This window comes from Rhizobium sp. CC1099 (assembly GCF_029714385.1).
Classification (GTDB): domain Bacteria; phylum Pseudomonadota; class Alphaproteobacteria; order Rhizobiales; family Rhizobiaceae; genus Rhizobium.
Map to the genome: position 1 here is coordinate 4,100,592 of NZ_CP121641.1, position 110,639 is coordinate 4,211,230.

A 110,639-nucleotide genomic window follows, 5' to 3' on the forward strand; every position below is an offset into this window, starting at 1 on the left:
CGCTTCGGCTGCTGCCTAAGCCTCAGGCTTTCCTCCCAAGGGCGCCGGTTGCCTCGCAACCGGCGTTTTTTATTTGCCGAAGCGTCTCCAAGGAAAACATTCCTTCACGTCGTCGGCCGCGCTATAGTCGCACCATGGCACAACGAGCAGGCAGCGCTGATCTTCCATTGCATGGCGGCAGAGTTCCGAAGTGGCTCGGCGAGCGGATGACGAAGCTCGGCGCCGTGATCACCGAAGCAGTCGTGCACCATTATGGCCGGGATGAACTGCTCCGGCGCCTCGCGCATCCCTTTTGGTTCCAGTCTTTCGGTGCCGTGATGGGCATGGATTGGCATTCGTCAGGCATAACCACCAGCGTGCTTGGCGCTCTCAAGCGCGGGCTTACTCCGCTTTCAAGCGAACTTGGCCTGCATGTCTGCGGTGGCCGCGGATCGCATTCGCGCAAGACGCCGGGCGAACTAGTTGCGATCGGTGACCGTGTTGGTTTCGACGGCGGGGCGCTCGCGACTGCGAGCAGGCTGGTGGCGAAAGTCGATAGCGCCGTTCAGGATGGCTTTGATCTCTATCTCCATGGCTTCATCGTCACGGATGACGGCAAATGGGTCGTGGTGCAGCAAGGCATGAATGGTGACAAGCGTCAGGCCCGGCGCTATCACTGGCTCTCGGAAGGTCTCGAGAGCTTCGTCAATTCGCCGCACACGGCAATCGAGGGCCGCAGCCAGGGCAATATCATCAATCTGGCCGACAGGCGTGCCGAGCGTTCGCGCACCGGGCAGCTTGATCTTCTAGCAACGCTCGGTCCGGATCGTATTTTGCGCGAAGCGGCAGCTTTGGCACTCGATATCGCAAAGCCCGCGCCGCAGCCCGACCAGCCGCTTCTGCCGCATCTCATCATGCCCGCCCATCACGACGTTCGCGAAAAGGACGTCAACATGAAGCGCCTGCATGGCAATCTTGCAGCCGCCGCCGACCGCGGACCGGAAGATTTTGAACAGCTTCTGCTCGTGCCCGGCGTCGGAGCCCGAACGGTACAGGCGCTGGCGATGGTTGCCGAAGTGGTTCATGGTGCGCCCTGCCGGTTTTCCGATCCCGCGCGTTTCTCGCTTGCCCACGGCGGCAAGGACCGGCATCCCTTTCCCGTCCCGCTGAAGATCTATGATGAGACGATCAAGGTGATGAAGTCGGCCGTGCAGAAGGGCAGGCTCGGCCGCGAGGAGGAACTGCAGGCGCTGAAACGCCTCGACGACCAGCCCCGCCAGCTCGAGCGATATGTCACTGGCCCAGACCTCAAGGAGATCGTCGCCGGCGAATTCCGAAACTCACCCGACTGGGGCGGCAGAAGCGTCTTCGGCTGGGAGGAAGAGGATTCGCCGTAAGGCGCTTCATACGGTAGGAAGTCTTTGATTTTTATTAAGAAATGGCGGACAGAGAGGGATTCGAACCCTCGGTACGCTTTCACGTACACACGCGTTCCAGGCGTGCGCCTTAAACCACTCGGCCACCTGTCCATTTGCGTTTCGCACCCGGAGAGGAGCAAATCGTCGGAACGGCGCGATATATACCGATGAATTTTCGCTGATCAACCTAAATCTAACAGTTTTTTGACTTCTTCCGATAAAACTCCGCCCGCGCTGTGCATTGCGCTTTCGCCGCGAGATAATTATTTATTGGCTAGGGTGGAGAATGGCGCGGCTGACCGGAAAATCCGGCGGTAGGGCGTCGGAGGTATTGATGCGTTTCTTGTTGCGTTTGGCTAGCCTTGTCGCGCTTGCTGTAGCCGTGATGGCAGGAACGATCGATTCAATTCAATCCGTTGCGGCGTCGGCAGTCGTGGTAACACCCATGGGCGATGCTTGGCAGGATTTGAGCCCTTCGTCGCTTTTGGCACTCCAGTCGTCCGTTTCCTACTACGTGCATCCGCGCTTCTATGCCTTCGTATTCCAATGGCTGATGCTGCAGCCCGCTTTTGCCGTCTTTCTGGTGATCGCGCTGCTGCTTTGGATGATCGGCTACAAGAAGCCGCCGGTGGCGGGCCGCTTTACCGCGTAACAAAACGCGCGGCCCTGGCGTATCAGCTTTGAGGCCCCACATCCACGGCGACGCCGCAACAGCTAGCCACGGCAGAGCGCGTGCGCGACACGTTCCAGAGGCGCACACGTCGACGATCACCACGGAGATCGCTCCGGTAGGTGAATTCTACTATGCCGAGAACTATTACCAGCAGTATCTGGCGGAAAAGCCGGATGGTTGTTACGGTCTTGACGGAACCGGCGTGAGCTGCCCGATTGGTTCGAAAAATCGCATTCCAGCAGCGCATTTTGCGCAAAAATCAGCCCATCTGGACTGATTTTCAGCATCTACGCGGAATTTTTACCAGCCGAAAAATTTCTCGTGAATTTTTCCTTGAGCCATGCAAGGATGCGCGCAGCCAGGCCTCCGGGGGGAGGCCGGTGGTTCCGCAGACATGCCTGCCAAAGGCTTGCGGGAGGACCCAGACAAATAGCAACAATAGGGCTGCACTATGAAAAAAACCCTTCTTTCTTTCCTGGCCGTGGCCGCGATGTCCACGACGGCGCTCGCTGCCGACGTCAAGCCGGCTCTGGTTTACGGCACTGGCGGAAAGTTCGACAAGTCCTTCAACGAAGCAGCCTATAATGGCGCTGAGAAGTTCAAGGCTGAAACCGGCATAGCCTATCGCGACTTCGAGCCGACCGGCGACACACAGGGTGAGCAGGCGATCCGCAACTTCGCAAGCCGCGGTTTCAACCCGGTGGTAGCCGTGTCCTTCGCATGGACCTCGGCAATCGAAAAGGTCGCTGCAGAATTCCCGGACACCAAGTTCATCATCGTTGATTCAGTCGTCGACAAGCCGAATGTCCGCTCGATCGTCTATAAGGAAGAAGAAGGTTCGTTCCTCGTCGGCGTTCTCGCCGGCATGGCTTCCAAGACCGGTAAGGTCGGGTTCGTCGGCGGCATGGATATTCCTTTGATCCGCAAGTTCGAATGCGGCTATGAGCAGGGCGCCCGTTCCGTCAAGGCGGACATCGAAGTCTTTCAGAACATGACCGGCACAACCGGTGCTGCCTGGAACGACCCGGTTCGTGGCGGCGAGCTCACCAAAAACCAGATCGACCAGGGCGCCGACGTCATTTACGCCGCTGCAGGCGCGACTGGCCTCGGCGTTCTGCAGACGGCTGCCGACAACAAGAAGTTTTCGATCGGGGTCGATTCCAACCAGAACCATCTGCATCCGGGCTCAGTGCTGACCTCGATGGTCAAGCGCGTCGATCTCGCCGTCTACAACGCCTACACCGATACGAAGAACGACAAGTTCACCGGTGGCGTGCAGGCTCTCGGCGTCAAGGAAGACGGCGTCGGCGCTGCGATCGACGACAACAACAAGCCGCTGATCACGCCGGAAATGCAGGCCGCCGTCGACAAGGCAAAGGCTGACATCATCGCAGGAACCATCAAGGTTCACGATTACACGACGGACAACTCTTGCCCGAAGTGATCCGCGACTGAGATGGGCGTATGGCGGCCAGATTTTTCCGCCATACGCCCTTTTCGTATTTGGAGCCTGCAGTGACAGACACGCCCGCTATTGAACTTGTGGGCATCGATAAGAAATTCGGTGCCGTTCACGCAAACAAGGACATCAACCTTACCGTCGCCAAGGGCACGATCCACGGCATCATCGGGGAAAACGGTGCCGGTAAATCGACGTTGATGTCGATCATCTACGGTTTTTATCACGCCGATGCCGGGGAAATCCGCGTCAACGGCACGCCGGTGACCATCCGCGACAGCCAGGCGGCGATCGCAACCGGTATCGGCATGGTTCACCAGCACTTCATGCTGGTCGATAATTTCACGGTCCTGGAAAACGTCATGCTCGGCGCCGAAGGCGGCGCACTGCTGGCAAAGGGCGTTGCGTCTGCTCGCGCCGAATTGAAACGTCTTGAGAAGGAATACGGGCTCGAGGTCAATCCGGATGCGCTGATCGAGCAGCTCCCGGTCGGCCTGCAGCAGCGCGTCGAAATCCTCAAAGCCATGTATCGCGGCGCCGAAATCCTGATCCTCGACGAGCCGACCGGCGTCCTGACACCGGCTGAAGCCGACCACCTGTTCCGCATCCTCAAGGTGTTGCGTGACGAGGGCAAGACCGTCATCCTCATCACGCATAAGCTGCGCGAAATCATGGCCATCACCGACACCGTCTCGGTGATGCGCCGCGGCGAAATGGTCGCGACCCGTAAGACCGCGGAAACGACGGTCGAAGAGCTCGCAGAACTCATGGTTGGCCGCCGTGTTCTTTTGCGTGTCCAGAAGGGCGAGGCGACGCCCGGCGATGTACTGCTGTCGGTCCGCAACCTGACAGTCAAGGACAATCGCGGCGTGACGATGGTCGACAACGTCTCCTTCGATGTCCGGGCTGGCGAAATCGTCGGTATTGCAGGCGTGGCGGGCAACGGCCAGTCGGAGCTGCTGGAAGCGATCGCGGGCATCCGCAAGCCGCATTCCGGCGAGATTTTCCTTGACGGCCAGCCGATCGACAAGGCCGACGCGGCGCGACTGCGCGAGCTGGGCCTAGCCCATATTCCCGAAGACCGCCACCATATGGGACTCGTGCTGAAGTTCGAGGAATACGAGAACTCGGTTCTCGGCTATCACCGCAAGCCTGCCTACAGCAGAGGCCCGCTGCTCGATCTCGATGCGATCCGCAAGGATGCCATGGAGAAGATCGAGAAATACGACATCCGCCCGCCGAACCCGCGGCTGAAGACCGCCAATTTCTCGGGCGGCAACCAGCAGAAGATCGTGGTTTCCCGCGAAATCGAGCGCGACCCTGCCGTGCTCATTATTGGCCAGCCGACACGCGGCGTCGATATCGGCGCCATTGAATTCATCCACCGCCGCATCATCGAGATGCGCGACGCGGGCAAGGCGATCCTGCTCGTCTCCGTCGAACTCGATGAAATCCGCGCCCTTTCAGACCGTATCCTTGTCATGTTTGCCGGCCATGTCGTCGGCGAGAAGACGCCCGATGCCGGTGAACAGACCCTCGGCCTGATGATGGCCGGCATTGCCGCGTGAGGCCTTAATGAGCACTGCTTCTGTTTCTCTTCCAAATTGGATCACCTACGGTCTCATCCCGGTTTTGAACCTGATCGTTGCCTTCCTGATCTCCGGCGTTGTCGTCTGGCTGATCGGCGAAAGTCCGCTTGGTGCTCTTTCTTTGCTGATCGAGGGCGCGCTCGGCAGCGGCGAAGGCATTGGGTTCACACTGTATTACGCCACAAGCTTCATTTTCACTGGCCTTTCGGTCGCGGTTGCGATCCATGCCGGTCTCTTCAACATCGGCTCGGAAGGTCAGGCCTATCTCGGCGGACTTGGTTGTGCACTGGTTGCGCTGGCGCTCGACCGCTTCGTGCCCTGGTATGTCACCATGCCGGTTGCCGTCGTCGGTGCTGGCCTTTTCGGCGCCGCCTGGGCATCCATTCCAGCCTTCCTCCAGGCAAAACGCGGCAGCCACATCGTCATCACGACCATCATGTTCAATTACATCGGCGCGGCGCTGATGGTTTACCTGCTGGTCCACGTGCTGATCGTCCCCGGCAAGATGGCGCCGGAAACGCGCACTTTCCTCGAAGGCGGCCAGTTGCCGAAGCTCGGATGGGTGATGAACCTCTTCGGTGCGAAGCTCGGGGCCGCGCCGTTCAATGTCTCCTTCATCATCGCCCTTGTCGCCGCCTACTTCGTCTGGCTGCTCATCTGGCGAACGAAGCTTGGATTTGAGATGCGCACGCTCGGCGCCAGCCCCACTGCCGCCTCCTATGCAGGCATTCCCTATGCCCGCACGGTCATGATCGCTATGCTGCTCTCTGGCGCGCTGGCCGGCATGATGGCGCTGAACCCGGTCATGGGCTCTTCCGCCCGCCTGCAGGTCGAGTTCGTCGGCGGCGCCGGTTTCGTCGGTATTGCCGTCTCGCTAATGGGACGCAATCATCCCGTCGGGATCATCTTCGCGGCGATCCTTTTCGGCATCCTCTATCAGGGCGGCGACTGGGTGTCCTTCGAGATGCCGAACATTACCCGCGAAATGATCCTCGTGATTCAGGGCCTGGTCATTCTCTTTGCAGGCGCGCTCGAATATATGTTCCGCCCGGCGCTCGTCCGCGTCTACCAACAGTTCAAGGCCAAGTGAGGGGCGGACGATGGATTACTACGACATCCTTATCAACGTTCTGAGTTCGACGATCCGACTCTCGATCCCGCTGATCTTTACCGCCCTTGCTGGCCTCTTTTCCGAACGCGCCGGCGTCTTCGACATCGGTCTCGAAGGCAAGATGCTGGGCGCGGCCTTTGCCGCCGCCTGCGTTGCATACATCACCGACTCGGCTTGGCTCGGCCTTGTCGCGGGCATCCTCTGCTCTGTCGCGCTGAGTTTGGTGCATGGCTTTGCATCGATCACCAATCGGGGCAACCAGATTATCTCGGGCGTTGCCATCAACTTCTTCATCGCCGGGATCACCATTGTGCTTGGCCAGGCCTGGTTCGGTCAGGGCGGCCGCACGCCGCAGCTCTCCCCGGCAAGCCGGTTCTCGCCAATTACGCTTCCGGGCGCAGACGCGATGCGGGAGGTTCCGGTCATCGGTCCGCTCTATTCGAACGTGATCTCCGGCAACAACATCCTGACCTACCTCGCATTCCTGGCAGTTCCGCTTTCCTGGTGGATCCTCTTCAGGACGCGCTTCGGGCTGCGCCTTCGCGCCGTCGGCGAAAATCCCGGAGCAGTCGATACAGCCGGTATCTCGGTCAGTTGGCTGCGCTATCGTGCCGTCATGTGCGCCGGCATTCTGTGCGGCTTCTCGGGCACCTATCTGGCGATCGCGCAGTCGGCGGCCTTCATCAAGGATATGTCGGCGGGCAAGGGTTATATCGCCCTTGCCGCCCTGGTCTTCGCGAAATGGAAACCGGTGCCGGTGATGTTCGCCTGCCTGCTCTTCGGCTTCCTCGATGCGCTGGCGAACTTCATGCAGGGTAAGCAGGTGCCGCTGATCGGCGCAGTACCGGTTCAGATATTCCAGGCTTTGCCGTATATTCTCACCTGCATCTTGCTTGCTGGATTCATCGGCGTTGCAACTCCGCCGAAGGCTGGTGGCGTCCCCTATACGAAGGAGCGTTGAAACTTGTCACACGACCTTTTCGAAGCCGCCCGCGGAGCCATGGCCTTTGCCCACGCGCCCTATTCCAAATTCCCGGTCGGTGCGGCGATCCGCGCCGAGGACGGCAAGGTTTATACTGGCGCCAATATCGAAAACCTCTCCTTCCCGCAGGGTTGGTGTGCCGAGCCGACGGCCATCAGCGCCATGATCATGGGCGGAGCGAAGAAAATCGTCGAAATGGCGGTCATTGCCGAGAAGCTGCCGCTTTGCCCGCCTTGCGGCGGCTGCCGGCAGAAGATTTCTGAATTTGCGTCGAAGGATACGAAGATTTATCTTTGCGATGAGATGGGCGTGAAGAAGACCATGACGATGGAAGAGCTTCTTCCCTTCAGCTTCGAGGCCGAACTCGGATGAGCGCCGCCATCGATCTGCTCGTCGGCAAACTCGGTGGGCTCGTGCCGCGTCACGGCATCGTGCTCGGCTCCGGCCTTGGCTCGCTGGTAAGCGAACTGACGGATGCGGTGCGAATTCCCTATCGGGATCTGCCGGGCTTTCCTGTCAGCGCCGTCTCCGGGCATGCGGGCGAGGTCGTTGCCGGTCGTCTCGGCGGCGTGCCTGTCATCATGCTGTCGGGCCGCGTCCATTATTACGAACAAGGCGATGCCAACGCCATGCGGCTGCCGATCGAGGTGCTGAAAGGCCTTGGAGTGCAATCGCTGTTCTTAACCAATTCCGCAGGCTCGCTGCTTGAGGAGATGGCGCCGGGCTCGGTGATGCAGATCACCGACCACATCAATTATTCCGGCATGAATCCGCTGATCGGCGAGGAAAGCGACCGCCGCTTCGTCGGCATGACGAGCGCCTATGATGGCGACCTTTCCGTGTCCATGCGCAAGGCGGCCGAGAAGCTTGGCATCAAGCTCTTTCACGGCGTCTATATGTGGTTTTCGGGACCAAGCTTCGAAACGCCTGCGGAAATCCGCATGGCGCGGTTCCTCGGTGCGGATGCCGTCGGTATGTCGACCGTACCGGAGGTCATCATCGCTCGAATGCTGGGTTTGAGGGTTGCCGCAGCTTCGGTAATCACCAATTATGGAGCTGGCATGACGGGTTCCGAACTCAGCCACGAAGAAACAAAAGACATGGCGCCCGTCGGCGGCGCGCGTCTCGCCGCAATCTTGAAGGAAATGATTGCGGGTGGAGGAAGCGATAATGAATAATCACTCGCAGAAGGAGACGGCAGCTGTCGCGCTGTCGCTGCTTGATCTCACCAATCTCAAGGACGATTGCACGCAAGAGCAGATCGATACGCTTTGCGCCCGCGCGCAGACGCCCTACGGGAATAGTGCCGCGATCTGCATCTGGCCACGCTTCGTGGCACATGCCCGCACGGTTCTCGGCAAAGGTCATCCGGTCCGCATCGCAACGGTCGTCAACTTCCCGTCCGGCGAAATGGAAGTGGCCGATGTCGCCGCTGAAACTCGGGAGGCAATTGCGGACGGTGCGGATGAGATAGATCTGGTCATTCCCTACCGCAAATTCCGCGACGGTAACGAAAAGGCCGTAATCGACATGGTGACGGCGGTGCGCGCGGAATGTACCGGTGGCGTATTGTTGAAAGTCATCCTGGAGACGGGCGAGATCAAGGACCCCGGCCTCATTGGCCGTGCGTCCGAACTTGCAATCGATGCGGGCGCGGACTTCATCAAGACATCCACCGGCAAGGTCGCCGTGAACGCGACGCTCGAAGCTGCGGATATCATGATCCGCGCGATCCGCCACAGCGGCCGCAAGGTAGGTTTCAAGCCGGCCGGTGGCATTGGCTCGGTCGCCGATGCCGCCCTTTATCTCAGCCTTGCCGAAACAATCATGACGCCGGATTGGCCGATGCCGTCGACCTTCCGTTTCGGGGCCTCCGGCCTGCTCGATGACATTCTCGCTGTCCTAAGCGGCGTCCAGTCAGCGCCCGCCAAGGCCTCGAGCTATTGAGCATGATCCCGCAGGAGATCATCCGGCAAAAGCGGGATGGCGGTGTCCTTTCCACGGATGAGATTCAGTCGTTCGTTGCGGCCCTTTCCGCCGGTGAGTTATCAGAGGGGCAGATCGGTGCCTTTGCGATGGCCGTCTGGTTCAAGGGCATGTCGCGCGGGGAGACCGTCGCGCTGACGCTCGCCATGGCGGGCTCCGGCGACATGCTGACGTGGCCCGGGATCGATCATCCGATCGCCGACAAGCATTCGACCGGCGGTGTCGGCGATAACGTTTCGCTGATGCTGGCGCCGATTGCGGCTGCTTGCGGGCTTGCGGTACCGATGATCTCGGGCCGCGGCCTCGGCCACACCGGCGGAACGCTTGATAAGTTGGAATCCATTCCCGGCTATCAAATCAAGCCGGATGCTGCTCTTTTCCGCAACGTCGTCAACGAAGCCGGCTGCGCCATCATTGGACAGACGGGCTCGTTTGCGCCTGCCGACGGCAAACTATACGCCGTGCGTGATGTCACGGCGACGGTCGATTCCATTCCGCTGATCACGGCTTCCATTCTCTCCAAGAAACTCGCCGCCGGGCTTCAGACCTTGGTGCTCGACGTGAAAACCGGCAACGGCGCCTTTATGGCAGATCACGATCAGGCAAAGCTTTTGGCGCAATCTCTGGTGGATGTGGCAAATGGGGCAGGGATCAAGACCTCCGCGTTGATCACCGATATGAACCAGCCGCTGGCGGACGCAGCGGGCAACGCCGTGGAGATATGGAACTGCCTGGATTTCCTGGCCGGCAGAAAAGCTGGAACCCGGCTCGAGGCCGTCGTTGTGGCCTTCGCAGCCGAGATGCTGGTGAGCTCCGGTATTTGCCAGTCTCTGAAAAATGGCGAAGTGAAAGCCCGCGAGGCGCTGACGTCTGGCAAGGCGGCGGAGGTTTTTGCCCGCATGGTGCATATGCTGGGCGGCCCGGTGGATTTTGTCGAAAAGCCCGCAAAATATCTGGTGAAAGCGCCGATCGAAAGGCCGGTTCTCGTAAGTGAGAGCGGATGGCTTTCAGCTTGCAATGCGCGCGAGATCGGCATGGCCGTTATCGATCTCGGCGGCGGGCGCCGCCGTCCGGCAGATACGATCGACCATCGGGTCGGCTTTGCCGCTCTGCTGCCGCTCGGCACGCGCGTCGAGAAGGGCGATACGCTCGCGATCGTGCATGCTGCAAGCGAGGCGGCGGCACAAAAGGCAGCAGCCTCGATCGCGTCGAGCTACCGCATCTCCGGCAACGCGCCTTCGCTGCCGCCGGTCATTTCCGGCCGCATTTGATTATTGCTTCAGATTCAGTGAGCCGTCGGCAACGGAGTAAGACTCGAGTTTCTTCAGGAAACTCATGCCGACCAGAGTCGTCGAAAGCGCATCGTCCTTGAGCACGAAGGCTTCCACGCCTTGCACGCGGATGCCGCCGATCTCCATGCGATCGAGCGTGACATGTGCGGCCTTGGTCTGGCCGTTGGCTGTGTTCACGGCATGCCGGAAATCGAGCTGATTGGCACTGTAGCCGAGACGGCGGGCAAGGCTTTCGTTGAGCGCCACATAGGTCGCGCCGGTATCGATCAGGCCCTTCACGGGTCTGCCGTTGATCTTGAAGTCGCCTGTATAGTGTCCCTGCGCATTGGCCTGAAGGCGCATGCGGCCATTACCGGGAACCGGCGCGGGTGTCGTAGGCTGGTCGGTCGCGGTTGAGACGATGTTGGCCGAAGCGGTCTCGGTAGCCGGCTGGCCGCCGTTGCCTTCGACGAAGGAGGGGACTTGAGTGGCGAGTGCGGCGATAATGCTCGCGAAAATGACGATACGCATGAGCATGAACAGAAATCCTGCCTGTATAAACCGCGCCTCATGCGGGCTTGAGTCTTCAAGATCGCTACGCCGCAATTGCTGATAAGTCGCTAATGGCGAAGTTAAAAAGGCCCGGATTATTGCTCCGGGCCTTCGATATCTTTGGATTTGGTAAAGGAAAGCTGAAGTTACTTTGTACCGTACATGCGGTCGCCTGCATCGCCAAGTCCGGGCATGATATAGCCCTTTTCGTTCAGATGGCTGTCGATCGCTGCCGTAAAGACCGGCACATCCGGATGCGCCGAACGGAAATTCTTGATGCCTTCGGGAGCCGCGAGCAGGCAGAGGAAGCGGATATTGTGTGCGCCACGTTCCTTCAGCTTGTCGATCGCGGCAATCGAGGAATTGCCGGTCGCTAGCATCGGGTCGACGACGATGATGAGACGCTCTGCCACGTCCTCCGGCGCCTTGAAGTAATATTCCACAGGCTGCAGCGTTTCGTGATCGCGATAGACACCGATGTGGGAAACGCGGGCAGAAGGCACGAGATCGAGCATGCCTTCAAGCAGCCCATTGCCAGCGCGCAGGATCGAGGCGAAGACGAGTTTCTTGCCTTCCAGGATCGGCGATTCCATCGTCTGCAGCGGCGTTTCGATGGTTTCCATCGTCAGTTCGAGATCGCGCGTCACCTCGTAGCAGAGCAGCGTCGAGATCTCGCGGAGCAGCCGGCGGAAACTGCCCGTCGATGTCTCCTTGCGCCGCATGATGGTGAGTTTGTGCTGCACAAGCGGGTGATCGATGACGATGACGCCTTCCATGGCCTGGCCTTCCTTTAATTGTTCTTATCGGACGTTTCTTTCATGGAAAGCGCCTCAACTGCAAGAGTGGAGGCGATTTTCACGGCATGATCTTCAAGCCCCGGGCGGTTCGAAGGCGGGCGAGCAGCGCCATGCGGGTTGCTTCATCGACGAAAGCCGCTTCGATGCCGGTCCGCGTCAGCTCGTTGATTTCGCTGTCGCTGAAACCGAACGCATCGGCGGCGAGCTCATACTCGCGCTTCAATGAAGTATGAAAAAAGGGCGGATCGTCTGAACTGATCGTCACGCGAACGCCGGTTTCCTTGAACTTGCGCAGTGGATGCGAAGCGAAATCGGGAAAGACGTTCAGCGCAATATTGGAGCCAGGGCAAACCTCGAGAACGGTGCCGAGATCGGCAAGCCGCCTGACGAGGTCTGCGTCCTCGATCGCACGAACGCCATGCCCGATGCGCGATGGACGCACGACGTCGAGCGCATCGGAAACGCTGAAGGCGCCACAGACTTCGCCGGCATGAATGGTGAGGCCAAGACCGGCGTCGCGGGCGATATCGAAGGCGCGGGCATAATCGGCAACGCGCCCCATGCGCTCCTCGCCGGCCAAGTTGAAGCCGGTGATCAGCGGGTTGTTGGCCTTGGCCGCGTATTTCGCAGCCGCGATCACGCGCTCAGGCCCGAAATGCCGCTCGCCGGTGACGATCAGTCGCGATTCGATGCCACTCTTTGCCCTGGCCTGGCGAATGCCTTGGCAGATGCCGGCGATGTAGGCATCTGCACCAAGCCCGATACGCTCGCCGTGGTCGGGTGAAACGATGAGTTCGCTATAGATAGTACCGATCCCCGCAAGCTCCTGCAGATAGGTCTCGGTAAGCAGCGCATAGTCCTCGTCGGTCTTGTAGACCTCGGAAACCTTGTCGTAGCATTCGAGGAAGCTCGCAAAATCATGCCAGACATATGTTCCGTCGCGGAGATAAGCGCTGATGTCGGTATTGTATTTTCGCGCCTGGGCTTCGGTCAGCGCCGGAGGTGCCGCACCCTCCAGATGGCAATGCAGCTCGACCTTCTTCAAATGCGATGTCACAGAAAGCTTCTCCCATGCTGCCCGGCGGCGATGCCGAGATGCCGGGCAACCGTCTCGCCGATATCGGCATATGTGCTGCGAATGCCGATATTGCGCGACTTCAGCCCCGGACCGTAAGCGATGATCGGCACGCGCTCGCGTGTATGATCCGTGCCGCGCCAGGTGGGATCGCAGCCGTGGTCGGCCGTAAGGATGACGAGATCGCCGGGGGCAAGCTTGCGGTGCACGTCCGGCAGCCGCGCATCGAAGGCTTCGAGCGCGGCGGCATAGCCAGGCACATCGCGCCGGTGGCCATAGACCATGTCGAAATCGACAAAATTGGTGAAGACGAGGTCGCCGTCCTTGGCCTCTTCCATTGCAGCGAGCGACGCGTCCATCAATGCGTCGTTGCCGTTCGCCTTGATGACCCTTGAAACACCCTGATGCGCGAAGATATCGCCGATCTTGCCGATGGCATGAACCTTGCGTTCCGCCTTGACGAGACGGTCGAGCAGCGTCGGCTCCGGCGGCGGCACCGAGAAATCGCGGCGATTGCCGGTGCGCTCGAATGTTGAGGAAGTTTCGCCGATGAAGGGCCGGGCGATCACCCGGCCTATGTTGTGGCTGTCGAGGAGTGCGCGGGCGATGCGGCAAAAGCCGAGCAGCCGGTCGAGACCGAAATGCGTCTCATGTGCCGCGACCTGAAAGACGGAGTCGGACGAGGTATAGCAGATTGGCTTGCCGGTGCGGATATGCTCCTCGCCGAGCCGGGCGATGATTTCCGTGCCTGAGGCGTGGCAATTGCCGAGAATGCCCGGAACCTCCGCCGCGTTGCAGAGCGCCTCGATAAATTGCGACGGAAAAGCCTCGCCTTCCGTGGGGAAATAACCCCAATCGAATGTCACGGGCGTTCCCGCGATTTCCCAATGGCCCGACGGCGTATCCTTGCCACGGGAGATCTCATTGGCGCAGCCATGAATTCCGTAGACTTTATCTGGAACCGGCATGCCGGCTGGAGCGCGCCCGGTCGCGGTCTTGGCAATCTGCATCAGGCCGAGGGCCGACAAATTGGGAAGCGAAAGCGGGCCGGACCGCAAGCCTTGCCTGTCGGCAGCGCCGGCCGCGCAAAATTCCGCGATATGGCCAAGCGTATCCGAACCCTCGTCGCCATAGTGCGCCGCGTCCGGCCCGCCGCCGACGCCGAAGGAATCAAGAACGAAGAGAAATGCACGTGCCATCGCAAACCATCAAGCTGGGCGGCTAAAAAGCCGCAATTCCGCTCAGGCATATAATGCTGCCGCAGGCTTGGCAAATTTCAACGGATCGCGATCAGCAATCGCCGCAGGCAACATTGTCGCCCTGCCGCTGGCGGTAATAGTAGGTGCGGCGGATGGTGAGTTCCTGCATGTCGCCTGGAAGAAAATCGGGGCCGAATGCGAACAGCTTATAAGGGATGCTGAGATCGGCCCGCACGAGAAAGCTATCTGCCTTCTGCATGTCGGTCGGAACGCCCGTAACGGTGGAATTTGCCGCGTAGGGCGCCGTCGTCGCGTCGTTTGCCCAAGACCATAGAACCTTGGCATTGGCACCGGCATCGATGGTGATGCCGGTCACTTTGATCTGCATGCCGGTCGTATCGAAGGGCGCGAAAATCGCGCCGGCAAGAGAACTGATATCGCTCAGCGAACTCCTGGTCACATTCTGCTGCTGCGTGATCAGGTCGGCGATCGAGCCGGCAGCGCGGCTGGTGCGTTTGCTGACGTTCAGTCCGATCGTGATCTCGAAGGCGCCGATATAGAGCATCACCAGGACGGGAAAGAGGATGGCGAATTCGATCGCGCCCACGCCGCTGCGATCCCGCCCGAGCCGGACGAGCTTTTCTTTCAACCGTATCAGGGTTCTGCTCGCCGCCATCAGTATTGCTCGTTCTGGAAGGCGGCTGTGGCGACGATAAGGTAGTCGTTCAGCCTCGATCCGTCGGCGGTACGGTATGGGGTGATATAGGGCCGGACAAGATCGGTGACGACCTGCCAGTGGTAGTAGGCGCGAACCATGTTGATCGAGCTTGAGCCGCCGGGTGAATATTGCATCCCTGTCGTATCGAGGCCCGTCGCATTCATCGGAATGGTGGCGGGGATATCGGAGAATTTGCTGAATGTGCGGACATCGAGCCAAAGTTTGTTCGGCGTGGCGATCTCGGTGGTCGAGCACTGGATCAGGATTGAGACTTCGTCGCAAAAGTCCTGCCGGAATGCCGTCCGGTCCTTATAGGTCGTCTGCCCGACGACATTGGTGATCTGTCCGGTCCGCAGCTTGCGGCTCATCGTGTCGACGGCGTTGGACACCAGTTCTTCCGCGGCGAAGGCGATGAAGGTCTCCAGGATTGCGAAGATCACCATGAAATAGGGAATGGCAAGCAGCGCAAATTCTATCGCTGCCGATCCGTCGCGCGAGCGCGCAAAAGCCCGCCATCCGCCCCGCCTGCCGGGCGGCATGCTATCTGCCTGGTGATCATTGGCCGCGACGGCGCCATCCGATGGAACGTTCATGCAGCGATCGTAAAGTGCGTTCGTTGATTTTCCGTTTCAGGGCAGGTCAACAATTTAAGGATGACGACGATCCTGCGTCAGCCGCCGGCATCTGCCGCATTGTTCTGCTGCGTGTGTTGTTCGCAGTTCGGCGTGCAGGAAAGGACGGAGCGATCGGTCTGCCGGTAGACGCGAACCGTGTTGCCTTCGTCGATGGAAACGAGGACGGTCTCGTCGAGTATCGCATTGCCATCGACATCGAGCAGCACCAGATTGGTCGTCCCGAAACTGCGGCCTGTCAGCACGATCGTCTTTGGATCGGCAACGGTCGCGTCGGCAACCTTGGAATTGCCGATGATCACTTTGCTGGCTGGTCGGTCGAGCTTCAAAACACGCGCGTGATCCATATAGACGCGCAGCACGTCTTCCTCGGCGCGCACGGGAGCCTGAAGCCCGCAAAGCACGAGGATGGCTGCCGCGGTAAAGGAGATAGTCTTGCCGCTCGATGGCATAGCGTTCTCTTTATTGGATCCGGATCAGAGTCCGGCAGAAATCTCAAGACAGAATGGAAAAAAATGGTGAATGAAGCTTTAAGAATTGCCGGCTCTGCCTGATGATGGGACGTGTTTATCCAAATTGGGTCAGGCAAGGAGGATTTCCTGGGGCATAGTGATCTGTAATGACGCAGCCTATGTAATGTTTTGATGCATCCCGAAGATCGATGTTTTATAGGATTCGCAATATAGATAAATTTGAATATATCCGAGTAACGCAATACTTACCATGGAAATTTCTACTTTAGCATTTACGATCTGGTAACCCTCTTCCTTAAGCCGATTGAAACAGCCCCTCGCTAGGTTGTGGCATCCGATCAACGGCAACAGTTGGCGGACGTGCTGAACCTCAACTGGAGTTAGGAGTAACCATGACCAAGCTTTTTAGCCGTTTTCTGAAGGACGAATCCGGCGCGACCGCAATCGAATACGGCCTGATCGCAGCGCTGATTTCCGTAGCGCTCATCGCCGGCGCCACCAGCCTCGGCACCAAGATCAATGCCACGTTCAACAGCCTTGCGACGACCATGAACGGTGCTGCCGCAAAGGGCAACGTTGCCATCCCGTGATGGTTGCCGGTGGCAATGAGTGATGAAATCAGGCTCACAGCTCGAAGCGGTGAGCCTTTTCATATTTCGCACAGGAGGCGCGGATGACCGCAGCAGCAATTTTTGTGGTTTTCCCTCTCTGTCTCGCGATCGCGGCATTCTCTGACCTGTTCACCATGACAATCCCGAACCGTGTACCGCTTATTCTCGTCATTTCATTTCTGATCGTGGCGCCGCTTTCCGGGATGTCAGTTCCGGTGATCGGCATGCATCTTTCTGCAGGTCTCGTCGTGTTATGTGCCTGTTTCGCGCTCTTTGCCTTAAATACAATGGGCGGAGGGGACGCGAAGCTTCTCAGCGCTGCTACGCTCTGGTTCGGCTTCGATCAAAGCTTGATCTTCTTTATTGGCTGCGTCGGCGTGATCGGCGGTTTTCTTACGCTGTTCATTTTGATGATACGTTCGCAATCCAATACGATCCTTGCTATCGGTCTGCCTATTCCGAATTCACTCCTGCTCACTAAGAAGATTCCTTATGGCATCGCAATCGCGATTGGCGGCTTCATGGCGTTCCCGTACTCGCCGATGCTGATTCATGCGCTGGAAACGTTGAAGTAACGGCGGTTTAAACGTCCGTTAACTTAAAATGTAAGTGTTCCGTTAACTATAATTACACCAATTCCTGAGCATTCTTCGGGGTGAACATGCCGTCTCCCGAGGACTGAATAATGAAGCCCGCCCGTTTGATGATACTTTCAGTGGCCGTCGTTGCCGCTGGGCTCGCCGGTTTTCTGGCGATGAAGCTTGCCGGGCGGGGCGGTGTCGTCACGCAGGTGCAATCGGTCGTCGAAAAGGAACCGACGGTCAATGTGCTGGTCTCGAGCGCCAATCTACCGGTCGGCGCCCGCATTGACGACAAGGCGGTTCATTGGATGCCCTGGCCGCGGGGCGCTGTCGTTCAGGGCTTTATCACCGAAGCCGACAAGCCGGATGCGGTCAACGATATGCTGGGCGCGGTGGTCCGCCTGCCGATCTTCGAAGGCGAGCCGATCCGGCCGGAAAAAATCGCCGACTCCAACAGCCGTATACTCTCGGCGCTTCTGCCCGCCGGCAAGCGCGCCGTCGCAACGGAAATCTCGGTCGCAACCGGCGCCGGAGGCTTCATTCTTCCGAACGACCGCGTGGACGTCATCATGGTCCGCAGGGCGCAGGGAAGCGACAAGTTCCTGACCGAAGCCGTGCTGAGCAATGTCCGCGTGCTCGCCATCGATCAGCAGATCCAAGAAAAAGACGATGGTTCCAAGGCTGTCGTAGGCACCACGGCGACCCTCGAACTGACGCCCGATCAAACCAAGGTTCTGACTGTCGCGCAACAGATGGCCGACAAACTGTCGCTTGCCTTGCGTTCCGTAGCCGACGCGCAGGAGCAGGATACGAGTGCCGCCGACTATCTCCTGAACGGAGACAATGGAAGCGCGCTGGTTCAGGTCATCAAGTCCGGTTCGATCGTCACAGACAGCAGTGCGCCAAAGGCCGAGTGAGGGGAAATTAATGGTCAACACAATGCGGCGCACCAAATCTTTCCTCGCAGGCTTCCTCACACTGGCGATCGTCGTTTCGGGGCTGACGCCTCCTGCCTTCGCGCCACTCGTCGGCGCAGGGATTGCGCATGCGGAATCGGAAGGCGTCATCCAGATCTCGCGGACCGGTCCCGGCGCCCACCGCCGCCTGAAACTCGGTCTCAACAAGGCACTCGTCGTCGACCTGCCCGAAGAAGCACATGATATCCTCGTCTCCGATCCGTCGATGGCGGATGCCGTAACGCGCACCTCGCGCCGCATCTACCTCTTCGGCAAGAAGGTCGGCCAAACCAACATCTTCATTTTCGGGAGCGATGGCCAGGAGGTCGTGAGCCTCGACATCGAAATCGAACGCGATGTCTCCGGTCTCGAGACGAACCTGAGGCGCTTCATCGTCGACTCCAATATCAAGGTCGAGATCGTGTCCGACAACATCGTGCTGACCGGCACCGTCCGCACGCCCCAGGATGCCAAGCAGGCGGCCGACCTCGCCCAGGCATTTCTGAACGGTGGCGAAGCGACGACGCGAACCGAGACGGCCGCCAGCAGCGCCCAGCAGGGCGATGTCGCGATTTTCGCCGAGGCGCGCCAGGAATCGCAGGTCGTCAATCTGCTGCAGATTGAGGGCGAGGACCAGGTCACGCTCAAGGTGACGATCGCCGAAGTTCGCCGCGAGATCCTGAAACAGCTAGGCTTCGACAATCTCGTATCGAATTCCTCGGGTATGACCGTAGCGCAACTCGGAACACCCGCGACGGATAGCGCCACTGCGACGGTCGGCGGCGGACTTGCCGCTCTCTTCAAGAGCTCGATCGGCAAATACGACATATCGACATATCTGAGCGCCCTGGAACAGGCGAAGGTGGTGAGAACCTTGGCGGAACCGACCCTGACCGCCATTTCCGGTCAGGCCGCAACCTTCAATTCCGGCGGCCAGATTCTGTTTTCGACGACAGACAACGACGGCAACGTGACAATCGTTCCTTACAGCTACGGCATCAACCTGGCCTTCAAGCCCGTGGTTCTGTCTTCGGGACGCATCAGTCTCGAAGTCACAACGAATGTATCGGAGCCGACGGCGTCCGCTTCGGGATCGCGGCCGACTTTTCAGCGCCGTTCTGCCGAGACATCCGTCGAGCTTCCGTCCGGCGGCTCGATCGCACTTGCCGGCCTGATCAGGGACAACGTTTCGCAGACAACGAACGGCACCCCGGGTGCAAACAAGATACCGCTTCTCGGCACCTTGTTCCGGCAGAAAACCGTGCAGCGCGACGAGACCGAGCTGGTAATCATCGCGACGCCCTATCTTGTCCGCCCCGTCGCCCGCAACCAGCTCAACCGGCCGGATGACAATTTCAGTCCGGAACATGATGGCCAGGCGTTCCTCATGAACCGTGTCAACAAGGTTTATGGCCGCCGCGAAGCGCCGGTGGCAGATGCGCAATTCCACGGTTCCATTGGGTTTATCTACAAATGAGCGGCGCAGGATCGAAAACGATGAAACGATATGGTGACCGGGCGATGGCTCAAAGCGCGAAATTCCCGATGCGGTGGGCCATGCTTGGCGCGGCGGTACTTGCGGGCGCGATGCTTTCCGGCTGCGCGGCTCCCCGCGACAATCTGACAACTGGCGGTATCCCCGACGATTACCGCCAGCGCCATCCGATCGTGGTGGCCGAGGCCGAGCAGACGGTCGACATCCCGGTCGCCTCGACGGATCGGCGCTTAACGATTGCCCAGCGCGATATGATCCGCGGTTTTGCAGCCAATTATACATCCCGGGCTTCCGGCCCGGTTTATGTCATGACCCCGCAAGGCTCGCCAAATTCGGCTGCCGCAAGCCAGTTGCGGAACCAGGTGCGGGCCGAGCTCTCGAAGAGAGGGATACCGAGCTCGAAGATCGTCAATGCAAGTTATTCGGCAGCTCCTGGCGATGCAGCGCCGATCCGCCTCAGTTTCGTCGGCATGACAGCCATGACCACGCAGTGCGGCCAATGGCCGAAGGATATCGGCGGCGGCTTCGACAACCAGAATTATTACAATTTCGGCTGCGCTACCCAGAACAACTTAGCAGCACAGATTGCCAATCCGGAAGACCTGATTGCGCCGCGCGGCATGACGCCGATCGATGCTGCGCGCCGCAATGACGCCATCACTGAATATCGCGAATACAGGACCGTCCTTGAACACAACAACTCAGGCACCTTCTAATGAGGAGCGGATCCAGACGATGAGCCCGATCGAATACGAGATCAAGAACACGACGGAGCTCCAGCATGCGGAAGACGCCGTTCGCATGGGCGAGCTGGAAAATATGCGGCCGCTGCCGCGTATTTCCGTGCACGCTTTCTGCGAAAGTGAGGCGCTTCAGCGGGTGATGGAGCGCTGCGGCAACGACCGGCGGATGGCCAAGGTGAGCCTGCGGATCACCAGCGGCGGCATTGCGGCCGCTGCGAACATGTTCGCCAGCGCTCCGACCCCCAACCTGATCATCCTCGAAACCAAGGCCAATGCGGCAAGCCTGCTCTTAGAGCTTGCGCCGCTTGCGGCCGTCTGCGATCCGAGCACCAAGGTCGTTATCATCGGCTACTACAACGACATCGCGCTTTACCGCGAGCTGATCCGCAACGGCATTTCCGAATACATGGTTCAGCCGATCGCGATGCCGGACGTCATGATGGCCATGGCGTCGATTTTCGTCGACCCGGATGCCGAGCCGCTTGGCCGCAGCATTGCCTTCATCGGATCCAAGGGAGGCACCGGTGCCTCGACGATCGCCCACAATTGCGCATTCGGCATCTCCAATCTCTTCTCGACCGAGACGATCCTCGCCGATCTCGATCTGCCTTACGGCACGGCAAATATCGATTTCGACCAGGACCCGACGCAGGGGATCGCCGAGGCGGTCTTTGCTCCAGATCGGCTGGACGAGGTCTTTCTCGACCGATTGCTGACGAAATGTTCGGAACACCTGTCGCTGCTTGCAGCACCGTCGCTACTCGATCGCGCCTATGATTTCGATGGCCAGGCATTTCAGCCGGTTCTTGAAGTCCTGCAGCGCAGCGCGCCGGTGACGGTGCTCGATGTTCCGCACGCCTGGTCGGAATGGACGCGCTCGGTCCTGGCTGCCGCGGATGAGGTCGTTATCTGCGCCGTTCCCGATCTTGCGAACCTGCGCAACGCAAAGAACATGCTCGATGCCCTGCGCAAGCTGCGCCCGAACGATAAGATGCCGCATCTGATCCTCAATCAGGTCGGCATGCCGAAGCGGCCGGAAATCGCTCCGTCCGATTTCTGCGAACCGCTCGAGATCGAGCCGATCGCGATCATTCCTTTCGATATCGGTCTGTTCGGCAATGCCGCCAATAGCGGTCGCATGATCTCGGAGATGGATCCGAAATCGCCAACCGCCGAAACCTTCTCGCAGCTGGCACACATCGTCACCGGCCGTGTGGCCATCAAGAAGACGAAACGCGGCGGGCTGATGGGGCTGCTGAAGCGCGCCAAGTAAGAGACGAAAACGAGTAGATTGGATTTTGTGGTATGTTCGGAAAACGCGGAAATGAAGGCTTCGGAAAGGGCGGCGCCGTAAGCGCACCGCCACCGCCGCCTGCCGCGGCGGCTCCTTCTTCCGCGCCCGCCGTGCTGGTCGAGCCGGCAAGAGAGCCTGGCCGGCCCCAGGTGACACCGCCGCCGATGCAGACCCCACAGCGCCGGCGGCCGGCCCGCACCGACGAATATTACGACACCAAGGCGCAGGTCTTTTCGGCGCTGATCGATACGATCGACCTGTCCCAGCTTGCCAAGCTCGACGCCGAAAGCGCTCGCGAGGAAATTCGCGACATCGTCAACGACATCATCACCATCAAGAACTTCGCAATGTCGATATCCGAGCAGGAAGAGCTGCTCGAAGACATCTGCAACGATGTTCTCGGCTACGGCCCGCTGGAACCGCTGCTCGCGCGCGACGATATCGCCGACATCATGGTCAACGGCGCCGGCAAGACCTTCATCGAAGTCGGCGGCAAGACGGTCGAATCGGAAATTCGCTTCCGCGACAACGGCCAGCTCCTCTCGATCTGCCAGCGCATCGTCAGCCAGGTCGGCCGCCGCGTCGATGAATCGAGCCCGATCTGCGACGCCCGTCTTCCGGATGGCTCGCGTGTCAACGTCATCGCCCCGCCGCTCGCCATCGACGGACCGGCGCTCACGATCCGTAAATTCAAGAAGGACAAGCTGACGCTCGATCAGCTCGTCCGCTTCGGCGCGATCACGCCTGAAGGCGCAACGCTCTTGCAGATCATTGGCCGGGTGCGCTGCAACGTCGTGATCTCCGGCGGTACCGGTTCCGGCAAGACGACGCTTCTGAACTGCCTGACGAACTATATCGACAGAGACGAGCGGGTCATCACCTGCGAGGATACGGCGGAACTGCAGCTGCAGCAGCCGCATGTGGTTAGGCTGGAAACCCGCCCGCCGAACATCGAAGGCGAAGGCGAGATCACCATGCGTGATCTCGTCAAGAACTGCCTTCGCATGCGTCCGGAACGCATCATCGTCGGCGAAGTGCGCGGACCGGAGGTTTTCGATCTTCTGCAGGCGATGAATACCGGTCATGACGGCTCGATGGGAACGATCCACTCGAACTCGCCGCGCGAATGCCTGAGCCGTATCGAATCCATGATCGCCATGGGCGGCTACAGTCTCCCGGCAAAGACCGTTCGCGAAATCATCGCCGGCTCGATCGACGTCATCATTCAGGCAGCGCGTCTTCGCGACGGCTCGCGGCGCATCACGGCGATCACCGAGGTGATCGGCATGGAAGGCGACGTGATCATTACCCAGGATCTGATGCGCTACGAGATCGAAGGCGAGGACGCTGGCGGCCGACTGATCGGCCGTCATATGTCGACCGGTATCGGCAAGCCGAATTTCTGGGATCGCGCGCGCTACTACAACGAGGAAAAGCGCCTGGCCGCCGCCTTGGATGAGATGGAAGCAAAGTCGAAGGAAGTATGATGTTCGGTCTCGATCCGATAGTGCTCGCCATCATCGTGCTGGTTGCGGTCGCTGCGGGCGCGGTTTGCTATGGCCTGCTCTTCAGCCGTATGGAGACCGAGAAGAAAGCTGCCAATCGCGTCAGCCGCGTCGCTTCAACCGAGACCGACCGGGTGAAGGTCAAGGCCGCTCGGGACCGTGTCCAGGAAATGTCGAAACGCCGCAAGTCGGTGCAGGACAATCTCAAGGACCTCGAAAAGCGCCAGCAGGAAAACACAAAACGGAAACTGTCGCTGAAGTCGCGGCTGACCCAGGCGGGCTTTGCGATCACGCCCGCCAAATTCTACATGTTCAGCGCCGCCTTCGGCCTGTTCCTGATGCTCATCGCGCTGCTTGCCGGCGCGCCGATGCTGGTCGTACTTGCGCTTCCGGTCGTTGCCGGCCTCGGCCTGCCGCGGTGGATCCTGGGCTTCCTGATAAAGCGCCGCCAGAACAAATTCCTCGACGAATTTCCGAACGCGCTCGACGTCATCGTGCGTTCGATCAAGTCCGGCCTGCCGCTGAACGACGCGATCCGCCTCATCGCAAACGAGGGCCGCGATCCGGTGAAAACCGAATTTCGCCGTGTCGTGGAATCGCAGCAGGTCGGCCTCAGTGTTCCCGACGCCTGTGCGCGCATGACCAATTACATGCCGCTGCAGGAAGTAAGCTTCTTTGCGATCGTCATCGCCATTCAGTCGCAGGCCGGCGGCAATCTTTCCGAAGCGATCGGCAATCTCTCGAAGGTTCTCCGCGACCGCAAGAAGATGAAGGCCAAGGTGAAGGCGCTGTCGATGGAGGCCAAGGCTTCCGCCGTCATCATCGGCGCTTTGCCCTTTATCGTCGCCACGCTCGTCTACCTCACGTCACCGCAATACATGATGGTTCTGTTCACCGATCCGCGCGGGCACCTCATCATGGGTCTATCGGCGGTCTGGATGTCGATCGGCATCTTCGTCATGCGCAACATGGTCAATTTCGACATCTAGCCGGAGGCAAGCGTCATGTCAGCAGATCTTGCAGCGCGATTGACCGATCCGGCCATGCTAGTCGCACTTCTTGTTGCGATCGCTGTCTTTGCGACCTTCTACACGATCGCCGTTCCCTTCTTCGAGCGCGGCGACCTGAACAAGCGCATGCGCGCCGTTTCGACGGAGCGTGATCAGATTCGTGCGCGCGAGCGTGCCCGTATGAACACGGAGGCGGGAAACAAGGCGTCGCTTCGCAACCAAAACAATCGCTCTGTTCGCCAGATCGTCGAGCGCTTCAATCTGCGCAAAGCGCTGGTCGACGAAAACACGATGAACAAGCTGCGCGCAGCCGGCTACCGCTCGGAAAACGCTCTGAACACCTTCCTCGTCGCCCGGTTCTTTCTGCCCTTCGTTTTCCTCGCCCTCGCCGCCTTTTGGATTTTCGGTCTCGGCAACCTCGCAGCCAAGCCGCTTCCTATCCGCCTGCTTGCTATGATCGGCACGGGCTATCTCGGTTTTTATGCGCCGAACATCTTCATCTCGAACCGCATGTCGAAGCGTCAGCATTCGATCAAGCGTGCCTGGCCGGATGCGCTCGACCTGATGCTGATTTGCGTCGAGTCCGGCATCTCGATCGAAGCAGCGATGCGCCGCGTATCGGAAGAGCTCGGCGAACAGTCGCCGCCGCTTGCCGAAGAGATGGTGCTGACGACGGCCGAGCTTTCCTTCCTTCCGGACCGCCGTCAGGCGCTCGAAAACCTCGGCACGCGCACACAGATCGATCTCGTGCGTTCAGTCACCCAGGCCCTCATTCAGGCCGACCGTTACGGCACGCCGATTTCGCAGGCGCTGCGTGTTCTCGCACAGGAAGGCCGAGACGAGCGCATGAACGAGGCTGAAAAGAAGGCGGCTGCCCTGCCGCCGAAGCTGACCGTTCCGATGATTTTGTTCTTCCTTCCCGTTCTCGTTGCCGTCATCCTCGGCCCGGCCGGCATCCAGGTCGCCGACAGGTTCTGATGTCGCTTGCAGGCGGGGCGGAAACCAGCTAGCCGTAGTTTTCGCGTGACTGGCGAATGAGATCGAAGACCATCGGGAAGCGCTGATGTGACCGCCGCTCGCCTGGCGTCTTTCTAAATCAGGAGCGAGCCTTTATGTCTTCCGCAGCCATCCTCACCAGCATTTTTGCAGCACTGATGGTCGGAGCGGTGAGCCCCGGCCCGAGTTTCGTCGTCGTTTCCCGCATCGCCATTTCCCGCTCGCGCCTTGATGGCCTGGCAGCGGCGCTCGGGATGGGTGTCGGTGGCGTGATGTTCGGCATTCTTGCGCTCGCAGGCCTGACGGCTTTGCTGACGCAATTCGCGTGGCTTTACCTGGTGCTGAAGTTTGCAGGCGGTGCCTATCTCGTCTATATCGCGTTTCGCATCTGGCAGGGCGCGAAGGCGCCCATCGAGGTGTCCGGTGCGGTTGAGGGCAGGGCGTCGCTCGGCCGCAGTTTCTCGATGGCGCTGCTGACGCAGCTCAGCAATCCGAAGACCATCATCGTCTATGCGAGCATATTCGCAGCGTTTCTGCCGAAAACCGTACCCGCAGGTGTCATGATCGGTCTGCCGATCGGAATCTTCGCGATTGAGGCCGGATGGTATTCGTTCGTGGCGCTGGCTTTCTCCGCCCGCCGTCCGCGCCAGGTCTATTTGGCCGCCAAGCACTGGATCGACCGCGCTGCCGGGCTTGTCATGGGCGGGCTGGGTTTGCGCTTGATCTTCTCCGGCGCGATGCTTCGGTAGTCGAGATCAGTTGGTGTTGCTTGCCGGCGCGCTGTCCTTCGCCGCGAGTTTCTGCCATGAATTCTGCTGGGAAAGCATTGAACGCAAATAGGCGACGTTGGCGTCTGCCTGCTGCGGCGCGAGTTCGCGGCGGGCGATCTCTTCGGCCTCCGGAAAACGTCCCTGCAGGCCGACAGCAAGGGCGAGGTTCTGCCTGACACGGCTATCGGCGCCCGGCTGGCTCGCCGCCTGCTTGAGATAGGTTTCGGCGGTCCTGAGATCGCCTGTCAGCACGTAGGACATGCCGAGATTTGAAAGCACGGAAGGCTCGTTCGGCATGATGTCCAGCGCATCGCGATAACGCGCTCGCGCATCGCTGGGCTTGCCCATCTGGTCGAGAATCGCGCCCTGGGCAGAAATGAGCTTCCAGTCGGGCCGGTCCGGGGTTTGCGCCCGGCCGATCGTGTCGAGCGCTTGCTGGAACTGTCCTGCGGCCGCCTGGGCCTTGCCGTAGGCAGCAAGGACATTGCGGTCTTTGGGATTGGAAATCGCAACCTGCTGCATGACAGCAAGCGCCTGCGCGTCGCGCCCGGCCATGCGCAGCAGGTTGGCGTAGTTGACGCCGTTTACCGGATCGCGGGGGTTTTTCTCGTAGGCCTGCCCGACCCGGTCCGTCATTGCGTGCAGCTCGTTCGCATCCATGGTTTCGACCGGCTTTGTCAGCTTCGGCACCGAACCCGTCGTCATCTTGTCCTTGGTCGTCGAGCAACCAGCGAGCGCGGTGACAACCAGCGCTGCGGTGACGTACTGGAAAATACGGTTCTTGAATGGATGGATGGCCGGGAGAGGCATTGCGCTTTCCTGAATTCAGAAACTGGCGTTTGACCTCTAAGCGGAACAGGGAAAGGTTTGACGCAATCTTCACTCCAGCAATAGTCTGTTAACCCTAACGGACCGTTAAGAAAACGATTCCCGGACATCGCCGAAGGATAAATATGGCCCCCTATCAGTTCATCGAGAGACCGACGCCTTTCAACACGAAAGGCGGTTCCACATTGCCGATCTTCGCGGTCACGCCGGCGCATATCGAGACCGGCACGATCGATCCGATCGCGCTCGATTGGGCGAAGAAGGCAGGCTACAAGGCGGAAAGCGGATCGCTGCTGCTGATCCCGACCGCCGCCGGCCATCTCGGCGGCGCGCTTTTCGGCCTCGGCGCCAATCCATCGGAGCAGCCCTATATCACCGGCAAGCTTGCCCGTTCACTGCCCGCCGGCGACTGGCATATCGAAACCGCACCGCTGACGGCAAACCGCCTGTCGCTCGGTTTCGGTCTCGGCAGCTACCGTTTCGACCGCTATCGTTCCGACAAGCAGGCAGCCGCGACGCTGATGATCCCGCGCGATGCCGATGGCGCGGATATCAAGCGTCAGCTCGCAGGCGTGTTCCTCGCTCGCGATCTCATCAACACACCGACCAATGACATGGGCCCCGAACAGCTCGAAGCTGCCTTCCGCGGCCTTGCCGAGCACTACAAGGCGGAAATGTCGGTCACCATCGGCGATGATCTGCTGAAGGAGAACTTCCCACTGGTCCACACCGTCGGCCGCGCCAGCGCCGACGCGCCACGGCTTCTGGAACTGCGCTGGGGGAAGAAGGGCCACCGCAAGGTTACGCTTGTCGGCAAGGGCGTCTGCTTCGATACCGGCGGCCTCGACATCAAGCCGGCCTCCTCCATGCTCTTGATGAAGAAGGACATGGGCGGTGCGGCGAACGTGATGGGTCTTGCGCTGATGATCATGGACGCGAAGCTGAAGGTCGATCTCCGCGTCATCATTCCCGTCGTTGAAAATTCGATTTCGGCAAACGCGTTCCGCCCGGGAGACATCTACAAGAGCCGCAAGGGCCTGACAGTCCAGATCGACAATACCGACGCGGAAGGCCGCCTGATCCTCGCCGATGCGCTGGCTTATGCCGACGAGGAATCACCGGATCTTTTGATCGACATGGCGACGCTGACGGGCGCTGCCCGCGTTGCGCTCGGCCCCGATCTTCCGCCCTTCTTCACGGATGACGAAAACCTTGCCCACGATCTGACTGAAGCAAGCCTCGAGACGGACGACCCGCTGTGGCGGCTCCCGCTCTATATGGGCTATGACAAGGATATCCGCGCCAAGATCGCCGACATCACCAACGCTCCGGCGGGCGGCATGGCGGGTGCGATCACGGCGGCGCTGTTCCTGAAACGCTTTGTCAGCAACGCGAAGAGCTGGGCGCATTTCGACATCTACGGCTGGGCGCCGACCGAGCGCGCTCATTCGCCAGGCGGCGGCGAGGCGCAGGCGATCCGCGCGCTTTACCACCATATCCGCCGCGGCTGACCGCGATCGTTAAAATTTTATTCACCTTGGGGGGCGGCAGATTCTGCCGCCTCTTGCCTGCCAGCATCCTCTCGCGGAAAGTAGAACGGTAGCGTAATGATTTTCCGGAGGAGCCTTGCCGATCGAATTGACTGCCTCGCAGGCCCTGCGGCTTTGGCACGGCGTTACGCTTAACCAGGTTCACCATGACGAACGTGATTTGACGTTGCGCCAGATGGCGATCCTGCTGCATATCTATCTGGTGCCGCCGCCCCATACGGTGCGGGGGCTTGCCGCGACGCTGAACGTAACGAAACCGGTTATCACCCGGGCGCTGGATACCATGGGCGAAATGGGCCTTGTCGATCGGGCACGCGACGAAAGCGACCGGCGGAACGTGATCATCAAGCGCACCGTCGGCGGCGCGCTCTATCTCGAGAAGCTCGGCGACCTGGTGCGTGACCAGGGGCGCCGCCTGCCGATCTAAGTGGAATGGAGATGACGATGCTCGACCGCCGCCTGCATGCCTATCGGCCGGATCTTGCCGAAGCGAGTCTTGAAGGCAAGGTCGAAGCCTTGCGCTTCGTTTCCGGTATCCCGGCGCGGATCGCGGTTGCCGTTGCACCGCTTCGCCCGCAACCGGATATGTCAGTCGGCATCGATACGGAACTGCTCCTCGGGGAGGATGTAACGGTCTTTGACCGCGCCGGCGGCTGGTGCTGGGTAAAGGCCCGTTCGGACGGTTATGTCGGCTATATGCCGGAGGAAATGCTGTCCGACGCCCAGACGGAGCCGACACATATCGTCACCGTGCAGCGCACCTTCCTCTATCCGCAACCGGAATTGCGAAAGCCCTATAAATCCGTGCTTTCCATGGGCAGCCGCGTCAGGGTCGCGGGTGAGGCAGAGGTGCGCGGAAATCAGTACGTCGTTCTGGAGGATGGCACCGCAATTTTTGCAAGGCATGTCCAGCCCGTCGCCGCCGGCAAGGATGACGATTATGTCGAGATCGCGTCGCGCTTCATGAATGCACCCTACTTGTGGGGCGGCCGTTCGGGCCTTGGCATCGATTGTTCCGGTCTCGTTCAACTGGCCATGCTAATGACCGGCAAAAGCGCACCGCGCGACACGGACATGCAGGCAGCAAGCCTCGGCGAAAGGATCGATCGCACCGGACTTCGCCGCGGCGACCTCGTCTTCTGGAAGGGACATGTCGCAATCATGGAGGACCCCGAAACGATCATTCACGCCAATGGCTACACGATGACTGTCGCCCGCGAGAATTTCGAGGCGGCTGTCAAACGAATAGGCCAGCTCTACCAAAAGCCGACCGGCTACCGCCGTCCGGTCTGATCAAAATCGCCGCGGGTCGAAGAAATCGCGCAGTCCATCGCCCAGCAGGTTGAAGCCGAGAACGGCAAGCCCGATCGTAAGCCCTGGCAGGACGGCAAGCCATGGCGCCAGCCCAAGATAGGTTTGGGAATCGGCGAGCATCCGGCCCCAGGTCGGCGCCGGCGGCGCCACGCCGAGGCCAAGGAAACTTAAACCGGCCTCGGTGAGGATCGCCAGTCCAAGCTGGATCGCGGCATGGACGATGATCTGGTTCATGATGTTCGGCAACACATGGCGCACCGAGATCGTCAAGCGGCTGTTGCCGATCGCGCGCGCCGCCAGCACATAGTCGCGGCTCCAGGCCTGAAGGGCAGCAGCAAGTGTGACCCGCGCGAAGACCGGGATCATGAAGACGGCAATCGCTGTGATCGCCGTGAACCTGCCGGATCCGAGAAAAGCGCCCAGGATCATCGCCGAGAGGATCGGCGGCAGCGCGAAGATGACGTCGCAGACGCGCATCAGCAGCGTTTCGAAAATGCCGCGGGTGGCTGCCGCCGAAATGCCGGCAACCGAACCGATCGTGCCGCCGATGGCGACCGCGGTGATGGCGATCGACAGCGAATTCCAGCATCCGGCCATCAGCATCGAAAGAACGTCGCGGCCGAATTGATCGGTGCCGAGCACGCCGAAAGCGAAGGGCGGCTGCAGTTTGTAAATGATCTGCATCTTTGCAGGGGGCAGCGGCGTCCAGACGAGTGACAGAAGTGCAACCGCAACAAGCAATCCGACGATGGATGATCCGGCGAGAAGCTTTATTTGCCGGCTAATTATAAATGGCCGTCGTTTGATGGAACTGTCGGAAGCGATCGCCATTGTCACACATCCCTTCGCAGTCGCGGGTCGATCGCGAGATAGGACATATCGACGAGGAAATTCATGATGACGACGAGCGCGGCAAAGAACAGCACGACGTCCTGCATGGCGATGATGTCGCGTTGCGACAATGCCTGAAAGGCAAGCCGTCCAAGACCTGGAAGGTTGAAGACGTTTTCGACCAGAATCGCGCCGGCCACCAGGAACGTAAACTGCAGTCCAAGGGTCGTCAGGATCGGCACCAGCGCATTCGGCACGGCGTGCCGCCATAAGACTGCGCGGGCCGACAGTCCCTTCGCGAGCGCCGTCCGCGTGAAATCCTCGTGCAGTGTTTCCAGTACCGCTGTGCGGGTGACGCGCGTCAGCACGCCTGCTTGCGGAAGCGCTAAAGCTGTGGCGGGCATAACCAGCGCCTGCAGTGCAGGCCAAAGCCCGGCACCCCAGCCCGGAAAGCCACCTGCCGGCATGAGCCCAAGTGTCGTCGAAAACAGGATGATGAGCAGCAGTGCCACCCAGAAAGCCGGAACGGCAATGCTTACCTGTGAAAAGAGCGTCGCTATGATAGCGGCGATGCCGTCCCGCCGTGCTGCCGCGAAGGTACCAAGCGGCACGGCTATGGCGACGGAAAGGAGGATCGCGAGCAGCGCCAGCGGCAGCGTTACTGCCAGCCGCTCGAGGATCAGCCCCGCAACCGGCACGCCATAGGTATAAGACTGCCCGAGATCACCGGAAAGCACCCCGGCTACCCATTGGCCGTAGCGAAAGAGCAGAGGCTGGTCGAGCCCGAGTTCATGGCGAAGTGCTGCCAGCGTCTCCGGCGTCGCCGAGGTTCCGAGCATGATCGAAGCGGCATCGCCCGGCAGAAGGTCCATGACAGCAAAAATCAGGAAAGAGACGGCGGCAAGCGTCAGGATCAGTCCGGCAAAGCGGCGGCCAAGAAGCGCGATCATAGGCGCGGCTTACTTGCGGCCGACGCATTCGTCGTTCTCCTCATTCCTATCCTTCGACTTGCTCCGGGGTTCAGCACAGGAATCCAGCCACGGCGCGTCGGCGTCGCGAATGACTCGATCGAAGGAGTCTTTTGCGCCCAAGGAATTCGGCGTTCTGGAGCCCTGTGACAAGCACACGGATGAGGGAGAAGAGAATTGCGCGTCACCTATTCACGCCTTCTGCATATCCAGCACAAAACCCAGCCTCACTCCTTCCACGCCACATTCGTCAGAACATTCGAAGGAATCGGCTCGTTTTCCCACAAGCCCTTCAGATTCTTGTCCCACACGCCGAGCTTGGGCATGACGAATAGATATAGCGCCGGCACATCCTCGGCGAGGATTTTCTGCGCCTCTTCGTTGATCTTGATCTGCAAGGCGGGGTCGGTCGTCTCCTGCACCTTCTTCACCAAATCGTTGAAGACCGGGTTCTTGTAGTTGAAGTAGTAGGGATCGCGGGAATAGATGTCGATATCCATCGGCTCGGCATGCGCCACGATGGTCATTTCGTAGGCGCGGTCCTTCATCACATCCTGAACCCATTTTGCCGGAAATTCGGTCGGTTCAATGTTCATGGTCACGCCGATCTCGGCAAACATTGCCTGCATGACCTGGGCGCTGCGTGGCGCATAGGCCATCTGCGGCGATTTGATCGTGAAGGTGAAGCCATTCGGATAACCGGCTTCCGCAAGAAGTGCCTTCGCCTTTTCGGGATTGTAGGGCAACACACCGGTCATGTCCTGATAACCCGGATCGTTCGGCGTATAATGGCTACCGATCGCCGTGCCGAGGCCCGACCAGGCCCCGTCGATCACCGTCTGGCGGTCGATCGCCATCATCAGGGCCTGGCGCACTCGCTTGTCGTCGAAAGGCTTCCTGGAATTGTTCATGCCCGCAACGACCTTGAGCTCGGTATTGCCGATCTTCGTCACGAGCCGCGGATCACCTTCGAACGAGCTCATCAGCTCGGGTGCCGCGAATTCCGGAATGGCGTCCACGTCACCTGCCTTCAGTGCGGCAGCCTGTGCTTGCGGGTCGGCTATGAAGCGAAAGGTCACCTTGTCGAGCTTCACAGATACTTGGCTGTTCCAATAGGCTTGGTTTTTCGCGAGCTCGACCTTGTCGCCCTTCGCCCAGTTGACGAATTTGAACGGACCGGTTCCGACCGGGTGCGTCTTGTCGCTCGCAGTGGAGTTCGGACCAACCATGACCGATGCCGGCCAACCAAGCCAGTAAAGCAGGCTTCCCGTCGGCTGCGAGAGGTGCAGCACCAGCGTTTCGGGATCGGGCGTATCGATGGAGGCAATCGAGGCGAAGAAGCGCTTCTGCGGATTGACCGAATCTTTGCCGCGGGCACGCTCCAACGCGAACTTGGCCGTAGCGGAATCGAAGGTTTCGCCGTCGTGGAACTTGACGCCGGTCTGCAGCTTGAACGTATAGGTCAGCCCGTCCGGCGAAATTTCCCAGCTCTTGGCAAGCTGCGGTCGGACCTTGCCGCTCTCATCGATAGACACCAGCCCTTCAAAGATATTCTGCCAGGTCACCTGACCGATCGCGACCGGCGCGGCGATTGTCGGGTCGAGCCCCGTCGGCTCGACGCTCATGCCGAGATTGAGCACCGCCTTGCCCGCTTGAGCCGGCATGACGACGCTTGCCATCATCACGACGGAAAGGGCAGCGCTGAGGGAGAGGCGTTGGGCAAGGCGTGTGAAAGGAGCCGGCAAAAGCCTGGTGATCATAATCCTGCGGATCCCGAAAAAGCGGTGTGAAATTGATGCGAACATTTTGTGTTCACAGTGTATCGAAAAAAGCTACACACTAAAAACAGAGAAAATGCAAGCTGTCTCCTTGCGCGACCGGCCTCAGCGGCTCTTCAGTTTCGTCCGCATGAAATTCTCGATGAACCCGATGAGCTTGCCGGCCGCGAAGGAGAGCTGCCGGTCCGGTGCGATCGAGAGCGCGACATGGGTGCGGATGGAGGTTTCGCTGGAAAGAGGGATTGCAGCAAGCTGACCCGCCTCGATCTCGCGGCGAACAGCAAGTGCCGGCAGGAGCGTCACTGCGCTGTCGCTGAGCACGAGTTCCTTAAGCATTTCCAGCGAACTTACCGTGAAAACCGGGTCGATCGTCAGCCCCTGCCGCTCGATAAGTGCATCGAAGCTCTGGCGGAAACCAAATGACTTCTCGGGTAGGGCGAGCGTATCGCGCGCAAGTTCGCGAAGGGTGATTTCCTTGCGGCCTGCCGCTGCATGACGCGCCGAAACGATCACGTCGTAAGCGATTTCAAAGCGCGTCACCACTTTTGCCTCCGACATCGGCGGCGCAAAAAGCGTCAGCGCCATGTCGGCCTGTGCTGCGTTCACCGCTTCGATGGCCTGCCGCGCGCTGGTGATCATCACTTCAAAGCGGATATTGGGGTAACTGCGGCTGAATTCCGAAAGCGCGGGTGCGAGCAGGCTGGTGACGATCGCTCCATTGGCGTAGATGGTCACCCTACCGCGCGCGATCCCCTTGAGATCTTCGATCAGCTGTTGCACGTGCTCGAGTTCGCGAAGTGTCCGCCCGGCGCGCGCGGCAAGCAGCTCACCTGCGGCCGTCAGCGTCACGCCGCGCGCGCTGCGTTCGACGAGCGCAGCGCCGAAATGCTCTTCGAGATTCTCGATCTGGCGGCTGACGGCAGTCGGCGCAACGCCCAGGTTCTCGGCAGCCTGGCGCATGGACTTGGTCCTAACCAGCTCGTCGAAATACATCAGGGCCCGGATCTGCATTTTCTCTCTCCGCCGCTTGGCCTTGTTACTCTGTCCGGGCAATCAACGCCCGTCCGGGTAGAGCTCCCGCCAGGCCGGCTGCGCACCCTCGTAAGGCAGCGTTGTCGCTTCGTAAACACCGCGCGCGATGGCGCGGGCCATGACCATCCCCGCAAGATGGCAAAGCTCCATCAGTTCGCCCATGTCGGCCATCGCTCGTGCACCGGTCGAGGCAGCAAAGACCGTATCGCCGTCGAGCGGCAGATGCGCCGGAAGCAATGCCCTTGCCAGACCGTCATGTGCGCCCAGCGAAAGCCGGTGAGCCTCGGCTTTCGTCAGTGCCGCATCGGTCACCACCGCACCGATCGTGGTTGCAGGCGCCATCACGCCCTTCAGCCGCAAGCGATGATCTATCACCTGCGGCATTCCGAGCCCGCCGAATTCGTTGTCTCGTTCGAAGGGTGCCGCCCAGAAATGCGGCCCGTCGCCGATCGTTGCCGAACCGAGCGCATTGACTGCGACGATTGCCGCCACCCGATGCCCAGCGCTGCTGACCGTGCTTGCCGAGCCGAGCCCGCCCTTGAATGTCGCTGTCGTCGCACCCGTTCCAGCCCCGACCGTTCCAAGCGGAAATTCGCCTTTCGTCGCCGCCTTGAAGGCCGCATAGCCCATCTCCCGGTAAGGCGAATGCAGGCCCCAATCCTTGTCGCCGCCGTTTAGAAGATCGAAGAGGATCGCCTCGGGTACGATTGGCACGCGCACCGTGCCCACCTGGAATCCGCGGCCGGCTCCCCTCAGGCCGGCCTGGACGCCGCCCGCCGCATCCAGCCCAAAGGCCGAGCCGCCGGAAAGAACGAAGGCATCAACCTTCTCGACCGTCATCGACGGATCGAGCAAGGCGGTGTCCCGGCCTGCGGGCGCGCCGCCGAGAACGGCGGCCGAAGCCGTCGCCGGTTCGTCGAAGATAATCGCGGTGACGCCGGAACCGAGCTTTAGGTCCGTTGCGTGGCCGATCGAAACGCCTTCGATATCGGTAATGAGATTGAGCAAGTGCGCCGTCCTTGTTGACGTCGGATAGGATCGCAACCAGCACGAAAAAACAAGACCGGCCCCTTTTGGGACCGGTCATAAATCTTGGAAAGCGATGAAGTGCGGAAACCTAAGCCTGTTTTCAGGCATGGATTGGCTTTGGATGGCGCCGGGTCATCAGGTCGTGGATCGCGAGCTTCACCTCATCCGGCGAACTGAAACGCTGCTCGTCAAGGTCGTGCACGTGAAACTTCACGGCGATGAATTTCAGCCGGTCTTCATCTGGAATGACGATCCCCACGGGGACGCCTGCATATTCGATAACTTGCTTTTTCATGCGTAGAACTCCTGCCGCGCGGATTGCGAGGCGATGACGAATTGACTTGTCTGATACCGTTGAAAGGGGACGAAGGTCACATTCGACAGTTCGGGCGGGAGAGGGCGCCCGGACGGTCATTGCCGAGCACAATTCGCCCAAGAAGGGTGGCGAGAATACCGATATCAATCATGTCTCGTTCCTTGTGTTGGCGTTGCACTCTTGAGGTCTCGAAAGGCTCAAGACCCGGCGACGACTATCTTTTATAATCTACCTTGTTTGTAGAGAATAGCGGACAGTCTGTCAGAAACATATTCCGAAACGTGTCAAAATCTCGACGATCCGAAAAAAATAATTCCACCACAGTCATACTTGCTGAAAGAACGTTATCAGATCTTTGTGCAAATTGCGTGACGGGCGGAAGCCTCGTTTCGATCACCGGGACAGACATAGGAAGTCGTTTTGATTCCGGCAATGGGGCTTTTGATTAAAAAACCGCAAGCCTCGAAATGACCGCATTGGTTAATGGCGGCGGGGAGGTCACCAGCCCTCGGATAGGACCTTTTCCAGCATGTCCGCGAAGAAGTCGGCACTCTCGGTGGTCAAGCAAAGCGGCGGTTTGATCTTCAACACATTCAGGTGATCGCCGGTTGGCTGCATGATCACGCCGAGTTCGAGAAGACGGTTGCAGATGGCCGCCGTCTCTTGCGTCGCCGGCTCCAGCGTCGTTCTGTCGCGTACGAATTCAAGGCCGAGATAGAGTCCCATGCCGTGGACGGCGCCCGCAATCGGGTGCTTGTCGATCAGCGCGGCCAGTCGGCTTTTAAGATGATCCCCGACGTCGCGTGCATTGTCCTGGAGCTTTTCGTCCACCATGACGTCGAGCACCGTCATGCCGGCAACGCAACTGACCGGGCTGCCGCCAGACGAGGAAAAGAAATAGCCTTCCTTCTCCAGCGACCCGGCGATTGCCTGCGTCGTGATCACCGCGCCGAGCGGGTGGCCGTTGCCCATGCCCTTGGCGATGGTGATGATATCCGGCACCACGCCCTGCTGTTCGAAGCCCCAGAAGTGATGGCCAAGCCTGCCATAGCCGACCTGCACCTCATCGGCTATGCAGACTCCTCCGCGGGCACGCACTTGAGCATAGACTTCTGATAAATATCCGTCCGGCAGGGCAATGCCGCCGGCATTCCCATAGACCGATTCGGCAATGAAGCCCGCAAGCCCTTGCCCGCCGGCATCGATCGACTGCAGCACGGGCGCCATCGCGGTGAGATAGTCTCCGGCCGAATCCGGCCCACGAAATTCGCCGCGATAGGTGTTGGGTGAAGTGATGGCATGCACCCAATCCGGCCGGGTCGCCAGGGCCTGAGGGTTGTCGGCAATTGAGGTGGAAACGGCGTCGCTTGCCACCGACCAGCCATGATAGGCTTCCAGCAGGCAAAGCATGTTGCGCGCACCCGTATGCGCCTCGGCGAGCCGGATCGCCAGGTCATTTGCCTCCGATCCGCTGTTGACGAGGAAGACGCGGTCCAGTCCGTCGGGCGCCAGAGCTGCCAATCGCTCGCAGAACTCACCGAGCGCCGCATAGTGAAAGCGCGAATTGGTGTTGAGCTTCAGCCATTGTTCGCCGATCGCTTCTGCCAGGCGCGGATGCCCGTGGCCGAGAATCGTGACATTGTTGACCATGTCGAGATAGGCGCGCCCCTCGACATCGAACATGTGTTCCTTCCAGCCGCGCTCGATCTGCGGCGGCACCTCGTAGTAATTCTTCTGCGGTTTTGCGAGATGCGCCTGGCGCCTGGAGAACAGTTCTTCCGTCTCCGGCTCGGGCGCACTGGCGCCTGGTCCAAGCAGGCCTGCAGGCGAGGGGCAAAGCACGGACCAGGCGGCTGCCTCCTGCGGCGCGGCAAAGAGGGGCGGTTCGAGCGCCGGAACCGTGCAGAACTGGATACGCAAGCCGCCGAGCGAAGAGGCTTCGCCCGAGACCGTCCCGATGATCTGCCCCTGTTCCACCTCGGCGCCATCCTCAACAGACAGGTCCAGGCCATCAAGATGCAGATTGATACCGTCGCCGATCAGGACGAGATGGTGGTTCTTGCAATCGATGCGTCCGGAAAATGGTGCAGCGACGCTGTTGCCGCCGGGGAGGCAGATGTCGGTATGCAACGCGTAGGTCGATGGCTGCCTAGCGCCTCGAAGAACGGCGCGCGAAAGCCGGTATTCGCCGTAGCGGGTCGCGGCGATGCCCGCCTCATTCGCCGCGCGTGCCAAAAGCCGCCAGTCCATTTCCGCATTCAGCCAGTTTCCGGCCGCAAAATGCGGGCTCTGAACGCCGAGGTCGAGATAGGCGATGTTTGCAAGATCGATCTCCGGCAGAAGCGCGTGCCAGCCGGACATATCGACCGGCGTCATGTCGGCGCCGACCGCGTCAAAAATTGCCGCCTCCATCAATTCGAAGGAAACGGACATGGCCGTGTCGAAGATTTGCCGTTCAAGCTCCAGATTGTCGCGGACGTAGTCGTTTTCCGGGTCGATCGAAATCTGCTGTTCGCTGCTCGCGACGAGAATGACGGCGCGCGCGACAATCAGCGGCCAGAGCGCCTTCAGTTCCTCGTCCGTCAGCGGATAGATCTCGTGATAGGCCTTGACCGCCGGCAGGATGTAGAAGGGATCGCCATCAGCCTGATGCAGCAGCGAGGCGCAGGTAACGGCAAGGTCGCCGACGAGCCAGCCGCGAATGACATCGCCGAAATCGATGACGCCATCGGGTATCGGCCGCCCTTGCGCATCAATCCGGCAGACGACGTTGTCGCCTGTTACATCATGATGCACGGGCTGGACGCGAAGCGATGGCGCGAGCGGCTGGATGCGGCGTACGGCAAGCACCATGCTCTTGGCGATCCGGTCGCGCGCAGCGCTGTCGGTGATGGCCGAAAGCAGCTGAACGGCAACAGGCCCCGCCCGGCGCAGGTCCCATTGCAAGCTGCGGTCGAGGCCCGAATGATTGAAGTCGGCGAGCGCCTGTGCCAGCCGGGCGCAGAGTGCGCCAAGGGCCGCGACGGAAGCCTTCGGCAGGTATTTGCGATGCGTCAGTCCTTCGCCTTCGAGATATCCGAGCAGACGCACCTTGAAGGTCTGTTCGCGAACTGTGACGGCGATGATATCCTGGCCGTCCGTCGAGCTCATGACCCTCGGGACACGCGGCGTACCCTCCTTGCTGGTCAGATACCGGATTGCCGCATTCTGCGCCTCGAGCTCCAGCGTATCGTAAGCCATGTGGCAGATCTTCAGCACATAGCTGCCATCACCAGTATTGATCCGGTAATTGCGGTCCTGCTGGCTGCCGAGTTCGGTGATCGTGCCGTGGAGGCCATAGCGGGATTGCAGGATGCTTTCCGCTTCGGCCGGCGTTACGTCCGGGCGCGGCAATTCCATACGATCGGCACGCGCATCATCGGTCATGGCATCCCCCAGCATGATTCGATTTTCCACATTAAGCAGATAATCGAATGCATGTCATGGGCAAGCGCTTACTACTACCCTTTCGAGTTGTTTCAACCCATACGTTCGGAGGCGTAGCTTCCTGGGCTTGCCGGGAAGACGATGGTGCGGTTGCCGTTCAGGAAGACGCGGCGATGGATATGGGCATGGATGGCGCGCGCCAGCACCTGGCTTTCGACGTCGCGGCCGATCGAGACATAGTCCTCGGCACTCTGGGCATGGGTGATGCGCGCCGTATCCTGCTCGATGATCGGACCTTCGTCGAGATCGGCGGTCACGTAGTGCGCCGTGGCGCCGATTAGCTTTACGCCGCGCTCGTAGGCCTGCTTGTAGGGGTTGGCGCCCTTGAAGGACGGCAGGAAGGAATGGTGGATGTTGATGATCCGGCCGGACATCTTGCGGCACATTGCATCGGAAAGCACCTGCATATAGCGGGCGAGCACGATCAGTTCCGTGCCGGTCTGGTCGACGAGCTCAAGCAGCTGGGCTTCGGCCTGCGGCTTGTTCTCCTTGGTGACCTTGATGTGATGGAAGGGAATGTCGTGGTTGACCACGACCTTCTGATAGTCGAAGTGGTTGGAGACGACGCCGACGATATCGATCGGCAGGGCGCCGATTTTCCAGCGATAGAGCAGGTCGTTCAAACAGTGGCCGAAGCGGGAGACCATCAAGAGCACCTTCATGCGGCTGTCCCCATCGTGGATTTCAGCCTCCATGCCGAATTTCTCGGCGATAGGCTTGAAGCCTTCCTTCAGCGCCGGCAGTGCAACGCCCTCCTCGGAAATGAAGCTGACGCGGGTGAAGAACTTGCCGGTGTCGAGGTCGTCGAACTGCGAGCTGTCGACGATGTTGCAGCCCTGATCGGCGAGATAATTCGCAATCGCCGCTACGATGCCGCGCGTCGATTGGCACGATACGGTCAGTACATAATGCGTCATGGCCCTCTTCCCTCTCACGGCAATAGCCGACAGGTCTGCTTAGATCAAAGCAGCTACGCCGCATAGGCGAAGCTCTCATTCGTGCAACAATTTGCAAGAGAAGCTGTCAAGGACTTGCAGGCTCTTGCATCCGTTCGTTACGCTCCAACTTACGGAAGTCATAGCGAGAGTCCGTTCCGCCTGCGCCGTCGCGTATCCCCGCCGCGCAGCCGTTCAGGCAGAAACCGACATGCCTACTTTACCGGCAGCGCGTTTCCCGCGCACGCCCTCGTTGACCTTCAGGAAGCCGACGAGCAGCCAGACGAGGCCGGCCGTCTTCATGGAGAAGATCGCCGTGGAGCCGATCATCAGGTTCAGGAACATGAAGAGCGATAGCGAATGCGCAAGACGCTTCTGGTTCGGCGTCTCGCCTGCCGGGAAAAAGGAGACGAACAGCCAGAAGAGGATGAGGCCGAAGATCGTCGCGCCATAGGTTATGTAGACGTAGCCGCTATCGACGAAAGTCGTGGCTTTCTCGAGTTCAAGGCCGAGCGCCGCCGGGATATCCATTGCGATGATGTTCCGGATTGTGCCGCTGATGCGGCCGACGAAGTCGTCTTCATGGGCATCGGGACGGAATGCATAAATGACGAAGCCCATGACGATAATCATCGGCATCATCAAGAGATCGCAGATCTTCGGAATCCACGGAAAGATAAAATAGCCGCCGAGGCAGGCCATGCTGAAAATCAGCATCGTACGCGTGTCGTTGGTAATGAGGATCAGCATGACGGTGAAGACGAAGAGCAGCCGGTCGAACAATCTCAGGCGATTGGAAAAGCTGACGAGATAGATGACCAGCACGCCGCAGAAATTGGCAAGTGACACCTGCTCCAGGAAGATCGATGAGGACCGGTGATCGATAATCCCGAAGGAAAAGCGGGATGGGAACCCGAGCGCGCCGCGAAAGAGCCCGATGTCACTATAGGTGGCGCGGGGCACGCCACGGGTGTTTTCGAAATATTCAGCCGGATGGAACAGGGCCACATAGGCTTGCACCGAGACGATCTCGCAGATCAGCACCGCCAGCACCACAACGCTGCATATCTTGAAAATCAGCTTCAGCGTTCGTTCGTTCGTCCATCGGCCCATGATGACGAAAGCGAAGATGATCAGCACGTTGCGCAGGTGGTCGATATAGCCTGCGCGGTTGACCGCGATCACATAGACGGTGAGAAAGATCGTCGCCAGCAAATAGCCAAGCGGAGCGAGGTCTTCTTCGTAAAGGCCCCTCTTTAAAAGGAAGCCAAAACTATAGATCAGCAGCAGGATCTCGCTGAGGGCGACGTGCGACGACGCAAGCGGCGTGATGTTGTGGTTGATGAAGGCGAGAAGGCAATTATAGGTGACCGACAGCACGCCGACGGCCAGGATGCCGTAGTCGATCGGTTCCTTCGTTGTTGCATCTCGCTGTTCCATCGCCGCTACCTGCCCATTGTCCGGCACGCGTCTTCGGCAGGAGAAGGCGCCTTGGCGGCGGCTTCCAGCACCGCGATCTGCTTTCGCTCATGGCCGTCGTGGGGCTCTACGTTCAAGGGCTCGCTCGCCGGCCACCAGTCACCGGCCACCCAATAGGTCCAGCCAAGCCAGACGTCGCCGTTCTCCTGCATCGTATCCAGAACCGTCTTCAAGCCGGCGACGCATTCCGGTGCTTGCGAAACGCCGAATTCGCCTAGCAGCACCCTGGTGCCGTGCTCGCGTGCCCAATCGGACATGCGGATGATGGCATTCCTGGCGTTCTCATTGCCGGAGCATTCGTCATGCGTACCGGAAGAATCGCTGTCGAAATACTGGTGAACCTCGTAGGCAAAGTTCTTGCGCGGATCCTTGACGCCGAGCATCACCTTGCCGTTTGGCCCGCCTGGGCCATCGGACTGCCAGGAATGGGCGCCCGTCCACTTCGTGCCCGGCACGAGGACGAGATTGTTGGCGCCGACCGCCCGGATGCCGCGGAACGCCGCATTGGCGGCGCTCAGCCATTTGTCGCTGGCAATGTCGTGGGGTTCGTTCATGAGCCCGAAAATCACGTCGTCCTGATTGGCAAATTCGGAAGCAAGCCGAGTCCAGAAATCTGCAAATGCCAGGGTCGTCGCCGGCGGTGTCCCGACCTGCGTTTTCTTGTACTGGGCATAATTGTGCGGATCGAGAATGGCAGTCATCTCATGTTTGCGCAAAAGGGCCACCGTATCCTTGATGCGCTGGAGCTCGGCGTCGTTCAGTGCCTGCCCGAGTTCGGGCTGCAGCCGCTCCCACAAGAACGGCAAGCGAACGATATTCATCCCCTTCTCTTTGAAGTAGCCGATCGTCTCTTCGGAGGGGTAGGCATAATCCTTGAAAATCTCTCCACCCGGATTGCCGAATTCCGCACCGGAAAGATTGATGCCACGAAAGCAGGGACCCGCGGCTTCAGCAAGGCCGGCGTGCCACGGCAGCATTGCTGCCGCGGCTATCGTCAGCATGCGGCGCCAGGGCGATAACGCGGCTTTCATCGATCTCGCTTTCAGGAGTTCTGCCATGTTCCGGCAATATCGGGTAGGGTATCTTAACGCTCCGTTAGCTAAGGATTTCTAAAGTCGGTCTACCTCCGCCAAAGATCTGCGTCGGCGGGTCACGAGTGTGTTTATGAGCCAATTTGACAGGAACAGAGTTAGTCGGCTGCCTAGCTGGCGAAGCTACGAGCCTGCGCCAACCGCGCCGGAAAGCTCTCCCGCGCGCGCGCCTGTCCTGAGGCCTGGTGATTTCGCAAAACCCTTTCCCGAGCCGGAGGCGCCGCCGTCGCCCACCCCTCCCGAAAAGGATTTACGCCAGACAGAGCCTTTGCCGTCGCAGTCGGAGCGTGCCGTTGTCCGCGCAGCGCCGGTTTCCGTCGATCCTGACGCGCCGCTTGTTGATATGCGATCGGTCATCTTTGCGATCTGGAACAGAAGGCTGATTGTCCTCGGACTGGCCGCGCTCGGCGCTTTGGCGGGCGGAGCACTGCTGCCGTTTCTGCCGCAGAAATTCACCGCAAGCACCAGCCTTTATTTCGATCCGCGCCAGATCGGCCTTGCTGATCCGGCGACACAATCATCGACGATCTCGCCGGAGATGATTTCGTCGATGATCGACAGCCAGGTGCAGATCCTGATGTCCGGCAATGTGCTGCGCCGGGTTGCCGATACCATGAAGCTTGCGCAGGATCCGGAATTCAACGGCGGCCGGAGTGACGACGCGGCTGTAGTCAGTGCCCTGCAGAAGTCGCTTACGATCACCCGCCAGAGCAGCACCTATGTCGTATCGTTGACGGCCGTGACGAACAATCCGGAGAAATCCGCCAAGCTTGCAAACCAGGTCGTGACCTCGTTCATGCAGGAGGAAAGCAGTGCCTCGACAGGTCTATACGAAAATACCACGGCGACGCTCGATGTTCGTTTGACCGATCTGCGCCAGAAAGTGCAGGAGGCCGAGCAGGCCGTCGAAACCTTCCGCGCCGACAACGATATGGCAGCGACGGAGGGCAATCTGATTTCCGACCAGCGCCTTGCCTCGCTGAATACGCTGCTGCTGACTGCGCAGGAAAAGACAATTCAGGCCAAGGCCCGCGCGGATGCGGCCGCGAACATGAGCTTCGAGGATGTCGTCGCCAATAGCCGAACGGACGGCAATTCTGTGAACTCGTCGCTCGCGAGCCTTCGACAGCAATTTGCCACTCAGGCCGCAGCCGTCGGCAGCCTCGAGAGCCAGATGGGCGCTCGTCATCCGCGACTGCAGGCCGCCCGCTCGTCACTGCAGAGCATTTCGGGCGAGATCAAGGGCGAATTGCAGCGCATGGTGACTTCGGCGCGCGCCGATTATGAGCAGGCGACAAAGGCCGAGGAGGCGATTGCCAAGGAACTGAACATTCAAAAGGCGCTGCAGGCGACCACATCCGACAAGCAGGTCGAACTCAACGAACTGCAGCGCAAGGCGACGGCCGCCAGAGAAATTTACGAGACCGTCCTGAAGCGCTCCAGCCAGACGACCGAGGAGCAGAACCTTCCGCAGAGCAACATCCGCGTCATTTCAGAAGCTGAACCGCCAACGAAACCGGACGGTCCCGGCAAGAAGATTCTTTTGATCGCCGGCGTTATCGGCGGGCTCTTCACCGGCTTTGCCGCCGGCGCGGCATTTGCGATCCTCGCAAGCCTCTTTGGGCATCCGGTCATTCGGGGCTATTTCCGCCGGGAGGCCTAGCGGTAAAGGGCTTCGAAATCAATTTGTCGTGCCCGGTCTACCGCTTGATGGCTGCTTGGCTGCTTCCTAAATTTGAAGACGAATGTCGCTGGAGCCCGTCCTGCAATGAAAGGTCACCGATATGCGATCCCTGCCGATGTTGCTCGCTGCCCTTTCTGCTGTCAGCGGCCTGATCGCCGAGCCGGCTCTTGCGACGGATTGGAGCCGGGCGGGCAAAGCAGCCGCTCAGCCGCTCTATCCCTATCCCGATCTCCCCGGCGTCAAGTCTCAGCCCGACAAGAAGGATGAGGAACAATATGTCTGCCGCACCGAAACGCGCGGCATCAGGCGCAGTGGGGACTGGATCTTCCGCTCCGGCGGCATGCCGACCACCGTCTATGTATGCGACCGCGACGGTTACGTGAGCCAAGGAACGCAAGTGCCTGCAAGAGGCCACTATCAGCCCGTGCGCTGACGCTTCATGCCGTGCGGGAAAAATTCCGCGCGATGAAGTCGTCGATGGAGGCGCGGCCAGGCGTGCCGGCGCACGTGGTCCCCGGTCCGGCTGCGCAGCCGTTCGGGCCATTCATGGAAACGCCGTAGCACTTTCCTTGTTGTCCGCGGCCGAAGCGGCAGGAGCGGCAACAGTGGCAAGCGCCGCAGCGAGCGAGCCCTGTGCGAGCCAGCGTAACGATGCCGTTTTTCATTGTTCATCTCCACAAGAATGGCGGGCCGTGATTGGCTTGCATTGCGGGCTACGGAGGGAGCCGACGGAATATTACAGCGCTTCTCGCGATTTTCTTGCCGGTCCCGGCTTGCCGTCTTCGCGATTGCAGGGGAAAACGCCTGAGAACAAAGGCTCGCCCGCTACCGTGAAATAATTTCGAACGCGCGGTAACAAAGTTGTGTGCCCTCTCGTAGAGGATGATGCGGGTGAAATACTCAGCGCGGGAAGAGGAATGGGGAGGCTGGATGCGTAGCGCCATGGGTGGCGATGCGCAGGCCTATCACCGCTTTCTTTGCGCTGTGACCCCTCATCTGCGCGCCATGGCCCGCAGGCGCTGCGATCAGTTTGGCGCGCCGGCAGGCGAGGCGGAGGATGTCGTGCAGGAGGTGCTGCTTGCTGTTCACCTGAAGCGCGGAACCTGGGATCCGGCTCGCCCGATCGGCCCTTGGCTGTCGACGATCGTGCGCAATAAGCTGATAGACATCCTGCGCCGGCGCGGCCGTCACATCGATGTGCCGATCGACGACGTGATGACAACGCTCGAAGCGGAAGAACAGGCGGGCAATTTGGATCGGCTCGACGCCGAACATATGTTGAATCGCCTGAAGGATCCGCAGCGTGACATCGTGCGCTCGATTTCGATCGAGGGAGCAGCTGTTCGCGAAACGGCCGAAAGGCTGAAAATGAGCGAAGGTGCGGTGCGCGTCGCGCTGCACCGGGCGTTGAAGTCGCTGGCCGCCTTGTACCGGAGTGAGACGAGTGAAGACCGATGACCTGATCAGCCTCCTGGCACAAGACGGCCCCATCCGCGCGCGGCTCGGCCCGTTGCTCCTGGGCGCGCTGCTGATCGGCGTCGCAGTCTCTGCAACGTTGCTTCTGTCGGCAGTCGGTATCCGTCACGACATGGCAAGCGCGATCGAAACGGCACGCGTGCTCTTCAAGATGGTCCTGACCCTGACGCTCGCCGTCACCGCTTGCGGGCTTGTCTTACGCATAGGCCGTCCAGGCGTGCCGCTGGGGCTTTCAAGCCTGGCGCTGTTCGTGCCGCTGATCCTTCTCGCAGCGGGCACCGCGGCCGAATTGTCGGCCATTCCGCAGGATGCATGGGAAACGGCGATGCTCGGCCGCAACGCACGCTTCTGCCTGTTCTTCATACCGGTCCTGTCGTTCGCGCCGCTTGCGGGTTTCCTCTGGGCGCTGAAAAACGGCGCTGCGGAACGCCCAAGCCTTGCCGGTGCCGCAGCAGGCCTTGCCGCCGGCGGTATAGCGGCAGCGCTTTACGCCTTGCACTGCACGGACGACAGCCCGCTGTTTCTTGCAGTCTGGTACACCACGGCAATCGCGGCAGTGACAGCCATCGGCGCGCTGATTGGATCGCGATATCTGAAGTGGTAAGACAGCGAGGTCACGAGACCACGGCCGTTGGCATCGGCTCTTCTGCTATCTTTGTAAGGGAATGGTGCCCAGAAGAGGACTCGAACCTCCACACCCTTTCGGGTACCAGCACCTGAAGCTGGCGCGTCTACCAATTCCGCCATCTGGGCGACGGAGAGCCATGTAAGGGGGTGGCTCTTTGCTGTCAACTGGCTTTTTGAAGTTTTCCTGACAGGCTGGAAAAAAGAGCGAATATGCCTCCCGAAGACGCCGGAACGGGGCGATCACGCCGAACTGAACGGCTTTCGGTCTTGTGGTGGATGCCATGCGGCGGCGGGTGTTCTATATCTGCAGCAGCAGAAAGGACTCAGTGATGTCTGCTCTTCGAACGATCATCTTCGGCTCCGTCATCGGCTTCGTGCCGCTTGCGGCCAGTGCCGCGCCTCCGCTCGCGCCGCTGCAACAGCGCAATCCGGCGATCATCAATGTGCAATCGACCTACTGCGATTATCGCGGTTGCTTCGGCTTCGGGCCGCAGCAGTGGCACCGCCCTGCCTATATCCAGCCGAACTATCGTCCGCCGGAAGCGAGAGGGCCGACCTATTACCAGCCGCGCGCCCAGCCCAGGCGACAGCTTTCCTATGATCCGCCGCCAATCCGCCGGATACGTCCGCCAGCAAAGGGAATGCATGTCGAATGGTGCCGAAATCAGTACCGGACCTACAATCCGAGGACCGATCGTTTTGTGACCTACGAGGGCATCTACAAGACCTGCAATTCGCCCTTCGACTGAGGGTCAGCTCTCGAGCGAAACGCGGTCGGCATGGCCGAGATCGCGGCCGGGTTCGATGATGTCCCGCACCCGCTGCTTGAGTTCCTTCGGCCCCGGGAAACCGCCGTCGCGTTTGCGCTCCCAGATGAGGTCGTCGTTGACGCGAATCTCGAAATTGCCGCCCGTACCAGGAATGAGCGCCACTTCGGCGAGGCTGTCCGAAAAGGTGTGCAGCAATTCCTGCGCCATCCAGCCGGCGCGCAGCAGCCAGTTGCATTGGGTGCAGTAGAGGATCGTCACACGGGCTTTTTCAGTCATCGGCGGATTCCTTTCAATGCTTCGATTTAAGGCCTTCGTGGCCGCTTCGCAACGTCCGGCTTGCGCGGGGAGGCCATCGCATGTTCATGTCACGAAGTTAGCTGTGGTGCTGCGCGGCACGGTCCGCTTAATAGGCGTTCAGCACCGGGAGAGGCAGATGAGTGAGCGGGAAAAGATGGCGGCTTGCGAGTGGTATTGCTGCCTTGATGACGAGCTCGAGGGGCTGCGCCGGCTGGCGCGCAAGGCCGTTCACCAGCACAACACGATGCCGCCGGACGAACGCGGCAATATGGCACCGGCGCTGGCGGTGCTGCTTGCGAAGGCGCCTGCCGACGCTTTCATCGAGGCGCCGTTTCATTGCTCCTATGGTGTGAACATAGCCCTCGGCAGTCGCGTCTACCTCAATGCCGGCTGTACCATCCTCGATTCGGGAACGGTGGTAATCGGCGAGCGGTCCATGCTGGGGCCGGGCGTGCATATATATTGTGCGGAACATCACAAGGATGCGGCTCTTCGCAAAGCCGGGATCGAGATGGCGCGGCCGGTTTCGATCGGGGAGGATGTCTGGATCGGCGGCGGCGCTACCATTCTGGGCGGCGTGTCGATCGGGGACGGCGCAATCGTCGGCGCAGGCGCGGTTGTGACGAAAGATGTGCCGAGCGGTGCGACGGTCGTCGGCAATCCGGCGCGAATCCATAAGTGATTGCGATGCATATCGGCCGTGGCCTTGATTGACGTCGGATGACGCTAAATTAGGGGCGAACACGGAGGATAGGCCGATGAGCAATGAGAACCTGCCATGGGAAGGTGGCTGCCGTTGTGGCCGAGTCAGGCTCAAGATCAGCGCAAAGCCGCTGCTCACCATGGCGTGCCATTGCACCGGCTGCCAGAAAATGTCGTCCAGCGCCTATTCGTTGAGCGCCGCGATTCCGGCGGAAAGCTTCGAAGTGACCCGGGGCGAACCCGTGATCGGCGGCCTGCATGGCGTAACAAGGCACTATTTCTGTCCGCATTGCATGAGTTGGATGTTTACGCGGCCCGAGGGCATGGACTGGTTCCTCAACCTGCGTGCCACCATGCTGGATGATACAACTTGGTTCACACCGTTCATCGAGACTTGGACGAGGGAGAAGCTGTCATTCGCCGAAACCGGCGCGGTATATAGCTATGAAACGCTGCCGGAAATGAATGCTTATGAGGGGCTGGTGAAGGAGTATGTGGCGCGGGGATGAGCCTTCGAAGTCCGGCCATCAAATTTGCCGTTCTTCACAAACGGTAGCCCGTGCCTTTCAACGTAAGCGTCTGCTTCGGCTATCGCCTCCGCATTCTCCAGTCGCCGCAGGCGTTCGCGCTCGGCTATGATCGCGCGGGCGATGCCGTCTTCGGCGGCGCGGGAGATGTTGACATTGAGTTGGCGTGCGGAGGCGACGATCTGAGCATCGAGAGACAGATTCAAGTCTTTTCAGACAGGCCGGCGCATGGCGATAGTCCTCCGAAGTTATGCGCAGAAAATTGCGCATAACTTCGGAAGCGAAAAGGATTTACTCGTCGCCCATCTTCAGCGCCGCGATGAACGCCTCCTGTGGGATTTCTACCTTGCCGAACTGGCGCATGCGCTTCTTGCCGGCCTTCTGCTTGTCGAGCAGCTTGCGCTTGCGGGTGGCGTCGCCGCCGTAGCACTTGGCGGTCACGTCTTTGCGCAGCGCTGAGATGGTTTCGCGGGCAATCACGTTGCCGCCGATCGCGGCCTGGATCGGGATCTTGAACATGTGCTTCGGGATCAGCTCCTTGAGCTTCTCGCACATGTCGCGGCCGCGCTTTTCAGCCGCCGTCCGGTGCACCATCATCGACAGCGCGTCGACCGGTTCGCCGTTGACGAGGATCGACATCTTCACGAGGTTTCCTTCGCGGTGGTCGGTCAACGCATAGTCGAAGGAGGCGTAGCCCTTCGAAATCGACTTCAGCCGGTCGTAGAAATCGAAGACAACTTCATTGAGCGGCAGATCGTAAGTCAGCATTGCGCGCGTGCCGACATAGGTAAGTTCGATCTGGATGCCACGCCGGTCCTGGCAGAGCTTCAGGATGCCGCCGAGATAATCGTCCGGCGTCAGGATCGTGGCTCTGATCCAGGGTTCGTGGATTTCGGCGATTTTCACGACATCCGGCATGTCGGCCGGATTGTGCAGCTCGCGCTCCGTACCGTCGGTCATGTACATCTTGTAGACGACGGAAGGCGCGGTTGCGATGAGGTCGAGGTCGAATTCGCGTTCCAGGCGTTCCTGGATGATTTCGAGATGAAGCAATCCGAGGAAGCCGCAGCGGAAGCCGAAGCCGAGGGCTGCGGAAGATTCCATCTCGAAGGAGAAGGAGGCGTCGTTGAGGCGCAGCTTGCCCATCGCGGCGCGCAGATCTTCGAAATCGGCAGCATCGACCGGAAAGAGGCCGCAGAAGACGACGGGCTGGGCCGGCTTGAAGCCCGGCAGCGCTTCCGCCGTCGGCCGCTTGTCCTCGGTGATCGTATCGCCGACGCGGGTGTCGGCCACTTCCTTGATGCTGCCGGTGATAAAACCGATCTCGCCAGGACCGAGAGAATCCACATTGACCATCTTCGGCGTCAGCACGCCGACGCGCTCCACCTGATACTTGGCATCGGTGCCCATCATGCGAATTGTCTGGCCCTTGGTCAGTACGCCATCGATGACGCGCACCAGAACCATGACGCCGAGATAGGCGTCGTACCAGCTATCGACGAGCAGTGCCTTCAGCGGCGCCTTTTCGCCGCCCGGGCTCTTCGGTGCCGGCAGCTTGTGGACGATCGCTTCCAGCACAGCCGGAATGCCGAGACCGGTCTTGGCAGAAATCAGTACCGCGTCGGAAGCGTCGATGCCGATCACTTCCTCGATCTGCTCCTTGATGCGCTCAGGTTCTGCCGCCGGTAGGTCGATCTTGTTGAGGACGGTGACGAGCTCGTGGTTGTTGTCGATCGCCTGGTAGACATTGGCAAGCGTCTGCGCCTCCACGCCCTGGGACGCGTCAACGACTAGCAGCGAGCCTTCGCAGGCCGAGAGCGAGCGTGAGACTTCGTAGGCGAAGTCGACGTGTCCGGGGGTGTCGATCAGGTTCAGGATGTAGGTCTCGCCGTCATCCGCCTTGTAGTGCAGGCGCACGGTTTGCGCTTTGATGGTGATGCCGCGCTCGCGCTCGATGTCCATGTTGTCCAGCACCTGCTCGGACATTTCGCGCTCGGCGAGGCCGCCGGTCGTCTGGATCAGGCGGTCGGCAAGCGTCGATTTGCCGTGGTCGATGTGGGCCACGATCGAGAAATTGCGGATGTGGGACAGCGGAGTCGTCGGATTGGTGCTCATGCGCGCCATATAGCAGTGCCGCCCCCCGCCGCAAAGCGGAAAAGCAGGACTCCGTTTAGGATAAAATGCGCGTCATAGGCGGTGATTAAAAACCACTTGATTCCATTATCAGACCATGCATTTCTCTTATAGTAGAATCAATGGATCGAACAGATGGAACAGGAACTCGAAACGGCGATCGGCATTCGCATCCGCAAGCTCAGGATCGAAAAGGGCCTGACGCTGGATGACCTTGCCAATGCCTCCGGCGTCAGCCGCGCGATGATCTCGCGCATCGAGCGGGCGGAGGCGAGCCCGACGGCCTCACTGCTTGCAAGGGTCTGTGCCGCGCTCGGGCTTTCGCTTTCAGCCTTCTTTGCCGATGAAAGGCAGGCCTCGCCACTTGCAAGACGCCACGAGCAGCAGGTCTGGCGCGATCCGGAAACCGGTTATCTGCGCCGCTCCGTCTCGCCACCCGCAACGTCGTCCGAGGTCGATATCGTCGACGTCGAGTTCCCTGCGGGCGCCTGCGTCAGCTTTCCGCCGCATACGGCAAGCCACGGCATGACCCAGCACGTCTGGGTGTTCGAAGGCGAAATGGAGATGACCACTGGCGAAACGGTGCATCACCTTTTGCCCGGCGATTGCCTCTTCATGCCGGTCGGGGAGGGGCATGTCTTCCGCAATCCCACCAGCAAACCCGCCCGCTATTGCGTCGTGCTCAACCGTAGCACCCGCTGATTTGATTTCAGGAGAGACCGTGACCGTCATTCGTATTCTTGATGCACAACAGGCCAATGCGGCTATTCCGGAACTTTGCGAGATACTAGCCGACTGCGTGGAGGGCGGCGCCTCAGTCGGCTTCATGCAGCCTTGCACGGCGGCCGACGCCGAGCCCTATTGGAGGAGCGTCGCAGAAACGGTCGAGGCGGGCGTCAACCTGCTCGCCGTGGCTGAGATCGACGGAAAGATCGTCGGGACGGTGCAGGTCGGATTTGCCTCGATGCCGAACCAGCCGCACCGTGGCGATTTGAAGAAGCTGCTCGTGCATCGTTCTGCACGTGGCAAGGGTATGGCACGGCTGCTGATGGAGGCGATCGAACACGAAGCCGCAAAACATGGCAAGCGCGTGCTGGTGCTGGACACAGCAACCGGCAGCGAAGCGGAGGCAATCTATCCGCGACTCGGCTGGGAGCGCGCCGGCGTCATCCCGGATTATGCGATGTGGCCGGAAGGCGGCTATTGCGCAACCACGCTGTTCTACAAGCGCATCGCTCCCTAAACCATTGACAAGGCGTGCATCCGCCGCGCCTTATCCCACAAAACAAATCAGGGAGAAGCAGGTGCGCGTCATTTATTCCGAAGACCACAAGCTGCGCGATGCGAAGACAGAGCTGCATGGCGGTCTGCTGGTGACGCCGTTCGAAGGACCGTTTCGCGCAGAGTGGATCCTAAAGGCAGTCAAAGAGGTGGGCTTTTCGGATGTTGTTGCGCCGGAACGGCATGGACTGGAAACCGCTCTGAAATTGCATGACGCCGGCTATCTCGATTTCCTGTCGAAGGCCTGGACTTTGTGGCAGGCGAGCGGGGCCGCGGGCGAGGCGATCCCGACCTCGCTGCCGGTGCGCCGCGCAACGCAGCGCGTGCCGAACGATATCGACGGAATGCTCGGCTATTACGCCAATGCCACGGAAACCTCGATCACCAGCGGCACCTACGAGGCGGCCGTCGCCTCGATGCAATGCGCGATCACCGGCGCCGATTGGCTAAATGCCGGAAACCGGTTCGCCTTCTCGCTTTGCCGGCCTCCCGGCCATCATGCGGGCATCGATCTCTTCGGCGGCTATTGCTTCATCAACAACGCCGCCGTCGCGGCACAACGCCTGCTGGATATCGGCGCAAAGAAGGTTGCGATCCTCGATGTCGATTTCCATCACGGCAACGGCACGCAGGACATCACCTACCGCCGCGGCGACATCTTCTTTGCGTCGCTGCACGGCGAACCCGCCAATGCCTTTCCCTATTTCTGGGGCTATGCCGATGAAACCGGTGAGGGCGACGGCGAAAACTGCAATGCGAACTACCCGCTGCCGCGCGGCACGGCCTGGGCTGCATGGTCGGCAGCGCTTGCGGATTCGCTTGCGCGCATCAAGGCTTTTGGCGCCGAAGCCATCGTCGTCTCGCTCGGCGTCGATACCTTCGAACGCGATCCGATCTCCTTCTTCAAGCTGACTTCCGATGATTTCACACGCATGGGCGCGTTGATCGCCAAGGCGGGCCTTCCAGTCCTGACCTGCATGGAGGGCGGCTATGGCGTGACGGAAATCGGCCTCAACGTCGCCAATATGCTGAAAGGGCTGGAGGCGTAGAAGCCTTCGATGAACGACCAAAATCAGCAACCCGATGTTCCGACGCCGCGCATGCTCTCCTGGGCACGCAACTCGACGATCTATCGCCTCGAGCGCCGGATGATGACGGAAAAACAGCTCTTCGATGCGATCACGCGAAAGGCGAAGCAGAAGTTCGAAGACATCAGTCCGGCGCAGCTGAAGGCGCTTGCCGACTCGGCGGTCAAATTCGCCTACGACCAGGAGGCTCTGGACGACGTCGCCTATGCTGCGGTGAGCACCCGCTCGGCGGTACGCGGCGGCAAGTCGAAACGGATCATCGCGCAGAAACTCTCCTCGAAAGGGGTGGCAAGCGATATCGTCGATACCGCGCTCGAGCGTGCAGACGATCTGTTCGCCGCCGTCGTCTTCGCCCGCAAGCGCGCCTTTGGTCCGTTCCGGCGTGGCGACCTTGATGAGAAGCGAAAGGTGAAGGAGCTTTCAGCTTTCGCCCGGAATGGATTCAGCTTTGAGATCGGCAAGAACGTTTTTGGCATGAGCCCCGGCGAGGCTGAAGAGGTGCTCGAAACCAGGCTGGCGCTTTAGCGTCTCGGTTCATAAAGCCCGCTTATGTTCGGATCAGAAGTTTGCATTTGCCGCTCTGCGATTGTGTTCGTATCAGGGTTGCAAATCAGGAGCGGGAAATGGATCAGGAGACGGGCGAACCAGCGGCAAACGGCAGTGCCGTTGCGTTAACTGCAGCAGCGCCCGCATTTTCCGGCGGGGTTGCGGCCGGTGCACTCATGTGCCTGCTGTCGATGTCGTCCATTCAGTTTGGTGCGGCATTCTCTTCCGGCGCGATCGCAGCCTATGGATCGGCCGGTGCCTCCTGGCTGCGGCTTGCCTTCGCGGCAGTCATCCTTGCAATCGCCGTTCGTCCGCCATTGCTGCGCTACAGCCGCGAGCAATGGATCGGCGCACTGGTTCTCGGCACGACGACAGCGCTAATGACCATGTCCTTCTTCGCGGCGATCGAGCGAATTCCTTTGGGGCTTGCGGTCGCGATCGATTTTCTTGGTCCGCTTTCCGTCGCGACGTTCGGTTATGGCCTGACGCGGCGCCTGATCTGGCCGGTGATCGCCGCAGCCGGTGTTCTCTTCCTCGCCTATGATGGCGAGCAATGGGTCGGCAATCTGCCCGGGGTGCTCTTTGCCTTCGGCGCCGGCGCGGGCTGGGCATGCTATATCATTCTGACGAAAAAGGTCGGAGCGGCGTTCAAGGGGCTCGAAGGCCTCTCCATGTCGCTGATCGTGGCAGCGGTGGTGGCGACGCCCTTCGGCTTTGCCGGGGCCGCGCCGAACCTCGATGGCTACGGTCTCGTCGAGATGGCAGGTCTGGCGATCCTCGTTCCGCTCCTGCCCTATACCCTGGAAATGATTGCGTTACGGCGGATGTCGACGGCCGCGTTCGGCATCCTCATGAGCTTGGAACCAGCAATCGGTGCGCTCGCAGGCTTCCTCATCCTTGCGCAGCCCATGACGCTGTTGCAGATGCTCGGGACCGCGCTGGTCGTTGCGGCGAGTGCAAGTGCGACCTTTTCGACGGAAAAAGCTTAGGCGGGCTTGCGCGCCGGATCGTCGAGTGCGGGGTTGTAGAATAGCGATAGCGTCAAACTCTTCGCGATGCGTTCCGCTGTCGCCATGAACCAGGCCTTTACCGCGGCATTCGGAGCGATATCGTCGAGCGTTGCGGCAAAGAGCTCCAGCCATTGCGGAAAGAGAGCCGGCGTCATGTTTGCAACACCGACATGTGCTTGCACCGGCTTCCCGCCGTAGGCGCCGCTGCGGAATGCGACGGACGACCAGAAGCTCTTCATCTTCGCCATGTGCTCCGGCCAGCGGCCGGAAAGCCGGGCGTCAAAAACCGGGCCGAGTTCGTGATGCGCAAGGACGCGACCGTAGAAAGTCTCGACCAGCCTGTCGATGAAGGCATTGTCGATGCCCATCGCATTCATTTCCGTTTCCGCTCGCTGGCGGATTGCGGTGGCATGCGCCGCCCGGCCTTGCAATTCACTATTCATCTCAAACCCATGGTCGATTTGTTGCGGCACGCCTCATATAGGCTCCTGCCGCTTCCAACTGAAGTCCACAATCCGTCTTGCGGCAATCTGTCGGGATCAACCGCCCGATGCTTGACGCCTTGCGGTGCGCTGTTTAGATTTAGAATAGTTCTAAAATGGAGCTATTGTTATGCTGCCGCGGTTTTTCAGGTCGTCCAAACGTTCATTCAAATCATTGTCGGAACAGGAAATTCTGGCGCTAGCGATTGCCTCCGAAGAGGACGACGCCCGCATCTATCGTGCCTATGCCGACCAGCTGAAGGCCGCTTATCCCGCCTCGGCGCAGGTCCTCGAGGACATGGCGGAAGTCGAAAATACGCACCGCAAGTCGCTGATCGAGATACATCGGCAGCGTTTCGGCGAACGCATTCCGTTAATTCGCCGCGAGCATGTGCAGGGCTTTTATGAGCGCAAGCCGGATTGGCTGCGCAAGAACCTGTCGTTGGAAGCAGTGCGGCAGGAAGCCGAGACGATGGAGGAGCAGGCTTATCGCTTCTACGTCGAGGCGGCAAAGCAGACTTCGGATGCCTCGACGCGCCAGCTTCTCGGCGATCTCGCGCTCGCCGAACAGGGTCACGAAGACATTGCCAGGATGCTCGGCGACAAACATACGCCGGAGGGCGTAAAAGACGCCGAGGACGATACGGCGCGGCGGCAATTCGTGCTCACCTATGTGCAGCCCGGCCTTGCAGGCTTGATGGATGGTTCGGTCTCGACGCTGGCGCCAATCTTTGCCGCCGCCTTTGCGACGCAGGATACGTGGCAGACCTTCCTCGTCGGCCTCTCGGCCTCGGTAGGCGCGGGTATATCGATGGGCTTCACCGAAGCTGCGCATGACGACGGCAAGATTTCCGGGCGCGGTTCGCCAATCAAGCGTGGTCTCGCCTGCGGCATCATGACAACGCTCGGCGGTCTCGGCCACGCACTGCCCTATCTCATTCCGCAATTCTGGACCGCGACGATCACTGCTGTCGTCATCGTCTTTTTCGAGCTCTGGGCGATCGCGTTCATCCAGAACAGATATATGGAAACGCCATTTCTGCGCGCCGCCTTCCAGGTCGTGGTCGGCGGAGGCCTTGTGCTAGCTGCCGGCATCCTGATCGGCAATGGGTGAGGCCCGGTCCGGCGCGCAGCCGAAGCAATCGACCCCAGTGACACGATTGCAACGCCGAACGTCTTGAACTCAAGCGAAGGGCGGGAGACCATGCGGCAAACAAAGTCTCATAAAGCGGCCGACGGTCGCAGGCCTTAGTGCTGAAGGTTGAATTTCTTACTTCAGAGCGCCGACCAGGACGTCGCGGCCGTTTTCGATCGTTACCCAGCGGCCGGCATTGTAGCTCGACTGGCGCTTGACGAAGGAATAAGCCGTGTCGAACCAGGGCTTCACGCTCGAAGCGAGGTTGTCGAGAATGAAGTCGCCTTCTGCTGTGCGAAGCGTCAGCACGGCATGGCCTTCGCCATCCGGTTTACGCACCACCGTCATCAGAAGGTTTGCCGGCTCAAAGCCGCGCTGGATCAGGATGCGGCGCTTCAGGAGTGCAAAATCTTCACAGTCGCCCGCCGTTGTCGGATAAGCCCAGATTTCGTCCTTGCCGTAGATTTCCTTGTCCGTCATCGGGCTGATGGTGCTGTTGACGGTGGAATTGACCGAGCGGACAAGAGCCCACTTCTCGCCATTCATTTCCGCCGGCCCTGCGTTGCGGTCCGCACCGCATTCGATCCGGTGCAACTGGCAGAAATCATAATGGCCGATTGGCTGCGAGGTGGCGCCGCCGGTAACCATCGAGAGGTTTCTTGTGGGGGCCGGTAATGCGGCCGAAGACATCGCAAACATGGCCATCATGACCATCAAGTAACCCTTGATCCGCACGCCCGTTTCCCTGCATCGCCCTTGTATTTGTTAACAAAGAGTTAACGGAGAGGGCGTTGAGGAGTCAATCATTACTTCTCGAAGGGCTGCCCAAACAACCCGACATGGTTAAAATGCCACACAACCGGCGGTTTCCGGCCGGGCCCGGGCTCGAACTCTGGTGGAGGCGGCAGGCGCCTGCTTCGACTAACGAATGAGGCCTTTAGCGGCAGATAGTATCCGCTCGATATCCTGTGGCCGTGAAAGCCGATGGTCGCCATCGCGAATGAAGGTCAACACGACATTGTCGGCGGGTAGGTGTTCAACCAGCTTCATGGCGTGACTGTAGGGAACGTCCGGATCTTTCATGCCCTGCAGGACATGCACCGGGCAGCCTGTGTTGATGATGCCGGTCAGAACCCGGTTTTGGCGGCCGTCTTCCAGAAGTGCACGGGTGTAAATGTTGGGCTCCGGGCTATAGTCGGACTTTTCTTCGAAAAAGCCGCGTTCGGCAAGCGAGGCGCGATCCTTTTTCCTCAGATGCGGCTCGATGAGGTCCGATGTGAAGTCGGGTGCCGGCGCGATCAGCACCATACCGTCGAGCTTTGGCGTCCCCTCCAACTTTGCAAGTTCCTGCGCCAGCCGCAACGCAATCCATCCGCCCATGGAGGAACCGACGATGATGACGCGCTCGGGTCTTGCATGGAGGAGGACGGCGAGCGCTTCTTCCAGCCAGCGGGAAATCGTTCCATCCTTAAACTCTCCACTGGAAAGTCCATGCCCCGAATAGTCGAGGCGGATGCAGGCAAGTCCGAGTTCGCCGGCCAGCCGATCGAGCTCTATCGCCTTTGTGCCGCTCATGTCCGACCGATAGCCGGAGAGCCAGACGAAGGTCGGGCCGCGATCGTTCGAGGTGGCTTGACGAATGATGAAAGCGATCTTTCGCTCCGCGTCGCCTTCGCCCACCGTCAGGAACTGCGGCTCGGATATGGCTGTTGCTTCGGACATAAGCACAAACTCCCATTGTTTGTGCCTATAAAACAGATTCTCGATAGGCTGACAGCAGGTGATTTTTCCGCTAAAGCGTGTTATTGACGACATCGCAGCGATAGCGAGACTTCGTTGCGCCCCAATGGAGCGCGAAGCTGCGATCTGAAACAACTCGAGGAGAGTACGACCATTCGCAGACCTTTTAAAACCGACGCGCCCGTGAAGGAAGGGCCGCGTTCGAACCGGGAAATCCGTATTCCTAAGGTTCAGTTGATTGATGCTGAAGGACAGAATTTGGGCGTGGTGCCCACCGATCAGGCCTTGAGAATGGCTGAAGAAGCCGGCCTCGACCTTGTGGAAATTTCTCCCAACGCCGAACCGCCTGTGTGCAAGATTCTCGATCTGGGCAAGCTGAAGTACGCCAACCAGAAGAAGGCCTCCGAGGCGCGCAAGAAGCAGAAGATCGTCGAAGTCAAAGAAATCAAGATGCGTCCGAACATCGACACCCATGATTATGAGGTGAAGATGAAGGCTATGGGCCGCTTCTTTGAGGAAGGCGACAAGGTGAAGGTGACGCTGAAGTTCCGTGGCCGCGAAATGGCCCACCAGGAACTCGGCATGAAGCTTCTGCAGCAGGTCAAGGCCGACACACTGGAATTTGCAAAGGTCGAAGCCGAACCGAAGCTTGAAGGCCGCCAGATGATGATGGTGCTCGCGCCGAAGTGAGCGGCCCTCATCAATGCATCAAAGCCGTCTGTAAGGGCGGCTTTTGTGTTTTTCAGCGCGCCTGAAGAATCCTCGTCTGCCCCGTTGCACTTTCGCGGCGCTGCAGGTATAAGCGCGCGTCCGAACTGACCGGCAGGGCATGCCGTGGCAGTTTCGAATGCTTGCGGGACGGTCTCGTCGCCATGCCGCAGATCAACAACAAACGCTCCCGCACCTTGTTGCGACGGCCGGAAGACCGGACATCGCAGGAGGGCTTTTTTGAAGAAGCGCGCAGGGAGGATAGAAACGGAGTAGCAAAATGCCCAAGATGAAGACGAAGTCCTCGGCCAAGAAGCGGTTCAAAATTACCGCGACCGGCAAGGTCAAGGCCGCTGCTGCTGGCAAACGCCATGGCATGATCAAGCGTACCAACAAGTTCATTCGCGACGCACGTGGCACGATGGTTCTCGCAGAACCCGATGGCCGCAAGGTTGTGAAGAACTACCTGCCGAACGGTCTCTAAGACTATTCCGCGAACGCTTTAGATTAAGGAGATCATGAAATGGCACGTGTAAAAAGAGGCGTTACAGCCCATGCCAAGCACAAGAAAGTTCTGAAGGCAGCAAAGGGCTTCTACGGCCGCCGCAAGAACACCATCCGTACCGCCAAGGCTGCCGTCGATCGCGCCAAGCAGTACGCCTACCGCGACCGCAAGGTCAACAAGCGCAATTTCCGCGCGCTATGGATCCAGCGCATCAACGCTGCCGTCCGCGAATTCGGCCTTACCTACGGCCGCTTCATCGACGGCCTGAACAAGGCTGGCATCGAGGTCGACCGCAAGGTCCTCTCCGACATGGCGATCCATGAGCCGGAAGCATTCGGCACGCTCGTCGCAGCCTCCAAGAAGGCCCTCGAGTACCTCAAGGATGCCGGTACGAAGAACGAGTTTGAAAGCGCGGTTCGTTAACCAGCGCTTCCCAAGCTTGACGCTTTTTTGAATTTTGGGAAACCCGCGCTGGTTTGGGCTGGCGCGGGTTTTTCTTTCTCTCTACTGCTTGCCCGGCCGGTTCTAACCAGCCTCCGATTGCCCGCCTGATCCCGGACGGAAAGAATTGACGATGTCAGATATCGACCAGCTCAAATCATCGCTGCTTGCGGAAATTGTTGCCGCCAACGACGAACCGGCACTCGAAGCCGTGCGCCTTTCGGCCCTCGGGAAAAAGGGCTCCGTTTCCGAGCTCCTGAAGACGCTCGGCACGATGTCGCCTGAAGAGCGCCAGACCAAGGGCGTTGCAATCAACGTCCTCAAGAATGAGGTCGCAGATGCGCTTGCCGCTCGCAAGGCGACGCTCAAGGAAGCGGCGGTCAATGCCCGCCTGAAGGCCGAGACGGTCGACATCAGCCTGCCGGTCCGCTCCTCGCCCGCCGAGCGCGGCCGCATTCACCCGATCAGCCAGATCGTCGACGAAATCACCGCGATCTTCGGCGACATGGGCTTCTCGATCGCCGAAGGTCCGGATGTCGAGACCGACTATTACAATTTCACGGCGCTGAATTTCCCCGAAGGCCACCCAGCCCGCGAAATGCACGATACCTTCTTCTTCCAACCGGATGAGAACGGCGAGCGAAAAGTGCTGCGTACGCACACCTCGCCCGTACAGGTGCGCACCATGGAAGTGCAGAAGCCGCCGATCCGCATCATCATCCCTGGCAAGACCTATCGTCAGGATTCGGACGCGACCCATTCGCCGATGTTCCATCAGGTCGAGGGACTGGTGATCGACACGAAGGCGAATGTCGCCAACATGCGCTGGGTGCTCGAAGAGTTCTGCAAGGCCTTCTTCGAGGTCGACAGCGTGACGATGCGTTTCCGCCCGTCCTTCTTCCCGTTCACTGAGCCGTCCTTTGAAGTCGATATCCAATGCGACCGCTCAGGCCCGATCGTCAAATTCGGCGAGGGAACGGATTGGATGGAAATCCTCGGCTGTGGCATGGTCCATCCGAACGTGCTGCGCTATGGCGGTCTCGACCCGGACGAATATCAGGGCTTTGCCTGGGGCATGGGCCTCGACCGCATCGCTATGTTGAAATACGGCATGCCCGACCTGCGCGACTTCTTCAACGCCGATGTCCGCTGGATGACCCACTATGGCTTCCGCCCGCTCGACATGCCGACGCTGTTCGGCGGCTTGAGCGTGTAAGGGAGGATTGAGATCATGAAATTCACGCTCTCCTGGCTGAAGGATCATCTGGAAACGGATGCCACCCTCGATGAAATCTGCACGCGCCTGACGATGATCGGGCTGGAGGTCGAAGATGTCGATGACAAGGCGGCCTTCAGGCCTTTCATCATCGCCAAGGTTCTCTCCGCTGAGAAACATCCACAGGCCGACCGCCTGAAGGTTCTCTCGGTCGATACCGGCAAGGGTGCGCCGATCCAGGTCGTCTGCGGGGCGCCGAATGCGCGGGCGGGCCTCGTCGGCGCATTTGCCGCATCGGGCACCTATGTTCCCGGCATCGATGTGACGCTTTCCGTCGGCAATATCCGCGGCGTCGAAAGCCATGGCATGATGTGCTCCGAAAAGGAACTCATGATTTCTGACAATCATGAGGGCATTATCGATTTGCCCGAAGACGCGCCAATTGGGACCAGCTATGCGGCTTATGCCCATCTCGACGATCCTGTCATCGAGATCAACCTCACCCCGAACCGTCCGGACTGCACGAGCATTTACGGCATCGCCCGCGATCTGGCCGCTTCGGGTCTCGGCACGCTGAAGACGCGGCCTGCGCCGTCCTTCGCCGTCGAAGGCGAGACACCTGTCAAGGTGAAGCTCGATCTTGACGACGAAAAGCTCTGCCCGGGTTTTGCGCTCCGCCTCGTGCGCGGCGTCAGGAACGGTCCGAGCCCGCGCTGGATGCAGCAGCGGCTGCTGGCGATCGGTCTGCGTCCAATTAATGCGCTGGTCGATATCACCAACTACATGACCTTTGATCAGGGCCGGCCGATGCACGTCTTTGACGCTGCCAAGGTAAGCGGCAATCTGACCGTCCGCCGTGCGAGGGAAGGCGAGACGGTGCTGGCGCTCGACCAGCGTGAATACAAGCTTGGCCCTATCAATGTCGTGATCGCCGATGCGGACGGCATCGAGTCGATCGGCGGCATCATGGGCGGCGAGCATTCCGGCTGCGACGAAAACACGACCGACGTGCTGATCGAATGCGCGCTCTGGGACCCGATGAACATCGCCAAGTCCGGCCGCGGTCTGGGCATCATCACCGATGCCCGCTATCGCTTCGAGCGCGGCGTCGATCCGGAATATATGGTTCCCGGTCTGGAGCGCACGACGGAACTCGTTCTTGAACTTTGCGGCGGCACGCCGGCGAAGGCGGATGTCGTCGGCTACAAGGGCTATCAGCCGAAGACCGTCGATTTTCCCTACTGGGAAGTCAGGCGCCTGACCGGCCTTGAAGTCTCGACTGAGGAGAGCAAGGATATCCTGACCCGCCTCGGCTTCGGGGTGTCGGGCTCGGGCGAAAGCGTCTCGGTCGCCGTTCCTTCCTGGCGTCCGGACGTCGGGGGTAAGGCCGACCTCGTTGAGGAAGTCATGCGCATCCACGGCGTCGACAACATCAAGCCGGCGCCGTTGGAAAGCCATGCAGCCGTGAACGGCAAGATTCTGACGACGCTGCAGATCCGCACGCGTATGGCCAAGCGGGCGCTCGCCTCGCGCGGCATGCTGGAGGCCGTCACCTGGTCCTTCATTTCGGAAGAGCAGGCGAAGCTCTTCGGCGGCGGCTCGCCGGCACTCAAGCTTGCGAACCCGATCGCAGCCGAAATGTCCGACATGCGCCCGTCGCTCCTGCCGGGTTTGTTGATGGCTGCGCAGCGAAACGCCGACAAGGGCTACGGCGATGTGGCGATCTTCGAAGTTTCCGGAACCTACGAGAATGACAGGCCGGACGGCCAGCGCCGTGTTGCCGGTGGCATTCGCCGCGGCACGGCGTCGCTCACCGGCGCCGGCCGCATGTGGTCGAACAATTTGAAGGGCGGCGGCAAGCCGGTCGATGTCTTCGACGCCAAGGCCGATGCGCTGGCGGTGATCGAGGCCTGCGGCCTGCCGATGGGCAACATCCAGATAGAGCAGGGCGGACCGGAATGGTATCACCCCGGCCGTTCCGGCACCATCAAGATGGGTCCGAAGGTCGTCCTCGGCTATTTCGGCGAATTCCATCCTTCGACGCTCGAAGCGCTCGATGTGTCAGGCGCGCTCTGTGGCTTCGAGGTCTATATCGACGCTATGCCCGAGCCGAAGAAGAAGGCGACACGCACCAAGCCGGCGCTGGAGCTTTCGCCCTTCCAGGCCGTCAAGCGCGATTTCGCTTTCGTCGTCGACAAGGCGGTTGAAGCAGGCGCGATCATAAAGGCTGCGAGCGGTGCCGACCGCAAGCTGGTCACCGGCGTCAATGTCTTCGACATCTTCGAAGGCGGATCGCTTGGCGAAGGCAAGAAGTCGGTTGCGATCGAAGTGCAGATCCAGCCCGTCGAGCGGACGTTGACGGACGAGGATTTTGAGGCTTTGACGCAGAAGATCGTGGCGAGCGTGACGAAGTTCACCGGCGGTGTGCTGCGAAGCTGACGAAGCATACGATGGGCGGCACTCCGGGCCGGCGGCTGCGCCGGCCCGAATCAGTGAAAGCTGCGCCGCCTAGGAATGCAGGTAGTAGAGCTTGTTGACGATGGTCCATCGACCGTCGATCTTCAGCATCGACAGATAGTCGGTAAAGCGCATCCCGGCGAATTCGTCAGTCACCTTCGCCATCGCGGCATCGCCTGCGACATCGATCATTGTTATATCCATATACGGTTGCGTTCCCGGCGGGGCGGCGCCTTCAGCGGTGATCGCAGCGATGAATTCGTCGCGCGTCAGCCATTCGACCGCATGTTCATAGTGACCGATGATTGTGCTTTGCGGATGGAAGGCCTTTCGCAATGCGGCTTCGTTGGCAAAGGTCATGCCTTCGACGTAGAGATGGACGACTGCTTCGATTGCCTGCTGTTCGGACATATCTTGCACCCTCCGTATCGGCGTCATGATAACGCTGAAGGATTTAGAGGCGGGCGGTTCTTTGGCAAGCCGTGCCAAGTCTGAAGCAGCCGGTAAGACCGGCTGCTTCAGAGGATTGTCGTCAAGCTGCGCGGGCGGCTTTCTGGTTTGCGGCGGTGACAGCGAGTTTCGTGAGCAACTTGTCAGTTGCCGCTTCTTCCTGCAGGGTCTGGTCCAGCAGCACGACGGCGTCCTTGTAGCCGAGGTTCTGCGCCCAGGTCTTCAGTGTGCCGTAACGGGCGATCTCGTAGTGCTCCACGGCCTGCGCCGCAGAGATCAGGCCGGCGTCGACCGCGGCCGTCCCCTTGAATTCTTCCATGATCTCTTCGCCCTCAGCGATGATGCCCTGAATTGCTTCGCACGTCTTGCCCTGAGCACGTTTGCCGGCAATCTCGAAGACCTGCTGCAGGCGTTCTACATGGACTTCGGTTTCTTCCTTGTGCTTTTCGAAACCGGCCTTCAGATCGGCGGACTGAGCAGCGCGGGCCATCTTCGGCAGGGCGCGCAGAATCTGCCGCTCGGCGAAGTAGATATCCTTCAGAGTGTCGTAGTAGAGATCCTCAAGTGTCTTTCCCTTGGCCATTTCTTCCATCCTTGTTCTCGTTTTTGGAGTCACGCAGTCGTGAACCCTTAGAGAAGCGACCTAGTTGGAAATTGTTCCGCTGGAGCCCGCAATTTCCGGGTGGCAATAGCCGAATGACGGGATAGGTTCGTGCCGGCGGATGGAGGAGAGACGCATGAAAAAGCCTGGGTCGATGAAATCGCTCGAGGATCTGGGCCGGGCGCGGCTTTCGAAGAATTTCTTCCTCCGCGATTTCCTGCATTCCGAGATCGCCGATTTCTATCGCATTCCAAATATTCCAGACGACCCGGATCTTGCAATTGAGGCAGGTAGGCGGCTTTGCAAGGAACTGCTCGAGCCGCTTCAGGCGACGTTCGGCACGCTGCACATCCGCTCGGGCTACCGTTCTGCCGCCGTCAATGAATTTGGAAACAAAAACAAGCTCAATTGCTCGACCAATGGCTCGAGTGCGGCGGACCATATCTGGGACATGCGCGATTTCGATGGCTGCATGGGGGCGACGGCCTGTGTCGTCGTACCCTGGATGATCGATACTTATCGTGATGAGGAAGATTGGCAGAAGCTCGCGTGGTGGATCCACGATCATCTGCCCTATGCATCGCTCTGCTTCTTTCCAAAGCTATGGGCCTTTAATATCCAATGGCACCAGCGGCCAAAGCGTGCGATCCAGAGCTATGTGCGGCCGCGCGGAACTCTCACCAAGCCGGGCATGGCGAATTGGCAAGGCGATCATTCGAAATTCTACGAGGGATTTCCGCCGCTCAGAAACTGATGCGATAGCGGATGTGTCCGTCGCTTTCGACATAGCTGTCGTAGAGCGCACGTGCCGTCTTGTTCTGTTCGTTCGTGTGCCAGTAAAGCCGCGACCAGCCGTGCTGCTTGCAGAGCAAAATCAGGTCATCCATAAGCGCCCGGCCGACCCCTTTGCCGCGGGCGCCTGGGTGGACGAACAGGTCTTCGAGATAGCAGTCCTGGCCGCGAATCCATGTGCCTTCATGCGTCAGTGAGAGGGTGAACCCCATCACCTCTCCGTCGACTTCCGCAACGCGCATGAAGATTGCTGACGCCGGATCGAAAACCCGGCGCCACGTTGAATCGGTAATGTCCCCATCGACCGTGACTTCATAAAAGGCGAGGTAATCCTTCCAGAGTTCGCGCCAGTGCGCTTCGTCTCCCGGTCTCGCATCGCGGATCGTCACGGTCATGTCATCCCCTCAGGCGCCTACCCTGTCGAGCAGTCTCATTGCTTCATCAGAAAGCTCAAGCTCCGCCGCCTTCACCAGGCTATCGAGCTGTGAGGTGCTGGTAGCACTGGCAATCGGTGCCGTCACGCCTTTCTTGTTGAGCAGCCAAGCGAGCGAGATCTCGGCAGGTTTCGCGCTCATTTCGGCGGAAATCTGATCGAGTGCGGCGAGAATGCGCATGCCCTTAGCATCGAGATATTTCGCGACCCTATCTTTGCGGGCCCTGCCCTGCGTATCGGCCTTGCTGCGGTACTTACCGGAGAGAAAGCCGGCTGCGAGGCTGAAATAGGTGATGACACCGATATCTTCCTTCACGCAAAGATCGGCAAGCTGGCCTTCGAAGCTCGATCGCTCATAAAGATTATATTCGGGTTGCAGCACATCGTAGCGAGGAACGCCAGCCTTCTCGGCGGCATCGAAGGATGCCTGAAGCTGGCCGGCATCGAGATTGGAGCAGCCGATCGCTCGGATTTTTCCCTGCTGCTTCAGCTTGGCGAAGGCGCCGAGCGTTTCTTCGTAGGGTGTATTTTCGTCGGGCCAGTGGGAGAGGTAGAGGTCGATGTAATCCGTCTGCAGGCGGCGGAGCGAATCCTCCACGGCCTTGAGGATATATTGCTCTTTCAGCGACTTGCCTTGGCCCATGTCGGAGCCGACCTTGGTGATGATGACCGCCCTGTCGCGGGAGACCTTTCCGTTCTTCAGCCACTTGCCGATGATCTCCTCTGAATCGCCGCCTTTGTTGCCAGGCACCCAGGATGAATAGACGTCGGCCGTGTCGATGGTATTGAGACCTGCGTAGAAGAATGCATCGAGAATATCAAAGGACGTTTTCTCGTCGGCCGTCCATGCGAAGACATTGCCGCCGAAGACGATGGGCGAGATTGAAAGACCTGTTTTTCCGAGCCGGCGCATTTCCATGGCGCTTTCCTAAATTGCTGATTTGATTGAAAGTACGGATGCGGCAGAGCGTCGCCGGGAGTAAACTAGCGCAGGTTCCGGCAGAGGAAAGCCAAACTTTCGTGATTTGCGCGCACGCCATTGCGTCACCCGCCACCCCTGAATAAGGTTGCACCCATTCAAGCTCTGGGAGGCTAAGCCATGCTCCGTTTCGGTATTATTTCGACGGCAAAGATCGGCCGTGAACTCGTCGTTCCGGCCATTCAGGACGCGGAAAACTGCGTCGTCACCGCGATTGCCAGCCGCGATCTGAAAAAGGCGCGCGAGATGGCCGACCGCTTTTCCGTGCCGCATGCCTTCGGCTCCTATGAGGAGATGCTCGCCTCCGACGTGATCGACGCCGTCTACATTCCGCTGCCGACGTCGCAGCATGTCGAATGGACCATCAAGGCGGCAGACGCCGGCAAGCACGTCCTTTGCGAAAAACCGATCGCGCTCAATGCCGGCGAGATCGACAGCCTCATCGCTGCGCGTGATCGCAGCAAGGTCCTGATTACCGAAGCCTATATGGTGACCTACGCACCGGTCTGGCGAAAGGTCCGCTCGCTGATCGCCGACGGCGCGATCGGCAAGCTTCGCCATGTCCAAGGTGCCTTTACCTATTTCAATCGCGATCCCGGCAACATGCGCAACATTCCCGAACTTGGCGGCGGCGGCCTGCCCGATATCGGCGTCTATCCGACGATCAGCACGCGCTTTTCGACGGGCAAGGAACCACTGCGCATCCAGGCCGTCACCGAACGTGACCCGGAATTCGGCACCGATATCTATTCGAGCGTGAAGGCCGACTTCGGCGATTTCGAGCTGAGCTTCTACATCTCCACCCAGATGGCAAACCGCCAGGTCATGGTGTTCCACGGCACGGAAGGCTATATCGAGGTGAAATCGCCTTTCAACGCCGACCGCTGGGGGCCGGAGGAACTGGAACTCGCCAACCGCAGCCACAACGAGTCGACCATCTTCCGCTTCCAGGACAGCCGCCAATACAAATGTGAAGCAGAAGCTTTCGCCCGCGCTGCCAAGGGCGAGAAGGAAGAGGTCGTCACGCTCGAAAGCTCGAAGCTGAACCAAAAGGTGATCGACGCGATCTACCGCGCCAGCGAGAAGGACGGCTGGGAGCCTGTTTGATTATTCGCGAAATGCGAAACGGATGTAGCCGAAAATTGCAAAGCACAGGGTAGAGGCGGAGGCGAGAACCATTGCCGCCAACGGCTGCAGCGACGGTAATACCGTTATGAGCGTGGCGTAGAGACCATAATTCAAGATCGCCGCAATCAGCACGATGGCGACGATCCCTGCGCGGCCGACCGACAGCCGACCGCCCGTCGTGAAATCGATGCGTCGCAGCATAGCGAGCATAATGCCAAGGATTGCAACAAGGCTCACTGCCCGCGTCAAAAGCGGGCCTTGCATCACCTTCAGCAGCAAATGGAAGAGTAGCGTTTCGGCCGCCAATCCAAGCAGCGACAATGCGGCAAAGCGCAGAAGCGACCCGCTTCGATTGAGAGAGGCGTCAGCCATTGATCGCGAGCATGCCAGCAATGATGAAAGCCGCGCCAATGGCGTAGCGAACAGTGATGGCTTCCCCAAGAAAGACCTGCGCCAGCAAAGGCACGAAACAGAAGGTCAATCCCATAAAGGAGTAAGCAATCGTCAGCGGGACGGCTTTCAGGACGTAAATCCAGATGATCGTTCCGAGACCGTAAAGGAGTAGCGCTGCAAGCAACACCGGATTGAGAAGCAGAGCAAGAATATTGCGGACACTGAGCTCGCCTGTAGCTGCGCTCGCCAGCTTGAACAGCACCTGGCCCGAGGCAATCAGCAGTGGCGTGCCGATAAGCCCAATCCATGTTGCGGTCGAAAAAGTGGAAAGCATCGAACCGTCCTTCAATCCGCTGCACCTCTTTCTTCCGAATAGAAGATGTCGCGACCGATATCCTCGCAGACAAAGGCTGGAGGCACCGGGTGAACAGCTCTCAGGAAGGAGTGCGTATAAGGGAAGAAGTTGAAGTGCGGATTGAACGTGTAGCGGTATTCGCGTTCCCTCGGCACAACGATGATCAGGCGGCGTTTTGCAATCCGGCGCAGTTCCGCAATCGCTTGCCGGTAGTCGAGAATATGCTCGATCACATGCGTGCAGATGACCGTGTCGAATTCCGCGTCTGCAAAGGGGACGTTTTCGACCTTGGCCGCGACATATTCGATGCCAGGCAGCCGTGATGCGTCTTCAATCACGAAGTCGACGCCTGTAAGGCGGTTGAGCCCAGGATGCGTCGCCTGGATGCTGCGGAGCAGCGCACCCGTGCCGCAGCCGATATCGCAGACGCTCTCTCCCGCGATCGATCCGAGGATGCGGCTGATGCAGGCCGCAGAATTGTCCGTGCCTTCGTGAACACGGGGATGCTTGCGGTAAAGCTCGGCATATTCCTCTGCCGAAAGAAACGGTGCTCGCTCGCGAAATTTCGCCAAGTGCGTGATGTGGTCGCCCCAGACGCGCCGCGCAGCCCAGCGAAACGCACCGGAATCACGGACAAACGGCGGCAGGATATCTTCCAGCACGAAACGAATACGGTTTGTGGTTTCTCTGTTCATGGAAAGGGCGTCACCTTTGAGCGGAAGCAACTATGCGATACGCGTGGTCCTGCCACCTCGCGCGGTTTCAATGGACTTTTCCGGCGCTAAACCCTGGCTCGGCGCGGCGACGTTGAGGTAATGAATGCGAAGCTGCTCGGCACGCGAGCGTGCGACGGAATCAAGGATCAGACCCGCGGTAAAGACCATGAAGGAGATCATCATCAGCGCCATGGAGAGAACCCATGTCGGCATGCGGTTGACAAGCCCGGTCTCGAAGTATTCCGCCAGCACAGGCGCCATGAAAGCCATGCTCGACAGCATGAAGAACGCGCTGATGAGGCCGAAGAAGGCAAAGGGCCGCGTTTCCTTCATGAGCATGGCGAACATCCAGAGAATCTTGCCGCCGTCCTTCAAGGTCGAGAGTTTCGAGTGCGAACCTTCCGGGCGGCGGCCGTAATCGAGTTCCAGCTCGGCGACCGGCAGCTTGAGCCGAGAGGCGTGGACGGACATTTCGGTCTCGATCTCGAAACCGGCGGAAACGGCCGGGAAGCTCTTGACGAAACGGCGCGAGAAGGCCCGGTAGCCTGAGAAAATATCGGTGAAGTCCGGACCGAAGATCGTGCGGTAGAGAATGTTGAAGATGCGGTTGCCGAAAGCATGCCCGTTGCGCCCGGCGTCGGAATGAACGCCGCGCCGCGTTCCGACCACCATGTCGGCGCGTTCGGTCAGCAGCGTGCGGATCAGCTCTTCGCCGTCTTCGGGCGCATAAGTGCCGTCGCCATCCGCCATCAGATAGATGTCGGCGTCGATATCGGCGAACATGCGGCGCACGACATGGCCCTTACCCTGGCGCCGTTCGCGCACGACAGCGGCGCCGGCCAGCATCGCATGGAGCGCGGTGCCGTCTGTCGAATTGTTGTCGTAGACATGAATCTGCGCTTGCGGCAGTGCCGCTTTGAAGCCGCGGACGACTGCACCGATCGTGGCCGCTTCGTTGTAGCACGGAAGCAGAACAGCGATGTTTAGCGTTTTGGTCTGCGATCGTGTCATGATGCCACTCGCCATTCACAATTGGCGCGCAGTCTAAAACATGCAGCGTTAATAAGACCCTATAACGCGGGAAGAATCGGCAGCCATTCGGACGCTTTACACTTTCTTGATCTGCAAAAGCTAAAGTTCGCGCAGCTTAGGACGGGACAACAGGAATGGCGAACGTCGCAGGAATGACCGGCAATTCAGCTTCTAAATCTTCGCCGCCCATCGTGTCGCTTGCCACTGTCCGCATGCTTCTCACGCGTCTGTGGCCGTCCGTGTCGCTTTATAGCGCGGTGCTGATCGCGTGCATTTTGCCGGTGAAGCTGATCGGGACGAAAGACTATGTCGGTCCTGACAATGACGACGGCATGCGGCTCGTCGAAGTAAGGGATTTTCTCTCCGGGCAGAGCTGGTTCGATTTGACCCAATACCGGCTGGGCGTTGATGGCACGCTGATGCACTGGTCGCGGCTGATCGATTTGCCGATCGCAGGGCTCATCAAATTCTTCGGCTTGTTTCTGGCGGGCGAGCAGGCCGAGGCCGTGGCGCTCGCGATCTGGCCCGTCTCACTCGTTATCCCTCTCATGCTTGCGATGGCGATTGCGGGCCGCCGCATCGGCGGTGTGCCTGCCATGCATGTCTCTCTGGTGATGACCGCACTAGGCGTATGGACCAGCAACCGTTTCGTTCCGGGTGCGATCGATCATCACAACGTGCAGATCGGGCTTGTCGCGATGATGACGGCAATGCTTCTCGATGAGGAGCATCAGGCCTGGAGCTATATCGTTGCAGCCTCGATGGCGGCTCTCGCGATCGCCATTGGGGTCGAGACAACACCTTTCGTCGCAACGGTTTGCCTCGTCGTCGCTCTTCATTGGGCTTGGGTGGGGCAAGCTTTTCAGAAGACTGCCAAAGCATTCGGGCTGACGCTCACGCTGGCCGTCAGTATTCTGTTCTTCTCGACCATGCCGCCCCGGCTTTATTCGACCGTGACCTGCGATAATTTTTCGCTTGGTTTTTACGGCCTCGCTGCGATCGGCGGTGGGATGCTTTCCGTTGCGGCTGTTTTCGCAAGCCGCGCGTCGAGAATAGGACGCTTCGCTGCACTCGGTGGTATCGGCATCGCTGTTGCAGCTTCGGCCATGGTGATCGCGCCCCAATGCCTGCATAATCCGCTTGACGATCTCGATCCAATGCTCGTTGAGCTGTGGCTGAACAATATTTCAGAAGCGCGCTCCATGCTCGACATGATCCGCGACGAGCCTTTCGGCATAGGTGCCTTTTACGCAGCCGGTCTTTTGGGCATTGCTGTCAGCGCATTCCGAATCCTCTATCGCGACAGGGTGCGGATTCACGCCATCCTGCTTTTCCTGCTCGTCCTCTGCTGGGCCATCGGCCTCATGCAGGTGCGCGGGGCACCCTTTGCAAACCTGATCGCTAGCCTGCCGCTCGCGCTGCTGATTGTCGACATCCGCCGTATATCGAACAGCGATCGCGAAAATGTCGCTGTCGCATTCTGTTACATCATGCTGGTGCTTGCCAGCGTACCTGCTGTTTGGGCCGTTGCTGGAGCCTTCGTTGAGCTGCAGAGGCAAACGGAGGAAGACAAGAACGAAGCGAAAGACAAGGAAAACAAGCCTTCGTGTATCTCAAGAGAGGCTCTTGCGCCGCTGAATGCGATGCCTGTCGGCATGGTAGCGGCCTCATCTGAACTCGGCGTGCCGATCCTCCGCTTTACGAGCCAGCATGTTCTGACCGCACCTTATCATCGCAATCCCCGGGGTATGCTGACCGAAATGCATATCGGCCTCTCGGAACCGAAGGATGCAGAGGCCTTCCTGAGGGGGGCGGACGTTCAGGTTTTGGCTTTCTGTCCCGACGATTATCCGACGATGCAGTTCGCAAAACTGAAGCCGGAGGGTCTTTATTCTCAATTGGCGAAGGGCAATGTGCCGTCCTACCTCCAACCGCTTCCCAAGGCCGCAGGCGTTGGGGTGCAGTTCTTTCTCTTCAAGCCGGAAAATTGAGCGCTAACCCGATGCTCTACTGATCTTTCCCTCCGCTTTCGCTAGAAAGGAAGGATGAGCAATGTCTTCGACACCGATTCGCCCACCAACCTGACTGAATATTCGGTCTCCGAACTTTCGGGATCGATCAAGCGCACGGTCGAGACTGCTTTCGACCAGGTCCGGGTGCGTGGCGAAATTTCCGGCTATCGCGGCCCGCATTCATCGGGGCATGCCTATTTCTCGCTGAAGGACGATCGCGCGCGTATCGACGCGGTCATCTGGAAAGGCACGTTCTCGCGGCTAAGGTTTCGGCCGGAAGAAGGCATGGAGGTGATCGCTACCGGCAAGGTGACGACCTTTCCTGGCTCGTCGAAATACCAGATCGTCATTGAAACGCTGGAGCCCGCGGGTGCGGGCGCGCTGATGGCGTTGATCGAGGAGCGCAAGCGCAAACTTGGTGCCGAGGGTCTTTTCGACGCGGCGCGCAAGAGGCGGCTGCCGTTCATGCCGAGGGTCGTCGGCGTCGTCACGTCGCCAACGGGCGCCGTCATTCGCGATATCCTGCACCGCATTTCCGATCGTTTTCCAGTCCATGTCATCGTCTGGCCTGTCAAGGTGCAGGGAGATGGTTCCGGCGAGGAGGTGGCCAATGCCATCCGCGGTTTCAACGGCTTCCAGCCGGGCGGCGAAATGCCGAGGCCTGATGTGCTGATCGTCGCGCGTGGTGGCGGCAGCCTGGAAGATCTCTGGAGCTTTAATGACGAGATTGTCGTGCGCGCCGCTGCTGAAAGTGAAGTTCCGCTTATCTCGGCGGTTGGCCACGAAACTGACTGGACGCTGATTGACTATGCGGCCGATGTGCGCGCGCCGACGCCGACGGGGGCTGCGGAAATGGCCGTTCCCGTCAAAGCCGAACTGGACGCCCAGGTTTCTGCGCTTTCGGCCCGCCTGCAAGGCTGCATGAGCCGGCAGATGGATCACAGGAAGCAGTCCGTTCGGGCATTGATGCGAGCGCTGCCGTCCCTCGATCAGTTGCTGGCGCTGCCGCGCCGACGCTTTGATGAAGCGGCCGCAGGCCTTGGCCGCGGGCTGGAGCTCAACACCATCAATAAGCGCCGGAGCTTCGAGCGCACCGCATCGCATCTGAGGCCGGACGTTCTTTCGAACCGCATTGCCGAGCGCCGCCAGATGCTTGCCGAGCGGATAACGCGCGCCGAGCGCACGGTGGAGCGACTGATCGATCGCTCCAGGTCCCGTGTCGGGCGGGCCGATGCCGTCTTTGGGTCCTTGCCGGCGCGGCTGAAGACGCAGACGGAACGCATGCGCGACCATCTGGCAAACCTGTCCCGTCACGCCGATACCGCTGTCCGCCATCAGTTGACACGGGCAAGGGGCGAGCTTTCGGCACAGGACCGCGTATTGCAGTCGCTTTCCTACAAGAACGTTCTGAAGCGCGGTTATGCAGTCATCCGCGACGATGAGAACCGGCCGGTCTCGCAGGCCGCGGCTCTTTCGGCCGGCGTGGGCATTTCGATCGAGTTTGCCGACGGTCGCGTCGGCGCCGTGACAACCGAAGGCGGTGCGCCACCGAAGAAACGCTTGCCGAAGGCTGAAGAGCCCACCATGCCGCCGAAGCAGGGTAGCCTGTTCTAGGGGGGACCGATGCGTATCCTGCTGGTGCTCGCCCATCCGCTTAACGAGAGTTTTGCTGCCGCTGTTGCAAAGGCTGCGCGTGAAGCTCTGGCAGAAGCTGGTCATGCCGTTGATCTGCTCGATCTCTACGCCGAGGATTTCGACCCTCGCCTCACGAAGGCCGAGCGCGGCGGCTACTTCGACATCCCCTATGACACCTCCGGCGTCTCAAAGATTGTGGAGCGGTTGAAGGCGGCCGATGGATTGATCCTCGTCTTTCCGCAATGGTGGTTCAATTTTCCGGCGATCCTCAAGGGGTTCTTCGATCGGGTCTTCGCGCCCAGTGTTGCCTTCTCGCATGATACGGCCGGCGGGCGGATCGTTCCGCAGCTGACAAATATTAAGCTGCTTTGGGCTCTGACGACGACGGGCTCGCCGTGGTGGCTGGTTCATCTCTACATGGGCGATCCGGTGCGCCGGCTACTGAAGCGCGGCATTGCGAATTTCTGCTCCAAGGGCCTCAATTTTCGAATGCTCAGCCTGCACGAGATGGACCGCGCGACGGCCACCAAACGCCAAGCTCATCTTGATCGCGTGCGCAAGGCGTTGAGCGCGATCTGACTATTCGAATTTCGCGAGGAACTTGCGCAGCAGCGCATCGAGCGCTGCCTTGTCTTCATCGCTGAGGTTTTCGATAAGCCGCTGCTGATTGGCGACGTGGGCACCGACCGCGGTCTCGACGGCCGCAAAACCATTCTCCGTCAATGCAATCAGCACGCTTCGCCGGTCGTCGGGGTTGAGAACGCGTTCGACGAAACCTGCTTTCTCGAGCTGGTCGATGCGGTTGGTCATCGTACCGGAGCTCACCATCGTCATCGCCAGCAGATCGCCAGGCGAGAGGCGATAGGGTTTTCCGGAACGCCGCAGCGTTGCAAGCACGTCGAAGGCGGATGTCGAGAGCCCGTGCTGCAGCAGGACTTGCTCTATCTCGCGTCCGAGATGTGTCGTCAGCCGTTTCAGGCGCCCCAGGATACCCATGGCTTCGACATCGAGGTCCGGCCGCTCACATTGCCATTGGGACAGGATTTTATCGACGCGGTCCATTGCTTCTTCATTCCTTCGATAAACAAGCGATAGCACGATATATCTTGACGTCAAGATAAATGCTGTTATGTTGAATTTATCTTGAACTAGAGATTCTTGATATGAAGAAAAATAGCGCATATGCAGCCGATGTCCTGATGACGGCCATTGCGCCCGCCATCTGGGGCAGCACCTATTTCGTCACGACCGCCTTCCTGCCTGCCGGCTATCCGCTGACCGTTGCAATGCTGCGCGCTTTGCCTGCCGGTCTCCTCTTGCTCGCCACCATCCGTCGCTTGCCGTTTGGTATCTGGTGGGGGAGGGTCTTCATCCTCGGCGCGCTCAATTTCTCGTTCTTCTGGGCAATGCTTTTCGTTTCGGCTTACCGGCTTCCAGGCGGTGTCGCCGCGACGGTCGGGGCTATTCAGCCTCTGATCGTTATCGCGTTATCGCGCCTCTTTCTTGGCAAGCCGATCAAGCTTCTTGCCGTCGTTGCCGGTTTGGGCGGAATGGCTGGCGTCGCGCTGTTGGTGTTGACACCCAAGGCTGCGCTCGATCCGGTTGGCGTTGCCGCCGGTCTCGCGGGCGCCGTATCAATGGCTTTCGGCACGGTGCTGACGCGCCGTTGGACGCCGCCGGTCTCGAACCTCGCCTTCACGGCATGGCAACTGACGGCTGGTGGGCTTTTGCTCGTGCCAGTCGCGCTGATGTTCGAGCCGGCTCCTCCGATGCCGACAACTGCAAATGTGCTGGGCATGGCCTATCTCGGACTGATAGGCGCGGCCTTCACCTATGTCCTATGGATCCGCGGCCTGTCGAAGATCGAGCCAGCGGCGGCCGCGTCGCTTGGCTTTTTGAGCCCGCTCGTGGCGACGTTTCTCGGTTGGCTGGCGCTTGGCCAGAGCTTGACGCCCGTGCAGCTCTTCGGTTTCCTGCTTGTGCTGGCGAGCGTCTGGATCAGCCAGAGAGCGATGGCGCCCGTCAGGCCCATTCTCCCTGCCGCATCACCGGAACCCGCGAGCCGTCCGGCTTGATGCCGTCGATATCCACTTTGTCGGAACCGATCATCCAATCGATATGGATAAGGCTAGAATTTCCGCCCTGCGCCTTGATCTGGTCCTGGTTGAGCTTTGCGCCGTCGAGGAAGCACTTCGAGTAGCATTGTCCGAGCGCGATATGGCACGAGGCGTTTTCATCAAAAAGCGTATTGTAGAACAGGATACCGCTCGCCGAGATCGGTGATGAATGCGGCACGAGCGCCACTTCGCCGAGGCGGCGCGCGCCGTCGTCGGTATCGAGCACCTTGTTCAATACCTCCGCGCCACGCGAAGCCTTGGCCTCGACAATCCGGCCTTCTTCGAAACGAACCTGGATGTTGTCTATCAGCGTGCCCTGGTGCGAGAGAGGCTTGGTGCTTGAGACATGGCCCTCGACGCGCAGCGCGTGCGGGGTCGTGAAGACCTCTTCCGTCGGGATGTTCGGGTTGCAGGTAACGCCGTTCTTGGCGACGGAGGCGCCGCCATGCCACTCATGACCGTCGGCAAGGCCAACGGTCAGGTCGGTACCCGGTCCCTTGAAATGCAGTGCTGCGAAGCGCTGACCGTTCAGCCAGGATGAGCGGGCGGCAAGGTTCGTATTGTGCTCCCTCCAGGCTGAGACCGGATCGTCGAGATCGACGCGCGAGGCGGCAAAGATTGCCTTTGCCAGTTTCGCGACCGCAATCGGCTCTGGATCGTCGGCAAACACGACCTTCGCCCAGGAGGGATTCGGATAGGCAACGATGTTCCAGTTAATGTCGAAATTCGAGATCTTTTCGAGCGCTGGTTTGTAGGCAGTGGAATTCGCCCGGTTCGCGCGGCCGACCTTGCCGGGATCCTGTTCGGAAAGCAGCATTGGATTGTCGCCGGCAATTGCAAGGCGTGCCGCACCGTTTTGATATGCCTTTGCCATACCTTCGTAGAGCCAGCCGGAGGCACGGTCGAAGCCTTCGTCGCTGCCGTATTGATAGCGGGCAAGCGTCGTTTCTTCGTCCGAGTAGAAAGTCGTAACAAGCCCCGCGCCGGCCATGTAGGCGTGGTTGGTGATCAAGCGAACCAGCGGCATTGCGACAATCGGCGCGGTCATCACCAGATCCTGACCCCTTTGAAGCTGCAGGCCGACCTTGACGGCGACCTCTGCGAGCTTTTCCAGCTTGATCGGATCGACGGAATTCTGACTCTGGGGCATGAACGTCATGGCCGGCTACCTCCTGAAATCGACTCTCTGAAGATGCCAGACTTAGACCCCTTTACGGCGAAAATGAAGCTCGCCAGCGTGAAAATGCAGGGCCGCAAGAGACCACCCGATCTTAGGCAGCCGCCTGTTCAAGCAATGCCGACTGATGTTTCTCAAGGAACGCGATGAGCCGCTCGTGATAATCGGTAGCGGCGGCTTGCCTAACACTCGGCCGCTGCCCAAGCGTGCTTCGCCAACGCTTCACCTTTTCCAGGCCATCAAAGATGTGGCTGTCGCTGATTGTGTCGAAGACATCGAAGTATCGGAAGATCGGTGCGAAGACGGCATCCACGAGGCTGAAGTTCTTCCCGACGAAAAGTGGTCCGCCGGAAAGCTCGGTTTCGATGATAAGGAATTTCGATGCAAGGACCGTTCGTTTGGTCTCCAGCACCCGCCGGTCGCTAGTCGTTTCATACATCCAGAGATCGGCAAGGATCGACGAGCCGAACTCCATCCATCCGCGATGCCGGGCGCGTGTCAGGGCATCTTGCGGATGAAGCCTCGGCCCGGGTTGCGTTTCGTCGATGTATTCGCATATTGCCGCACTCTCGAAGAGGGCGACCTGCCGCCCGTCTTCCTCGATCAGCAGAAGCGGAACCTTGCCGAGCGGAGAAATCTTCAAAAACCAGTCCGGCTTGTCATCGAGATCGATGAAAACGCGCTCGAAGGCCGCACCCTTCTCACCAAGGGCAATCGCAGCCCGCTGCACATAAGGGCACAGGTGGTGCGAGATGAGGGTAAGCTTTTGCATGGCATATTCCCTTAAGAGGCTTTTGCAGGTGCAAGCGGTTGTGAAGGGCGAAGCGCGAAGGCGCCGTCTCCGAGCATGGCCTGGGCGATCGAAAGCACGATCAGATAGAGCGGATATTCCCAGCCGCCGCCGGGCGCAGTAAAGACCCAGCCGTTCGCGCCATGCGCCCAGATGATCGCGCCGGCAAGGGCCGGTACGAGCGCCAAGGCGGCGATGCGGCTCTGAATGCCGAGAACCAAGAGCGCCCCGCCGACCGCTTCGGCCGCAAAGGTGAGGTAGGCCAGCCAGCCCGGCAAGCCGATCGACGTAAAATATCCGGCGGTCCCCATCAGTCCGAATGTCATCAGTTTCAGGACGATGCTGTGGGCGAGGTACATCGTGCCGAGGCTGATCCGCAGCAGGGCAGTTGCATAGAGGATGGATTTATCTGTGTTCATGTTCGTCAATTTCCCGATGATAGATGTAAATGCATATAATTTATCTTGCTCCTTCGTCAAGGTAAATGTAATTGCATCTATATGGGCAAAAAACCTCGGTCCGAGACAACTACGCAGGCGTGGATCGCCATCATGCGTGCTCAGCAGCGCCTGCTGCGGGAAATTGAGAGCGACCTCAAGAAAGCCGGCCTGCCGCCGCTTGGCTGGTATGATGTGCTCTGGGAGTTGGCGCGCGCGGAGGAAGGCAAACTGCGCCCCTTCGAAATCGAAGAGCGGACGCTGCTCGCGCAATACAATCTCTCGCGGTTGATCGACCGGCTCGAACGCGAGGAGCTCGTCAGCCGCGAGACGTTCGCAGAAGACGGGCGCGGCCGATGGGTTGTCATTACGGCGGCCGGCCGGGCGCTTCGCGAACGCATGTGGACCGTTTATTCCAAGGCGATCGAGGTCCACATCGGCTCGAAGCTTGACGAACCAGCCGCCACGGCGCTCGTGAATCTGCTAGCGCGATTTTCCGCCTAAGCAATGAGCGAGGCAGCTTTGGCATTCAGCGTCGTGAGCGCCTCCTTCGGCGCAAGGCGCACCTGCAGTCCGCGTTGACCGCCGTTCATGTAAACCAGAGGCTCAGTGAGCGTGGCCTCCTCCAGCGCCGTCGGAACCAGCTTTTTCTGGCCGAACGGGCTGATGCCGCCGACATGATATCCGGTCAGCCGCTCGGCATCTGCAGGCTTCATCATGTTTGCCGTCTTGCCGCCGAAGCCGCTGGCAAGCTTCTTCATGCTGACGTCGCGATCGGAGGGCACGACGACACAGACGGGCTTGCCGTCCACTTCCGCCATCAGCGTCTTCAGCACGCGATGCGGCTTTTCGCCGAGCGCTTGGGCGGCCTGGAGGCCGACGCGTTCGGCATCCGGATCATAGTCGTAGCGATGCACCGTGAAACTGACCCCGGCTTTGGCAAAAAACCTGCGTGGCGCGCGTCGTCTTGGACATATTATTTTTCGAATTCCGCGCCGTAGCTCTCAGGCTTGAAGCCGACCAGCAGCTTGCCGCCTGCTTCCAGAACCGGCCGTTTGATCATCGACGGCTGGTCGAGCATCAGGGCGATCGCCTTCTCCCGCGTGAGGTTTTCGCGGGCGGCGTCCGGCAGTTTGCGGAAGGTCGTTCCGGCTCGGTTGAGCACGGTTTCCCATCCGGCTTTGTCGACCCATTGCTCCAGATGGGCGCGGTCGATACCCACGGCCTTGTAGTCGTGAAAATCATAGGCAACGGCATGCTCTTCCAGCCAGGCGCGGGCCTTCTTCATCGTGTCGCAGTTCTTGATACCATAAATGATGGCAGTCATATTAATCCTCGAGAGTTCCGGCCTTGCGCACCACGCTGCTGGGGTGGCTGCAAGCGATCTTCATCAGGTATGCGCGCCGGCGTACTAGGCGGTCGGAAACGCGGGTGACGACAAGGCCGGCTTGCGGCGCGCGAACTTGGATGCTGCCGTCCGCCATGCCGGGACGCGTGATGATCGTTGCCAGCAGATCGCCTTCGGCAACCATTTCACCGATGCTGCGATGAAAGAGGACCGTGCCGGACTCCGGCGAGCGGATCATCTCGATATTGTCCAGCGGCACGGCTGGACCGGTGAACGTGCTTGGCGATACACTCTCGTCTCTGATGATCTCGCGTGCAGTGAGGAAGCGCCATAGCCCTTCTGCATCCGCTTTGGCCATATCCGGATAGACATCGCGTTTGCCGCGAAGTTCCAAGGTGACGGAAAGCTTGCCGGGCAGACGGGTGCGCTTCTCGCCAGGCACCGCATATTTCCAGGCAAAGCTGATTGCCTCCTCGAAGGCCGAGCTCTCGCCATCGGAAAGGAGCACCGCGTCCATCGCTAAGGCCGCGGCAAGGTCGCTCGCCTCCGGCCAGAACGCCTCGTCGATGTAGGCATATTGCAGGGATTCGTCGTCGCAATGCAGATCGAGCACGAGATCGGCGCCAAGCGCCATATGCATCAGCTGCCGCTTTAGCCGGTCGATTGCCGGATAACGATCGAGATCGTCGATCAGGTTGTCGCGGTCCCGCAGAGAAATCAGCGGGAAATCCCGGTTGAAATTGGTCCGCGAGCCAAGATCGAAACGGCCCTGAAGTTCGCCGAAATGCGACTGTGCTGCACCAATCGGATTGGCCTGGGGTACGATTGTGATGTCGCCCGCAATGCTGTCGGCACTTTCTGCATCACGCAGCGTCCCGCAGAGAAAATGCAGAAGTGCTGTGCCCGGGAGCTCGTCGGCATGGAGCGCCGCCTGGATATAAACCTTCGGTGCGGCCGGGTCGTTGCCCTTGAACCGAAAAACCGGCAGACGCCACTCGATGCCGGGTGTGTCGCCCGGAATGATGATTTCGGAAATATCCACGTTACGTCACTCCGCAAATTCTGCTTAACGGAGCTTTATGCGAGTCCGGCGGGCAAGTGCAAGGCGGCAGATGACGCACTTCGTTTGAAGCAAGAAGCATTGCGCTATTTTCCTGCTGTCCGATCAGTGGCCACTGGCCGATATGCTCATGTTCGCTCTCGCCGGCAGGCGGTCAGGCAAAATCGCACGAACAAAATTAGAACATCTGATCTTGGCCAAGGCCGTGCGAAATGGCAAACTGTTGCAAGAAACGGGTGGAACTCGAGGTCCGGCCGCACGATTTTAGGGTGCAAGTGAAGCACGGAGGCGATGTCATGGCTGAGAAGGCGCACCAATATCTGATCTTCGAAACGGTTGGTGGTTTCTGCGGAATTGCCTGGAACGAGATCGGAATCACACGTTTCCAGCTGCCGACAAAAGCCGCTGACGCGACGGAGCGACTTCTGCTGCGCCGCCTTCCGGCAGCCGAATCGGATACACCGACGCCTGAGGTTGCCGAGGCGATCGCTGCGGTAAAGCGTTACTTCAACGGCAAAGAAACAGATTTTTCAGACGTAAAGCTCGACCTTGAGGGGCAGGATGCGTTCTTTAAGGACATTTATGCTGCTGCGCGCCGCGTCGGCTGGGGCCGAACGACCACCTACGGCGCGTTGGCGAAGGAACTTGGCGCCGGCCCGGAAGCGGCGAAGGACGTGGGTCAGGCGATGGCAAAGAACCCGGTTGCCCTCATCATCCCGTGCCACCGGGTGCTTGCCGCAGGTGGCAAGATCGGCGGGTTTTCGGCGCCGGGCGGCTCGAATTCCAAGCTCAGGATGCTGGAACTGGAAGGCGTCCGACTTGCGCCGCCGCAGCCGGCGCAGCAATCCCTGGGATTGTAGTCAGTGGGGATAAAAATCATTCCCCATTCCATTATTTACAAGCACCGTAACCCATTGATTGTGCTTCTCAAAGAACTGTCTCCTACGTCGTATCGTCAAGCACACCGCCAATAAACAGCCCTTTGGTGCGCCGGCGGCCGCCCGTTTGTCAAAAAACGATATAGTCATAGCCGCCAAGGCATTTCACCGGCAGAACAACCGCTTTCACTGCCTCATAGGCGGGGCCAGAAAAATTGGATGCTTCGTGTTACATATTTGATCGATCTGTAGTGCGAAGGTGGCAAATGCCTACACCACATCACCCTCTCGCCGCGGTGCGGCGTGCCCTGCGCAAGCTCGGTGCGGACATCCACGACGCCCGTCGGCGTCGGCGACTAGCCATGGCGGTTGTAGTCCAGCGCGCCTTCACGTCCCGCTCGACCTTACAAAAAGTCGAGGCCGGAGATACTAACGTCGGCATCGGCATCTATGCGTCCTGCTCGCGCTCGGCCTGCTCGATGGCCAGGCCAGGGCCGACATCGGCAACGACAGTGTCGGCCAGGCGCTGGCCAGCGCCGATCTGCCTAAGCACGTCCATCTCAAGCGGCCAGTCGGATCGTCTCGCGGTGGCTGACTTCGAAGTGCATGGGGCTCGGCTCACTTCTCGGCGCAGGAGTTCAGTATCGGCGTCATCGCCTTCACATGCTCGTCGATTCGCTCGAGCACTTTCGCCGGGACAACGTCGCGCTCAGGTAGATGCCACCAGTGCTCGTTGACGAGTTCGACGGTCTCGACCACTGCCTTCAGCACTGCCGGCTCCGAAAGCCTTGCACGGTTCGCAAATGCCTTCCATCGCGGAGCTGCTAGCGCCTTGAACGAGCGTTCCCCTCCAAGCGAAAGTGCCATGGCGTCGGCGGGAATATATGGCACGGTCGACAGGACGTCGTAGATTGGTGCAAGCGCCGGCTTGTGGCCGTTTCCGGGATAGATCAACGACCAGTTCTTCAGGTGCATGTCGCCATTGCCCGTGATGACGGTCAGTGCCAAGCGGCGGACGAATTCGAGAGCCGCCGCAGGCGAGACGGCCACACCAAGGGCCGAGGCTATGTCGTGATAAGCGGCGCCCTCATATTTGCGCGAGGGATAGACACCGAAGACCTGAGCCAAATCCTCGATTTGTATCCTCTTACCCGCAGCGCCGCGATCGAAGCGTTTGACGAGAAGAACCTTGCCCTCCGACAGCGTGTTGAACTCTTCGGGAATGCCCTCAAAATCGGACTTCTCGACCAGTTCGCGTTCAGGAACCTCCATGCCGATGGCTGCGGCTAGCGCGAGGTTGGCGAATTCGTTCTCGGAAACGCCCGGAAACGCTGTCGAAGGGAACTTGCCGATGTACTGGCCCTGTTCGCCGTCCATCGGCAAGGTCAGGCCGCCGCCTTTTCCAGTGTCCTTCATGACCGACAGCTTCATCTGCACGCCCGCAAGTGAGAACCGAGCCTTGGGCTTGTCCTCTGAAGCATCCTGCGGAACCGCTATCGCCCCGTTACTGGGCAATACCCGCACGGCCCCCGGAAGATCGGCGCCGAGCGCCACCAGCAGATCGAAATCATTGCCTGGCCGCACATTGCCTTCGTGGTGCTTTTCCATCGCCTCGCGTAGCTTCTCCTCCGGCAAGAGGTTCGCGAAGAAAGCCGGCAAGGCGCCGGCCAGAGGCTTCGGATCTTTCCGCAATCCTCCCGTCGCTGCCCGGAACGACAGGCTGAGAACCGGCAAGCCGCCCGTCGCGCGGTAGGCCTCATCGAAGTTGAACGCATTGAAATCGCCCGGCGTCCTGACGAGTGTGCCGACCTTCAGGGTGTCCAAGAGCACGTCCAGCGACGGGACCGTCTTAGGCGCGTGAAAGACTGGAGCCATGATCGTCATCGTCAGATTGAGAAACAAAGGCGGGCAGGTCGTCATCACCATGCGGACGCAATAGAGCCTGGACAGCCGGCACCATGACTTGCGGAACCAGCATCACTTCCAGACCGAGCGCGCGAGCGACATTCATGAGTGTCGTCGCACGCGCCGCTGCGGTTCCCTTTTCGATGTCGCGATAGCGGGGACGGGATATGCCCGCCAAATGAGCGACCTGTTCCTGCGTCATGGCAGCAGCGAGCCTCGCATGTCTGAGAAGTCCCCCGATTTCACGTAGAATTTCCGATTCAGAGGTCATAATGATATGATACCTATACGATCCACAACCATGCGCAATGATCTGCAAAGGTATCTCATATACCGAGCAGGTCAACCCTAATGATCCGTTAACATATCATATGTTAACGATATGATACTCAAAGAGATCAATGCTTCGCTCCGCCTTGGCTCTCGGCTGGGTTCACCGACGCGAGCCGGAGCGGCCGAATCTCCGCCGGGGCCTGCGCCGTTGGCGGCGTGGCAATATCCGAGTCTTGTGACTCGAACGGCGCCTCTTCCTGGGGTGTGGCCGTTCGAGGTGTTCAAGCTATTCTTAAGAGCCTGGCGTGGAGGTTTGTATCATGGCGAAACTCATCTTTGGAATGAACCAGTCCCTGGACGGTTATGTCGACCACCTTGAAATGCGGGCAGGTCCCGCGCTCTTTCGTCACTGGATAGAGCACGTGCACGGCCTGACCGGCAGTGTGTACGGCCGCCGCATGTACGAGATCATGCGTTATTGGGACCAAGACCATCCTGAGTGGAGTGCGGAGCAACATGAGTTCGCGGCGGCGTGGCGGCGCCAACCGAAGTGGGTCGTGTCGCGCTCGTTGAAGTCGGTCGGCCCCAACGCCACACTTGTCGAGGATGGCATCGAGGGGGTGATACGTGGTCTGAAGGCTCGGCTAGTTGGGGAGATTGCGGTTTCCGGGCCAGACCTAGCACGAAGCCTGACCGACATTGGACTTATTGACGAGTATCGACTTTACTTCCATCCCGTCGTGCTTGGTCGCGGCACGCCATTCTTCGCCGGCCCGCGGCCGCCGCTCCGCCTTGTTTCCACCGATCCCGTTGGCGAGGATGTGATTAGGTTGACGTACGTTCCTGCTTAATCGCGGGCGGCTGGTTCGACGGACTGCGCCGACGCATCAGGTCCGCAATCGGGTCGATTCCGGAACGGCGGCTTTTGGTCAGGGCTTCGCGCTACCAGAGTTATTGAGCCATTGCTGATCCAGGCGACAGAATTTGTGCACGCGGCCTAGGCGACGCCGAGCTTCCCGTCACCGGGCGTCGAGAGCTCCTCGGGCGTCAGAAACGCGGCCAGATCCGCCGCCTCAGCGCTCATTTCAGGCTTGCGCACAGCACCTTGCCGGTAGCCATCTCGCCACTCATGGCAGGAAAGGTACGGCTAACCGCTTCGAGTTGACATTCTTCCTACTAGTTGGTAGGCATCAATCATGAGAAACCCACAGACCAAGGCTGATGAGATTCTTCGCTGTGCGCGCTCCCTAATTATCAGGGGCGGCTACAACAGTTTTAGCTACGCCGATATTTCCGGTGTGGTCGGCATTCGCAATGCGAGCATTCACCACCATTTTCCCAGCAAATCAGATCTGGTCCGCAAACTGGTTGCACAGTACCGGGAGGAGGCTGAAGCCGGGATCGCCGAACTGGAACGAAATGTCTCCGATCCGCTTGAACAACTTCGCGCTTATGTCGGCTATTGGGAGGGGTGTATCGCTGACGCGACTCACCCCTTCTGCGTCTGCGCCTTGCTCGCCAGCGAGATTCCGGTTCTTCCCGAAGCGGTCGTTCTTGAAGTGCGCGCGCATTTTCGAAGGCTCTCGGACTGGCTCACTTCCGTCCTGGAGCGTGGCGCCGCACAAGGCCGCCTCGCGCTGACCGGGACCGCCAAGGCCAACGCTGAAATGTTCATGGCCACCGTGCATGGCGCGATGCTTTCAGCGCGCGCCTACGGCGATGCCACGACATTTGGCGCAATAACCCATCCCTTGCTGAAGCGCATCGCCGCCTAAATATTGGAAGTTCCCCAGGGAGGTGGACGCTGTTCCACGACCTACCGACTAATAGATAGACAACGCTACGCTCGCAGATTTTGTCAGCGGCAGTCTGCTTGCTCGACCAACCCCGTCCCTTTGGATGAGAAAGGCAATCTCTCATGTTCGGAATTTCTCCGCTCGGCTGGATCCATACACTCGGTAGCCTGCCAGCCATTCCCGTGGCCTTTTACATGTTTGCCCGTCATGGTCGAATCGTTCCCCGGTCCACGCTGGGCGCCGCCTATTTTGTTTCCATGCTTATCGGCGCCGCAACGGTCTTCCTCGTGGCACATCAGCCGGTCAGCTACGGCATCGGCACCCTGACCATCCTGCTCCTGCTTGCAGGTTACGGAATCGAATGCATTCTGGGTTCAGCGCGCATAGCCAGATACATTGAAACCATCTGTCTGAGCCTGAGTGCGTTTCTTTTGATGGTGCCGACCGTTAGCGAGACCCTGCGCCGTGTTCCGGACGGCCACCCCTTGGTTACCGACTTGAAATCGCCGCTGCTTCTCGGCGCTCAAGGGGGGCTGTTGGCTATTCTCGTAGTCGGCTTGACAGCCCAAATCATCTACCTGGCAAGGCAGGGAAAGACTGCTGCGAACTAGTCGGAGCGCCATATCGCCTGCGGCAGCTGTTCTCTCTACCCACCTTGTGGCAACCGCCTTTTCTGGCTATATTACTGGAAATCGGCGGGAGGTCACCATGGGCAGCTCTCAGAAGCGTGCGATCCAGAACTATAGGTCTCGTCTAAGCGAGCGTGGACTCGCCCGTTTCGAGGTGCTTGGTCGCGATGCTGATCGTGATCTCATCCGGTCGTTGGCACGTCGCTTGGCCGAGGATGGTCCGGAGGCGTCAAGGCTCCGTGCTGCCGTTAATCAGACTATCACTGGAGAGCCACCCAAGAGAGGCGGAATTCTCGCGGCGCTCCGCCGCTCCCCTCTGGTCGGCGCTGACCTCGACCTGACTCGCCCGCGCGAAGAAGGCCGCAAGGTCGATCTTTAATGCGTTATCTGCTCGACACAAACATCCTCAGCAATGCCACCAAACCCGCGCCGTCAGAAGCCCTGCTGGCGTGGATGGCTGACCAAACCGATACAGACCTATTCATCTCCTCGCTAACCGTCGCCGAAATCCGTCGCGGCATCCTCGAGAAACCTGCTGGCAAGAAACGCGAACAGCTGGAGGTATGGTTCTCCGGCGCCGAAGGTCCACAGGCCCTTTTTGCCAGTCGTATCCTCCCTTTCGATGAGAAGGCTGGCTTAGTGTGGGCGCGACTGATGGCGGACGGAAAGACCAAAGGCCGCCCCCGGAGCGGCCTCGACACCATCATTGCAGCCATAGCCGAGGCCAATGAATGCGTGGTTGTCACTGACAATGAAAGGGATTTCGAGGGGATCGATATCGTTAACCCGCTGCGGGGGCGTGCTAGATGAGCATAGCCACGCTCGCGTGTTCATGTTGTGTTCTCGTCGGCACCGACTCGCAATGCTCGGCTAGCTTGCCGCCCTCAACCCGAAAGAGATCGATCACCACCTGCGATTCGTCTGCCCAGCCGCGGATGCGGCCGTGGATGGCAACGAAATCGCCTTCAGCGACGATCAGGCCGGGCTCGTAGTAGACGGCCGGCGATAGGTCAGCGACGAGCGCTTGCAACGCGTCGCGACCTTGAGGAATGTTGGGATTGTGTTGGATGTAATCTGGAGCGTAGAGGCGTTCCACTGCCGACGCATCATGACGCTGGAACAGTGAGGTCATCGCCTCGAGCACCAGCGCCTTGTTGCGCTGGGGACGATCATCGAAAACTCGATCAGCAGGGCGAGTGAACGCAAATGTCCCGGTCATTCGCAGAAACTGTCCGCCAGGAAGCGTTGCGTACGAGTAGATCAGGCCGCGATCATAGTCTTGAATATTCGTGACTGTCGCACGGTCCTTCTCCTGCCAGCTTACAGCGAAGATGCTGTTGCCGAGTGGTAAGACTTGAATATCGACGATCTCGGTCCGAGCAAATGGCCCTTCCTTGATCTCGAACCTCAATTGCGTAACTGATAGTAGCGTCAGACTGACTTGGAAGCTCGGATAGGAGACATCCTTTTCCAATCCAGTGGGGAAACGATCCGCCGACATTTTTATGGTCCTTTCTCTGGGGCGATGGATTGCCCGGCTGAGCCGGCTGCAGTCGCGGGCAATGGCTAACGGAGTTCTGCACCATGCGCGTCCAGAGCCCACTGAATCCGACGCTGAAGCAATTCGCTAGGTCGGTCTAAGGCGCGCCTGGCCGCGGGCCTCCGCGTGACTCAAGCAGCGCGGCCCGTGGTCGTTGATCATGCCGACCGCGTGCATCCAGGCATGGACGGCCTTCCTATTGAGAGGGGGTGACGAGGTTCGATAAGCGATCCGCTTTTTCGCAACGCGTCGCTCGAAAACCTCTGCACCCCCCGCCCAGATCAGCCCGCGGTGCTCGGCACCGGCGTGGTAAGCAACTGCTGCTCCCACAGGTACGCGATGCCGCTGCCAGCGGCGTGCTGCTTGAGCACTTCCGTCAGCTCGCCGGCGTGCTCGGTGCGCGCCCAGTCGCGCTGCCACTCCGATGCCAGCGCCAGCCAGGTCATCATGTTCGCGCCGGCCGCGATCATGCGCTGGATGGCGACCTCGTGCGCTTCGACCGACGTGCCGCCCGAGGCGTCAGTGATGACCGTGACATCCCAGCCTTCGCCCAGCGCCTGGATCACCGGCATCGCGACGCAGATCTCGGTCCACAGGCCGGCGATGATGAGCTGCTTGCGGCCGGTCGCCTTGACCGCGTCCACGACCTTCCTGTCTTCCCAGGTGTTGATGAACGTCCGGTCGATGACCTCCTGGCCGGGAAACACGTCGGTGATGTGAGGGAAGATGAGGCCGCCCCGTTCGGCGACGACGCTCGTCAGGATGGTGGGGACGCCGAACGCCTTGGCGGCCTTCGCCAGCGCCGTCGAGTTGTTGACCACCGCATGCGGGTCGTGGCTGTTGAGGTTGGCAAGCTGGTAGGGCTGGTGGTCGATGAGGACGAGTACCGAATCTTCGGGACGAAGAAGCGAAGCAAGGCCATTACGAAAGGTCATTGTTACATCCTTTGCTGCCGTGTGAGCGGCATTGGTTTTTCCGGGAGACATGCGCCAGGGGCGACGTTGCCTGGAAGCAGTCTTGCCGTTCCCATGCATGATGCGGTAGTACCCTTTTGTGGCAAGCTGTGTCGCGAAATGGGGAACGCTGAATTGGACATCGAAGAGCTGCAGACCTTCGTAGAAGTTGCTGATGCTGGGGGAGTTTCGCCTGCTGCGCTCCGGCTCGGCGTCTCCAAGTCAATCGTCAGTCGACGGCTCTTCCGGCTTGAAGCGGAACTTGGTGTCCAGCTTCTTGCACGGACCACCCGGGGCGCCGCTCTCACGGAAGCAGGGGCCACGTTCCGAGACTATGCAGCAAGAGTCTGCGCCGAGATCGACGTGGCCAGGGAAACGATCCTACCCGCCGGTGACCTTCGCGGCCGCTTGCGAGTTGCCGTGCCGCTTTCTTTCGGCCCGACTCACTTCGCTCCCATCCTCGCGGAAATGGCGCGACGCCACCCCCAGCTCCAAATCCACACGTGCTACAGTGATCGCTTCGTCGATCTCATCACAGAGGGTTATGATTGTGCGATACGGCTAGGCTATCTTCAGGACTCCAATTTGATCGCAAGACGTGTCGGCCCGATCTACGGGAAGCTCGTCGCGAGCCCGGACTACATCAAGGCGCATGGGTCGCCCGAGACGCCGGAGGAACTCGTCGCTCATGAGGCCCTCATGCAGGGCACCGAAGCCTGGCAACTCATGGATGGCGACAAGATCATCACGGTTCGTCCGCAGGGACGCTTTAAGGCCGACAACGGCACTGCTCTAGTCGCCGCCGCGGCAGCAGGACTCGGGATCGCTTACCTGCCCGATTGCCTTACCCATGAATATATAGCCTCCGGCGCGCTTGTGCCGGTCATGACGCACTATCCACCACCCCCGGCAGGTGCATATGTCATCCGCCCGCCAGGTCAGCATCCCGCACGGAAGATACGGGTCCTCACCGAATTGCTGATTGAGTATTGCGAACCTGCTCCGCACCTCGCGGGACGTGCCCCTGTCTGAGTCAAAAAGTTAGCCTTTTGAATTTGCAGGGTTTTTCGGAACGGCCTCAATTGAAAAAATTCTGTGAACTATCGACATCTATCGACCATTTCGCGGGGTGCCGTAGGCGGCGAAGGTCGAATCTAGCCCTCCAATAAAGTACCGTCAAAACCGAAAAAATCAATACGCCACCTTGATCCTGGATCGATGGATTGCGGGCGCTGGGTCGTGTGCAGCTGCGCGGAAGATAGAGGTTGAAAGGTGAAGACGGTTTCTCGCGAAGAGCTTTACGAACAGGTTTGGGCCAGGCCCATGACCAAAGTCGCCGCAGATTATGGCGTCACGGGTACGGCATTGAAGAAGACCTGCGATCGCCACCGAATTCCGACACCGGAACGCGGATACTGGGCCAAACTCGAATACGGCAAGCGCGTCAAAAAGGAAGCGCTGCCGCCATTGGCCGAACAGAACTTGGCTTTGGTGAGGCTCTCCCATTGCGCGGGGTCGCACCTCCCCTTGTTTCAGACCTGCCATGTAGGACGCGTCCGCGCCAGAGGCTATCTCGGCTGGTTGGACACGCGCTGGGCCTATCGGGAGGACCTCGACTCCGAAACGCATCAATACTTCTTCCGTTCAGACTGGGCTGACGCCGAGGCGTGGACCTACAGGGAAGATGTCTCCGCCGGTTTCTGCGTAGCGATCGTCAGGCGCAAACTCGGTTGGCCTGTGCAATATGTCGGCACGATCTGCACAGACAAGCTGCAAGAGAAGGCGTGTTTCCTCGACAACATTGTCTACGAAAGCTCCGGCACGAAGCCGTATCAGTTGGGAAGACTTCAAGACACGGGATTTCAGCGAATTGGTGCATCCCAAGGACGGCGAAGATCGTTGCAACGACTTACGAGCCCGGCGACATCGACCGGCTCATCTTTATTCGCCGTGCCCAGGCTGCGGACTTCTCCCTCAAAGAGATCGCCGAATTGCGCGCTCGATCAAAGCCGGGATCGCAAGCGCGTGCGCGAACTCGCGCTCGCGCGGCTCCAAACGCTTAAGGCGATGATCGCCGATTTGAAGGCGGCGCAAACAGCATCGGCGGGACCTGCGAGCAGTCCCGCAACGGACCATGCCCCATCATCAAGGCTTTCGCGTCAGCCCCCTGAGCAAAGCGCCTTGGCGCCGATTCAGATTCGAAGCACGCCATGCAGGGCGATGACGCCGAACCCGCTCAACACGGGATCCGGTTCCAGCGTAATCTTCAGCACGCTTCGACGTCCCATCTTCACACCTTGCTCAACGACGAGGGTGTTGCCTCGCAGGAGGCCCTCTTGCCCAAGATAGGCCGCCAAGGGACCAGCAGCGGTGCCAGTCGCAGAGTCTTCCCAAAGACCAATGGTGGGACTGAAAGCCCGCGCATAGGCCTTGTCTATCGGCGGCTCATCTATCGCATAGATATAACACCCCTCGGCGCCCACCTCAGCGAGCAATGCCGTCAAACGGTCGTGCTGCGGCAAAGCTTGGTCGACCACCGCACGATCACTCAACCGGATCAAGAGATGAACCGCCCCGGTTGCCGCGGGCCGCGCGGCAGGAGTGCGCACAATATCCGCGATGTCGAGGCCAAGGGCGCTTGCGATGGCCCTCATATCGGCCGGCGGCGGCAGAAGGCGCATTGGCGCTTGCTTGAGACGACCATGGAATCTGCCATCGATACGCTCAAGCTGAACGGGCAATACGCCCGAGCCCATCTCCTGCAGGAACCTACGCGCGCCCTCCCACTCGCCCAATGCGCCCTGCTCCGCCAGCCAAAGCCAGGCGCCGAGCGCATTGTGCCCGGATCCGAACACTTCTGAACCGTTCGCCGTGAACGACCGCAAGCGCCGATCGGCGCGGTCGCTGGGAAGGATGAACGTGGTCTCCGCCTGATTGAACTCGCCGGCGATGCGCCGCATCTCATCTTCGCTGAGGGCCTCCGCTCCTTCAACGATCGCGAGCGGATTTCCCGAAAGCGGCGTGTCAGCGAAGACATCAATCAAGCCCGCCACCAATTCTGGCATGAGGTCCTCCACAATCTGGGCGGAACGCACGCTGAGAAAGCGTCGGCGTCCCGAGAGAGAATTAATCTAATGAAGCGGTGGAATATTATCTATAGCTCCCGGCGCACGCGCTTCACGCCGCCCCTTCGACAGGCAGGAAAACTGCCAGAGTCACAAGGCCCGCCAACACCACGACCGGGCCCAAGCTGATCGCCCGCATACCAGCGCTAGGAGACCGGCCCGAGCTTAGCATAGAGCCCATCGTCCAGCCCATCGCCATCAGAGCAGCAATATAGCCGGCCACCAGCGGCGATTGCAGCCAGGCGGTGAAGGGCCGGTCGACTTCATATGTTGCCCGCCGCATGTGCAATGCCATCAGCGTATCCTGCACGACATCGTCAGCGTCGCCCTTAGACTGCCGTAGTGGCGCGTAGAGTTCTATGCGCAACCTTGAAATCTATCCGTCGATCCAGAGGCCGCCTGCCGCCAACGCGCATTGAAAGGCGCAGCCTCAGTCGTTGCGATCAAAGCCTGCGATCATCGTCTCGACGTCTTCGCAGTCAGCGAAGGGCGGGATGCCGATCGGTGATGGCCGGTTAAGGCTCTTGCTCGGGTCCATTGGATTCCACGCCTCGGAAGCATCGGGCAGTCCTGACGCCCAGTAGAGAACGCCGGGGAAGGTCGTGGCGGCGTCCGCCCACTCCTGGTCGGCCTCCGGCCGCATGTGCCGGAACATGTAGAAGGCGTCCTCCTTACCAGCGGCCTTCAGCGTTTCGAGCATGCTGGGCCCAGCACCCGGTAGCACCGGGGGAACGCTAAGGCAGAAGACCGCGTCGAAGAGATCCGGCCGCATCACTGCCGCGTTCCAGCTCACCGTCGCCCCGAAGTCGTGGCCGACGAGGGTGGCGCGCTCGATCCCGAGTTTCGCGAGGATGCCGACGAGGTCTCCGACGTTGTAGAGGACCGTGTAGAGCGCAGGGTCTTCGGGCTTGGAGCTTTCGCCGTAGCCACGCGTGTCGAAAGATATCGCGCGGTAGCCCGCGGCCGCGACCGCCGCCATCTGCCGGCGCCAGCCCCGCCATCCGTCGGGGAAGCCGTGCACAAACAGCACTGCCGGGCCATCGCCCTGCTCGACCACGTTTAGGGTGACGCCGTTGGTCTCGATGTGCGTCTGCTTCATTGGGCCGTTACGATCAGCGATCGCCATCTTTGATACTCCATAGTTGATAATTTGGTTTTCGTGCTGCGAGGCAGTCGTTTACGTTCCTGGAGCGCGCACCACCAAGTATTACGATTAGAAAACCCGGAGATTTAACTGCGCGCTCCACCTTCGAGGCGGATAATACTGCTCATCAAGCTTCGACGTCGGGCAGCAGGCGAGCCGCTGCCCAATATCGGAGTAGTATTGATCAAGGCTTGATGGAATTATCGTCCAGAAAACTGGATCTGCGGAATTGGCTCACCCTTCCGCAGAGCTGCGGCTGCAATGGCCATTCCCTCTGCGGCATCCTTGGTGTCGAGAATGCCAGTGGAGAGTTGAGCGGTGATGATGTCCGCAGCCGACACGCCGCCCGACGACCAAGCTCGGATCAGTGAGCGAGTCTTCCCGTATGCGAGGGTCGGGCCGTTCGCGAGGCGCTGTACGAGATCACCCGCGACTTTCTCCAGTTCGGCATCAGGAGCCAGGTGGGTTGCGACACCGAGATCCACCGCGACCTTCCCAATAATCGGCTCCGAGAGCAGGACCAGCCGCGTGGCGCGCGCGCTGCCTACTCGATCAGCAAGTCGCTGTACTCCGCCCGCCATGGGGACGCCACCGACCGACACCTCGGGGAAGAGAAGCATTGCGGACTCTGCCGCCACAAGGAAATCGCATGCGAGAAGAAGTTCGAAACCACCACCCAGCGCCATTCCGGCGACTGAGGCGACTGTAGGTACCGGCAATTCCTCAATCGCACGATACGAGGCCATGATGTCCGCGGCGAATGCTTCAAGGAATTTCGATCCCTTGTTTGCGATTTCACCGAGGTCTTCTGCCACGGCGAAGCTACCGGATGCAGAAGTCAGGTGAAGAACGCGGATATCGCTCGCGTATGCTTGGCGCACGGCAGCTCTCAGAGACGACGGATAGTCGGCTCCCTGCCCGCTGGCCGCGTCACCGAGCAAGATCAGTTTGCCCACTGTACCGTGCTGCTCGAAGCGGAACGTACTCATGTTTTACCTCCTAATTTACTGACTGATCTAGCCAGGCAGGCCTAACGCCTGCTACAAAACGACTGGTGTCTCACGTCGCGATTGGCGGATGACCAATCCAGTTGTGTTATGTACGTTACAAAATGGAAGACTGTCAATGGCTCGTCCTCGCGCGTTCGAAGAAAGTGAAGTGCTCGATCGCGCAGCGGACGTGTTCGGCCGCCGCGGCTACGACGGATCAACCATGGCGGAGCTGACGGCCGCGATGGGCTTGAACTCTCCCAGCATTTACGCCGCCTTTGGAAGCAAGCGCGGGCTCTTCGACGCCGTTCTCAGGCGCTGTAGCGCTCGCGAGGACGAGCACTGGGAATGGGCACTCGCAGCCCCGACAGCCGAAGAAGTCGTCAAACGCTTGCTGACGACCTCGCCAGCGCAGGAGTCCAGCCGCGTCCTCGTCCATGCGGGCTTGGCGATGGGCAGCGAGAATGCCGACGTCCCCGCTGCGCTGCTTCATCGCCGCCAATCGGCAGAACTGAAGCTTCGAGACCGGTTCGAAGAGGCGAAACGGACTGGCGAGCTCCCCCTGGACGCTGATGCCTCAAGGCTGGCGAGCTATGTGACGTCGGTTCTCGGCGGCCTCGCTATGAAAGCCGCCGGCGGAGCGCCGCACGCCGAACTGAGAGAGGGTGCCGAACAGGCGGTGGCGGCCTGGCGGGCGATCAGCGACGTTGCAGCCGCCGCGAGCACCTCATCGAGGGGGGCGGCACCGGCAGGCGAGTTAAGCCGCGACCCGCGAAGGTTCAGCGCTGACACAGCGCTCGATGCTGCCATGAAGGTCTTTTGGACCAAGGGTTTCGCGGGCGCATCGTTGAATGATCTTACTGAGGCGATGGGAATCACTCGACCCAGTCTCTACGCCGCATTCGGCAACAAAGAAGCATTGTTTTTCAAGGCCCTCGACCTCTATCAGTCACTTCGTAAAGACTACCTAACTGAAGCGCTCCAAGCTCCGACGGCGCGAGGCGTGTTCGAAGCGCTGCTCAGGGGAGCGCTACGCGATCAACAGGCAGAGGGGCAACCGCGCGGCTGCCTCATGGTTCTTAACGCAATGCAAGGCGGTGATGAGGCGCAGCCCATTCGCAACGAAGTCCTCAGGCGCCAGGCCATCGGGCGCGACTTGCTCGCGGCCCGGTTTGAGCGGGCCAAACGCGACGGCGACCTGTTGCCGACCGTCAATGTCGAAGGTCTCGTGCGCTTTGTCCAATCCCTGATGCACGGCATCCTCATGCAGGGAGGGGCCGGCGCAAGCCAACGTGAGCTTGAGGCGTTGGTTGAGAGCAGCTTGACCATGTGGACCGCATCCGCCGAATTACCGGTCAGTAAAGATTAGGCGCAGCTAATCTGTCAAGATCTTTACCGATCGGTAGCTTGTCCTTCGCTATCGGGGGCCTGCCGGGGTTGGAGTAGCCATCGCGGACGCCACAATTCCCGAAGACGACCACTCCTGCGCTCACGATTTCCGTGAACCAAGCACGCGCGCGGCGACTAGGGTGTTGATTTCCGCTTCAAATTGACTCGGTTTGTCGTTTCGTGCTGACCCGGCGATTGGGTTGGATGGACCATCTGTTTCATATCACTACGGAAGGCAGACCGGATCACTGCCAAGTGGAAATACGGTTCAATTTGAAGCGGAAATCAACACAGCATGGCTTCCTAAGATGGCGCGCAAGGCGCAACGGTTCGGCTCCGTGTGTTCCGGCGTGATCGTCCTTGCAAGGGTTGGATTGCTCGATGGGCATCGCGTCACCACCCATTGGGATGCCTGCACACCGCTTGCCGCCGCCTATCCGTCGGTCACCGTCGACGCGAAGTCGCTCTACGTGGTCGACGGGCGGCTGTGGACTTCAGCCGGGGCGACCACCGGCAATCGATCGCCACCTTTCATCGTCTATCGGAGACAGCATTCCGAAGAAACCACCCGTTTGCCACCGTCTACCGCCGTTTCTACTACCCCGTCACTCCCACTCGATCGTGCCGGGCGGCTTCGAAGTCACGTCGTAAACCACACGGTTGATGCCGCGCACTTCGTTGATAATGCGGGTTGCGGCGCGGCCGAGGAATTCCATGTCATAGTGATAGAAATCCGCCGTCATGCCGTCGACCGAGGTGACGGCGCGAAGCGCGCAGACGAATTCGTAGGTGCGCCCGTCGCCCATGACGCCGACGGTCTGGACCGGAAGCAGCACCGCGAAGGCCTGCCAGATCGCATCGTAGAGACCTGCTTTACGGATTTCGTCGAGATAGATGGCATCGGCTTCGCGCAGGATGTCGAGCTTCTCGCGAGTGATGCCGCCCGGGCAGCGAATTGCGAGCCCCGGGCCTGGGAAGGGATGGCGGCCGATGAAGCTATCGGGCAGGCCGAGCTCCTTGCCGAGTGCGCGCACTTCGTCCTTGAAGAGCTCACGCAGCGGCTCGACGAGCTGCATGTTCATGCGCTCCGGCAAACCGCCGACATTGTGGTGCGACTTGATGGTAACCGATGGGCCGCCGGTGAAGGATACGCTTTCGATCACATCCGGATAGAGAGTGCCCTGGCCCAGGAAATCGGCGCCGCCGAGCTTCTTGGCTTCTTCCTCGAAGGTCTCGATGAACAAGCGCCCGATGATCTTTCGCTTGGTCTCCGGATCGCTGACGCCTTCGAGCTCGCCGATGAACCTGTCCGAGGCATCGACATGTAGCAAGTGTAGATTGTAATGCTCGCGGAACATCGCAACGACGCTCGCTGCCTCGTCTTTGCGCATCAGGCCATGATCGACCAGGATGCAGGTGAGTTGGTCGCCGACCGCTTCATGAATGAGGAGAGCTGCGACCGAGCTGTCGACGCCGCCGGAAAGCGCGCAAATGACGCGCTTGTCGCCGACCTGCTGGCGGATTTGCTCGACCGCCTTTTGGCGATAGGCCGACATCGACCAGTCGCCCTTGATACCGGCGATGTTGTGAATGAAGTTGCCGATAAGCTTCGCGCCGTCCGGGGTATGCACGACTTCCGGATGGAACTGCACGCCGTAATATTTGCGCTTTTCGTCGGCGATGAAAGCATATGGCGCGTTGGAGGAGGTCGCGACGACCTCGAAGCCTTCCGGCAGCGCCGTGACGCGGTCGCCGTGACTCATCCAGACCTGATGGCGCGAACCCTTCGACCACAGCCCTTCGAACAGCGGGCAGTCCTTGTCGACGTCCAGGAAAGCGCGGCCGAATTCGCGGTGATGGCCGCTCTCGACCTTGCCGCCGAGCTGCATGCACATCGTCTGTTGGCCGTAGCAGATACCGAAGACCGGCAGGCCGCTGTCGAAGATGATCTGCGGTGCGCGGGGCGAACCTTCATCGACCGTCGAAGCCGGGCTGCCGGACAGGATTACGGCCCTCGGCTGAAGGCGCTTGAAGCCCTCTTCGGCGGACTGGAAGGGAACGATCTCGCAGTACACACCCGCCTCGCGCACGCGGCGTGCGATCAGCTGGGTCACCTGGCTGCCGAAATCGACGATGAGGACGCTGTCGGGATGTGCTGTCTGGGTCATGGCGAGCCTTTAATGAAAAGCACCCGTCCTGGCAATCCAGGAAATCGGCCGAGCCGGGATTTTATTGTCTTGATTGTCCCTGCTTTAAGGGTTTCAGAACCAGAAAACACCATCCTCGAGCGCTGTGAATAGGCTATCGACGGCATAGGAGAGCTTGCGATCGATCACGTGCAGATACTCCGTCCAGCCGGAAATGTGCTGCAGTTCTTCAGCGCCGTCGGAGATTCCGCGAAGGCCGATCAGCGGCAGCTTATAGCCCTGGCAGGCGCGCAGAATCGCGAATGTTTCCATGTCCACCATGTCGGCAGCGATATTCCTGTAGGCCGACCCCGAAATGACGTTGCCACCGGTGGAAAGGCTGGCCTCAGGAATACCGGGAATGCGGAGCGGCAGATCGATGACCGCTGGAAGATCGAGGAAGGGTGTGTGGCCCTTCTCGAAACCAAGCGGCGACGCATCCATGTCGCGGTAGGAAACGGAAGAAACCTGATAGACTTCTGTCTGCTCAAGCGTCGCGGAACCTGCCGAGCCGAGAGAGACGACAAGCTGCGGCAGGTCGTCGGCCTGATCGAGCCGGGAAAGCGTCTTCGTCATCGCGACCGCCGCCTCGACCGGACCGACGCCTGTCATCAGCGGTTCGAAACGAGAGCGCAGGAAGGGGCCATATTCGGCTGCCGCCGCCATGACGAAGAGGATGGACTTGCCGGCGACCGGCTTCAGTTCAAATTTCATCCCGTAATTCCCTCTCTGCCGCGAACGACCATCATCGTTCCCGTCATGGAGGCGATCAGCTTGGCCGGTCCGTCGCCGATCGCATAGCCGCGCCCGTCGGCGACGATGATATTGGAGCCTGGTTTGGTGATCTCGCCGCGGAACAGGAAGCGCTCGCCGCGCCCAGGCGACATCAGGTTGACCTTGAATTCGATCGTCAGGATCGAGGCATCGGCGTCGATGACACTGTAGGCGGCAAAGCCACAGGCGCTGTCGAGAGCTGCCGAAATGATGCCGGCATGAAGAATGCCATGCTGTTGCGTGAGCTTGACGTCGAAGGGAAGTTCGATCTCCACCACGCCGTGCTCGACGCGCGTCAGCTCGGCGCCGATCGTTTCCATTGCCGCCTGGCGGCTAAAATTCTGACGGATCCGTTCGCGGAAGTCGCCGTTGTTCCTAACGCTCATGCATTTGTCCCCTTGCGACCGCGAAAGTGGCACGGCGCGCCGGTTTCGACAAGGATGAAAGGGAAGCAGTTCCGATATGCGATCGAGCCGAGTGCCGCAAAGACGGTCCGCAGCATAAGTACTGGCTGAAGATCAAGCGCGCTCGCGGGCAATCCTGACGATATGCTGATCCCATGCCACATTGCTGCGCGTCGCAAGGAACTCACCGTCATAGGAAGAGACAGCAAATCCATGCCGGGCGGGCGCGATGCCGGCAGCGTCGGGGATGATGTCTTCGGCCAAGACCTTGCCGGAGTTGGCGTCGATGATCGCCGATGCACCCTTCGGCGACGTCACGCCGACGAGGGCGTCCTTGCGGTTGACGGCAATGGCGCCGACATAATTGCCGAGCTGGCGGGTCGTTTTCTCCGGCAGATCGACGAAGGTTAGTTCCTCGCCTTTGGCGAAGTGGCCGACGAGCGGCGGCAGGTCGTTGCGGTTGCCCTCGTACTGGCATGCGAACCACACGCGGCCATTGGCGTCGATATCGACGTGACGGGTCGAGACCTGCGACCATTGCCGCGGCATCACATGTTTTTCGATGAGCGTGCCATTGGACGCATCGATCAGCGTCAGCGATGGCTGCATGTTGCCGAGGTTGAGCTTCGTGCGGCCGAAATCCGGATGGGTCTCGATGCCACCATTGGCGATGACAAGCCAGCGGCCGTCATCGGAGACGGTCATATCGTGCGGGCCGACCCCATGGGTCTGGAACTCGCCGATGCGGGCGAAGTGGCTTGTCACGTCGTAGAGACCGATCATGCCGCGATTGCCGTCAAAATCGTTCTCACTGGCATAAAGCAACCGGCCGTCCGGCGAAAAGGTACCGTGTCCGTAGAAGTGGCGGCCTTCGGCGGAGGTGATAACGATCGGCTCACCCCTGTTCCAGGGATCGAAGATCATTGCGTAGGTGCCGGGACGGCGAGCGAAGGCGACGGTCTTGCCGGTGGTTGGGCTGAAAGCCATGCCATGGGCACGTGCGGGCAGGGTGACCTGATCGACGATTTCGCCGCGTTCGGTCACGGTCGCGACCGCGAAGGAGCCGTCGGCGGCGCGGATGCCCGAGGCATAAACCGCATCCGCGCGCTCAAGTGCCAGCAGCCCGCGCGGCTGCAATGGGGCGAGAAAGCTCAGGCCTGCTGCCTTGACGAAACTGCGTCGGTCGATCGCAGCACTCCGCCACATCGGCTCAGTCCCCGTCGGAGAAGGAGAAGCCGGCCGAAAGGCCGATCGCGCCGCCATATTCGTCGCTGATGCGGGTGATCAATTCACGGCTCGTCGCCAGAAATGCGTCGAGCTTGGCTTTCTCCGCATCGCTGGTTGCCACGTCGATATCCGGATTGAGCTTCGGGACGGTATCAAGCAGGGTCTTGAAGTTCGCCTCGATTGCATCAGCAACGGGTTTCTTGTCGGCAGGCAGAAGTTCTGCCATTCCGGCCTTCTGCCAGAGCGTGCGCAGTCCCTCGAGGTTTGCCGTCATCGATTTCCAGGTGTTTTTCGAGCGCCAATAGATAGCCATGCGCGGGCGCGGTGCCGTGTCATCCCGGCCTTTGTAAAACAGCTCCAGCCGCTGATCGCGGACGGTTTCGACGCCATGGACAAGAATTCCGAGAAGCGCGGTCACCGCTTCCTTGTTATCCATGAAATCTTCGCTTTGGGGACCGGGACGTTTCCAGCTTGCCTGCACGCCGTCCGGCTTTTCCCAAGCCGCAACGACTTCGCCTGCCTCGCGCTGGATATTGCCCGCGACAGCAGCGCCATATTGGCAGCGGAACCCGTTCTTTTGTTTGAGGAGATCGTCTGAGCCGTTGCCGTAAAGCACGTATTCAAGCGCCGTCAGACCCTGCAAGGCGACGCTCTTTTCCCCGATCGAGTCGACCGTTGCATCCTTCGGGTCGGCCTTGGCGAGCAGTGCCTGTACCTGTCTGAGGCCGACGCCCTTTCGGTCAGGGAAGAAGAGGATGTGTTCGAAGAGATTGTCGTGCATTACCGGGCCGGTTTGCACGATCTCGATGATCGACCAATAGCGGATCGTATCGTCGAAAGCAGATTTGGCCTTGTCCAAAGTCTGCTGTGTGCCACCCTCGCAGAGGTCCTTCATCGCCGTCGTCAAGCGTGCCGTAGACTGTTGCATGTTGCGGTAGCCGGGGCGGATCACCTCGTCGACGGCCCGCGCCATCACGCCAGGCACCGCCTCCTCGTTCAGCCCCGTCGGCGTCGACGCAGTCTGTGCAATTGCCGATGCCGCAAGCATGAATGAAAGCACGAGAGGTTGCCAAAGGCGCATTACAGGGACTCCAGGAATCTGATCAGGGCCTCTCTATCGTCTTTCGGCAGAGAGGAGAATGCATCGCGGGCTTTCTCGGCTTCGCCGCCGTGCCAGAGGATCGCTTCGGTGAGATTTCTGGCGCGGCCGTCGTGGAGGAAAAAGCTGTGTCCGCTGACAGTCCGGGTCAGTCCTATACCCCATAGCGGCGGCGTGCGCCATTCACGTCCGCTTGCGTGGCCAACTTGCTGGCCATCGGCAAGACCTTCGCCCATATCGTGCAGCAGGAAATCCGAATAAGGCCAGATAAGCTGAAAGGACTGAGCTTTTTCGGCGGCATCCCGACGTGTGACGAATTTGGGTACGTGGCAGGATATGCAGCCGGACTGATAGAAAAGTTCCTTACCCCTCAGCGTGTCGGGGAAACTTGCCTTTCGCCGCGCCGGTACGGCTAGATTCGCGGAATAGAAGGTCACGAGATCGAGGACGGGCCCGGGCGCCTCTTCATTGCCCAGGCGCTTTTGAACACCGGTCGGCATTTTTTGGCATTTTATCTCGGCCTGCAAGCAATCCCCATGTGCATCCGGCCGGTCGGGCGTCGATATGCCGATGTCGCTGGAGAAGGCGGCAGCGCTCTGGTCGCGCACAGTTGCATTCTGTGCCTTCCACCCGAAGCGGCCAAGGGCGACTGCGCCTGTGCGATGATCACGCACGATGGCAGCCTTGCCTGAAATGCGGTCACCATCTTTGTCGTCCGGGTCGGCATGCGCGAGGATGTCGGCTGCTGGAATGGCTTCGATGAGGCCGAGCCCGATCATCGCCGGGGCGACGCGCGGCGATATCGTTGTCGCCGGATCGAGCGGGCCGTAGGCAAGATCCTTCACTTCGTAGGTCGGCGCACGCAATGAGACTGTTTCTCCGCCGGCAAGCGTAACGGTCTGTTCCGCATAGCGAATGGCCATCTTCCCCTCGGCGGCGAGACCGGGCACGGCAAGGTCCTGCAGCTGATGACCATAAGTAGGGTCCGGGAAATTGACGGCGCTAGCATTTGCGATCACCTCTCCTTCTTCCGATGTCGCCGCTGCTCGTCCAAGGCGAAAGAACATCGATGTGGCGCTGACGCCGCCTTCCGGTGGCCTGCCGCGTCCGTCGTTGACGTGGCAGCTCATGCAGGAGCGCGCATTGAAGAGCGGCCCGAGGCCATCCGACGCCTGTGTCGAGGATGGCGCGGAAACCCAGAGCTTCTTGAAGAGTGCGTTGCCGAGCGTGAAGTTCTGCTCTTCCTCGAAGGGGATGTTTGCCGAGATATGCGAAAAGGAATCCTGCGTTACCGGATCGACCGATGTGGCGGCACCCGCCTGCATCGCCTCGTATGGCTCGGCTTTGGAAAAATCACTCGCCGGGCGCGTCACAGCCTCGACGCGCTTCAAATCGGCATCGGAAAGATCGGTGCGTTTCGTCGGAAGATTAACACCGGCGGCGAGAGCCACCGGAAGGGCGGCAAGCGTGGCGCAGAAAGCAGCGCAGAGAAAAACGCGACGAGCCGGATTGTGCGGCATTTCAGAGTTCGGGCCGCTTGGGTTTGGAAGCGGCCCGCCTTTTTGCTTATTGGAAGACAGCGTCAGGCTTATCCAAGCTGTCGGAACCTTCAAGCTGAACCGTGCCAAGATCGAGTGCGGCAATAACACGCTGGATCGACTTCGTTTGGTCAACGAGACCGTCGATAGCGGCTTGAACGGCGGCGTTGCCGTCCTTGTTGCCTTCGGCGATCATCTGGTCGTACTTCTCGACCGTCTCGCCGCGTTTTGCCATGGCATGCATTGCATCAAGCGTCGTCTTCAGCTTGCCCGCGACTTCGGTATCGAGTGCCTTGTCTTTCGCGGCAACGAGATCGTGCAGCGACGGGCCGGTCAGCTTCGTTCCGTCGACGCGGGTATATTCCCCGCTGTAAGCGGCGGCGATGCCGATCGCATCGTTGAGGTGCGAGTTATAGGTGTTGTCGGAGAAGCAATCATGCTCCTCTTCCGGATCGTGCAGCAACAAGCCGAGCTTCATGCGCTCGCCGGCGAGTTCGCCGTAGGAGAGCGAGCCCATGCCGGTCAGGATCGCGACGAGACCCGCCTTCGGATCGGCTTCGACGTTCTTCGTCGCAGCACCGTCAGCCACCCAATTATCGGTCATTTCCTGCAGGTCGGAGACCAGAAGCGTGGATGCCGACTTCAGATATTCGGCGCGGCGATCGCAATTGCCATGCGTGCAATTCTTGAGGTCGTAATCGGTTGCCGGGCGGCTGCCCGCTCCCGGACCGGTGCCGTTCAGGTCCTGGCCCCAGAGGAGGAATTCGATGGCATGGTAGCCGGTCGCGACATTGGCTTCGACGCCGCCTGCTTCCTGCAGCGTGCCGGACAGGAACTCCGGCGTCAGCTTGGAAGCGTCGATATCCTTGCCGTCGATCTTGATCGTCTTGTTGGCGATGACGTTTGCAACATAGAGCGCGTTCTCGTCGCTTTCCGCGCCGTAGGAGGCATCGACATAATCGATCAGGCCCTCATCGAGCGGCCAAGCGTTGACCTTGCCTTCCCAGTCATCGACGATCGGATTGCCGAAGCGGTAGACTTCCGTCTGCTGATAAGGAACACGGGCCGCAAGCCACGCATCCTTGGCAGCCTTCAGCGTCTCGTCGTTCGGCGTCTTCAGGAAGGCGTCAATCGCCTTGTCGAGCGCCTTTGCGGTGATCAGCGAGTCCTCGTATTTTGCATGCGCCACTTCGGCATAATGCTTCACGACGGCCGCAGCATCGGTGTCCGCGAGAGCCGGGCTGGATAGGGGTGCTATCGCCAGCGCCAATGCTGCGCAGAAATTCTTGTTGAGCTTCATGGTCCTCTCCTATGACGGATATCCGTCTGAAATCGCCCGAATCTCTTCGCGCAAAAGAAAACCAGTGTCAAACACTCTAGTTTGGAATGATTTTAAGAATGGAACTTGTTTAAAAAGCGCTTGTTCAGAAAGGACTTTACTTGGAAAAGGGCGGAAAATTGATCTATTAGCGTGCAATTGTTCAATTTCTGATCTGGATCTTCCGCGGGTGCGCCATCACATCAGGCGCCTTAATCTTTACGCTGCATCCGGCAGAAGAAGAAGCCGTCCGTATCAGTCGATGCCGGTGTCAGCGTAACCGTTTCACCATCCGACGAACGCGGGCGCGGGGCATTCTTGCCGAATAGCTCGTCCCAGGCAGCCAGGGCGCTTTCGATGGAGAATGCCGGATTTTCCGCGGCGAAGCGTCGGACCTGTTGTTCATTCTCCTGCGGGAGCACGGAACAGGTGACGTAGATCAGCTCGCCGCCGGGGCGCACGAAGGCGCTCGCCTGCTTCAAAGCATCCTGTTGCTGGCTCGTGCGCTCATCGAGGTTCTTCGCCGTCAGCCGCCATTTGGTATCGGGGCGGCGGCGCCACGTGCCGGTGCCCGTGCAGGGGGCGTCGACTAGCACCTTGTCGCAGCGAGCGCGCAGGCTCGAAAGCGCCTTTGTATCGTCATGCACTTGAACATTGCGCGTACCGGCGCGCTTCAGGCGTTCGATGATCGGCGCAAGGCGTTTGCGGTCGGCGTCATAGGCATGGATCTGGCCTTTGTTGTGCATCGCTGCCGCCATGGCAAGCGTCTTGCCTCCGCCTCCGGCGCAATAGTCGAGCACCTGTTCTCCATCCTTCGGCAGCACCAGATCGGCAACGATCTGCGATCCCTCGTCCTGAACTTCGAACCAGCCTTTTTGAAAGGAAAGCTCGGCTGTGACGTTCGGAAGCCGTGAGGCGCCTTCGCCGGCGGGAATCCGGATGCCATATCGCGCGATCTTCGCTTCATGAGCACCGGCTCTTTCAAGCGCTTTGACCGCCTTTTCGCGGCTGGCCTTCAAAATGTTGGCGCGCAGGTCGAGCGTCGGGCGGGAGGCGAGCGCCTGTGCTTCGGCCAGCCAGCTGTCGCCGAATGCCGTCTCGAAGGAGCTTTGCACCCACTCGGGAATATCACCTTGGACGTGGACAGGCGCGGAGGAAAGAGCCCGGCTCTGGAAGGCTGTAAGCGCTGCATCGGGCAGCGAAGGCGGCGCGAACCTATCGTCGGAGAGTTCAGCGGCAAGCGCTTCCGGCGTGAAACCCCACTGGCGGAACATGACGGCATAGGCGATCGCCAGCGGGCTGTCGTCGTCCATCAGAAACCCGTGTGAAAGCCGCATGCGCAGCGCATCATAAACGATGTTGCCGATTGCGGCGCGATCGCCGGAGCCGGCGAAACGATGCGCAAGGCCCCAATCCTTCAGCGCGTCGGCGACAGGTCTCTTGCGCTGATCGATATCAGCAAGAACCGAAATCGCCCCCTCGAGGCGGCCGCCCAAACGCATTCACGAAACTCCTGTTGCCACGGACGTGTGCACAATCCGCGGAAGCGTGACTGACGCTGCGGATAATTTCACAAGTCTCAACCGCGTGGTAGCCGCGATTGACGGCAAGAGCAAGCGCCGTCCGGCGCTGGTATCGGACGCCTTTAGCTGGCGGCGACGACTTCGTAGCAAACCTTGGCGGTACCCGAGCGGACCATGCCGATGTTCTGTGCGGCCGCGCGCGAAAGGTCGAGAACACGGCCGCGGATGAACGGGCCACGGTCATTGACGCGAACAATAACGCTGCGGCCATTGTTGCGGTTGGTGACTCTAAGCTTGGTGCCGAAGCGGAGCGAACGGTGAGCGGCAGTCAAAATGGCAGGGTTCATACGTTCGCCGGAAGCTGTTTTGGAATGCAGTGCGTACCACGAAGCACCACCACATCCGGCTGCAGCAAATCCTTCGGCGGGAAGCATGAAAGAACTAGCTGCAATAGCTACGGCAGTGATTATAGAACGGCTGATATTCTTCAAAACGGATTATCCCTCAACTATTGAACTTGCGCCTTTAAGGGCGGCGGGGCTTAAATCCGGCGAAAAGTGGCGAAAAAGTGCCGCGGATTATCACGGAATGTTACAGTGCGTAATATTTGTGAGTCTGGCGGAATTCGAGTTGAAAAAGTGCAGTTGTCGAGCAAGTGGAAAAAAGATAAGAAAATCAGGTAAAATTAGAACGATTTTTTCTGCCGCAGCGCACTGACTTGCTATGTTGCAAAAGTAACAAAAATAATTTTCCGATCTTGCCACAATTGATGCCTCATTTGCGCAAATTCAGAGGCCGTTAACCATAATACGGAGCGAAATTCAGATCGCGAGAATGCCAAAGTAGGAATTTTCTACTCATTTCAAATGTACCGGAATGGCCCGTTCGGGTTAACCGCGCCACCGTCCGCTCTGCCACAATTGCGCAAGCGACATCGGGTAATTCGGGAAGGAAAAGGTGTAGCCCGCGGCTTTCAATTTGGCGTTTGAAACACGCTTGTTCTCGCCGTAGAAGGAGCGTGCCATCGGCGTCAGCTCGGCGGTTTCGAAGGGTTGTTCCGGAGGCGGCGCAACACCCATCAGCCCCGCTGCTTCGACAATGACATCCTGCGGCGGGCCGGGCAGGTCATCCGTCACGTTATATATGCCGCCAAGGCACCGGTCTGAGAGGTAGCGCGCCGACGCGCCGATATCCTCAACGCGGATACGATTGAAAACCTGATCCTTCTTGATCAAGCGACGGGCCGTGCCCCGGTTTAGATTGACGAAAGCATTCCGGCCCGGGCCGTAGATGCCCGCCAGCCGCAGTACGGCGGCCGGAATACCGAGGTCCTTGCCGAGCGCCAGCCACGCATCCTCTGCCTCGAGCCTTTCCTTCGATCGCCCGGAGACAGGAACGCAGACGGTCTCTTCGCTAACCCACTCACCCTGGTGGTCGCCGTAAACGCCAACGGTGGAAAGATAGCCGATCCACTGAAGCGCCGGCATCATCTTGCCGAGCTGGCCGCCTGCGAGATTGATCAACGGGTCTCCGACTTCCCGCGGCGCGATCGATTGGACGAGGTGTGTGACGCTTTCCATGGCGCCAAGCAAGGCGTCGCTGATTATCTCGCCATCGAAAATGAAGGCTTCGATCCCTTGGCTGCGGAGGAGCTCAGCCTTGTCGGCCGATCTGGTTGTGCCGGAAATGCGGGCGCTTCCGGCTGAGAAAGCCTTGGCAATCGCCGTGCCGGAATAACCGCAGCCGAAAATCATCACATGCATCACACCACTCCCGCCAATTGCCATTCCGCAAGTACGCCGGCATCGGTCTCATCCGGCCTTTGTGCCGCAAAGACGGCAAATTCGCCAGGCTCCATCAATCGCGAAAGCGCCCAGATTGCCATGCCGCGAACTACCGGAGAAGCGTCAGTGGCCAGCCATCGGCATTGATCGGCGAGGCTGTGATCACCGGAATTGCCGGCGGCGATCAATACATTACGGATAAAGCGGGCTCTGCCGATGCGCTTGACCGGCGAGCCGCTGAAAAAAATCCGGAAAGCCGCGTCGTCCAGCGTCAGGAGAAAGGCGATCGACGGCTCTTTCAGGTCGTCGCGCGCCTGCAACTTCATTTCGGATGCCGAGACGGCAAACTTGTTCCACGGACAGGCGGCAAGGCAGTCGTCGCAACCATAGATCCGGTTGCCGATCAGCGGCCGGAATTCGAAATCGATCGGACCTTTGTGCTCGATCGTCAGGTACGAGATGCAGCGCCGTGCATCGATCTGATAGGGCGCCGGGAATGCATTGGTCGGACAGGCATCGAGGCAGGCGCGGCAAGAGCCGCAGTGATCGATCTCAGCATCGTCTATATTGAGATCGGCCGTCGTGAACATCGAGCCGAGGAAGAGCCAGGAGCCGTGGCTGCGGCTGACCAGATTGGTATGCTTGCCTTGCCAGCCGAGACCTGCTGCCGCGGCGAGCGGCTTTTCCATCACCGGTGCAGTGTCGACAAAGACTTTGACGTCGGCCCCGGCCCGTGCTGCAAAGCGGGTCGCGATCTCCTTGAGCCGTCCCTTGATGACGTCGTGATAATCGCGATTGCGCGCATAGACGGAGATTGCCGCCTTGTCCGGCTTTTCAAGAATAGAGCGTGGGTCTTCCCCGGGGCCGTAGTTGAGACCGAAGACGACGATGGATTTCACATCGCTCCACAGCGTGCGAGGATCGCCGCGGCGATCGCGCGTTTCAGCCATCCATTCCATCGTGCCGTGACGTCCGGCATCGATGAACTCGCCAAGCCGTTCCTTCGCTTCGGGTATCGAATCGGGCCGCGTGATGCGACAGAGCTCAAAGCCGAGCGTTGCCGCCTCGGCGCGAACAAAGGCGGTCAAATTGTCGCGGCGCTTGCGTTCTTTATCGTCTGCTATCCGTTCGGGCATCGAAAGCCCTCGTCAGAAATCCAGGTCTGCGTAGTGAGAGACGGGTGTCAGTCCACGCACCCGCTCTGTCAGTAGCGGGCGGAAGGACGGCCGTGATTTCATGCGCTGATACCAATCCTTGGCGATCGGCGATTCCGTCCAGTCGATCTCGCCGAGATAGTCGAGGATCGATAGCGAAGCGGCCGCAGCGAGGTCGGCATAGCTCATGCGATCTCCTGCCAGCCATTGCCGCGAACCGGCAAGCCAGGTCAGGTATTTCATATGCTGGCGGATGTTGGCGCGCGCCGTGCGCAGGATCTTCGAATCCGGTGCTCCGCCGCCCTGATCTGCGCTCATCTGCAGTTTATACACGCGCTCGCGCGCCAGGGGCCGAGTTACATCCGTCTCCATCTTCTGCATGAACCACTCACCGAGGCGGCGGATTTCCGCGCGCTGGAAGGGATCTTCCGCGAGAAGACGCCGGTCGCGCTTCAGCACGCCATGCGTTTCATCGAGATATTCCGAAATGACAGTCGCGCCGCAAAGAGCGCGCATGCTGTCGTCCACGTAGACCGGCAAGGTACCGGCAGGATTGAGCGCCAGAAAGTCGCGCCGCTTTTCCCAGGTCTGCTCTTCAATGAGATCTGCCTGAAAGCCATACTCGCTCAAAATCAGCCGGACGAAGCGTGAAGCGGATGACATAGGATGATGATAAAGCGTCGGCATCGATACCCGAATTGTTGATTTCTCGCGGCATGCTCTGGTGCACTCATGTTCATAGCGCCCTAGTCATGACTCATTCGTTGCAGCTATAGGAGCTTGGCCCCTTCAATACAAGCAAATCGGGCCTGGCCCCGCCTCACAAGGGATAAAACATGGCTGATATCTTTAGTGCACTCATTCTAGGCCTTATTGAAGGCCTTACTGAATTCATACCGGTTTCCTCGACGGCCCATGTCCTGCTCGCAGGGCATTTCCTGGGCTTTCGGTCGCCGGGCAATACATTTGTCGTTCTCATCCAGCTCGGGGCGATCCTTGCGATTCTTCTCGTCTATTTCAAGCGGCTGCTGAGCCTGGCGCTTGCGTTGCCCCGCAGCGCGCGGGCGCGACATTTCGTCCTTGCCGTACTCTTTGGTTTTCTGCCTGCAGCCGTTATCGGCGCAATTGCGCATGACTTCATCAAGAACGTGCTCTTCGAAACGCCGATGCTGATCTGCGTCGTCCTCATCCTTGGCGGCCTCGTCCTCCTTGCCGTCGACAAGATCCAGTTCAAGCCGAAGTATCATGATGTGACGGAGTTTTCCTTGCCGATGGCGCTGAAGATAGGCTTCTTCCAGTGCCTGGCAATGATCCCGGGAACATCCCGCTCGGGCGCCACGATCGTGGGCGCGTTGCTGATGGGTGCCGACAAGCGCTCTGCAGCCGAATTTTCGTTCTTTCTCGCCATGCCGACGATGGTCGGCGCCTTTGCTTTGGATTTATACGAGAACCGCAATATGCTGAGCTTCGATGACGGAATGCTCATCGTCATCGGCTTCGTGGCGGCTTTCGTCTCGGCGCTCTTCGTTGTCCGCGCGCTGCTCGATTTCGTCTCGATCCGGGGCTATGCGCCCTTCGCCTGGTGGCGAATCTTCATTGGCGCGGCAGGCCTGATCGGCTTGACGTTGTTCGGCTGATTTTCAGATATTTGACATCCGGGGCGGCTCCGGAAGGAGCCGGCCTTTGCCTCAGTGGTTGAGAGAGGCTGTGGAGCAGGGATCGATGCCATAAGCCGGCGCGCAGCCGCCCTTCACCGCTGCGACCGAGCCGGGCGCAATGAAGGAACCTGCGAGGATAACCAGTGCCGCACACGCAAAAAGAAGCGCGATTGACTTGCCCATCGAATAAAGCCTTTCAAGTCGATTTAGCGCGCCGCAAATGGCGCTGAGTCCGTTTCAGGACGCGCGGGGTGTGTAGTCAGTGGAATGGCAAATAGCAATAAACGTTGCTGCTAAATGTGGCGTTAATTTCACTAAATTTTTAATGCGTCTTTTATGCAACGCCGTTCCGGCTCGGCGTTATAGAAAGCACGCGAAACTTGCCCGGTTGCCTGAAAGAAGCAAAAAGAAAAACGCCGTCTGTGAGCAAACACCGCGGCGTTCAACCGGTGCGATAATTTCTCAGGCTGATTTTCCCGAACCCGTGTACTGACCATGCGGGCGGTAATGCACCAGATACGACGGCAGTACGGAGGCCAGCATTGTCGGCGTGACGCCGAG

Annotated in this window: 118 protein-coding genes, 2 tRNA genes and 6 pseudogenes (2 of these 126 cut by a window edge); 62 read left to right on the forward strand and 64 right to left on the reverse strand. The window is 59.8% G+C overall.

Annotated features, from left to right (window positions below):
• Together QA644_RS20320 and QA644_RS20325 are read left to right on the forward strand one after the other, a co-directional pair.
• A protein-coding gene (locus QA644_RS20320) for a glutamine synthetase beta-grasp domain-containing protein (protein WP_074066260.1) crosses the window boundary here: on the forward strand, nt 1-19 show its end. It extends 1,022 nt beyond the left edge of the window; 19 of the gene's 1,041 nt are visible here — the last part of the coding sequence; the start codon falls outside the window, past its left edge; the stop codon is at nt 17-19.
• A gap of 115 nt (nt 20-134) precedes the next feature.
• A complete protein-coding gene (locus QA644_RS20325; RefSeq protein WP_283070287.1) occupies nt 135-1,376 on the forward strand; it encodes a DUF763 domain-containing protein in 1,242 nt (413 codons plus the stop codon).
• A gap of 42 nt (nt 1,377-1,418) precedes the next feature.
• On the opposite strand, the gene QA644_RS20330 is transcribed toward QA644_RS20325, so the two are convergent.
• Nucleotides 1,419-1,508 (reverse strand) — tRNA-Ser (locus QA644_RS20330).
• A 223-nt stretch (nt 1,509-1,731) separates the two neighbouring features.
• Between QA644_RS20330 and QA644_RS20335 the strand changes: the two genes are divergently transcribed.
• From QA644_RS20335 to deoA, 10 genes and pseudogenes are all read left to right on the forward strand, one after another.
• A complete protein-coding gene (locus tag QA644_RS20335) occupies nt 1,732-2,049 on the forward strand; it encodes a hypothetical protein (protein ID WP_239596118.1) in 318 nt (105 codons plus the stop codon).
• Nucleotides 2,050-2,164: 115 nt separating this feature from the next.
• Nucleotides 2,165-2,347: pseudogene (locus QA644_RS20340) on the forward strand (peptide-methionine (S)-S-oxide reductase); the annotation flags it as partial.
• 174 nt (nt 2,348-2,521) lie between these two features.
• Nucleotides 2,522-3,514 (forward strand): BMP family ABC transporter substrate-binding protein, encoded by a 993-nt coding sequence (locus QA644_RS20345; protein ID WP_283070289.1) that lies wholly within the window; start codon nt 2,522-2,524, stop codon nt 3,512-3,514.
• Nucleotides 3,515-3,585: 71 nt separating this feature from the next.
• Complete coding sequence (locus QA644_RS20350; protein ID WP_283070291.1) at nt 3,586-5,097, forward strand: ABC transporter ATP-binding protein; 1,512 nt, start codon at nt 3,586-3,588, stop codon at nt 5,095-5,097.
• Between the two features lie 7 nt (nt 5,098-5,104).
• The gene (locus tag QA644_RS20355) at nt 5,105-6,208 is read left to right on the forward strand and encodes an ABC transporter permease (protein WP_074066263.1); all 1,104 of its coding nucleotides are present in this window, start codon (nt 5,105-5,107) and stop codon (nt 6,206-6,208) included.
• Nucleotides 6,209-6,218: 10 nt separating this feature from the next.
• A complete protein-coding gene (locus QA644_RS20360; protein WP_283070292.1) occupies nt 6,219-7,190 on the forward strand; it encodes an ABC transporter permease in 972 nt (323 codons plus the stop codon).
• 3 nt (nt 7,191-7,193) lie between these two features.
• Nucleotides 7,194-7,583, forward strand: a complete 390-nt coding sequence (locus QA644_RS20365) for a cytidine deaminase (RefSeq protein WP_239596114.1) — start codon at nt 7,194-7,196, stop codon at nt 7,581-7,583.
• Nucleotides 7,580-8,389 carry a purine-nucleoside phosphorylase gene (locus QA644_RS20370; protein ID WP_283070294.1) on the forward strand — a complete coding sequence of 270 codons (810 nt, stop codon included), beginning with the start codon at nt 7,580-7,582 and terminating at the stop codon, nt 8,387-8,389. The genes QA644_RS20365 and QA644_RS20370 overlap by 4 nt, the downstream gene beginning before the upstream one ends.
• Nucleotides 8,382-9,158: a deoxyribose-phosphate aldolase gene (gene deoC, locus QA644_RS20375; RefSeq protein ID WP_074066267.1), complete on the forward strand. Its 777-nt coding sequence runs from the start codon at nt 8,382-8,384 to the stop codon at nt 9,156-9,158. Before QA644_RS20370 ends, deoC begins: the two co-directional genes overlap by 8 nt.
• A 2-nt stretch (nt 9,159-9,160) precedes the next feature.
• Nucleotides 9,161-10,468 (forward strand): thymidine phosphorylase, encoded by a 1,308-nt coding sequence (gene deoA, locus QA644_RS20380; RefSeq protein ID WP_074066268.1) that lies wholly within the window; start codon nt 9,161-9,163, stop codon nt 10,466-10,468.
• On the opposite strand, the gene QA644_RS20385 is transcribed toward deoA, so the two are convergent.
• From QA644_RS20385 to QA644_RS20415, 7 genes are all read right to left on the reverse strand, one after another.
• A complete protein-coding gene (locus tag QA644_RS20385; protein ID WP_283070295.1) occupies nt 10,469-11,005 on the reverse strand; it encodes a TIGR02281 family clan AA aspartic protease in 537 nt (178 codons plus the stop codon).
• Between the two features lie 161 nt (nt 11,006-11,166).
• The gene (upp, locus tag QA644_RS20390; RefSeq protein WP_022713305.1) at nt 11,167-11,796 is read right to left on the reverse strand and encodes a uracil phosphoribosyltransferase; all 630 of its coding nucleotides are present in this window, start codon (nt 11,794-11,796) and stop codon (nt 11,167-11,169) included.
• A gap of 79 nt (nt 11,797-11,875) precedes the next feature.
• Nucleotides 11,876-12,874 (reverse strand): adenosine deaminase, encoded by a 999-nt coding sequence (locus QA644_RS20395; RefSeq protein WP_283070297.1) that lies wholly within the window; start codon nt 12,872-12,874, stop codon nt 11,876-11,878.
• Entirely contained in the window at nt 12,871-14,091 is a 1,221-nt protein-coding gene (locus QA644_RS20400) for a phosphopentomutase (RefSeq protein ID WP_074066271.1), read from the reverse strand. Before QA644_RS20400 ends, QA644_RS20395 begins: the two co-directional genes overlap by 4 nt.
• Before the next feature lie 91 nt (nt 14,092-14,182).
• On the reverse strand, nt 14,183-14,767 hold the full coding sequence (locus tag QA644_RS20405) for a TadE/TadG family type IV pilus assembly protein (protein ID WP_283070299.1): 585 nt from the start codon (nt 14,765-14,767) through the stop codon (nt 14,183-14,185).
• A complete protein-coding gene (locus tag QA644_RS20410) occupies nt 14,767-15,348 on the reverse strand; it encodes a TadE/TadG family type IV pilus assembly protein (RefSeq protein WP_283072421.1) in 582 nt (193 codons plus the stop codon). The genes QA644_RS20405 and QA644_RS20410 overlap by 1 nt, the downstream gene beginning before the upstream one ends.
• Nucleotides 15,349-15,479: 131 nt before the next feature.
• Nucleotides 15,480-15,893: a pilus assembly protein N-terminal domain-containing protein gene (locus QA644_RS20415; RefSeq protein WP_194728655.1), complete on the reverse strand. Its 414-nt coding sequence runs from the start codon at nt 15,891-15,893 to the stop codon at nt 15,480-15,482.
• 413 nt (nt 15,894-16,306) lie between these two features.
• Between QA644_RS20415 and QA644_RS20420 the strand changes: the two genes are divergently transcribed.
• The 10 genes from QA644_RS20420 to QA644_RS20465 all read left to right on the forward strand — a co-directional run bounded on the left by QA644_RS20420 (nt 16,307) and on the right by QA644_RS20465 (nt 25,854).
• On the forward strand, nt 16,307-16,504 hold the full coding sequence (locus tag QA644_RS20420) for a Flp family type IVb pilin (RefSeq protein WP_283070301.1): 198 nt from the start codon (nt 16,307-16,309) through the stop codon (nt 16,502-16,504).
• Nucleotides 16,505-16,587: 83 nt separating this feature from the next.
• Nucleotides 16,588-17,100 carry a prepilin peptidase gene (locus QA644_RS20425; RefSeq protein ID WP_283070303.1) on the forward strand — a complete coding sequence of 171 codons (513 nt, stop codon included), beginning with the start codon at nt 16,588-16,590 and terminating at the stop codon, nt 17,098-17,100.
• 110 nt (nt 17,101-17,210) lie between these two features.
• Nucleotides 17,211-18,023 carry a Flp pilus assembly protein CpaB gene (gene cpaB / locus QA644_RS20430; RefSeq protein ID WP_283070305.1) on the forward strand — a complete coding sequence of 271 codons (813 nt, stop codon included), beginning with the start codon at nt 17,211-17,213 and terminating at the stop codon, nt 18,021-18,023.
• A 10-nt stretch (nt 18,024-18,033) separates the two neighbouring features.
• Nucleotides 18,034-19,539: a type II and III secretion system protein family protein gene (locus QA644_RS20435; RefSeq protein ID WP_194728658.1), complete on the forward strand. Its 1,506-nt coding sequence runs from the start codon at nt 18,034-18,036 to the stop codon at nt 19,537-19,539.
• A complete protein-coding gene (locus QA644_RS20440) occupies nt 19,536-20,273 on the forward strand; it encodes a CpaD family pilus assembly protein (RefSeq protein ID WP_283070307.1) in 738 nt (245 codons plus the stop codon). Before QA644_RS20435 ends, QA644_RS20440 begins: the two co-directional genes overlap by 4 nt.
• Nucleotides 20,274-20,292: 19 nt before the next feature.
• Nucleotides 20,293-21,573 (forward strand): CpaE family protein, encoded by a 1,281-nt coding sequence (locus QA644_RS20445; protein ID WP_283070309.1) that lies wholly within the window; start codon nt 20,293-20,295, stop codon nt 21,571-21,573.
• A 32-nt stretch (nt 21,574-21,605) separates the two neighbouring features.
• The gene (locus QA644_RS20450) at nt 21,606-23,081 is read left to right on the forward strand and encodes a CpaF family protein (RefSeq protein WP_183925853.1); all 1,476 of its coding nucleotides are present in this window, start codon (nt 21,606-21,608) and stop codon (nt 23,079-23,081) included.
• Nucleotides 23,081-24,088 (forward strand): type II secretion system F family protein, encoded by a 1,008-nt coding sequence (locus tag QA644_RS20455; RefSeq protein ID WP_283070313.1) that lies wholly within the window; start codon nt 23,081-23,083, stop codon nt 24,086-24,088. The genes QA644_RS20450 and QA644_RS20455 overlap by 1 nt, the downstream gene beginning before the upstream one ends.
• Nucleotides 24,089-24,103: 15 nt before the next feature.
• On the forward strand, nt 24,104-25,087 hold the full coding sequence (locus QA644_RS20460) for a type II secretion system F family protein (protein WP_194728661.1): 984 nt from the start codon (nt 24,104-24,106) through the stop codon (nt 25,085-25,087).
• A gap of 134 nt (nt 25,088-25,221) precedes the next feature.
• Nucleotides 25,222-25,854, forward strand: coding sequence for a LysE family transporter (locus tag QA644_RS20465; RefSeq protein WP_283070315.1), 633 nt, complete (start codon nt 25,222-25,224; stop codon nt 25,852-25,854).
• Nucleotides 25,855-25,860: 6 nt separating this feature from the next.
• Here QA644_RS20465 and QA644_RS20470 read toward each other — a convergent pair whose 3' ends face one another.
• On the reverse strand, nt 25,861-26,685 hold the full coding sequence (locus QA644_RS20470) for a tetratricopeptide repeat protein (RefSeq protein ID WP_239596083.1): 825 nt from the start codon (nt 26,683-26,685) through the stop codon (nt 25,861-25,863).
• A 143-nt stretch (nt 26,686-26,828) separates the two neighbouring features.
• On the opposite strand from QA644_RS20470, the gene QA644_RS20475 reads away from it, so the two are divergent.
• The 3 genes from QA644_RS20475 (at nt 26,829) to QA644_RS20485 (ending at nt 29,546) form a co-directional block, all read left to right on the forward strand.
• Complete coding sequence (locus QA644_RS20475) at nt 26,829-28,214, forward strand: M17 family metallopeptidase (protein WP_194728663.1); 1,386 nt, start codon at nt 26,829-26,831, stop codon at nt 28,212-28,214.
• 115 nt (nt 28,215-28,329) lie between these two features.
• Nucleotides 28,330-28,680 carry a MarR family winged helix-turn-helix transcriptional regulator gene (locus QA644_RS20480; RefSeq protein ID WP_028739383.1) on the forward strand — a complete coding sequence of 117 codons (351 nt, stop codon included), beginning with the start codon at nt 28,330-28,332 and terminating at the stop codon, nt 28,678-28,680.
• Between the two features lie 11 nt (nt 28,681-28,691).
• Complete coding sequence (locus tag QA644_RS20485; protein WP_283070319.1) at nt 28,692-29,546, forward strand: NlpC/P60 family protein; 855 nt, start codon at nt 28,692-28,694, stop codon at nt 29,544-29,546.
• On the opposite strand, the gene QA644_RS20490 is transcribed toward QA644_RS20485, so the two are convergent.
• The 10 genes from QA644_RS20490 to QA644_RS20535 form a co-directional block, all read right to left on the reverse strand.
• Nucleotides 29,547-30,398 (reverse strand): ABC transporter permease, encoded by an 852-nt coding sequence (locus tag QA644_RS20490; protein WP_283070320.1) that lies wholly within the window; start codon nt 30,396-30,398, stop codon nt 29,547-29,549. It abuts the gene before it with no gap.
• 2 nt (nt 30,399-30,400) lie between these two features.
• Nucleotides 30,401-31,348: an ABC transporter permease gene (locus QA644_RS20495; RefSeq protein WP_283070322.1), complete on the reverse strand. Its 948-nt coding sequence runs from the start codon at nt 31,346-31,348 to the stop codon at nt 30,401-30,403.
• Between the two features lie 245 nt (nt 31,349-31,593).
• Nucleotides 31,594-33,126: an ABC transporter substrate-binding protein gene (locus QA644_RS20500; RefSeq protein WP_283070323.1), complete on the reverse strand. Its 1,533-nt coding sequence runs from the start codon at nt 33,124-33,126 to the stop codon at nt 31,594-31,596.
• Nucleotides 33,127-33,249: 123 nt separating this feature from the next.
• A complete protein-coding gene (locus QA644_RS20505; RefSeq protein WP_239596067.1) occupies nt 33,250-34,155 on the reverse strand; it encodes a LysR family transcriptional regulator in 906 nt (301 codons plus the stop codon).
• 42 nt (nt 34,156-34,197) lie between these two features.
• Nucleotides 34,198-35,184, reverse strand: a complete 987-nt coding sequence (locus QA644_RS20510; RefSeq protein ID WP_283070324.1) for a P1 family peptidase — start codon at nt 35,182-35,184, stop codon at nt 34,198-34,200.
• A gap of 121 nt (nt 35,185-35,305) precedes the next feature.
• Nucleotides 35,306-35,500: a hypothetical protein gene (locus tag QA644_RS20515; RefSeq protein WP_027510551.1), complete on the reverse strand. Its 195-nt coding sequence runs from the start codon at nt 35,498-35,500 to the stop codon at nt 35,306-35,308.
• Between the two features lie 519 nt (nt 35,501-36,019).
• On the reverse strand, nt 36,020-38,947 hold the full coding sequence (locus QA644_RS20520; RefSeq protein ID WP_283070325.1) for an aminotransferase: 2,928 nt from the start codon (nt 38,945-38,947) through the stop codon (nt 36,020-36,022).
• A gap of 92 nt (nt 38,948-39,039) precedes the next feature.
• Entirely contained in the window at nt 39,040-39,924 is an 885-nt protein-coding gene (gene purU / locus QA644_RS20525) for a formyltetrahydrofolate deformylase (protein ID WP_074066290.1), read from the reverse strand.
• A gap of 213 nt (nt 39,925-40,137) precedes the next feature.
• Nucleotides 40,138-41,382 carry a hypothetical protein gene (locus QA644_RS20530; RefSeq protein ID WP_283070326.1) on the reverse strand — a complete coding sequence of 415 codons (1,245 nt, stop codon included), beginning with the start codon at nt 41,380-41,382 and terminating at the stop codon, nt 40,138-40,140.
• A 5-nt stretch (nt 41,383-41,387) separates the two neighbouring features.
• A complete protein-coding gene (locus QA644_RS20535; protein ID WP_283070327.1) occupies nt 41,388-42,452 on the reverse strand; it encodes a glycoside hydrolase family 5 protein in 1,065 nt (354 codons plus the stop codon).
• A gap of 133 nt (nt 42,453-42,585) precedes the next feature.
• Here QA644_RS20535 and QA644_RS20540 point away from each other — a divergent pair, with 133 nt between their 5' ends.
• Nucleotides 42,586-44,175, forward strand: a complete 1,590-nt coding sequence (locus QA644_RS20540) for a GumC family protein (RefSeq protein WP_283070329.1) — start codon at nt 42,586-42,588, stop codon at nt 44,173-44,175.
• Nucleotides 44,176-44,296: 121 nt separating this feature from the next.
• On the forward strand, nt 44,297-44,629 hold the full coding sequence (locus QA644_RS20545) for a hypothetical protein (protein WP_074066294.1): 333 nt from the start codon (nt 44,297-44,299) through the stop codon (nt 44,627-44,629).
• A 61-nt stretch (nt 44,630-44,690) separates the two neighbouring features.
• On the opposite strand, the pseudogene QA644_RS20550 reads toward QA644_RS20545, so the two are convergent.
• A pseudogene (locus tag QA644_RS20550) lies at nt 44,691-44,827 on the reverse strand (DUF2282 domain-containing protein); the annotation flags it as partial.
• A gap of 260 nt (nt 44,828-45,087) precedes the next feature.
• On the opposite strand from QA644_RS20550, the gene QA644_RS20555 reads away from it, so the two are divergent.
• Both QA644_RS20555 and QA644_RS20560 read left to right on the forward strand, forming a co-directional pair.
• Nucleotides 45,088-45,654: a sigma-70 family RNA polymerase sigma factor gene (locus QA644_RS20555; protein WP_283070330.1), complete on the forward strand. Its 567-nt coding sequence runs from the start codon at nt 45,088-45,090 to the stop codon at nt 45,652-45,654.
• Nucleotides 45,641-46,276, forward strand: a complete 636-nt coding sequence (locus tag QA644_RS20560) for a DUF1109 domain-containing protein (RefSeq protein WP_283070332.1) — start codon at nt 45,641-45,643, stop codon at nt 46,274-46,276. Before QA644_RS20555 ends, QA644_RS20560 begins: the two co-directional genes overlap by 14 nt.
• Nucleotides 46,277-46,338: 62 nt before the next feature.
• Here QA644_RS20560 and QA644_RS20565 read toward each other — a convergent pair.
• Nucleotides 46,339-46,425 (reverse strand) — tRNA-Leu (locus QA644_RS20565).
• A gap of 203 nt (nt 46,426-46,628) precedes the next feature.
• On the opposite strand from QA644_RS20565, the gene QA644_RS20570 reads away from it, so the two are divergent.
• Entirely contained in the window at nt 46,629-47,048 is a 420-nt protein-coding gene (locus QA644_RS20570) for a BA14K family protein (RefSeq protein ID WP_194728676.1), read from the forward strand.
• Nucleotides 47,049-47,051: 3 nt separating this feature from the next.
• Here QA644_RS20570 and QA644_RS20575 read toward each other — a convergent pair whose 3' ends face one another.
• Complete coding sequence (locus QA644_RS20575) at nt 47,052-47,345, reverse strand: SelT/SelW/SelH family protein (RefSeq protein WP_039843593.1); 294 nt, start codon at nt 47,343-47,345, stop codon at nt 47,052-47,054.
• A gap of 157 nt (nt 47,346-47,502) precedes the next feature.
• On the opposite strand from QA644_RS20575, the gene QA644_RS20580 reads away from it, so the two are divergent.
• The gene (locus QA644_RS20580) at nt 47,503-48,048 is read left to right on the forward strand and encodes a sugar O-acetyltransferase (RefSeq protein WP_239596046.1); all 546 of its coding nucleotides are present in this window, start codon (nt 47,503-47,505) and stop codon (nt 48,046-48,048) included.
• A gap of 76 nt (nt 48,049-48,124) precedes the next feature.
• Nucleotides 48,125-48,577, forward strand: coding sequence for a GFA family protein (locus QA644_RS20585; RefSeq protein WP_283070335.1), 453 nt, complete (start codon nt 48,125-48,127; stop codon nt 48,575-48,577).
• A 20-nt stretch (nt 48,578-48,597) separates the two neighbouring features.
• On the opposite strand, the pseudogene QA644_RS20590 reads toward QA644_RS20585, so the two are convergent.
• Nucleotides 48,598-48,801: pseudogene (locus tag QA644_RS20590) on the reverse strand (type II toxin-antitoxin system CcdA family antitoxin); the annotation flags it as partial.
• Between the two features lie 85 nt (nt 48,802-48,886).
• Nucleotides 48,887-50,719 carry a translation elongation factor 4 gene (gene lepA, locus QA644_RS20595; RefSeq protein ID WP_022713345.1) on the reverse strand — a complete coding sequence of 611 codons (1,833 nt, stop codon included), beginning with the start codon at nt 50,717-50,719 and terminating at the stop codon, nt 48,887-48,889.
• A 144-nt stretch (nt 50,720-50,863) separates the two neighbouring features.
• Between lepA and QA644_RS20600 the strand changes: the two genes are divergently transcribed.
• The 5 genes from QA644_RS20600 to QA644_RS20620 all read left to right on the forward strand — a co-directional run bounded on the left by QA644_RS20600 (nt 50,864) and on the right by QA644_RS20620 (nt 54,632).
• Nucleotides 50,864-51,430 (forward strand): XRE family transcriptional regulator, encoded by a 567-nt coding sequence (locus tag QA644_RS20600; protein ID WP_092583977.1) that lies wholly within the window; start codon nt 50,864-50,866, stop codon nt 51,428-51,430.
• Between the two features lie 19 nt (nt 51,431-51,449).
• Nucleotides 51,450-51,971: a GNAT family N-acetyltransferase gene (locus QA644_RS20605; RefSeq protein WP_283070339.1), complete on the forward strand. Its 522-nt coding sequence runs from the start codon at nt 51,450-51,452 to the stop codon at nt 51,969-51,971.
• Nucleotides 51,972-52,032: 61 nt separating this feature from the next.
• Nucleotides 52,033-53,058 carry a histone deacetylase family protein gene (locus QA644_RS20610; RefSeq protein WP_283070341.1) on the forward strand — a complete coding sequence of 342 codons (1,026 nt, stop codon included), beginning with the start codon at nt 52,033-52,035 and terminating at the stop codon, nt 53,056-53,058.
• A 9-nt stretch (nt 53,059-53,067) separates the two neighbouring features.
• On the forward strand, nt 53,068-53,622 hold the full coding sequence (recX, locus tag QA644_RS20615) for a recombination regulator RecX (RefSeq protein WP_283070343.1): 555 nt from the start codon (nt 53,068-53,070) through the stop codon (nt 53,620-53,622).
• 98 nt (nt 53,623-53,720) lie between these two features.
• Nucleotides 53,721-54,632, forward strand: a complete 912-nt coding sequence (locus QA644_RS20620) for an EamA family transporter (protein ID WP_239596038.1) — start codon at nt 53,721-53,723, stop codon at nt 54,630-54,632.
• On the opposite strand, the gene QA644_RS20625 is transcribed toward QA644_RS20620, so the two are convergent.
• Complete coding sequence (locus QA644_RS20625) at nt 54,629-55,096, reverse strand: truncated hemoglobin (protein ID WP_283070345.1); 468 nt, start codon at nt 55,094-55,096, stop codon at nt 54,629-54,631. The two genes, QA644_RS20620 and QA644_RS20625, sit on opposite strands and share 4 nt — an antisense overlap.
• Before the next feature lie 169 nt (nt 55,097-55,265).
• Between QA644_RS20625 and mbfA the strand changes: the two genes are divergently transcribed.
• Complete coding sequence (gene mbfA, locus QA644_RS20630) at nt 55,266-56,249, forward strand: iron exporter MbfA (RefSeq protein ID WP_092583971.1); 984 nt, start codon at nt 55,266-55,268, stop codon at nt 56,247-56,249.
• A gap of 156 nt (nt 56,250-56,405) precedes the next feature.
• Here the strand turns inward: mbfA and QA644_RS20635 are convergent, their stop codons facing one another.
• On the reverse strand, nt 56,406-57,005 hold the full coding sequence (locus tag QA644_RS20635; RefSeq protein ID WP_283070347.1) for a transglutaminase-like cysteine peptidase: 600 nt from the start codon (nt 57,003-57,005) through the stop codon (nt 56,406-56,408).
• Between the two features lie 186 nt (nt 57,006-57,191).
• Complete coding sequence (locus QA644_RS20640; RefSeq protein ID WP_283070350.1) at nt 57,192-57,992, reverse strand: alpha/beta hydrolase; 801 nt, start codon at nt 57,990-57,992, stop codon at nt 57,192-57,194.
• Between the two features lie 171 nt (nt 57,993-58,163).
• Here QA644_RS20640 and infC point away from each other — a divergent pair, with 171 nt between their 5' ends.
• The 5 genes from infC (at nt 58,164) to pheT (ending at nt 63,319) form a co-directional block, all read left to right on the forward strand.
• Nucleotides 58,164-58,700, forward strand: a complete 537-nt coding sequence (gene infC / locus QA644_RS20645) for a translation initiation factor IF-3 (RefSeq protein ID WP_074063010.1) — start codon at nt 58,164-58,166, stop codon at nt 58,698-58,700.
• 298 nt (nt 58,701-58,998) lie between these two features.
• Nucleotides 58,999-59,202, forward strand: a complete 204-nt coding sequence (rpmI, locus tag QA644_RS20650) for a 50S ribosomal protein L35 (RefSeq protein WP_004108077.1) — start codon at nt 58,999-59,001, stop codon at nt 59,200-59,202.
• A 39-nt stretch (nt 59,203-59,241) separates the two neighbouring features.
• The gene (rplT, locus tag QA644_RS20655) at nt 59,242-59,646 is read left to right on the forward strand and encodes a 50S ribosomal protein L20 (RefSeq protein WP_074066305.1); all 405 of its coding nucleotides are present in this window, start codon (nt 59,242-59,244) and stop codon (nt 59,644-59,646) included.
• Between the two features lie 151 nt (nt 59,647-59,797).
• Nucleotides 59,798-60,880 (forward strand): phenylalanine--tRNA ligase subunit alpha, encoded by a 1,083-nt coding sequence (gene pheS / locus QA644_RS20660; protein WP_283070353.1) that lies wholly within the window; start codon nt 59,798-59,800, stop codon nt 60,878-60,880.
• Nucleotides 60,881-60,895: 15 nt separating this feature from the next.
• A complete protein-coding gene (gene pheT, locus QA644_RS20665; RefSeq protein ID WP_283070354.1) occupies nt 60,896-63,319 on the forward strand; it encodes a phenylalanine--tRNA ligase subunit beta in 2,424 nt (807 codons plus the stop codon).
• Nucleotides 63,320-63,388: 69 nt separating this feature from the next.
• Here the strand turns inward: pheT and QA644_RS20670 are convergent, their stop codons facing one another.
• Complete coding sequence (locus QA644_RS20670) at nt 63,389-63,748, reverse strand: nuclear transport factor 2 family protein (protein WP_039843611.1); 360 nt, start codon at nt 63,746-63,748, stop codon at nt 63,389-63,391.
• A gap of 121 nt (nt 63,749-63,869) precedes the next feature.
• A complete protein-coding gene (locus QA644_RS20675) occupies nt 63,870-64,370 on the reverse strand; it encodes a ferritin-like domain-containing protein (protein ID WP_283070356.1) in 501 nt (166 codons plus the stop codon).
• A 154-nt stretch (nt 64,371-64,524) separates the two neighbouring features.
• Here QA644_RS20675 and QA644_RS20680 point away from each other — a divergent pair, with 154 nt between their 5' ends.
• Nucleotides 64,525-65,142 (forward strand): hypothetical protein, encoded by a 618-nt coding sequence (locus QA644_RS20680; RefSeq protein WP_283070358.1) that lies wholly within the window; start codon nt 64,525-64,527, stop codon nt 65,140-65,142.
• Here the strand turns inward: QA644_RS20680 and QA644_RS20685 are convergent.
• Both QA644_RS20685 and QA644_RS20690 read right to left on the reverse strand, forming a co-directional pair.
• A complete protein-coding gene (locus tag QA644_RS20685; protein ID WP_283070359.1) occupies nt 65,132-65,575 on the reverse strand; it encodes a GNAT family N-acetyltransferase in 444 nt (147 codons plus the stop codon). The two genes, QA644_RS20680 and QA644_RS20685, sit on opposite strands and share 11 nt — an antisense overlap.
• Before the next feature lie 9 nt (nt 65,576-65,584).
• A complete protein-coding gene (locus tag QA644_RS20690) occupies nt 65,585-66,532 on the reverse strand; it encodes an aldo/keto reductase (RefSeq protein ID WP_283070361.1) in 948 nt (315 codons plus the stop codon).
• A 180-nt stretch (nt 66,533-66,712) separates the two neighbouring features.
• Here QA644_RS20690 and QA644_RS20695 point away from each other — a divergent pair, with 180 nt between their 5' ends.
• Nucleotides 66,713-67,699, forward strand: a complete 987-nt coding sequence (locus QA644_RS20695; RefSeq protein WP_283070362.1) for a Gfo/Idh/MocA family oxidoreductase — start codon at nt 66,713-66,715, stop codon at nt 67,697-67,699.
• Here QA644_RS20695 and QA644_RS20700 read toward each other — a convergent pair whose 3' ends face one another.
• From QA644_RS20700 to QA644_RS20715, 4 genes are read right to left on the reverse strand one after another with little or no spacing between them, the layout of a single operon-like run.
• Nucleotides 67,700-68,092, reverse strand: coding sequence for a GtrA family protein (locus tag QA644_RS20700; RefSeq protein WP_239596017.1), 393 nt, complete (start codon nt 68,090-68,092; stop codon nt 67,700-67,702).
• Entirely contained in the window at nt 68,085-68,447 is a 363-nt protein-coding gene (locus tag QA644_RS20705; protein ID WP_283070363.1) for a transporter, read from the reverse strand. Before QA644_RS20705 ends, QA644_RS20700 begins: the two co-directional genes overlap by 8 nt.
• 11 nt (nt 68,448-68,458) lie before the next feature.
• Entirely contained in the window at nt 68,459-69,163 is a 705-nt protein-coding gene (locus QA644_RS20710) for a class I SAM-dependent methyltransferase (protein ID WP_283070366.1), read from the reverse strand.
• A 30-nt stretch (nt 69,164-69,193) separates the two neighbouring features.
• Nucleotides 69,194-70,195, reverse strand: a complete 1,002-nt coding sequence (locus tag QA644_RS20715; protein ID WP_348651961.1) for a glycosyltransferase — start codon at nt 70,193-70,195, stop codon at nt 69,194-69,196.
• 173 nt (nt 70,196-70,368) lie between these two features.
• Between QA644_RS20715 and QA644_RS20720 the strand changes: the two genes are divergently transcribed.
• From QA644_RS20720 to QA644_RS20730, 3 genes are read left to right on the forward strand one after another with little or no spacing between them, the layout of a single operon-like run.
• Nucleotides 70,369-72,207 (forward strand): hypothetical protein, encoded by a 1,839-nt coding sequence (locus QA644_RS20720; protein ID WP_283072422.1) that lies wholly within the window; start codon nt 70,369-70,371, stop codon nt 72,205-72,207.
• Nucleotides 72,208-72,261: 54 nt separating this feature from the next.
• Nucleotides 72,262-73,842, forward strand: a complete 1,581-nt coding sequence (xseA, locus tag QA644_RS20725; protein WP_283070367.1) for an exodeoxyribonuclease VII large subunit — start codon at nt 72,262-72,264, stop codon at nt 73,840-73,842.
• 9 nt (nt 73,843-73,851) lie between these two features.
• Nucleotides 73,852-74,442, forward strand: coding sequence for an NAD(P)H-dependent oxidoreductase (locus QA644_RS20730; RefSeq protein ID WP_283070368.1), 591 nt, complete (start codon nt 73,852-73,854; stop codon nt 74,440-74,442).
• On the opposite strand, the gene QA644_RS20735 is transcribed toward QA644_RS20730, so the two are convergent.
• The gene (locus QA644_RS20735) at nt 74,443-74,925 is read right to left on the reverse strand and encodes a MarR family transcriptional regulator (protein WP_074066318.1); all 483 of its coding nucleotides are present in this window, start codon (nt 74,923-74,925) and stop codon (nt 74,443-74,445) included.
• A 101-nt stretch (nt 74,926-75,026) separates the two neighbouring features.
• On the opposite strand from QA644_RS20735, the gene QA644_RS20740 reads away from it, so the two are divergent.
• Complete coding sequence (locus tag QA644_RS20740; protein WP_283070372.1) at nt 75,027-75,938, forward strand: EamA family transporter; 912 nt, start codon at nt 75,027-75,029, stop codon at nt 75,936-75,938.
• Here QA644_RS20740 and QA644_RS20745 read toward each other — a convergent pair.
• The 3 genes from QA644_RS20745 to QA644_RS20755 form a co-directional block, all read right to left on the reverse strand.
• The gene (locus QA644_RS20745) at nt 75,886-77,139 is read right to left on the reverse strand and encodes an aminopeptidase (RefSeq protein ID WP_283070374.1); all 1,254 of its coding nucleotides are present in this window, start codon (nt 77,137-77,139) and stop codon (nt 75,886-75,888) included. The two genes, QA644_RS20740 and QA644_RS20745, sit on opposite strands and share 53 nt — an antisense overlap.
• Nucleotides 77,140-77,251: 112 nt before the next feature.
• Nucleotides 77,252-77,929, reverse strand: a complete 678-nt coding sequence (locus QA644_RS20750) for a glutathione S-transferase family protein (RefSeq protein WP_283070376.1) — start codon at nt 77,927-77,929, stop codon at nt 77,252-77,254.
• Between the two features lie 11 nt (nt 77,930-77,940).
• On the reverse strand, nt 77,941-78,366 hold the full coding sequence (locus tag QA644_RS20755) for a DoxX family protein (protein WP_194728699.1): 426 nt from the start codon (nt 78,364-78,366) through the stop codon (nt 77,941-77,943).
• Nucleotides 78,367-78,447: 81 nt separating this feature from the next.
• Between QA644_RS20755 and QA644_RS20760 the strand changes: the two genes are divergently transcribed.
• Complete coding sequence (locus tag QA644_RS20760; RefSeq protein WP_283070379.1) at nt 78,448-78,888, forward strand: MarR family transcriptional regulator; 441 nt, start codon at nt 78,448-78,450, stop codon at nt 78,886-78,888.
• Here the strand turns inward: QA644_RS20760 and ybaK are convergent.
• The 3 genes and pseudogenes from ybaK to QA644_RS20775 form a co-directional block, all read right to left on the reverse strand.
• A pseudogene (gene ybaK / locus QA644_RS20765) lies at nt 78,885-79,359 on the reverse strand (Cys-tRNA(Pro) deacylase). The gene QA644_RS20760 and the pseudogene ybaK overlap by 4 nt on opposite strands.
• 1 nt (nt 79,360) lies before the next feature.
• The gene (locus QA644_RS20770) at nt 79,361-79,711 is read right to left on the reverse strand and encodes an ArsC family reductase (RefSeq protein ID WP_283070381.1); all 351 of its coding nucleotides are present in this window, start codon (nt 79,709-79,711) and stop codon (nt 79,361-79,363) included.
• A 1-nt stretch (nt 79,712) separates the two neighbouring features.
• Nucleotides 79,713-80,774, reverse strand: coding sequence for a succinylglutamate desuccinylase/aspartoacylase family protein (locus QA644_RS20775; protein ID WP_283070382.1), 1,062 nt, complete (start codon nt 80,772-80,774; stop codon nt 79,713-79,715).
• A 314-nt stretch (nt 80,775-81,088) separates the two neighbouring features.
• On the opposite strand from QA644_RS20775, the gene QA644_RS20780 reads away from it, so the two are divergent.
• Entirely contained in the window at nt 81,089-81,652 is a 564-nt protein-coding gene (locus tag QA644_RS20780; protein ID WP_283070384.1) for a methylated-DNA--[protein]-cysteine S-methyltransferase, read from the forward strand.
• A gap of 284 nt (nt 81,653-81,936) precedes the next feature.
• Nucleotides 81,937-82,265, forward strand: a pseudogene (locus QA644_RS20785) (hypothetical protein).
• A gap of 23 nt (nt 82,266-82,288) precedes the next feature.
• On the opposite strand, the gene QA644_RS20790 reads toward QA644_RS20785, so the two are convergent.
• Both QA644_RS20790 and QA644_RS20795 read right to left on the reverse strand, forming a co-directional pair.
• On the reverse strand, nt 82,289-83,545 hold the full coding sequence (locus tag QA644_RS20790) for a HipA domain-containing protein (protein WP_283070385.1): 1,257 nt from the start codon (nt 83,543-83,545) through the stop codon (nt 82,289-82,291).
• Entirely contained in the window at nt 83,520-83,846 is a 327-nt protein-coding gene (locus QA644_RS20795) for a helix-turn-helix transcriptional regulator (protein WP_239599644.1), read from the reverse strand. Before QA644_RS20795 ends, QA644_RS20790 begins: the two co-directional genes overlap by 26 nt.
• 322 nt (nt 83,847-84,168) lie before the next feature.
• Between QA644_RS20795 and QA644_RS20800 the strand changes: the two genes are divergently transcribed.
• From QA644_RS20800 to QA644_RS20820, 5 genes are all read left to right on the forward strand, one after another.
• Nucleotides 84,169-84,699 (forward strand): dihydrofolate reductase family protein, encoded by a 531-nt coding sequence (locus QA644_RS20800; RefSeq protein WP_283070386.1) that lies wholly within the window; start codon nt 84,169-84,171, stop codon nt 84,697-84,699.
• Between the two features lie 345 nt (nt 84,700-85,044).
• The gene (locus QA644_RS20805) at nt 85,045-85,623 is read left to right on the forward strand and encodes a TetR/AcrR family transcriptional regulator (RefSeq protein WP_283070387.1); all 579 of its coding nucleotides are present in this window, start codon (nt 85,045-85,047) and stop codon (nt 85,621-85,623) included.
• Nucleotides 85,624-85,766: 143 nt separating this feature from the next.
• On the forward strand, nt 85,767-86,255 hold the full coding sequence (locus QA644_RS20810; RefSeq protein ID WP_239595983.1) for a hypothetical protein: 489 nt from the start codon (nt 85,767-85,769) through the stop codon (nt 86,253-86,255).
• A 97-nt stretch (nt 86,256-86,352) separates the two neighbouring features.
• Nucleotides 86,353-86,652 carry a hypothetical protein gene (locus QA644_RS20815; RefSeq protein ID WP_194728708.1) on the forward strand — a complete coding sequence of 100 codons (300 nt, stop codon included), beginning with the start codon at nt 86,353-86,355 and terminating at the stop codon, nt 86,650-86,652.
• Nucleotides 86,652-87,083, forward strand: coding sequence for a type II toxin-antitoxin system VapC family toxin (locus QA644_RS20820; RefSeq protein ID WP_283070388.1), 432 nt, complete (start codon nt 86,652-86,654; stop codon nt 87,081-87,083). The genes QA644_RS20815 and QA644_RS20820 overlap by 1 nt, the downstream gene beginning before the upstream one ends.
• Here the strand turns inward: QA644_RS20820 and QA644_RS20825 are convergent.
• A complete protein-coding gene (locus QA644_RS20825) occupies nt 87,076-87,774 on the reverse strand; it encodes a nuclear transport factor 2 family protein (protein WP_283070389.1) in 699 nt (232 codons plus the stop codon). The two genes, QA644_RS20820 and QA644_RS20825, sit on opposite strands and share 8 nt — an antisense overlap.
• A gap of 320 nt (nt 87,775-88,094) precedes the next feature.
• A complete protein-coding gene (locus QA644_RS20830; protein WP_283070390.1) occupies nt 88,095-88,748 on the reverse strand; it encodes a hydrolase in 654 nt (217 codons plus the stop codon).
• Nucleotides 88,749-88,901: 153 nt separating this feature from the next.
• Between QA644_RS20830 and QA644_RS20835 the strand changes: the two genes are divergently transcribed.
• Nucleotides 88,902-89,798, forward strand: a complete 897-nt coding sequence (locus QA644_RS20835) for a LysR family transcriptional regulator (RefSeq protein ID WP_283070391.1) — start codon at nt 88,902-88,904, stop codon at nt 89,796-89,798.
• A gap of 1,160 nt (nt 89,799-90,958) precedes the next feature.
• Here QA644_RS20835 and QA644_RS20840 read toward each other — a convergent pair.
• The 4 genes from QA644_RS20840 to QA644_RS20855 form a co-directional block, all read right to left on the reverse strand.
• On the reverse strand, nt 90,959-91,861 hold the full coding sequence (locus tag QA644_RS20840; RefSeq protein ID WP_283070392.1) for a PhzF family phenazine biosynthesis protein: 903 nt from the start codon (nt 91,859-91,861) through the stop codon (nt 90,959-90,961).
• 82 nt (nt 91,862-91,943) lie between these two features.
• Nucleotides 91,944-92,186 carry a hypothetical protein gene (locus tag QA644_RS20845; protein WP_283070393.1) on the reverse strand — a complete coding sequence of 81 codons (243 nt, stop codon included), beginning with the start codon at nt 92,184-92,186 and terminating at the stop codon, nt 91,944-91,946.
• Nucleotides 92,187-92,321: 135 nt separating this feature from the next.
• Nucleotides 92,322-93,017 (reverse strand): alpha/beta fold hydrolase, encoded by a 696-nt coding sequence (locus tag QA644_RS20850; protein ID WP_283070395.1) that lies wholly within the window; start codon nt 93,015-93,017, stop codon nt 92,322-92,324.
• Nucleotides 93,018-93,235: 218 nt separating this feature from the next.
• Nucleotides 93,236-94,024, reverse strand: coding sequence for an enoyl-CoA hydratase/isomerase family protein (locus QA644_RS20855; RefSeq protein ID WP_283070396.1), 789 nt, complete (start codon nt 94,022-94,024; stop codon nt 93,236-93,238).
• Nucleotides 94,025-94,160: 136 nt separating this feature from the next.
• On the opposite strand from QA644_RS20855, the gene QA644_RS20860 reads away from it, so the two are divergent.
• Together QA644_RS20860 and QA644_RS20865 are read left to right on the forward strand one after the other, a co-directional pair.
• Entirely contained in the window at nt 94,161-95,393 is a 1,233-nt protein-coding gene (locus QA644_RS20860) for a TetR/AcrR family transcriptional regulator (protein WP_283070398.1), read from the forward strand.
• A 328-nt stretch (nt 95,394-95,721) separates the two neighbouring features.
• Nucleotides 95,722-95,865 (forward strand): annotated as a pseudogene (locus QA644_RS20865) (DJ-1/PfpI family protein); the annotation flags it as partial.
• Nucleotides 95,866-96,018: 153 nt separating this feature from the next.
• Here the strand turns inward: QA644_RS20865 and guaA are convergent.
• The 9 genes from guaA to QA644_RS20910 all read right to left on the reverse strand — a co-directional run bounded on the left by guaA (nt 96,019) and on the right by QA644_RS20910 (nt 105,973).
• Nucleotides 96,019-97,581: a glutamine-hydrolyzing GMP synthase gene (guaA, locus tag QA644_RS20870; protein WP_074066356.1), complete on the reverse strand. Its 1,563-nt coding sequence runs from the start codon at nt 97,579-97,581 to the stop codon at nt 96,019-96,021.
• Nucleotides 97,582-97,674: 93 nt separating this feature from the next.
• On the reverse strand, nt 97,675-98,313 hold the full coding sequence (locus QA644_RS20875; protein ID WP_283070400.1) for a 5'-methylthioadenosine/S-adenosylhomocysteine nucleosidase: 639 nt from the start codon (nt 98,311-98,313) through the stop codon (nt 97,675-97,677).
• Nucleotides 98,310-98,759 (reverse strand): PaaI family thioesterase, encoded by a 450-nt coding sequence (locus QA644_RS20880; protein WP_283070402.1) that lies wholly within the window; start codon nt 98,757-98,759, stop codon nt 98,310-98,312. Before QA644_RS20880 ends, QA644_RS20875 begins: the two co-directional genes overlap by 4 nt.
• 132 nt (nt 98,760-98,891) lie before the next feature.
• Nucleotides 98,892-99,983 (reverse strand): DUF1513 domain-containing protein, encoded by a 1,092-nt coding sequence (locus QA644_RS20885; RefSeq protein ID WP_283070404.1) that lies wholly within the window; start codon nt 99,981-99,983, stop codon nt 98,892-98,894.
• A 4-nt stretch (nt 99,984-99,987) separates the two neighbouring features.
• Nucleotides 99,988-101,085, reverse strand: coding sequence for an imelysin family protein (locus QA644_RS20890; RefSeq protein WP_283070406.1), 1,098 nt, complete (start codon nt 101,083-101,085; stop codon nt 99,988-99,990).
• Nucleotides 101,085-102,623 (reverse strand): di-heme oxidoredictase family protein, encoded by a 1,539-nt coding sequence (locus QA644_RS20895; protein ID WP_283070408.1) that lies wholly within the window; start codon nt 102,621-102,623, stop codon nt 101,085-101,087. Before QA644_RS20895 ends, QA644_RS20890 begins: the two co-directional genes overlap by 1 nt.
• A 46-nt stretch (nt 102,624-102,669) precedes the next feature.
• Nucleotides 102,670-103,941, reverse strand: coding sequence for an imelysin family protein (locus tag QA644_RS20900; protein WP_283070410.1), 1,272 nt, complete (start codon nt 103,939-103,941; stop codon nt 102,670-102,672).
• 230 nt (nt 103,942-104,171) lie between these two features.
• Nucleotides 104,172-105,461 carry an RsmB/NOP family class I SAM-dependent RNA methyltransferase gene (locus QA644_RS20905; protein WP_283070412.1) on the reverse strand — a complete coding sequence of 430 codons (1,290 nt, stop codon included), beginning with the start codon at nt 105,459-105,461 and terminating at the stop codon, nt 104,172-104,174.
• 143 nt (nt 105,462-105,604) lie between these two features.
• Complete coding sequence (locus QA644_RS20910) at nt 105,605-105,973, reverse strand: septal ring lytic transglycosylase RlpA family protein (protein WP_074066364.1); 369 nt, start codon at nt 105,971-105,973, stop codon at nt 105,605-105,607.
• Here QA644_RS20910 and QA644_RS20915 point away from each other — a divergent pair.
• Nucleotides 105,915-106,199, forward strand: coding sequence for a hypothetical protein (locus tag QA644_RS20915; protein ID WP_283072460.1), 285 nt, complete (start codon nt 105,915-105,917; stop codon nt 106,197-106,199). The two genes, QA644_RS20910 and QA644_RS20915, sit on opposite strands and share 59 nt — an antisense overlap.
• A gap of 173 nt (nt 106,200-106,372) precedes the next feature.
• Here QA644_RS20915 and QA644_RS20920 read toward each other — a convergent pair whose 3' ends face one another.
• The 3 genes from QA644_RS20920 to QA644_RS20930 are packed head-to-tail and all read right to left on the reverse strand — an operon-like array spanning nt 106,373 to nt 109,107.
• The gene (locus tag QA644_RS20920) at nt 106,373-107,245 is read right to left on the reverse strand and encodes an SDR family oxidoreductase (protein ID WP_283070414.1); all 873 of its coding nucleotides are present in this window, start codon (nt 107,243-107,245) and stop codon (nt 106,373-106,375) included.
• Entirely contained in the window at nt 107,245-108,402 is a 1,158-nt protein-coding gene (queG, locus tag QA644_RS20925) for a tRNA epoxyqueuosine(34) reductase QueG (RefSeq protein ID WP_283070416.1), read from the reverse strand. The genes QA644_RS20920 and queG overlap by 1 nt, the downstream gene beginning before the upstream one ends.
• Before the next feature lie 12 nt (nt 108,403-108,414).
• The gene (locus tag QA644_RS20930; protein ID WP_022713395.1) at nt 108,415-109,107 is read right to left on the reverse strand and encodes a glutathione S-transferase family protein; all 693 of its coding nucleotides are present in this window, start codon (nt 109,105-109,107) and stop codon (nt 108,415-108,417) included.
• A gap of 149 nt (nt 109,108-109,256) precedes the next feature.
• Here QA644_RS20930 and QA644_RS20935 point away from each other — a divergent pair, with 149 nt between their 5' ends.
• Nucleotides 109,257-110,057 (forward strand): undecaprenyl-diphosphate phosphatase, encoded by an 801-nt coding sequence (locus tag QA644_RS20935; RefSeq protein ID WP_074066367.1) that lies wholly within the window; start codon nt 109,257-109,259, stop codon nt 110,055-110,057.
• A 51-nt stretch (nt 110,058-110,108) separates the two neighbouring features.
• Here the strand turns inward: QA644_RS20935 and QA644_RS20940 are convergent, their stop codons facing one another.
• Nucleotides 110,109-110,261 carry a hypothetical protein gene (locus tag QA644_RS20940; RefSeq protein ID WP_027510599.1) on the reverse strand — a complete coding sequence of 51 codons (153 nt, stop codon included), beginning with the start codon at nt 110,259-110,261 and terminating at the stop codon, nt 110,109-110,111.
• Nucleotides 110,262-110,540: 279 nt separating this feature from the next.
• Nucleotides 110,541-110,639 carry the final stretch of a complex I NDUFA9 subunit family protein gene (locus tag QA644_RS20945; protein ID WP_074066368.1) on the reverse strand. The gene runs 882 nt beyond the window's last position, so only the last 99 of its 981 coding nucleotides appear in the window; its start codon lies beyond the right edge, outside the window — the gene reads right to left on this strand; the stop codon is at nt 110,541-110,543.

Coding starts and splice junctions, on each gene's coding strand:
- QA644_RS20325 (WP_283070287.1), top strand. CDS start 135: ATGGCACAACGAGCAGGCAGCGCTGATCTTCCATTGCATGGCGGCAGA.
- QA644_RS20335 (WP_239596118.1), top strand. CDS start 1,732: ATGCGTTTCTTGTTGCGTTTGGCTAGCCTTGTCGCGCTTGCTGTAGCC.
- QA644_RS20345 (WP_283070289.1), top strand. CDS start 2,522: ATGAAAAAAACCCTTCTTTCTTTCCTGGCCGTGGCCGCGATGTCCACG.
- QA644_RS20355 (WP_074066263.1), top strand. CDS start 5,105: ATGAGCACTGCTTCTGTTTCTCTTCCAAATTGGATCACCTACGGTCTC.
- QA644_RS20360 (WP_283070292.1), top strand. CDS start 6,219: ATGGATTACTACGACATCCTTATCAACGTTCTGAGTTCGACGATCCGA.
- QA644_RS20370 (WP_283070294.1), top strand. CDS start 7,580: ATGAGCGCCGCCATCGATCTGCTCGTCGGCAAACTCGGTGGGCTCGTG.
- deoC (WP_074066267.1), top strand. CDS start 8,382: ATGAATAATCACTCGCAGAAGGAGACGGCAGCTGTCGCGCTGTCGCTG.
- deoA (WP_074066268.1), top strand. CDS start 9,161: ATGATCCCGCAGGAGATCATCCGGCAAAAGCGGGATGGCGGTGTCCTT.
- QA644_RS20385 (WP_283070295.1), bottom strand. CDS start 11,005: ATGCTCATGCGTATCGTCATTTTCGCGAGCATTATCGCCGCACTCGCC.
- upp (WP_022713305.1), bottom strand. CDS start 11,796: ATGGAAGGCGTCATCGTCATCGATCACCCGCTTGTGCAGCACAAACTC.
- QA644_RS20400 (WP_074066271.1), bottom strand. CDS start 14,091: ATGGCACGTGCATTTCTCTTCGTTCTTGATTCCTTCGGCGTCGGCGGC.
- QA644_RS20405 (WP_283070299.1), bottom strand. CDS start 14,767: ATGGCGGCGAGCAGAACCCTGATACGGTTGAAAGAAAAGCTCGTCCGG.
- QA644_RS20410 (WP_283072421.1), bottom strand. CDS start 15,348: ATGCCGCCCGGCAGGCGGGGCGGATGGCGGGCTTTTGCGCGCTCGCGC.
- QA644_RS20415 (WP_194728655.1), bottom strand. CDS start 15,893: ATGCCATCGAGCGGCAAGACTATCTCCTTTACCGCGGCAGCCATCCTC.
- QA644_RS20420 (WP_283070301.1), top strand. CDS start 16,307: ATGACCAAGCTTTTTAGCCGTTTTCTGAAGGACGAATCCGGCGCGACC.
- QA644_RS20425 (WP_283070303.1), top strand. CDS start 16,588: ATGACCGCAGCAGCAATTTTTGTGGTTTTCCCTCTCTGTCTCGCGATC.
- cpaB (WP_283070305.1), top strand. CDS start 17,211: ATGAAGCCCGCCCGTTTGATGATACTTTCAGTGGCCGTCGTTGCCGCT.
- QA644_RS20435 (WP_194728658.1), top strand. CDS start 18,034: ATGGTCAACACAATGCGGCGCACCAAATCTTTCCTCGCAGGCTTCCTC.
- QA644_RS20440 (WP_283070307.1), top strand. CDS start 19,536: ATGAGCGGCGCAGGATCGAAAACGATGAAACGATATGGTGACCGGGCG.
- QA644_RS20445 (WP_283070309.1), top strand. CDS start 20,293: ATGAGCCCGATCGAATACGAGATCAAGAACACGACGGAGCTCCAGCAT.
- QA644_RS20450 (WP_183925853.1), top strand. CDS start 21,606: ATGTTCGGAAAACGCGGAAATGAAGGCTTCGGAAAGGGCGGCGCCGTA.
- QA644_RS20455 (WP_283070313.1), top strand. CDS start 23,081: ATGTTCGGTCTCGATCCGATAGTGCTCGCCATCATCGTGCTGGTTGCG.
- QA644_RS20460 (WP_194728661.1), top strand. CDS start 24,104: ATGTCAGCAGATCTTGCAGCGCGATTGACCGATCCGGCCATGCTAGTC.
- QA644_RS20465 (WP_283070315.1), top strand. CDS start 25,222: ATGTCTTCCGCAGCCATCCTCACCAGCATTTTTGCAGCACTGATGGTC.
- QA644_RS20470 (WP_239596083.1), bottom strand. CDS start 26,685: ATGCCTCTCCCGGCCATCCATCCATTCAAGAACCGTATTTTCCAGTAC.
- QA644_RS20475 (WP_194728663.1), top strand. CDS start 26,829: ATGGCCCCCTATCAGTTCATCGAGAGACCGACGCCTTTCAACACGAAA.
- QA644_RS20485 (WP_283070319.1), top strand. CDS start 28,692: ATGACGATGCTCGACCGCCGCCTGCATGCCTATCGGCCGGATCTTGCC.
- QA644_RS20490 (WP_283070320.1), bottom strand. CDS start 30,398: ATGGCGATCGCTTCCGACAGTTCCATCAAACGACGGCCATTTATAATT.
- QA644_RS20495 (WP_283070322.1), bottom strand. CDS start 31,348: ATGATCGCGCTTCTTGGCCGCCGCTTTGCCGGACTGATCCTGACGCTT.
- QA644_RS20500 (WP_283070323.1), bottom strand. CDS start 33,126: ATGATCACCAGGCTTTTGCCGGCTCCTTTCACACGCCTTGCCCAACGC.
- QA644_RS20505 (WP_239596067.1), bottom strand. CDS start 34,155: ATGCAGATCCGGGCCCTGATGTATTTCGACGAGCTGGTTAGGACCAAG.
- QA644_RS20515 (WP_027510551.1), bottom strand. CDS start 35,500: ATGAAAAAGCAAGTTATCGAATATGCAGGCGTCCCCGTGGGGATCGTC.
- QA644_RS20520 (WP_283070325.1), bottom strand. CDS start 38,947: ATGACCGATGATGCGCGTGCCGATCGTATGGAATTGCCGCGCCCGGAC.
- purU (WP_074066290.1), bottom strand. CDS start 39,924: ATGACGCATTATGTACTGACCGTATCGTGCCAATCGACGCGCGGCATC.
- QA644_RS20530 (WP_283070326.1), bottom strand. CDS start 41,382: ATGGAACAGCGAGATGCAACAACGAAGGAACCGATCGACTACGGCATC.
- QA644_RS20535 (WP_283070327.1), bottom strand. CDS start 42,452: ATGAAAGCCGCGTTATCGCCCTGGCGCCGCATGCTGACGATAGCCGCG.
- QA644_RS20540 (WP_283070329.1), top strand. CDS start 42,586: ATGAGCCAATTTGACAGGAACAGAGTTAGTCGGCTGCCTAGCTGGCGA.
- QA644_RS20545 (WP_074066294.1), top strand. CDS start 44,297: ATGCGATCCCTGCCGATGTTGCTCGCTGCCCTTTCTGCTGTCAGCGGC.
- QA644_RS20570 (WP_194728676.1), top strand. CDS start 46,629: ATGTCTGCTCTTCGAACGATCATCTTCGGCTCCGTCATCGGCTTCGTG.
- QA644_RS20575 (WP_039843593.1), bottom strand. CDS start 47,345: ATGACTGAAAAAGCCCGTGTGACGATCCTCTACTGCACCCAATGCAAC.
- QA644_RS20580 (WP_239596046.1), top strand. CDS start 47,503: ATGAGTGAGCGGGAAAAGATGGCGGCTTGCGAGTGGTATTGCTGCCTT.
- QA644_RS20585 (WP_283070335.1), top strand. CDS start 48,125: ATGAGCAATGAGAACCTGCCATGGGAAGGTGGCTGCCGTTGTGGCCGA.
- lepA (WP_022713345.1), bottom strand. CDS start 50,719: ATGGCGCGCATGAGCACCAATCCGACGACTCCGCTGTCCCACATCCGC.
- QA644_RS20600 (WP_092583977.1), top strand. CDS start 50,864: ATGGAACAGGAACTCGAAACGGCGATCGGCATTCGCATCCGCAAGCTC.
- recX (WP_283070343.1), top strand. CDS start 53,068: ATGAACGACCAAAATCAGCAACCCGATGTTCCGACGCCGCGCATGCTC.
- QA644_RS20620 (WP_239596038.1), top strand. CDS start 53,721: ATGGATCAGGAGACGGGCGAACCAGCGGCAAACGGCAGTGCCGTTGCG.
- QA644_RS20625 (WP_283070345.1), bottom strand. CDS start 55,096: ATGAATAGTGAATTGCAAGGCCGGGCGGCGCATGCCACCGCAATCCGC.
- mbfA (WP_092583971.1), top strand. CDS start 55,266: ATGCTGCCGCGGTTTTTCAGGTCGTCCAAACGTTCATTCAAATCATTG.
- QA644_RS20640 (WP_283070350.1), bottom strand. CDS start 57,992: ATGTCCGAAGCAACAGCCATATCCGAGCCGCAGTTCCTGACGGTGGGC.
- rpmI (WP_004108077.1), top strand. CDS start 58,999: ATGCCCAAGATGAAGACGAAGTCCTCGGCCAAGAAGCGGTTCAAAATT.
- rplT (WP_074066305.1), top strand. CDS start 59,242: ATGGCACGTGTAAAAAGAGGCGTTACAGCCCATGCCAAGCACAAGAAA.
- pheS (WP_283070353.1), top strand. CDS start 59,798: ATGTCAGATATCGACCAGCTCAAATCATCGCTGCTTGCGGAAATTGTT.
- pheT (WP_283070354.1), top strand. CDS start 60,896: ATGAAATTCACGCTCTCCTGGCTGAAGGATCATCTGGAAACGGATGCC.
- QA644_RS20670 (WP_039843611.1), bottom strand. CDS start 63,748: ATGTCCGAACAGCAGGCAATCGAAGCAGTCGTCCATCTCTACGTCGAA.
- QA644_RS20675 (WP_283070356.1), bottom strand. CDS start 64,370: ATGGCCAAGGGAAAGACACTTGAGGATCTCTACTACGACACTCTGAAG.
- QA644_RS20680 (WP_283070358.1), top strand. CDS start 64,525: ATGAAAAAGCCTGGGTCGATGAAATCGCTCGAGGATCTGGGCCGGGCG.
- QA644_RS20685 (WP_283070359.1), bottom strand. CDS start 65,575: ATGACCGTGACGATCCGCGATGCGAGACCGGGAGACGAAGCGCACTGG.
- QA644_RS20690 (WP_283070361.1), bottom strand. CDS start 66,532: ATGGAAATGCGCCGGCTCGGAAAAACAGGTCTTTCAATCTCGCCCATC.
- QA644_RS20695 (WP_283070362.1), top strand. CDS start 66,713: ATGCTCCGTTTCGGTATTATTTCGACGGCAAAGATCGGCCGTGAACTC.
- QA644_RS20700 (WP_239596017.1), bottom strand. CDS start 68,092: ATGGCTGACGCCTCTCTCAATCGAAGCGGGTCGCTTCTGCGCTTTGCC.
- QA644_RS20705 (WP_283070363.1), bottom strand. CDS start 68,447: ATGCTTTCCACTTTTTCGACCGCAACATGGATTGGGCTTATCGGCACG.
- QA644_RS20710 (WP_283070366.1), bottom strand. CDS start 69,163: ATGAACAGAGAAACCACAAACCGTATTCGTTTCGTGCTGGAAGATATC.
- QA644_RS20715 (WP_348651961.1), bottom strand. CDS start 70,195: ATGACACGATCGCAGACCAAAACGCTAAACATCGCTGTTCTGCTTCCG.
- QA644_RS20720 (WP_283072422.1), top strand. CDS start 70,369: ATGACCGGCAATTCAGCTTCTAAATCTTCGCCGCCCATCGTGTCGCTT.
- xseA (WP_283070367.1), top strand. CDS start 72,262: ATGAGCAATGTCTTCGACACCGATTCGCCCACCAACCTGACTGAATAT.
- QA644_RS20730 (WP_283070368.1), top strand. CDS start 73,852: ATGCGTATCCTGCTGGTGCTCGCCCATCCGCTTAACGAGAGTTTTGCT.
- QA644_RS20735 (WP_074066318.1), bottom strand. CDS start 74,925: ATGGACCGCGTCGATAAAATCCTGTCCCAATGGCAATGTGAGCGGCCG.
- QA644_RS20740 (WP_283070372.1), top strand. CDS start 75,027: ATGAAGAAAAATAGCGCATATGCAGCCGATGTCCTGATGACGGCCATT.
- QA644_RS20745 (WP_283070374.1), bottom strand. CDS start 77,139: ATGACGTTCATGCCCCAGAGTCAGAATTCCGTCGATCCGATCAAGCTG.
- QA644_RS20750 (WP_283070376.1), bottom strand. CDS start 77,929: ATGCAAAAGCTTACCCTCATCTCGCACCACCTGTGCCCTTATGTGCAG.
- QA644_RS20755 (WP_194728699.1), bottom strand. CDS start 78,366: ATGAACACAGATAAATCCATCCTCTATGCAACTGCCCTGCTGCGGATC.
- QA644_RS20760 (WP_283070379.1), top strand. CDS start 78,448: ATGGGCAAAAAACCTCGGTCCGAGACAACTACGCAGGCGTGGATCGCC.
- QA644_RS20770 (WP_283070381.1), bottom strand. CDS start 79,711: ATGACTGCCATCATTTATGGTATCAAGAACTGCGACACGATGAAGAAG.
- QA644_RS20780 (WP_283070384.1), top strand. CDS start 81,089: ATGGCTGAGAAGGCGCACCAATATCTGATCTTCGAAACGGTTGGTGGT.
- QA644_RS20790 (WP_283070385.1), bottom strand. CDS start 83,545: ATGGCTCCAGTCTTTCACGCGCCTAAGACGGTCCCGTCGCTGGACGTG.
- QA644_RS20795 (WP_239599644.1), bottom strand. CDS start 83,846: ATGACCTCTGAATCGGAAATTCTACGTGAAATCGGGGGACTTCTCAGA.
- QA644_RS20800 (WP_283070386.1), top strand. CDS start 84,169: ATGGCGAAACTCATCTTTGGAATGAACCAGTCCCTGGACGGTTATGTC.
- QA644_RS20805 (WP_283070387.1), top strand. CDS start 85,045: ATGAGAAACCCACAGACCAAGGCTGATGAGATTCTTCGCTGTGCGCGC.
- QA644_RS20810 (WP_239595983.1), top strand. CDS start 85,767: ATGTTCGGAATTTCTCCGCTCGGCTGGATCCATACACTCGGTAGCCTG.
- QA644_RS20815 (WP_194728708.1), top strand. CDS start 86,353: ATGGGCAGCTCTCAGAAGCGTGCGATCCAGAACTATAGGTCTCGTCTA.
- QA644_RS20820 (WP_283070388.1), top strand. CDS start 86,652: ATGCGTTATCTGCTCGACACAAACATCCTCAGCAATGCCACCAAACCC.
- QA644_RS20825 (WP_283070389.1), bottom strand. CDS start 87,774: ATGTCGGCGGATCGTTTCCCCACTGGATTGGAAAAGGATGTCTCCTAT.
- QA644_RS20830 (WP_283070390.1), bottom strand. CDS start 88,748: ATGACCTTTCGTAATGGCCTTGCTTCGCTTCTTCGTCCCGAAGATTCG.
- QA644_RS20845 (WP_283070393.1), bottom strand. CDS start 92,186: ATGGCATTGCACATGCGGCGGGCAACATATGAAGTCGACCGGCCCTTC.
- QA644_RS20850 (WP_283070395.1), bottom strand. CDS start 93,017: ATGGCGATCGCTGATCGTAACGGCCCAATGAAGCAGACGCACATCGAG.
- QA644_RS20855 (WP_283070396.1), bottom strand. CDS start 94,024: ATGAGTACGTTCCGCTTCGAGCAGCACGGTACAGTGGGCAAACTGATC.
- QA644_RS20860 (WP_283070398.1), top strand. CDS start 94,161: ATGGCTCGTCCTCGCGCGTTCGAAGAAAGTGAAGTGCTCGATCGCGCA.
- guaA (WP_074066356.1), bottom strand. CDS start 97,581: ATGACCCAGACAGCACATCCCGACAGCGTCCTCATCGTCGATTTCGGC.
- QA644_RS20875 (WP_283070400.1), bottom strand. CDS start 98,313: ATGAAATTTGAACTGAAGCCGGTCGCCGGCAAGTCCATCCTCTTCGTC.
- QA644_RS20880 (WP_283070402.1), bottom strand. CDS start 98,759: ATGAGCGTTAGGAACAACGGCGACTTCCGCGAACGGATCCGTCAGAAT.
- QA644_RS20885 (WP_283070404.1), bottom strand. CDS start 99,983: ATGTGGCGGAGTGCTGCGATCGACCGACGCAGTTTCGTCAAGGCAGCA.
- QA644_RS20890 (WP_283070406.1), bottom strand. CDS start 101,085: ATGCGCCTTTGGCAACCTCTCGTGCTTTCATTCATGCTTGCGGCATCG.
- QA644_RS20895 (WP_283070408.1), bottom strand. CDS start 102,623: ATGCCGCACAATCCGGCTCGTCGCGTTTTTCTCTGCGCTGCTTTCTGC.
- QA644_RS20900 (WP_283070410.1), bottom strand. CDS start 103,941: ATGAAGCTCAACAAGAATTTCTGCGCAGCATTGGCGCTGGCGATAGCA.
- QA644_RS20905 (WP_283070412.1), bottom strand. CDS start 105,461: ATGCGTTTGGGCGGCCGCCTCGAGGGGGCGATTTCGGTTCTTGCTGAT.
- QA644_RS20915 (WP_283072460.1), top strand. CDS start 105,915: ATGAAAGAACTAGCTGCAATAGCTACGGCAGTGATTATAGAACGGCTG.
- QA644_RS20920 (WP_283070414.1), bottom strand. CDS start 107,245: ATGCATGTGATGATTTTCGGCTGCGGTTATTCCGGCACGGCGATTGCC.
- queG (WP_283070416.1), bottom strand. CDS start 108,402: ATGCCCGAACGGATAGCAGACGATAAAGAACGCAAGCGCCGCGACAAT.
- QA644_RS20930 (WP_022713395.1), bottom strand. CDS start 109,107: ATGCCGACGCTTTATCATCATCCTATGTCATCCGCTTCACGCTTCGTC.
- QA644_RS20935 (WP_074066367.1), top strand. CDS start 109,257: ATGGCTGATATCTTTAGTGCACTCATTCTAGGCCTTATTGAAGGCCTT.
- QA644_RS20940 (WP_027510599.1), bottom strand. CDS start 110,261: ATGGGCAAGTCAATCGCGCTTCTTTTTGCGTGTGCGGCACTGGTTATC.